The organism is Mesorhizobium sp. M0292, from assembly GCF_040321695.1.
Classification (GTDB): domain Bacteria; phylum Pseudomonadota; class Alphaproteobacteria; order Rhizobiales; family Rhizobiaceae; genus Mesorhizobium.
On record NZ_JAMYSB010000003.1, the window covers coordinates 170,492 to 279,658 of the forward strand.

General features: G+C 63.6%; 120 protein-coding genes and 2 pseudogenes (2 of these 122 only partly in view). 47 read left to right on the forward strand and 75 right to left on the reverse strand.

What is annotated here, in order from left to right:
- Positions 1-304, forward strand: partial view of an HAD family hydrolase gene (locus NKI96_RS05705; RefSeq protein WP_023687164.1) — the 3' end only. 383 nt of this gene lie to the left of the window's left edge; only the last 304 of its 687 coding nucleotides appear in the window; its start codon lies off the left edge, out of view; the stop codon is at positions 302-304.
- A gap of 5 nt (positions 305-309) precedes the next feature.
- Here NKI96_RS05705 and NKI96_RS05710 read toward each other — a convergent pair whose 3' ends face one another.
- From NKI96_RS05710 to NKI96_RS05740, 7 genes are all read right to left on the reverse strand, one after another.
- Complete coding sequence (locus NKI96_RS05710) at positions 310-741, reverse strand: DUF1801 domain-containing protein (protein ID WP_245260083.1); 432 nt, start codon at positions 739-741, stop codon at positions 310-312.
- A 13-nt stretch (positions 742-754) separates the two neighbouring features.
- On the reverse strand, positions 755-1,213 hold the full coding sequence (locus NKI96_RS05715; RefSeq protein ID WP_352803259.1) for a DUF1801 domain-containing protein: 459 nt from the start codon (positions 1,211-1,213) through the stop codon (positions 755-757).
- Between the two features lie 3 nt (positions 1,214-1,216).
- Positions 1,217-1,438: a hypothetical protein gene (locus tag NKI96_RS05720; protein ID WP_023668396.1), complete on the reverse strand. Its 222-nt coding sequence runs from the start codon at positions 1,436-1,438 to the stop codon at positions 1,217-1,219.
- A gap of 24 nt (positions 1,439-1,462) precedes the next feature.
- Complete coding sequence (locus tag NKI96_RS05725; RefSeq protein ID WP_023687162.1) at positions 1,463-1,855, reverse strand: VOC family protein; 393 nt, start codon at positions 1,853-1,855, stop codon at positions 1,463-1,465.
- Between the two features lie 57 nt (positions 1,856-1,912).
- Positions 1,913-2,338: an SRPBCC family protein gene (locus NKI96_RS05730; RefSeq protein WP_023687161.1), complete on the reverse strand. Its 426-nt coding sequence runs from the start codon at positions 2,336-2,338 to the stop codon at positions 1,913-1,915.
- Complete coding sequence (locus NKI96_RS05735; RefSeq protein ID WP_023687160.1) at positions 2,335-2,658, reverse strand: ArsR/SmtB family transcription factor; 324 nt, start codon at positions 2,656-2,658, stop codon at positions 2,335-2,337. Before NKI96_RS05735 ends, NKI96_RS05730 begins: the two co-directional genes overlap by 4 nt.
- A gap of 199 nt (positions 2,659-2,857) precedes the next feature.
- Positions 2,858-3,589 carry a hypothetical protein gene (locus NKI96_RS05740; RefSeq protein WP_023687159.1) on the reverse strand — a complete coding sequence of 244 codons (732 nt, stop codon included), beginning with the start codon at positions 3,587-3,589 and terminating at the stop codon, positions 2,858-2,860.
- A 128-nt stretch (positions 3,590-3,717) separates the two neighbouring features.
- On the opposite strand from NKI96_RS05740, the gene thrC reads away from it, so the two are divergent.
- Genes thrC through NKI96_RS05760 form a run of 4 tightly spaced genes read left to right on the forward strand, consistent with a single transcriptional unit; the run spans position 3,718 to position 9,925 of the window.
- A complete protein-coding gene (gene thrC, locus NKI96_RS05745) occupies positions 3,718-5,115 on the forward strand; it encodes a threonine synthase (protein WP_352803262.1) in 1,398 nt (465 codons plus the stop codon).
- A 14-nt stretch (positions 5,116-5,129) separates the two neighbouring features.
- Complete coding sequence (locus NKI96_RS05750; RefSeq protein WP_023668402.1) at positions 5,130-6,422, forward strand: M16 family metallopeptidase; 1,293 nt, start codon at positions 5,130-5,132, stop codon at positions 6,420-6,422.
- Between the two features lie 14 nt (positions 6,423-6,436).
- Complete coding sequence (locus NKI96_RS05755; protein WP_023668403.1) at positions 6,437-7,033, forward strand: GNAT family N-acetyltransferase; 597 nt, start codon at positions 6,437-6,439, stop codon at positions 7,031-7,033.
- 3 nt (positions 7,034-7,036) lie between these two features.
- Positions 7,037-9,925, forward strand: coding sequence for an EAL domain-containing protein (locus NKI96_RS05760; RefSeq protein WP_023692066.1), 2,889 nt, complete (start codon positions 7,037-7,039; stop codon positions 9,923-9,925).
- Between the two features lie 196 nt (positions 9,926-10,121).
- On the opposite strand, the gene NKI96_RS05765 is transcribed toward NKI96_RS05760, so the two are convergent.
- Positions 10,122-10,730 (reverse strand): YqgE/AlgH family protein, encoded by a 609-nt coding sequence (locus NKI96_RS05765; RefSeq protein ID WP_023668405.1) that lies wholly within the window; start codon positions 10,728-10,730, stop codon positions 10,122-10,124.
- 215 nt (positions 10,731-10,945) lie between these two features.
- On the opposite strand from NKI96_RS05765, the gene NKI96_RS05770 reads away from it, so the two are divergent.
- The 3 genes from NKI96_RS05770 to NKI96_RS05780 all read left to right on the forward strand — a co-directional run bounded on the left by NKI96_RS05770 (position 10,946) and on the right by NKI96_RS05780 (position 12,912).
- Positions 10,946-11,752: a protein-disulfide reductase DsbD domain-containing protein gene (locus NKI96_RS05770; protein WP_023692067.1), complete on the forward strand. Its 807-nt coding sequence runs from the start codon at positions 10,946-10,948 to the stop codon at positions 11,750-11,752.
- A 110-nt stretch (positions 11,753-11,862) separates the two neighbouring features.
- Positions 11,863-12,345, forward strand: a complete 483-nt coding sequence (locus tag NKI96_RS05775; protein ID WP_023668407.1) for a peroxiredoxin — start codon at positions 11,863-11,865, stop codon at positions 12,343-12,345.
- Between the two features lie 87 nt (positions 12,346-12,432).
- Positions 12,433-12,912, forward strand: coding sequence for a DUF2938 domain-containing protein (locus NKI96_RS05780; protein ID WP_023692068.1), 480 nt, complete (start codon positions 12,433-12,435; stop codon positions 12,910-12,912).
- 72 nt (positions 12,913-12,984) lie between these two features.
- Here NKI96_RS05780 and NKI96_RS05785 read toward each other — a convergent pair whose 3' ends face one another.
- The 13 genes from NKI96_RS05785 to coxB all read right to left on the reverse strand — a co-directional run bounded on the left by NKI96_RS05785 (position 12,985) and on the right by coxB (position 22,916).
- The gene (locus tag NKI96_RS05785) at positions 12,985-13,569 is read right to left on the reverse strand and encodes a histidine phosphatase family protein (RefSeq protein ID WP_023692069.1); all 585 of its coding nucleotides are present in this window, start codon (positions 13,567-13,569) and stop codon (positions 12,985-12,987) included.
- 29 nt (positions 13,570-13,598) lie between these two features.
- Positions 13,599-14,135, reverse strand: a complete 537-nt coding sequence (gene rnhA, locus NKI96_RS05790; RefSeq protein ID WP_352512892.1) for a ribonuclease HI — start codon at positions 14,133-14,135, stop codon at positions 13,599-13,601.
- Complete coding sequence (locus NKI96_RS05795; protein WP_352803266.1) at positions 14,132-15,094, reverse strand: homoserine kinase; 963 nt, start codon at positions 15,092-15,094, stop codon at positions 14,132-14,134. The genes rnhA and NKI96_RS05795 overlap by 4 nt, the downstream gene beginning before the upstream one ends.
- 7 nt (positions 15,095-15,101) lie before the next feature.
- The gene (ispH, locus tag NKI96_RS05800) at positions 15,102-16,112 is read right to left on the reverse strand and encodes a 4-hydroxy-3-methylbut-2-enyl diphosphate reductase (protein WP_023692071.1); all 1,011 of its coding nucleotides are present in this window, start codon (positions 16,110-16,112) and stop codon (positions 15,102-15,104) included.
- Positions 16,113-16,275: 163 nt separating this feature from the next.
- Positions 16,276-17,031: an SURF1 family protein gene (locus tag NKI96_RS05805; protein WP_352803268.1), complete on the reverse strand. Its 756-nt coding sequence runs from the start codon at positions 17,029-17,031 to the stop codon at positions 16,276-16,278.
- Positions 17,028-17,414: a DUF983 domain-containing protein gene (locus NKI96_RS05810; protein ID WP_023740707.1), complete on the reverse strand. Its 387-nt coding sequence runs from the start codon at positions 17,412-17,414 to the stop codon at positions 17,028-17,030. The genes NKI96_RS05805 and NKI96_RS05810 overlap by 4 nt, the downstream gene beginning before the upstream one ends.
- Positions 17,411-17,566, reverse strand: a complete 156-nt coding sequence (locus tag NKI96_RS05815) for a hypothetical protein (protein WP_352803270.1) — start codon at positions 17,564-17,566, stop codon at positions 17,411-17,413. Before NKI96_RS05815 ends, NKI96_RS05810 begins: the two co-directional genes overlap by 4 nt.
- A gap of 76 nt (positions 17,567-17,642) precedes the next feature.
- Entirely contained in the window at positions 17,643-18,524 is an 882-nt protein-coding gene (locus NKI96_RS05820; RefSeq protein WP_023668416.1) for a cytochrome c oxidase subunit 3, read from the reverse strand.
- A 1-nt stretch (position 18,525) separates the two neighbouring features.
- Positions 18,526-19,152 carry a cytochrome c oxidase assembly protein gene (locus NKI96_RS05825; protein ID WP_023692073.1) on the reverse strand — a complete coding sequence of 209 codons (627 nt, stop codon included), beginning with the start codon at positions 19,150-19,152 and terminating at the stop codon, positions 18,526-18,528.
- Between the two features lie 8 nt (positions 19,153-19,160).
- Complete coding sequence (locus tag NKI96_RS05830) at positions 19,161-19,316, reverse strand: cytochrome c oxidase system small membrane protein (RefSeq protein WP_023668418.1); 156 nt, start codon at positions 19,314-19,316, stop codon at positions 19,161-19,163.
- Positions 19,313-20,257 (reverse strand): heme o synthase, encoded by a 945-nt coding sequence (locus tag NKI96_RS05835; RefSeq protein ID WP_023668419.1) that lies wholly within the window; start codon positions 20,255-20,257, stop codon positions 19,313-19,315. Before NKI96_RS05835 ends, NKI96_RS05830 begins: the two co-directional genes overlap by 4 nt.
- Before the next feature lie 71 nt (positions 20,258-20,328).
- A complete protein-coding gene (ctaD, locus tag NKI96_RS05840) occupies positions 20,329-21,981 on the reverse strand; it encodes a cytochrome c oxidase subunit I (RefSeq protein ID WP_023668420.1) in 1,653 nt (550 codons plus the stop codon).
- A gap of 38 nt (positions 21,982-22,019) precedes the next feature.
- Entirely contained in the window at positions 22,020-22,916 is an 897-nt protein-coding gene (gene coxB, locus NKI96_RS05845) for a cytochrome c oxidase subunit II (protein WP_050485823.1), read from the reverse strand.
- A gap of 363 nt (positions 22,917-23,279) precedes the next feature.
- Here coxB and NKI96_RS05850 point away from each other — a divergent pair, with 363 nt between their 5' ends.
- From NKI96_RS05850 to NKI96_RS05870, 5 genes are all read left to right on the forward strand, one after another.
- A complete protein-coding gene (locus tag NKI96_RS05850; protein WP_023668422.1) occupies positions 23,280-23,864 on the forward strand; it encodes an invasion associated locus B family protein in 585 nt (194 codons plus the stop codon).
- A gap of 69 nt (positions 23,865-23,933) precedes the next feature.
- Entirely contained in the window at positions 23,934-24,131 is a 198-nt protein-coding gene (locus NKI96_RS05855) for a hypothetical protein (protein ID WP_155923284.1), read from the forward strand.
- Positions 24,128-25,831, forward strand: coding sequence for a metalloprotease TldD (gene tldD, locus NKI96_RS05860; RefSeq protein ID WP_352803273.1), 1,704 nt, complete (start codon positions 24,128-24,130; stop codon positions 25,829-25,831). Before NKI96_RS05855 ends, tldD begins: the two co-directional genes overlap by 4 nt.
- Before the next feature lie 79 nt (positions 25,832-25,910).
- Entirely contained in the window at positions 25,911-26,186 is a 276-nt protein-coding gene (locus tag NKI96_RS05865) for an AbrB/MazE/SpoVT family DNA-binding domain-containing protein (RefSeq protein WP_081725433.1), read from the forward strand.
- Positions 26,173-26,562 carry a type II toxin-antitoxin system VapC family toxin gene (locus tag NKI96_RS05870; protein ID WP_023692077.1) on the forward strand — a complete coding sequence of 130 codons (390 nt, stop codon included), beginning with the start codon at positions 26,173-26,175 and terminating at the stop codon, positions 26,560-26,562. Before NKI96_RS05865 ends, NKI96_RS05870 begins: the two co-directional genes overlap by 14 nt.
- A 64-nt stretch (positions 26,563-26,626) precedes the next feature.
- On the opposite strand, the gene NKI96_RS05875 is transcribed toward NKI96_RS05870, so the two are convergent.
- The gene (locus tag NKI96_RS05875) at positions 26,627-27,862 is read right to left on the reverse strand and encodes a class I SAM-dependent RNA methyltransferase (protein WP_023668426.1); all 1,236 of its coding nucleotides are present in this window, start codon (positions 27,860-27,862) and stop codon (positions 26,627-26,629) included.
- Positions 27,859-28,653 (reverse strand): TlyA family RNA methyltransferase, encoded by a 795-nt coding sequence (locus NKI96_RS05880; protein ID WP_023702017.1) that lies wholly within the window; start codon positions 28,651-28,653, stop codon positions 27,859-27,861. Before NKI96_RS05880 ends, NKI96_RS05875 begins: the two co-directional genes overlap by 4 nt.
- 146 nt (positions 28,654-28,799) lie before the next feature.
- On the opposite strand from NKI96_RS05880, the gene NKI96_RS05885 reads away from it, so the two are divergent.
- Positions 28,800-29,201 (forward strand): GFA family protein, encoded by a 402-nt coding sequence (locus tag NKI96_RS05885; protein ID WP_352803276.1) that lies wholly within the window; start codon positions 28,800-28,802, stop codon positions 29,199-29,201.
- Here NKI96_RS05885 and NKI96_RS05890 read toward each other — a convergent pair.
- The 8 genes from NKI96_RS05890 to NKI96_RS05925 form a co-directional block, all read right to left on the reverse strand.
- A complete protein-coding gene (locus NKI96_RS05890) occupies positions 29,198-29,482 on the reverse strand; it encodes a hypothetical protein (protein WP_023668429.1) in 285 nt (94 codons plus the stop codon). The two genes, NKI96_RS05885 and NKI96_RS05890, sit on opposite strands and share 4 nt — an antisense overlap.
- A 145-nt stretch (positions 29,483-29,627) precedes the next feature.
- Positions 29,628-31,541, reverse strand: a complete 1,914-nt coding sequence (gene dxs, locus NKI96_RS05895; protein WP_352803279.1) for a 1-deoxy-D-xylulose-5-phosphate synthase — start codon at positions 31,539-31,541, stop codon at positions 29,628-29,630.
- Between the two features lie 100 nt (positions 31,542-31,641).
- Positions 31,642-32,562, reverse strand: a complete 921-nt coding sequence (locus tag NKI96_RS05900) for a pirin family protein (RefSeq protein WP_023685413.1) — start codon at positions 32,560-32,562, stop codon at positions 31,642-31,644.
- A 10-nt stretch (positions 32,563-32,572) separates the two neighbouring features.
- On the reverse strand, positions 32,573-32,839 hold the full coding sequence (locus NKI96_RS05905) for a DUF2277 domain-containing protein (protein ID WP_023668432.1): 267 nt from the start codon (positions 32,837-32,839) through the stop codon (positions 32,573-32,575).
- A 38-nt stretch (positions 32,840-32,877) separates the two neighbouring features.
- Entirely contained in the window at positions 32,878-33,129 is a 252-nt protein-coding gene (locus NKI96_RS05910) for an exodeoxyribonuclease VII small subunit (RefSeq protein ID WP_023668433.1), read from the reverse strand.
- A gap of 3 nt (positions 33,130-33,132) precedes the next feature.
- A complete protein-coding gene (locus NKI96_RS05915; protein WP_023830289.1) occupies positions 33,133-34,059 on the reverse strand; it encodes a histone deacetylase family protein in 927 nt (308 codons plus the stop codon).
- A 71-nt stretch (positions 34,060-34,130) separates the two neighbouring features.
- Positions 34,131-35,114, reverse strand: coding sequence for a hypothetical protein (locus NKI96_RS05920; protein ID WP_352803283.1), 984 nt, complete (start codon positions 35,112-35,114; stop codon positions 34,131-34,133).
- Between the two features lie 93 nt (positions 35,115-35,207).
- On the reverse strand, positions 35,208-35,816 hold the full coding sequence (locus NKI96_RS05925; RefSeq protein WP_352803286.1) for a TetR/AcrR family transcriptional regulator: 609 nt from the start codon (positions 35,814-35,816) through the stop codon (positions 35,208-35,210).
- Positions 35,817-35,934: 118 nt separating this feature from the next.
- Here NKI96_RS05925 and NKI96_RS05930 point away from each other — a divergent pair, with 118 nt between their 5' ends.
- Positions 35,935-37,158: an MFS transporter gene (locus NKI96_RS05930; RefSeq protein ID WP_352803289.1), complete on the forward strand. Its 1,224-nt coding sequence runs from the start codon at positions 35,935-35,937 to the stop codon at positions 37,156-37,158.
- Positions 37,159-37,482: 324 nt separating this feature from the next.
- Here the strand turns inward: NKI96_RS05930 and ribB are convergent, their stop codons facing one another.
- Positions 37,483-38,583: a 3,4-dihydroxy-2-butanone-4-phosphate synthase gene (gene ribB / locus NKI96_RS05935; protein ID WP_023668438.1), complete on the reverse strand. Its 1,101-nt coding sequence runs from the start codon at positions 38,581-38,583 to the stop codon at positions 37,483-37,485.
- Positions 38,584-38,657: 74 nt separating this feature from the next.
- The gene (gene aroC / locus NKI96_RS05940) at positions 38,658-39,773 is read right to left on the reverse strand and encodes a chorismate synthase (protein ID WP_352803292.1); all 1,116 of its coding nucleotides are present in this window, start codon (positions 39,771-39,773) and stop codon (positions 38,658-38,660) included.
- Between the two features lie 183 nt (positions 39,774-39,956).
- On the opposite strand from aroC, the gene NKI96_RS05945 reads away from it, so the two are divergent.
- Positions 39,957-40,211 (forward strand): DUF1344 domain-containing protein, encoded by a 255-nt coding sequence (locus NKI96_RS05945; RefSeq protein ID WP_023685405.1) that lies wholly within the window; start codon positions 39,957-39,959, stop codon positions 40,209-40,211.
- 84 nt (positions 40,212-40,295) lie between these two features.
- Here the strand turns inward: NKI96_RS05945 and NKI96_RS05950 are convergent, their stop codons facing one another.
- From NKI96_RS05950 to mddA, 3 genes are all read right to left on the reverse strand, one after another.
- Positions 40,296-40,883: a histidine phosphatase family protein gene (locus NKI96_RS05950; RefSeq protein WP_023709880.1), complete on the reverse strand. Its 588-nt coding sequence runs from the start codon at positions 40,881-40,883 to the stop codon at positions 40,296-40,298.
- Between the two features lie 46 nt (positions 40,884-40,929).
- On the reverse strand, positions 40,930-41,751 hold the full coding sequence (gene fabI / locus NKI96_RS05955; protein WP_352803295.1) for an enoyl-ACP reductase FabI: 822 nt from the start codon (positions 41,749-41,751) through the stop codon (positions 40,930-40,932).
- A 224-nt stretch (positions 41,752-41,975) separates the two neighbouring features.
- Complete coding sequence (gene mddA, locus NKI96_RS05960; RefSeq protein WP_352803298.1) at positions 41,976-42,710, reverse strand: methanethiol S-methyltransferase; 735 nt, start codon at positions 42,708-42,710, stop codon at positions 41,976-41,978.
- 187 nt (positions 42,711-42,897) lie between these two features.
- Between mddA and NKI96_RS05965 the strand changes: the two genes are divergently transcribed.
- Entirely contained in the window at positions 42,898-43,533 is a 636-nt protein-coding gene (locus NKI96_RS05965; RefSeq protein ID WP_023685402.1) for a TetR/AcrR family transcriptional regulator, read from the forward strand.
- A 19-nt stretch (positions 43,534-43,552) separates the two neighbouring features.
- Here NKI96_RS05965 and NKI96_RS05970 read toward each other — a convergent pair whose 3' ends face one another.
- Both NKI96_RS05970 and NKI96_RS05975 read right to left on the reverse strand, forming a co-directional pair.
- Entirely contained in the window at positions 43,553-44,482 is a 930-nt protein-coding gene (locus NKI96_RS05970; RefSeq protein ID WP_023692090.1) for a DnaJ C-terminal domain-containing protein, read from the reverse strand.
- A 125-nt stretch (positions 44,483-44,607) separates the two neighbouring features.
- Positions 44,608-45,069, reverse strand: a complete 462-nt coding sequence (locus NKI96_RS05975; protein WP_023731327.1) for an RT0821/Lpp0805 family surface protein — start codon at positions 45,067-45,069, stop codon at positions 44,608-44,610.
- A gap of 28 nt (positions 45,070-45,097) precedes the next feature.
- Here NKI96_RS05975 and pdxH point away from each other — a divergent pair, with 28 nt between their 5' ends.
- Positions 45,098-45,727, forward strand: coding sequence for a pyridoxamine 5'-phosphate oxidase (gene pdxH / locus NKI96_RS05980; RefSeq protein WP_081725434.1), 630 nt, complete (start codon positions 45,098-45,100; stop codon positions 45,725-45,727).
- 8 nt (positions 45,728-45,735) lie between these two features.
- Here the strand turns inward: pdxH and NKI96_RS05985 are convergent, their stop codons facing one another.
- The gene (locus NKI96_RS05985; RefSeq protein WP_352803301.1) at positions 45,736-46,488 is read right to left on the reverse strand and encodes a crotonase/enoyl-CoA hydratase family protein; all 753 of its coding nucleotides are present in this window, start codon (positions 46,486-46,488) and stop codon (positions 45,736-45,738) included.
- Between the two features lie 31 nt (positions 46,489-46,519).
- Complete coding sequence (locus NKI96_RS05990; RefSeq protein ID WP_352803303.1) at positions 46,520-48,289, reverse strand: acyl-CoA dehydrogenase family protein; 1,770 nt, start codon at positions 48,287-48,289, stop codon at positions 46,520-46,522.
- A gap of 449 nt (positions 48,290-48,738) precedes the next feature.
- Here NKI96_RS05990 and NKI96_RS05995 point away from each other — a divergent pair, with 449 nt between their 5' ends.
- Entirely contained in the window at positions 48,739-49,851 is a 1,113-nt protein-coding gene (locus NKI96_RS05995; RefSeq protein WP_352803472.1) for a glycoside hydrolase family 25 protein, read from the forward strand.
- A gap of 3 nt (positions 49,852-49,854) precedes the next feature.
- Here the strand turns inward: NKI96_RS05995 and purD are convergent, their stop codons facing one another.
- Complete coding sequence (gene purD, locus NKI96_RS06000; protein ID WP_352803306.1) at positions 49,855-51,138, reverse strand: phosphoribosylamine--glycine ligase; 1,284 nt, start codon at positions 51,136-51,138, stop codon at positions 49,855-49,857.
- Positions 51,139-51,271: 133 nt separating this feature from the next.
- Entirely contained in the window at positions 51,272-52,066 is a 795-nt protein-coding gene (locus NKI96_RS06005; RefSeq protein ID WP_352803309.1) for a phytanoyl-CoA dioxygenase family protein, read from the reverse strand.
- A 91-nt stretch (positions 52,067-52,157) separates the two neighbouring features.
- Here NKI96_RS06005 and NKI96_RS06010 point away from each other — a divergent pair.
- Together NKI96_RS06010 and ubiA are read left to right on the forward strand one after the other, a co-directional pair.
- Positions 52,158-53,070: pseudogene (locus NKI96_RS06010) on the forward strand (LysR family transcriptional regulator).
- 51 nt (positions 53,071-53,121) lie between these two features.
- Complete coding sequence (ubiA, locus tag NKI96_RS06015; RefSeq protein ID WP_352652586.1) at positions 53,122-54,105, forward strand: 4-hydroxybenzoate octaprenyltransferase; 984 nt, start codon at positions 53,122-53,124, stop codon at positions 54,103-54,105.
- A 266-nt stretch (positions 54,106-54,371) separates the two neighbouring features.
- On the opposite strand, the gene NKI96_RS06020 is transcribed toward ubiA, so the two are convergent.
- From NKI96_RS06020 to NKI96_RS06030, 3 genes are all read right to left on the reverse strand, one after another.
- Complete coding sequence (locus NKI96_RS06020) at positions 54,372-54,938, reverse strand: DUF6101 family protein (protein ID WP_023668457.1); 567 nt, start codon at positions 54,936-54,938, stop codon at positions 54,372-54,374.
- Between the two features lie 184 nt (positions 54,939-55,122).
- Positions 55,123-56,553: an FAD-binding oxidoreductase gene (locus NKI96_RS06025; RefSeq protein ID WP_352803312.1), complete on the reverse strand. Its 1,431-nt coding sequence runs from the start codon at positions 56,551-56,553 to the stop codon at positions 55,123-55,125.
- Positions 56,554-56,571: 18 nt separating this feature from the next.
- Entirely contained in the window at positions 56,572-57,537 is a 966-nt protein-coding gene (locus NKI96_RS06030) for an L-threonylcarbamoyladenylate synthase (RefSeq protein WP_352803315.1), read from the reverse strand.
- A gap of 371 nt (positions 57,538-57,908) precedes the next feature.
- On the opposite strand from NKI96_RS06030, the gene NKI96_RS06035 reads away from it, so the two are divergent.
- Together NKI96_RS06035 and NKI96_RS06040 are read left to right on the forward strand one after the other, a co-directional pair.
- Positions 57,909-58,361, forward strand: coding sequence for a hypothetical protein (locus NKI96_RS06035; protein WP_352803318.1), 453 nt, complete (start codon positions 57,909-57,911; stop codon positions 58,359-58,361).
- A 159-nt stretch (positions 58,362-58,520) separates the two neighbouring features.
- A complete protein-coding gene (locus NKI96_RS06040; protein WP_023821019.1) occupies positions 58,521-58,910 on the forward strand; it encodes a hypothetical protein in 390 nt (129 codons plus the stop codon).
- An 80-nt stretch (positions 58,911-58,990) separates the two neighbouring features.
- Here the strand turns inward: NKI96_RS06040 and glyS are convergent, their stop codons facing one another.
- Both glyS and NKI96_RS06050 read right to left on the reverse strand, forming a co-directional pair.
- A complete protein-coding gene (gene glyS / locus NKI96_RS06045; RefSeq protein WP_352803321.1) occupies positions 58,991-61,459 on the reverse strand; it encodes a glycine--tRNA ligase subunit beta in 2,469 nt (822 codons plus the stop codon).
- 187 nt (positions 61,460-61,646) lie between these two features.
- Positions 61,647-62,099: pseudogene (locus NKI96_RS06050) on the reverse strand (endonuclease domain-containing protein).
- A gap of 172 nt (positions 62,100-62,271) precedes the next feature.
- Here NKI96_RS06050 and NKI96_RS06055 point away from each other — a divergent pair.
- Positions 62,272-62,442: a hypothetical protein gene (locus NKI96_RS06055; protein ID WP_023702047.1), complete on the forward strand. Its 171-nt coding sequence runs from the start codon at positions 62,272-62,274 to the stop codon at positions 62,440-62,442.
- 3 nt (positions 62,443-62,445) lie between these two features.
- Here the strand turns inward: NKI96_RS06055 and NKI96_RS06060 are convergent, their stop codons facing one another.
- Positions 62,446-63,390, reverse strand: a complete 945-nt coding sequence (locus NKI96_RS06060) for a glycine--tRNA ligase subunit alpha (protein ID WP_023684365.1) — start codon at positions 63,388-63,390, stop codon at positions 62,446-62,448.
- A 176-nt stretch (positions 63,391-63,566) separates the two neighbouring features.
- Between NKI96_RS06060 and NKI96_RS06065 the strand changes: the two genes are divergently transcribed.
- Positions 63,567-64,028, forward strand: coding sequence for a GNAT family N-acetyltransferase (locus NKI96_RS06065; RefSeq protein ID WP_023821017.1), 462 nt, complete (start codon positions 63,567-63,569; stop codon positions 64,026-64,028).
- Between the two features lie 204 nt (positions 64,029-64,232).
- On the opposite strand, the gene NKI96_RS06070 is transcribed toward NKI96_RS06065, so the two are convergent.
- The 5 genes from NKI96_RS06070 to NKI96_RS06090 all read right to left on the reverse strand — a co-directional run bounded on the left by NKI96_RS06070 (position 64,233) and on the right by NKI96_RS06090 (position 69,358).
- Positions 64,233-66,008: a tetratricopeptide repeat protein gene (locus tag NKI96_RS06070; RefSeq protein WP_023821016.1), complete on the reverse strand. Its 1,776-nt coding sequence runs from the start codon at positions 66,006-66,008 to the stop codon at positions 64,233-64,235.
- A gap of 191 nt (positions 66,009-66,199) precedes the next feature.
- A complete protein-coding gene (locus tag NKI96_RS06075; RefSeq protein WP_352803323.1) occupies positions 66,200-66,616 on the reverse strand; it encodes a DUF1284 domain-containing protein in 417 nt (138 codons plus the stop codon).
- 112 nt (positions 66,617-66,728) lie between these two features.
- Positions 66,729-67,319 carry a biotin transporter BioY gene (locus tag NKI96_RS06080; protein ID WP_352803326.1) on the reverse strand — a complete coding sequence of 197 codons (591 nt, stop codon included), beginning with the start codon at positions 67,317-67,319 and terminating at the stop codon, positions 66,729-66,731.
- A gap of 266 nt (positions 67,320-67,585) precedes the next feature.
- The gene (locus NKI96_RS06085) at positions 67,586-68,254 is read right to left on the reverse strand and encodes a GntR family transcriptional regulator (protein ID WP_023702055.1); all 669 of its coding nucleotides are present in this window, start codon (positions 68,252-68,254) and stop codon (positions 67,586-67,588) included.
- An 87-nt stretch (positions 68,255-68,341) separates the two neighbouring features.
- A complete protein-coding gene (locus tag NKI96_RS06090) occupies positions 68,342-69,358 on the reverse strand; it encodes a polyprenyl synthetase family protein (protein ID WP_023668471.1) in 1,017 nt (338 codons plus the stop codon).
- A gap of 220 nt (positions 69,359-69,578) precedes the next feature.
- On the opposite strand from NKI96_RS06090, the gene NKI96_RS06095 reads away from it, so the two are divergent.
- From NKI96_RS06095 to NKI96_RS06125, 7 genes are all read left to right on the forward strand, one after another.
- Positions 69,579-69,803: a putative signal transducing protein gene (locus NKI96_RS06095; RefSeq protein WP_023692106.1), complete on the forward strand. Its 225-nt coding sequence runs from the start codon at positions 69,579-69,581 to the stop codon at positions 69,801-69,803.
- Positions 69,803-70,597: a tRNA1(Val) (adenine(37)-N6)-methyltransferase gene (locus NKI96_RS06100; protein WP_031197932.1), complete on the forward strand. Its 795-nt coding sequence runs from the start codon at positions 69,803-69,805 to the stop codon at positions 70,595-70,597. The genes NKI96_RS06095 and NKI96_RS06100 overlap by 1 nt, the downstream gene beginning before the upstream one ends.
- 120 nt (positions 70,598-70,717) lie before the next feature.
- Positions 70,718-71,575, forward strand: coding sequence for a S49 family peptidase (locus tag NKI96_RS06105; protein ID WP_023668474.1), 858 nt, complete (start codon positions 70,718-70,720; stop codon positions 71,573-71,575).
- Positions 71,576-71,647: 72 nt separating this feature from the next.
- Positions 71,648-71,833, forward strand: coding sequence for a membrane protein (locus tag NKI96_RS06110; protein ID WP_023668475.1), 186 nt, complete (start codon positions 71,648-71,650; stop codon positions 71,831-71,833).
- A gap of 26 nt (positions 71,834-71,859) precedes the next feature.
- A complete protein-coding gene (locus NKI96_RS06115; RefSeq protein WP_023821014.1) occupies positions 71,860-72,753 on the forward strand; it encodes a 4-(cytidine 5'-diphospho)-2-C-methyl-D-erythritol kinase in 894 nt (297 codons plus the stop codon).
- Positions 72,740-73,294 (forward strand): molybdenum cofactor biosynthesis protein B, encoded by a 555-nt coding sequence (gene moaB / locus NKI96_RS06120; RefSeq protein ID WP_023692108.1) that lies wholly within the window; start codon positions 72,740-72,742, stop codon positions 73,292-73,294. The genes NKI96_RS06115 and moaB overlap by 14 nt, the downstream gene beginning before the upstream one ends.
- A gap of 126 nt (positions 73,295-73,420) precedes the next feature.
- Positions 73,421-73,852: a GFA family protein gene (locus NKI96_RS06125; protein ID WP_023692109.1), complete on the forward strand. Its 432-nt coding sequence runs from the start codon at positions 73,421-73,423 to the stop codon at positions 73,850-73,852.
- Here NKI96_RS06125 and NKI96_RS06130 read toward each other — a convergent pair.
- Together NKI96_RS06130 and NKI96_RS06135 are read right to left on the reverse strand one after the other, a co-directional pair.
- Positions 73,842-74,816: a hypothetical protein gene (locus tag NKI96_RS06130; RefSeq protein ID WP_023692110.1), complete on the reverse strand. Its 975-nt coding sequence runs from the start codon at positions 74,814-74,816 to the stop codon at positions 73,842-73,844. The two genes, NKI96_RS06125 and NKI96_RS06130, sit on opposite strands and share 11 nt — an antisense overlap.
- Positions 74,817-75,070: 254 nt before the next feature.
- The gene (locus NKI96_RS06135; protein WP_023684377.1) at positions 75,071-75,574 is read right to left on the reverse strand and encodes a glycosyltransferase; all 504 of its coding nucleotides are present in this window, start codon (positions 75,572-75,574) and stop codon (positions 75,071-75,073) included.
- Between the two features lie 150 nt (positions 75,575-75,724).
- Between NKI96_RS06135 and NKI96_RS06140 the strand changes: the two genes are divergently transcribed.
- Together NKI96_RS06140 and rnhB are read left to right on the forward strand one after the other, a co-directional pair.
- A complete protein-coding gene (locus NKI96_RS06140; protein WP_023692111.1) occupies positions 75,725-76,879 on the forward strand; it encodes a PA0069 family radical SAM protein in 1,155 nt (384 codons plus the stop codon).
- A 154-nt stretch (positions 76,880-77,033) separates the two neighbouring features.
- Positions 77,034-77,732 (forward strand): ribonuclease HII, encoded by a 699-nt coding sequence (gene rnhB, locus NKI96_RS06145; RefSeq protein WP_023726390.1) that lies wholly within the window; start codon positions 77,034-77,036, stop codon positions 77,730-77,732.
- A gap of 243 nt (positions 77,733-77,975) precedes the next feature.
- Here the strand turns inward: rnhB and NKI96_RS06150 are convergent, their stop codons facing one another.
- From NKI96_RS06150 to NKI96_RS06180, 7 genes are all read right to left on the reverse strand, one after another.
- Positions 77,976-78,467: a F0F1 ATP synthase subunit B gene (locus NKI96_RS06150; RefSeq protein ID WP_023668483.1), complete on the reverse strand. Its 492-nt coding sequence runs from the start codon at positions 78,465-78,467 to the stop codon at positions 77,976-77,978.
- A gap of 10 nt (positions 78,468-78,477) precedes the next feature.
- Positions 78,478-79,077 (reverse strand): F0F1 ATP synthase subunit B, encoded by a 600-nt coding sequence (locus NKI96_RS06155; RefSeq protein ID WP_352803330.1) that lies wholly within the window; start codon positions 79,075-79,077, stop codon positions 78,478-78,480.
- Between the two features lie 91 nt (positions 79,078-79,168).
- On the reverse strand, positions 79,169-79,393 hold the full coding sequence (locus NKI96_RS06160) for a F0F1 ATP synthase subunit C (protein ID WP_006206606.1): 225 nt from the start codon (positions 79,391-79,393) through the stop codon (positions 79,169-79,171).
- 66 nt (positions 79,394-79,459) lie between these two features.
- Positions 79,460-80,218, reverse strand: a complete 759-nt coding sequence (locus NKI96_RS06165; RefSeq protein WP_023745505.1) for a F0F1 ATP synthase subunit A — start codon at positions 80,216-80,218, stop codon at positions 79,460-79,462.
- Positions 80,219-80,283: 65 nt separating this feature from the next.
- Positions 80,284-80,676 carry an AtpZ/AtpI family protein gene (locus NKI96_RS06170; RefSeq protein WP_352803332.1) on the reverse strand — a complete coding sequence of 131 codons (393 nt, stop codon included), beginning with the start codon at positions 80,674-80,676 and terminating at the stop codon, positions 80,284-80,286.
- 265 nt (positions 80,677-80,941) lie between these two features.
- Positions 80,942-82,126, reverse strand: a complete 1,185-nt coding sequence (locus NKI96_RS06175) for a cell wall hydrolase (RefSeq protein ID WP_023668487.1) — start codon at positions 82,124-82,126, stop codon at positions 80,942-80,944.
- A gap of 135 nt (positions 82,127-82,261) precedes the next feature.
- Complete coding sequence (locus tag NKI96_RS06180; protein ID WP_352803335.1) at positions 82,262-83,557, reverse strand: MFS transporter; 1,296 nt, start codon at positions 83,555-83,557, stop codon at positions 82,262-82,264.
- A gap of 117 nt (positions 83,558-83,674) precedes the next feature.
- Between NKI96_RS06180 and NKI96_RS06185 the strand changes: the two genes are divergently transcribed.
- Positions 83,675-84,583 carry a LysR substrate-binding domain-containing protein gene (locus NKI96_RS06185; protein WP_352803338.1) on the forward strand — a complete coding sequence of 303 codons (909 nt, stop codon included), beginning with the start codon at positions 83,675-83,677 and terminating at the stop codon, positions 84,581-84,583.
- Between the two features lie 233 nt (positions 84,584-84,816).
- Here the strand turns inward: NKI96_RS06185 and der are convergent, their stop codons facing one another.
- Positions 84,817-86,247 carry a ribosome biogenesis GTPase Der gene (der, locus tag NKI96_RS06190; protein WP_023821009.1) on the reverse strand — a complete coding sequence of 477 codons (1,431 nt, stop codon included), beginning with the start codon at positions 86,245-86,247 and terminating at the stop codon, positions 84,817-84,819.
- A 76-nt stretch (positions 86,248-86,323) separates the two neighbouring features.
- Entirely contained in the window at positions 86,324-86,986 is a 663-nt protein-coding gene (locus NKI96_RS06195) for a tetratricopeptide repeat protein (RefSeq protein ID WP_023701475.1), read from the reverse strand.
- A gap of 193 nt (positions 86,987-87,179) precedes the next feature.
- Here NKI96_RS06195 and NKI96_RS06200 point away from each other — a divergent pair, with 193 nt between their 5' ends.
- Positions 87,180-88,184 (forward strand): polysaccharide deacetylase family protein, encoded by a 1,005-nt coding sequence (locus tag NKI96_RS06200; protein WP_352803341.1) that lies wholly within the window; start codon positions 87,180-87,182, stop codon positions 88,182-88,184.
- A gap of 35 nt (positions 88,185-88,219) precedes the next feature.
- Here the strand turns inward: NKI96_RS06200 and sbmA are convergent, their stop codons facing one another.
- The 3 genes from sbmA to NKI96_RS06215 all read right to left on the reverse strand — a co-directional run bounded on the left by sbmA (position 88,220) and on the right by NKI96_RS06215 (position 91,044).
- Positions 88,220-89,479 carry a peptide antibiotic transporter SbmA gene (gene sbmA / locus NKI96_RS06205; RefSeq protein ID WP_352803343.1) on the reverse strand — a complete coding sequence of 420 codons (1,260 nt, stop codon included), beginning with the start codon at positions 89,477-89,479 and terminating at the stop codon, positions 88,220-88,222.
- Positions 89,480-89,593: 114 nt separating this feature from the next.
- The gene (locus tag NKI96_RS06210) at positions 89,594-90,751 is read right to left on the reverse strand and encodes a YbfB/YjiJ family MFS transporter (RefSeq protein ID WP_352803345.1); all 1,158 of its coding nucleotides are present in this window, start codon (positions 90,749-90,751) and stop codon (positions 89,594-89,596) included.
- A gap of 83 nt (positions 90,752-90,834) precedes the next feature.
- Positions 90,835-91,044, reverse strand: a complete 210-nt coding sequence (locus tag NKI96_RS06215) for a hypothetical protein (RefSeq protein ID WP_352803348.1) — start codon at positions 91,042-91,044, stop codon at positions 90,835-90,837.
- Positions 91,045-91,150: 106 nt separating this feature from the next.
- Here NKI96_RS06215 and NKI96_RS06220 point away from each other — a divergent pair, with 106 nt between their 5' ends.
- The 3 genes from NKI96_RS06220 to NKI96_RS06230 all read left to right on the forward strand — a co-directional run bounded on the left by NKI96_RS06220 (position 91,151) and on the right by NKI96_RS06230 (position 93,774).
- On the forward strand, positions 91,151-92,065 hold the full coding sequence (locus NKI96_RS06220; protein ID WP_352519959.1) for a LysR substrate-binding domain-containing protein: 915 nt from the start codon (positions 91,151-91,153) through the stop codon (positions 92,063-92,065).
- Positions 92,066-92,151: 86 nt separating this feature from the next.
- Positions 92,152-93,408: an aminopeptidase gene (locus NKI96_RS06225; protein WP_352803351.1), complete on the forward strand. Its 1,257-nt coding sequence runs from the start codon at positions 92,152-92,154 to the stop codon at positions 93,406-93,408.
- 9 nt (positions 93,409-93,417) lie between these two features.
- Positions 93,418-93,774, forward strand: a complete 357-nt coding sequence (locus NKI96_RS06230; RefSeq protein WP_352803353.1) for a DUF488 domain-containing protein — start codon at positions 93,418-93,420, stop codon at positions 93,772-93,774.
- A gap of 138 nt (positions 93,775-93,912) precedes the next feature.
- Here the strand turns inward: NKI96_RS06230 and NKI96_RS06235 are convergent, their stop codons facing one another.
- Positions 93,913-94,260, reverse strand: a complete 348-nt coding sequence (locus tag NKI96_RS06235; RefSeq protein ID WP_352803355.1) for an ArsC family reductase — start codon at positions 94,258-94,260, stop codon at positions 93,913-93,915.
- A gap of 165 nt (positions 94,261-94,425) precedes the next feature.
- On the opposite strand from NKI96_RS06235, the gene NKI96_RS06240 reads away from it, so the two are divergent.
- Both NKI96_RS06240 and NKI96_RS06245 read left to right on the forward strand, forming a co-directional pair.
- On the forward strand, positions 94,426-94,782 hold the full coding sequence (locus tag NKI96_RS06240; RefSeq protein ID WP_352511581.1) for an ArsR/SmtB family transcription factor: 357 nt from the start codon (positions 94,426-94,428) through the stop codon (positions 94,780-94,782).
- On the forward strand, positions 94,779-95,258 hold the full coding sequence (locus tag NKI96_RS06245) for an SRPBCC family protein (RefSeq protein WP_023716130.1): 480 nt from the start codon (positions 94,779-94,781) through the stop codon (positions 95,256-95,258). The genes NKI96_RS06240 and NKI96_RS06245 overlap by 4 nt, the downstream gene beginning before the upstream one ends.
- A gap of 89 nt (positions 95,259-95,347) precedes the next feature.
- On the opposite strand, the gene NKI96_RS06250 is transcribed toward NKI96_RS06245, so the two are convergent.
- Complete coding sequence (locus NKI96_RS06250; protein ID WP_352803357.1) at positions 95,348-95,701, reverse strand: SnoaL-like domain-containing protein; 354 nt, start codon at positions 95,699-95,701, stop codon at positions 95,348-95,350.
- 186 nt (positions 95,702-95,887) lie between these two features.
- Here NKI96_RS06250 and NKI96_RS06255 point away from each other — a divergent pair, with 186 nt between their 5' ends.
- Positions 95,888-96,592 (forward strand): SOS response-associated peptidase, encoded by a 705-nt coding sequence (locus NKI96_RS06255; RefSeq protein ID WP_023684394.1) that lies wholly within the window; start codon positions 95,888-95,890, stop codon positions 96,590-96,592.
- A 440-nt stretch (positions 96,593-97,032) separates the two neighbouring features.
- Here NKI96_RS06255 and NKI96_RS06260 read toward each other — a convergent pair whose 3' ends face one another.
- From NKI96_RS06260 to NKI96_RS06285, 6 genes are all read right to left on the reverse strand, one after another.
- Positions 97,033-98,118 carry an ABC transporter ATP-binding protein gene (locus tag NKI96_RS06260; protein WP_023687090.1) on the reverse strand — a complete coding sequence of 362 codons (1,086 nt, stop codon included), beginning with the start codon at positions 98,116-98,118 and terminating at the stop codon, positions 97,033-97,035.
- The gene (locus NKI96_RS06265; protein ID WP_352803358.1) at positions 98,108-98,710 is read right to left on the reverse strand and encodes a helix-turn-helix domain-containing protein; all 603 of its coding nucleotides are present in this window, start codon (positions 98,708-98,710) and stop codon (positions 98,108-98,110) included. Before NKI96_RS06265 ends, NKI96_RS06260 begins: the two co-directional genes overlap by 11 nt.
- A gap of 281 nt (positions 98,711-98,991) precedes the next feature.
- Positions 98,992-100,098: an ABC transporter substrate-binding protein gene (locus tag NKI96_RS06270; protein WP_023668506.1), complete on the reverse strand. Its 1,107-nt coding sequence runs from the start codon at positions 100,096-100,098 to the stop codon at positions 98,992-98,994.
- A gap of 25 nt (positions 100,099-100,123) precedes the next feature.
- Positions 100,124-100,951: an ABC transporter permease gene (locus NKI96_RS06275; protein WP_502900249.1), complete on the reverse strand. Its 828-nt coding sequence runs from the start codon at positions 100,949-100,951 to the stop codon at positions 100,124-100,126.
- On the reverse strand, positions 100,948-101,829 hold the full coding sequence (locus NKI96_RS06280; protein WP_352738482.1) for an ABC transporter permease: 882 nt from the start codon (positions 101,827-101,829) through the stop codon (positions 100,948-100,950). The genes NKI96_RS06275 and NKI96_RS06280 overlap by 4 nt, the downstream gene beginning before the upstream one ends.
- 96 nt (positions 101,830-101,925) lie before the next feature.
- Positions 101,926-103,203: an NAD(P)/FAD-dependent oxidoreductase gene (locus tag NKI96_RS06285; protein ID WP_352803359.1), complete on the reverse strand. Its 1,278-nt coding sequence runs from the start codon at positions 103,201-103,203 to the stop codon at positions 101,926-101,928.
- Positions 103,204-103,373: 170 nt separating this feature from the next.
- On the opposite strand from NKI96_RS06285, the gene NKI96_RS06290 reads away from it, so the two are divergent.
- From NKI96_RS06290 to NKI96_RS06310, 5 genes are all read left to right on the forward strand, one after another.
- On the forward strand, positions 103,374-104,531 hold the full coding sequence (locus tag NKI96_RS06290; protein ID WP_023821002.1) for a fumarylacetoacetate hydrolase family protein: 1,158 nt from the start codon (positions 103,374-103,376) through the stop codon (positions 104,529-104,531).
- Positions 104,532-104,668: 137 nt separating this feature from the next.
- The gene (locus tag NKI96_RS06295) at positions 104,669-106,213 is read left to right on the forward strand and encodes a sugar ABC transporter ATP-binding protein (protein ID WP_050589115.1); all 1,545 of its coding nucleotides are present in this window, start codon (positions 104,669-104,671) and stop codon (positions 106,211-106,213) included.
- Positions 106,210-107,238, forward strand: a complete 1,029-nt coding sequence (locus tag NKI96_RS06300) for an ABC transporter permease (protein ID WP_352803362.1) — start codon at positions 106,210-106,212, stop codon at positions 107,236-107,238. Before NKI96_RS06295 ends, NKI96_RS06300 begins: the two co-directional genes overlap by 4 nt.
- Positions 107,239-107,536: 298 nt before the next feature.
- On the forward strand, positions 107,537-108,469 hold the full coding sequence (locus NKI96_RS06305) for a substrate-binding domain-containing protein (protein WP_023687083.1): 933 nt from the start codon (positions 107,537-107,539) through the stop codon (positions 108,467-108,469).
- Positions 108,470-108,587: 118 nt separating this feature from the next.
- Positions 108,588-109,167, forward strand: partial view of an ABC transporter permease gene (locus NKI96_RS06310; protein WP_023668514.1) — the 5' portion only. It continues 407 nt past the right edge of the window; only the first 580 of its 987 coding nucleotides appear in the window; the start codon lies at positions 108,588-108,590; its stop codon lies off the right edge, out of view.

The following is a 109,167-nucleotide window of genomic DNA, read 5'->3' on the forward strand; positions in this document are numbered from 1 at the left end:
CGGCCGGATTTTTTCAGCGCTGGAAGTACCAAGCAAGAAAACCAAGCCCGCGCCGGATGTGTTCCTGATCGCGGCGGAGCAACTCAACGCCAATCCGGCAAACACCTTCGTCATCGAGGATTCGGTGCACGGCGTCACCGGCGCCAGGGCCGCCGGCATGCGCGTGATCGGCTTCACCGGCGCCGCGCACAGCTATCCCGGCCATGCCGATGTGCTGACCGAAGCCGGAGCCGAAACCGTCATCCGCCGCTGGGCCGAACTGAAAAGTGTGATTGCCGCTCTGTCGGAGTGGTCGGACGCCTGAACCGATCAGTCCTTGGCTTTGGCCGACCTGGCCGGTTTCTTCTTAGCCCTGTTGTAGGCAATCGCGGCGCGGACGAGCGCTTTCAGCGCATCCGCATCGATCACGTCGCCCTCCGACACATCGATGGCGCGCCACACCTTGCCGTTGAGCCCGTTGTTGAACAGCCTGTCGGGATCCGGCAGGCTGGCACCGTGAGAAAAGGTCAGCTTCACCTTGTCCTTGTGAGCGTTGCCGACGGCGATCATGCCGTCGCGTGACCATACCGGGCTGCCCATCCACTTCCACTCCTCGATGATTTCCGGGTCGGCGTCGAGGATGGTCTTGCGCAGGCTGGCCAACGTCTTGCCCCGCCAATCGTCCAGCTCCCGGATTCGGGCATCTATCCGCTCGGAGGCAGAGGCGCCTCCCTCGTCCTTGCTCGACATGCTGATCTTCATGGTCTGCCTCCGTTCACATCTTCTCGCCGGGCAATCGGCTGGCCTGCTTCACCCAGGAGGCGAAGCGGGCTTCGTCGATCTCTTCGCCTTCATGGATGTCGAGATAGCGCACTTCCTTTTGCCTGGAACCGCCGGGAGGCACAGGATCGAGCGACGTGCCGCGAAAGAAGGCGACTTTGACGTATCTGGTGAAGCAATGCAGGCTGAGGAACCAACCGTCGCCCTCGATGCCATAGAACGGTGAGTTCCACTTCACCGCCTTGCAGACGCCGGGGAAGGCGCTGACGATAAGTGCGTCGATCCGGCACCCGACATCGCTTTTCCAGCCCGGCATGGCGGCAATATATGCCTGCACCGGAGCGTCCCCATAGACCTTAGGGATCTGCGGGTTGCCGCCCGAAAGCAGGACCGGCTTTTCCGGCTTGTCTGGGGCCGGTTTTGCGACCTTCGATTTTCCCGGCGCCTTGGCCATGTCCTACCCTTGCGCGCCCTGCTCGCCACGCGATCTCGCGACGTAAGGCAGCACGAACATGTAGAGGCCGCTGAACAGCAGCAGGAATAGCGGCAGCAGCGGCGAATAGACCACCCAGGCCGGAGGTTGCCCGAACGCCATGGTGATGAAATTGGCTGCCACGGTCAGCGTGAAGATGATCGACAGCCAACGATGGGTTTGACGTATCCATTTGCTCAAGTTCATTGCAACTTCCTCTTGAACCAGCGCCTACCAACGCGCCAGTTGGGTGATCTGGATGAGATTGCCGCAGCTGTCGTTGAGCTGGGCGATGGTCGAGCCGGTCACTTCTGTCGGCGCCATGGCGAACGCACCGCCGCGTCCCTTGATGCGCTCGTAATCACCCTTGACGTCGTCGGTGAACAGCATGAGCGCGGGCTGCCCCTGCTTGAAGATGGCCTGCTGGTAGGCCTTGGCGGCCGGGTTGTCGTTGAGCGCCAGCTGTAGCTCGGCTCCCTCGGGCTCATCGGGTGAGATGACGGTCAGCCAACGAAAAGCCCCATTGCTGAAGTCGGCCTTCACAGCAAAGCCCAGCACGTCGGTGTAGAAGCGCAGTGCGTTGTCCTGGTTGTCCACATAGACGCTGGTCAGCTTGATCTTCATCGATTTCCTCCTTTTTGCATTCGGTGCCCCGCGATCAGGGCATGGTACCGGCAGGCTTCAATCCGGCTTCGCCAGGACCTGCTCCAGCTTGGTGAGGAATTGCTGCCACCCGGCCCTGGCGCCGCCATAGGCCTGCTTCTGGCTCGGATGGAAGCCCGACTGCTCGACGCGCAGATGGGTTCCCGAGCTCGTGGGTGTGAGCGTGAACGTCACCACGCTCTTCAGATTGTAGGCGGCATCCTCATGCGCAAAATCCCAGCTGTAGGACAGCGTCCTGTTTTGCTCGATGGCCAGCACCTCGCAGTCGAGCACGCCGCCCCAGTCGCCGCGAAGATTGAAGCTGTGGCCGACGACAGGCTTGAAATCGTTCTTCATGAGCCAATCCTCCATCAGATGCGGCTGCGTCAACGCGCGCCAGATCTTCTCCGCCGGCCAGGATATTTCACGTTCGACGACGACGGTGCGCAGTTCGGGATTGCTCACTGGTCCATCCTTTTCAGCAGGTTCTCGAGATCATCGAAGCGGCTCTCCCAGAATCCTGTCATTTGAACTGTCCAGTCGGTCAGCGGACCAAGTGCCTCGGGCTGCGCGCTGTAGTGGGTCTGGCGTCCGGCGTGGCGGTCACGCACCAGGCCGGCCAGCTTCAGGACGCCGAGATGCTTCGACACCGCCGGTTGCGAGACCCCGGACTGCGCCGTCAGCGCCCCCACGGTCTGCTCACCTTGGCGGCACAAGCGCTCGAAGATGGCCCGCCGGGTCGGGTCGGCAAGCGTTCTGAACAAAGTATCGTGGGCGTCCGGCATCGGGATCAATAACCTGCGAGCTATTGATTGACGTATAACCGCCGGGATATGGATGAGTCAAGTGCGCTGGCGGAATGGATCGAGATTAAAGCGCAGACGCGACCTGCCGCAGGCGCACGCCTGCAGGATTACGATCGGATCGTTTGGATCTTTCAAAGAGTTGACCGGCACCGTCGCAGCAGCGACGGCGCCCAGGCGCTTAGTTCGTCGCCGGAGCGCGCTTCTTTTTCTTGCCGGACTTCTTGTCCACCGCCGCCGGCGCGGTGTCGTCATAGCCGGCATAGACAGTGTAATCCCGGGCGGAGGGTTCGGGCACGACGACGTTGGGATCGGTGAACACGAACTGGGTGGCGGTCGAGGGATCGCTGACCTGGATCTGATAGGGGTGGATCTGCGAATAAAGCACGTCGGGGCCGTGCATGACGGCAATGCGGATCGGCATGGTGATGGTGCCGGGGGCGAACAGCGGTCCCGGCACGATCTTGCCGGCAACGCCAACCTTCATCGTCAACTGGCCGTTGGCACGGCTGCAATCGCGGCTCACATCGCTGATCGAGGCCTGGTAGATGATCTTGGCCGGATCCTTGTTCGGATCGACGATGGAGCCGTCAGGCGCCGTCTGCGCGGCGGCAGCGGCCTCGGCATCCTGTGTTGCATCAGCCTTTTTCTTTTTCGGCTGCGGCGCGCCCTTGGCGTAGGTATTGAAGTATGCGGTGCCGTCACGCACCGTCACTTTCGGGCAGTAGGCCTGCAACTGGCTGGCGAGAACCTTGGGATCCTGAGGCGGTATTGGCGCATTCGGGTCGGTCTTCTTGCCGAAACCGAGATTGAGGATGCCATTGTCGCTCGATTGGCAACCGGCGGCGGCAAGCATAAAGCCGGTTAGCGCCAGACCCGCGACAAAGCGACGGTTGAACTTATGAAACGCCATGAAACTGCACTTCCCTCTCGCAAAGTTGGTGACGTATAGCAACGCCACGGCAAAAATGCGACTGAGGCGGCTCGGAAAATTAACCAATTGCCGTGGATGAAACCGGCGGCAGCAATGGACCTTTGACGATGCGCTATGTGAGTACCCGCGGGGATGCGCCCGTGCTTGGATTTGCCGATGCGGTGCTGGCGGGGCTGGCCCGCGACGGCGGGCTTTATGTGCCGCAGACATGGCCGCAGTTTTCGGCAGCCGAGATCCGCGCCATGCGCGGCCTGCCCTATGCGGACCTCGCCATCCGCGTGCTGACGCCCTTCCTCGGCGGCGAGATCGCCGCACCCGTCTTCGAGCGCCTGGTGCGAGAAGCCTATGCCAACTTCCGCCACCGGGCCGTCTGCCCGCTGGTGCAGACCGGCGCCAACACGTTCATCCTCGAGCTCTTCCACGGTCCGACGCTGGCCTTCAAGGACGTTGCCATGCAGCTGCTTGCCCGGCTGATGGACCATGTACTGACTGAGCGTGGCCAGCGCGCCACCATCGTCGGCGCGACCTCGGGTGACACTGGCGGCGCCGCCATCGATGCCTTCGCCGGCCGCGACCGAACTGACATTTTCGTGATGTTCCCGCATGGCCGCGTCTCGCCGGTGCAGCAGCGGCAGATGACGACATCGACTGCCGCCAACGTCCAGGCGCTGGCGATCGAAGGCAATTTCGACGATTGCCAGGGCCTGCTGAAGGATATGTTCAACGATCATCGTTTTCGTGATCGCGTGTCGCTGTCGGGCGTCAATTCGATCAACTGGGCCCGCATCATGGCCCAGATCGTCTATTATTTTTCCTCGGCGCTTTCGCTCGGCGCGCCGGACAGGCCGGTCTCCTTTACCGTGCCGACCGGCAATTTCGGCGATATTTTCGCCGGTTACGCCGCCAAGAATATGGGCCTGCCGATCGAGCGGCTGATCGTCGCCACCAACGACAACGACATATTGGCGCGCACTTTCGCGACCGGTGAATACCGCACCAAGGGTGTGTTTGCGACGACGTCGCCATCGATGGACATCCAGGTATCGTCGAACTTCGAGCGACTGCTGTTCGAGGCCTGCGACCGTAACGCAGAGACGGTGCGGCGTTACATGGCCGGCCTCAAGCAATCCGGCGCCTTCACCATCGAAACCGCAGAAATCGACCGGATGCGGTCCGAATTCGACGCCGGACGCGCTGATATGGACGAGGTTGCCGCCACCATCCGTTCAACGCTCGAATCCAGCAATTATCTGCTCGATCCGCACACGGCCGCGGCCGTGCATGTCGCCGCCGGCAAGGCTGAGGGTGCAGTGCCGATGGTGGTGCTGGGCACGGCGCACCCGGCCAAGTTCCCGGCCGCGGTCGAAGCCGCCTGCGGCGTGTCGCCGGCCCTGCCGGCATGGCTGGGGTCCTTGATGTCAGCCGACGAAAAGTACACGGTACTTCCATCCGACCTGAAAATGGTGGAAGATTACGTGAGCAGCCACTCAAGGGCAGCGCGTTAGGGAGTACTTGCTATATGGGTGTTGAGGTAAGCCGTCTGTCGAACGGCCTGACAGTCGCCACCGAAACCCTTCCAAGCCTCGAATCCGTTGCCCTTGGCGCCTGGGTCAAGTCCGGCGCCCGCAATGAGCGTGACGACGAGCACGGAATGGCCCATCTGCTCGAGCATATGGCCTTCAAGGGTACGAAAAGGCGGACGGCCTTCGAGATCGCCTCGGAAATCGAGGATGTCGGCGGCGAGATCAATGCCGCCACATCAGTCGAGACGACGTCCTATTACGCCAGGGTGCTGTCCGACGATGTGCCGCTGGCGGTGGATATCCTTGCCGATATCCTGCAGGAGTCCGAATTCGACCCGGAGGAACTGGAGCGCGAGCAGCATGTGATCCTGCAGGAGATCGGCGCCGCGCACGACACGCCCGACGACATCGTCTTCGACCGTTTCACCGAGACCGCCTTCCGCCACCAGACGATCGGCCGCTCGATCCTCGGCACGCCGGAAACCGTCAAATCCTTCACCTCCAAACAGCTGCATGATTTCATCGAGCGCCAGTATGGCGCCGAGAAGATGGTGATCGTGGCGGCCGGCGACATCAAGCATGACAATTTCGTGCGCGAGGTCGAAAAACAGCTCGGCGGTTTCCGCAGCAAGTCCGACAGCACGATGCCCCAATATGCGCAGTATGTCGGAGGCGATTTCCGCGAAGATCGCGACCTGATGGACGCGCAGATCGTGCTCGGCTTCGAAGGCCGAGCCTATCATGTGCGCGATTTCTACGCTTCGCAGGTGCTGTCGATGATCCTCGGCGGCGGCATGTCGTCCCGGCTGTTCCAGGAGGTCCGCGAAAAGCGTGGCCTGTGCTATTCGGTCTATGCCTTCCACTGGGGTTTTTCCGATACCGGCATCTTCGGCGTTCATGCCGCGACCGGGCAGAGCGACATTGCCGAACTGGTTCCGGTCATTATCGACGAGCTGCAGAAGGCCGGCGAGAATATCCTTCAGGAAGAGCTCGACCGCGCCCGCGCGCAATACCGCGCCGGCCTGATCATGTCGGCTGAAAGCCCGGCCAGCCGCGCCTCGCAGATCGCCAGGCAGTTGCTTCTGTTCGGCCGGCCGATCGCCAAGGAGGAGTTGATGGAACGGCTGTCGGCGCTGACCGTCGAGCGGCTGACCGACCTGTCGTCACGGCTGTTTTCGACCAAGCCGACGCTGACTGCGGTTGGACCGGTGGGTACGCTCGCGCCCTATGAGGCGATTCTCGATTCGCTTGCGGGCACGCACACCACGGCCCGCAAGCTCGCCGTCTAAGCCTTCAAGCGCCGGTGTTCGCGCTCCCTTTCTTTCGCCGTGACCTGCCGGCACTGAAAGGCGACCGGGTCATGCTGCGCGTGCCCTACACCAACGACTATCGCGAATGGTCGGCGGTGCGCGGCGAAAGCCGTGCCTTCCTCGAACCGTGGGAGCCCCGCTGGACGCCCGATGAACTCGACCGCACCGCCTGGCGGCTGCGCATCGGCCGCTACCGCGAAGACTATGCGCAGGGAACCGCCATCGCCTTCTTCATCTTCGAGAAGGCGAGCGGCAAGCTTGCAGGCGGCATTACGCTCGGCAATATCCGCCACGGCGTCTCGCAAAGCGGCCATGTCGGCTACTGGATCGGGGAGCGGTTCGGCGGCCGCGGCCTGATGACCGACGCGGTCAAGGTGGTCTGCCGCTTCGCCTTCGATACGCTGAGGTTGCACCGGATCGAAGCTGCCTGTATTCCCGACAATGTCCGGTCGATCCGCGTGCTTGAAAAAGCCGGATTCCGGCGCGAAGGACTTCTGCGATCCTACCTCAGGATCAACGGCATCTGGCAGGACCACTACCTCTACGCCCGGATCGCGGACGATCCGCCGGGCGCTGGAACGAAGGACTGATTTTTGACGAATTTCCTGCGAAACGGGTCGCTGTTGGCCTTTTTTCTGGCGGCTGTCGTCACGCTTTGCGCGGCGCTCCCGGCCTTCGCCGTCGAACCGATCAAGATTGCCCGCGACGATGTCGCGCTCGACCTGTCGCGCGCCGTCCAGATCTACGTCAATCAGGGCGAAAACTTCCAGGTGTCGACCGCGCCCGGTCCCGACGGCATCGTGCGGCGCATCGAGGTCGAGGCCAATGACGCGCGCTCGAGCGGCGACTGGGCGGTGTTCGCGCTCGCCAACACCACCGACCAGCAGCTCGACCGGCTGATCGTGGCGCCGCATTTCAGGCTGGTGAATTCCGGCATCTTCTGGCCCGATCTCGGCGCCACCCGCATCGCCGCGATCACACCCAGCGAGGGCTTCGCGCTCGACCGCCAGTCAAGCTCCGACGCCGACGTGTTCCGGGTGACGCTGAACCCGGGAACGGTGATCACCTTCATCGCCGAACTCGCCTCGCCGAAGCTGCCGCAGGTCTATCTATGGGAGCCGGAAGCCTACAAGGACTCGGTCAATTCCTATACGCTGTTCCGCGGCATCGTCATCGGCATTGCCGGCCTTCTGGCGCTGTTCCTGACAATTCTGTTCGTGGTCAAGGGAACCTCGATGTTTCCGGCGACAGCCGCACTTGCGTGGGCGGTACTTGCCTATATCTGCGTCGATTTCGGCTTTCTAAACAAGATCATAGAGATATCGCCCGGGAACGAGCAGATGTGGCGGGCGGGAACGGAGGTGGCGCTTGCGGCGACCTTCGTGGTGTTCCTGTTCGCCTATCTCAACCTCAACCGATGGCACGGCCATTTCAGCTATGGCGCGCTGGTCTGGATTCTCGGCCTGGTGCTGATCGCGGGTGTGGCCATCATCGATCCGGCCGTCGCCGCCGGTATTGCCCGGCTGTCCTTTGCCGCCACCGCGCTGACCGGGCTCGGCCTCATCATCCTGCTCGGTCTTCGTGGTTACGACCGTGCGATCATGCTGGTGCCCAGTTGGGTGATGGTGCTGCTATGGCTGTGCGGGTCGTGGATGGCGATCACCGGCATGCTCGACAACGACATCGCCCAGCCGGCATTGGGCGGCGGGCTGATCCTGATCATCCTTTTGATCGGCTTCACCGTCATGCAGCATGCCTTTGCCGGCGGCGCGCTGCATCAGGGCCTGTTCTCCGATCTCGAGCGCCAGGCGCTGGCCGTCGCCGGTTCCGGCGACACGGTGTGGGACTGGGACGTGCTGCGCGACCGCGTCGTCACCAAGCCCGACGTCAGCATCCAGCTTGGCCTGGCGCCCAACAGCCTGGGGGGTGCGGCCCGCAACTGGCTGCCGGTGCTGCATGCCGACGACCGCGACACGTTCCGCACCACGCTCGACGTGGTGCTCGAACATCGGCGCGGCCGGGTCTCGCAGAATTTCCGCCTGCGCGGCGCCGACGGGCACTACCACTGGTTCTTGCTTCGGGCGCGGCCGGTGATCGGCTCGGATGGCGAAGTGATTCGCTGCGTCGGCACCATGGTCGACGTTACCGAGCAGAAAAAGTCCGAGGAAAGGCTGCTGCACGATGCCGTTCACGACAATCTGACCGGCCTGCCCAACCGCGAACTTCTGATGAACCGGCTGGAAGCCATCATCTCGATCGCGCGTACCGAAGAGAAGGTGCGCCCCACCGTCTTCGTCATCGACATCGACCGTTTCAAGCAGGTCAATGACGGGCTTGGCATCTCGGCCGGCGACACCATCCTGCTCACCATTGCGCGCCGCTTGCACCGGCTGTTGAAACCGAAGGATTCGCTGTCGCGCTTTGCCGGTGACCAGTTCGCCCTGATGCTGCTCTCCGAACAGGAACCCTCCCGCATCGCGGCGGTGGCAGACGCCATCAAGCACGCCATCAACAACCCGATCACCTTCGCCAAGCGCGAGATCGTGCTGACTGCCTCGATCGGCCTGATCACCTGGACCTCGGCGCAGACTTCGGCAGAAGACATGGTCAAGGACGCCGAGCTTGCCATGCACCAGGCCAAGCGCTTCGGCGGCGACAGGATCGAACCGTTCCGGCCGGCCTTCCGCACCGTCGGCACCGACCGGCTGCAATTCGAATCCGATCTGCGCCGCGCCATCGAGCGGCGCGAATTCACCCTTGCCTACCAGCCGATCGTGCGGCTGGAGGATGGCAGCATTGCCGGCTTCGAAGCGCTGCTGCGTTGGGACCATCCGCGCCGCGGCATGATCCCGCCGGGCGATTTCATTCCGGTCGCCGAAAGCTGCGGCCTGATCGTGCAGCTTGGGCTGTTTGCCATGCAGCAGGCGGCCGAGGACCTCGCCGGCTGGCAAAAGCAGATCGGCGACACGCCGCTGTCGGTGTCGGTCAATCTGTCCAGCCGCCAGCTGATCCGCCGCGACCTGGTCAGCGATGTCCGCTCGGTCATCGCGCGCGCCAATCTGAAGCCGCGCTGCTTCCGGCTCGAACTTACCGAATCGCTGGTCATGGACAATCCAGAGCAAACCTCGCATGTGCTGACCAAGCTCAAACAGCTCGGCATCGGCCTGTCGCTGGACGATTTCGGCACCGGCTATTCCTCGCTCGCCTATCTGACCCGCTTCCCCTTCGACACCATCAAGATCGACAAGAGCTTCGTCGACGACGCGACGCCGAAGCGGGCGGTGCTGCTCAAATCCATGGTCAACATGGCGCATGAACTCGGCCTGTCGGTGGTGGCCGAGGGCATCTCCGACGAAAGCGATGCGCTGGAACTGCGCCAGATGGGCTGCGAATATGTGCAAAGCTTCATGTTCGGCGCGCCGATGCCAGGCGACCAGGTGCTGAAGGCGTTGAAAGAGCAGTACCCGATGACGCAGGCGTGATGGGTGAGGCATGCGTCGTGCAGGCGCGTGGTTACATTGGAATGAACCCCTAAAATTAGCTGAAGCGACCGCGCCTTCGTCATCCTGGGGTGAAGCAAGGAGCGCAGCGACGCAGCGCAGACCCTAGGATGACGAAAGTGGCGGGCGGCTTCGGCTAGTCGCGAAGGTTCGGCGGAACGTCGGCAAATGCGAGGCCTCAGGCGTGCCCCGCGGCCAGGCTCAGATGCGCCAGATCAATCCCGATCGATGCCAGGATGCGGTCGTATTTGCGCTCGATGTCGGCGTCGAACAGAAGCTCGGGCGTCGCCGGACAGGTCAGCCAGCCATTCTCGGCGATCTCGGTTTCCAGCTGGCCGGCGCCCCAGCCGGAATAGCCGAGCGCCATCAATGCGCGCCGCGGGCCGCGGCCGGACGAGATGGCGCGCAATATGTCGACCGTCGCGGTCAGGCAGATATCGTCGGAGACGGTGAGCGAGGATTCCACCCGGTAGTCGCCCGAGTGCAGGACGAAGCCGCGGCTGCGGTCGACGGGGCCGCCATTGCGCACGACGAAGTCGCGAGCCTGCGCCGGCAGCCTGATCGCCTCCTGCTCGTTCATGATGCCGAGCTGCACCAGAAGATCGGGAAACAGCATCTGCTGCGTCTGGTTGATGATCAGGCCCATGGCGCCTTCATCGCTGTGCGCACAGATGTAGATGACCGAGCGCGTGAAGCGATCGTCCTTCATGCCGGGCATGGCAATCAGAAACTGGTCGTCAAGAAAGCCGCGTCCACCGGCCGTCTTTTTGTGGCGCAACAAGTCCATGGACGGGAGCGTAACGCGTTTCCGGGACGCCGAAAAGATGCGCCGCGTGCGATTCGGCCAAAGCCCAACGGTTGGAACAACGGAATCTTGACTGCGAACTTTGCTCGGCCGATTGCTTGAATCCAACTGTTCCTTGCCCGAAGGTCACGCAAATATGATACGCAGAGCGCCATGAAAACATTGCGCGGCCATGAACTGACGATCAAATCAACGCCATGCAAAGCTTGAAAATCCTGCTGCTCGGCGCCGCCATCGGATGCGGAGCAGCTATTCCCGCCGCCGCCTCGTCTTCCGACTGGTACAACAGCGAAGGGGGCAAGGTGCGGCTGGTGACATCAGGCAAGGCCGACGAGGCAGGCCGCATCCATGGCGTGCTCGACATCGCGCTCAAGCCCGGCTGGAAGACCTATTGGCGTGATCCGGGCGACGCCGGCGTGCCGCCGCAGATCGACGTTTCGGCCAGCACCAACATCACCGATGCGGCGTTTTCCTTCCCGCCGCCGCAACGCCATGACGACGGCTACGGCAAATGGGCCGGCTACAACCATCCGGTCTCGCTGCCGGTGACATTCACTTTGTCGTCGCCTGGGGATGCGGCCGTCATCGATGCCGACATCTTTCTCGGCATCTGCGAGACGATCTGTATTCCGGTGCAGACGCGACTGAGCGTCGATCCCGCCGCCGATCCCGACAATGCCGAGGATGCGGCGCTGGTGAAGGCGGCACTCGCCACCTTGCCCGCGCCTGCCAAGCCCGATTTCGGGATCAAGGTGCTGCCGGGCGACCATGAGACGCTGATCGTCGAGGCGACTTTTCCCGGCGATCCGGAGGCGGCGGATTTATTCGTCGCCGGGGGTCGCGACTATATGTTCGGGGCGCCTGCGCGCAACGAGAAGGACGGCCGGCTTGTGTTTACCATTCCGATCCTCGACCGGCCGTCGACGACACCGACCGATGGCGGGTTGTATTACACCCTGACAAGTGCCGAAGGCGCGGTCGAGGGCGTTCTGCCGTTTCCCTGATACCGACCCGATCCAGGCTTTCCCTTGATCCAGGCCTTGTCGGCGGTTGCGGGAGATGGCCGATTTCGCTATCGCAAGAAACCTTCCCTGCTTTTCACACGAGGACCATCATGACGATTGCCGTTGGCGACAAACTGCCCGATGCGACCTTCAAGGAAATGACCGCCGACGGCGCCAAGGTGATCACCTCGGCCGAGATTTTCGCGGGCAAGAAGGTCGTGCTGTTCGGTGTTCCAGGCGCCTTCACGCCGACCTGCAGCAACAATCATCTGCCGGGCTATCTCGAGAACCACGATGCCATCCTGGCCCGCGGCGTCGACACCATCGCCGTCGTGTCCGTCAACGATGTCCATGTCATGGGCGCCTGGGCCAATTTCACCGGCGGTCAAGGCAAGATCCTCTATCTCGCCGACGGCAATGGCGACTTCGCCAAGTCGATCGGCCTCGACTCCGACTATTCCAGCGGCGGCATGGGATTGCGCTCGAAGCGCTTCTCGATGATCGTCGACAACGGCAAGGTCACGGCGCTCAATGTCGAGACCAAGCCAGGAGTCGACACATCGGGTGCCGCTCACATTCTGAGCCAGCTCTAAACCGCGGCGGCCGCCTCGGCTCATGAGCGCCATGGCCTGACGACCACGCGCTTCCAGCCGGATTGCCTGCTTTGGGGGACATCGACGATGTTTGACATCATCTGGCGCAGCATTGCGATTGGCATCGGCGCCACGGTGCTGATGGATCTTTGGGCGCTGTTCCTGCATCTGGCGCTCAGCCAGCCGCGGCCGAACTGGGGGCCGCCCGGCCGCTGGGTCTGGCACCTTAGGGAAGGCAAGGTTTTCCACGACGATATCGCCCAAGCCGCACCCTATGCGCATGAGCAGGCGCTGGGCTGGGCTTTCCACTATGTTACCGGCATCGTCTACGGCTTCATCCTGGTGGCGCTGGTGGGCAGGGCATGGCTGGACGCGCCGACCTTCCTGCCGGCCTTCATCCTCGGCATGGTCACCATCGGCGCCGGCTGGTTCCTGCTGGCGCCCGGCATGGGCGCCGGCTGGGCCGCCTCAAAGCGCCCCAACGCGATACAGATCCGCGCCTTCAACGTGATCTCGCACACGGTGTTCGCGCTCGGCCTCTACGGCACGGCCCTGCTGATCCGCTGAGGACGGGTTCTATCCGCTGGTCGCGCGCGGCTTCATCGCGGCTACGGTATCGATGATCTCCTGACATCCGCTTTAGCGCGGCGCCAGACTGTCTATCGGCCGCCATCCGTGGACGACGCGGCGCGTGCCGACATCATAGGCGAAGTAATTACCACCGCCGGCCGGCTGGTCCGCCGCGCGGCTGATTGCGCGGCCGCTGAGCGAGAGCAGCAGCAATGTTCCGACGCCGCCATGGCCGACGAAGGCAATGTCGCCGCCATCGGCAGCACCCAGCACCGTTTCGACCTCGCTGACAATGCGTTGCTGGGCATCGATGGCCCGCTCCCAGCCGCGGATGCTTTTGTGCGGGTCGGCGAAGAACTGGTCGGCGACCGCCTCGAACTCCGGCGGCGGCAGGAAGCCGGTTGCCGACCGATCGTTCTCATGCATGCGCTCCCTCACCTCGACCGCGAGGCCGAGGTGTTTGCCAAGAATCTCGGCGGTTTCGATCGCCTTGCGCTCGGCCGACGAGACGACACGGCGGATCGATCCGACCCATGGCTGATCGAGCATGGCTGATGCTCGCGCTCGTCCGATCTCGGATAGCCCCCAGTGCGGCACGGGAACGTTGGCATCGATCTGAACCTGGGGATGGGTGATGTAGTATACGATCGGCATGAGTGAGATCCCCTGCCGATAGCTTGAGCTCAATAGCTTTGGGTCGAGCGCCGTGCCCGTGGCGCCGGCTGCTTCTCGGATGCCGCCGGCTTCAGCGCCACTTTCGGCGCCGCAGGTTTGGCTGAGCCCCTCTTGAACGGCGCCATACCTTCCCTTGCGAGTTCGTCGGCGCGTTCGTTCTCGGTGTGGCCGGCATGGCCCTTGACCCAGTTCCAGGTCACCTTGTGGCGCCGATTGGCCTCATCCAGCGCCTGCCACAGTTCACCGTTCTTGACCGGCTTCCTGTCAGCGGTCTTCCAGCCGTTTTTCTTCCAGCCGTGGATCCATTTGGAGATACCGTCCATGACATATTTGCTGTCGGTGTGAAGCTCGACGGCGCACGGCTCCTTCAGCGCATTCAGCGCCGAGATGGCGGCCAGCAGCTCCATACGGTTATTGGTCGTCTCGGCCTCGCCGCCCGACAATTCCCTGGTCTTGCCGTTGAAGCGCAGGATGGCGCCCCAGCCGCCGGGACCGGGATTGCCCGAGCAGGCACCGTCGGTGAAGATTTCAACCTGCTTGGTCATGTCAGTCCGTATTCCGAAGGCGACTTGATCGCGCGGTGGAAGCGCATGCGGCGGATATATTCGGTCGGATCGCGCTTCATGACCAGCCCGCCGTCGGGAACGGTCAGCCAGTCATAGAGCCGGGTCAGCATAAAGCGCAGCGCCGAGCCGCGCGAAAGCATCGGCAGCGCTGCTTTCTCGCCCTCGCTCAAAGGCCGCACGCTCCGATAGCCGGCCAGCAGCGCCGTGCCTTTGGTCAGGTTGAAGGAGAAATCCTTCTCGAAACACCAGGCGTTGAGACAGGTGGCGACGTCATAGGCGTAGAGGTCGTGGCAGGCGAAATAGAAGTCGATGAGGCCGGACAGTTTCTCGCCGAGGAAGAAGACATTGTCGGGAAACAGATCGGCATGGATGATGCCGGCAGGAAGGCCCTGCGGCCAATGGCGTTCGAAATCCGCGAAATCGGCGTCGACCTCGGCCGCCAGTCCCGGCTCGACCTCGTCGGCTCGGTCGCGCGAGGCGTTCCACAATTTGCGCCAGCCCTCGATGGCCAGTGCGTTGTCACGCGTCATCGCAAAATCCTGCCCGGCCAAATGCAGGGCCGCGAGCGCCTTGCCGACCTCGGCGCAATGCGCCGCTGTCGGCCGCCGCAGCGACAGGCCTTCGAGGAAGGTGATGATGACCGCGGGACGGCCGGCCAGCGTGCCGATGACGGTGCCGTCATGCGCGGTCACCGGCAGCGGACAGGAAATGCCTTTGCGGGCGAGATGGCCCATCAGGCCGAGGAAGAACGGCAGGTCGGCCTTGTCGACGCGCTTCTCGTAGAGCGTCAGTATGTAAGAGCCGCTTGAGGTGTGCAGCAGGAAATTCGAATTCTCCGTGCCTTCGGCGATACCCTTGTAGGACAAGAGTTCGCCGACTGGATATGCCCTCAGGAACGCGCCGAGTTCGCCCTCATTGACGTCGGTGTAGACCGCCATGGGCTGTTCACGCGGCTCCGTTGACGAAGGCCATGTCGGCCCGCGTCAGTTCGACATCGCGCAGAACCCGCATGACTGGAAAATCCTCCGTTTCGGTGGCCGTGATCGCCAGGTCGATGTTCACCTCGAAGCGCTGGCGGAAGGCGTCGATGATCTCGTCGACGATGATCTCCGGCGCCGACGCGCCGGCAGACAGGCCGAGCGTCGAGATATTTGTGATGTCATTCCACGGAATTTCGGCGGCGCGCTGTACGAGAAGCGACATGGTGGCGCCGGCGCGCTCCGCCACTTCGACAAGACGGCGCGAATTGGAGGAATTGGGCGCACCGACGATCAGATAGAGATCGGCGCCGGCGGCGGTTTCCTTGACCGCTTCCTGGCGGTTGGTGGTGGCGTAGCAGATCGATTCGGCGGCCGGTGCATGCAGTTGCGGGAAGCGCTCCTGCAGCACCCGCAATATGCCGGCAGTGTCTTCGACCGACAACGTTGTCTGGCTTACGAAGCCGAGCGCTTCCGGGTCGGCGGGGGCAAAGGTCCCAGCGTCGGCTTCGGTCTCGATCAGCGTGACGGCGCCTTCAGCCAGTTGGCCCATGGTGCCGATCACTTCGGGATGGCCGGCATGGCCGATCAGAAGCACATGGCGGCCGAGCCGCTGATGGCGCATCGCCTGCTTGTGCACCTTGGACACCAGCGGGCAGGTGGCGTCGAGATAGAAGAGCTCGCGTGCCTTGGCGTCGGCCGGCACCGATTTCGGCACGCCGTGGGCCGAGAAGACAACCGGCGACTTGCGGTGCTCGGCCGGGATTTCCGAGAGTTCCTCGATGAAAACCGCGCCAAGGCTTTGCAGGCCCTCGACGACATAGCGGTTGTGCACGATCTCGTGGCGGACATAGACCGGCGCGCCGTATTTCTTCAACGCCAGCACGACGATCTGGATCGCGCGGTCGACACCGGCGCAAAAGCCGCGCGGCTGGCAGAGCCGGATCGTCAGCGGTGGTTTTGTGGCGGTCTGCAGCATGATTCCAGATCGGTTGATCGTATCGTGACGCGAAATGAGGTGTGCACCCCTGCCCTGTCAAGGGCAGTTGAGATCAGGTTGAATGGTCAGCCTGATCTAACTCTTTGTTGGAGCATGATCTTGTCCGAAAACCGGTTCCCACTTTTCGGGATGATGCTCTGGATCATTCAGTCTTTGCCGGACGGCGCAGCCTGACGATCAGAACCGCGGCAAGAGCCGCCGCCAGGCCATACCAGGTGAAGGCATATTGCAGATGAGAGTTCGGCAGGTCGATGATGGTGACGCCGCCGACCGGCAGCCCGCCCGGGTTCGGCGTCTTGTCGGCGTCGATGAAGATCGGCACCAGCACGGCGCCAGCCGGCAGGCCGGCACTCGCCGCCATGACATCACGATCCTTCCAGTAGAAGATGTTCTTGGCCACGTCATTGTCGGGCAGCATCATCGACGGCTTGCCCGGCAGCGGGTTGCGCGCCAGGCCGGTGACCGTGACCTTGCCGGTCACCTGCCCTTGAGGGCGCTTGGCGGCATCCTTGAGATCATAGGGAACGAAGCCGCGGTTGATCAGGATATAGCGGCCATCGTCGAGGGCCAGCGGGGTGTAGACGTTGAAGCCGGCGTCGCCGTCCCATGTGGCGTAAAAATGCCGCTCGCCGGAGTGCAGGAACGTCCCGCTGACGGTGACCGGCGTGTAGTCGACATCACCGGTGGCGTCGAATTCCTTCTCGACGTCCGCCAGCGGCCGCGGCGCTGAATGGGTGCGCTGGTCGATGGTCTGCAGAAGGGCTTCCTTCCAGTACAGGCGCTGCACCTGCCATGTGCCAAGCCCGAGCAGGATGACGAACACCACCAGGCCGAGGCCGAGCAGCAATGCCGTCTTCGGCCGCGAACGGCCGCTGGGCTTGGTCAGTGCCTCGTTCATTGCCCCTGGTCCAGGCGGCCTTCGGCCGCCTTGTTGGCGTATTGAAGCGTCAGCAGCACCCCCTTGATCAGCCTCAGCGCCGTCAGGCACAGCGCCACGGCCAGCGGTATCCAGATGATGAAATGCAGCCACAGCGGCGGGCTCAGCTTCACCTCCACCCACAGCGCCAGCCCAACGACGATGAAGCCGATGATCAGGATGACGAACACCGCCGGGCCGTCGCCGGCATCGGCGTAGGAATAGTCGAGGCCGCAATTGTTGCAGCGCTTGCCGACCGTGAGGAAGCCGGAAAACAGCCGTCCTTCGCCGCAGCGCGGGCAGCGTCCGTGCAGGCCGGCCGAGATCGGCTCGATGGGTGGCCAGATCGCCCTATCTTCACTCATGGATAGTCATGCTTTACGGCTCGATTTCGATCAGCGTTCCATCCGGCAATCGTCCAGATTTCGTCCATGTCGCAGTCGGTAACCCCAATGCAGCCATCGGTCCAGTCGACCAATTGAAGCAGCCAGCCCGACCAGCCGAATTCGTTGGCCATTGATGAGGCGCCGAAAAGAAGAAAGGCGACCGCGTTGCCGCGAGCGCCCTTCTGATTTGTCGGTTCGGTGAAGCCGTCAGTGGCCTTCGATCACCGCGCCGACCGATCCCCAGACGTAGATCGATGCGAACAGGAACAGCCAGACCACGTCGACGAAGTGCCAGTACCAGGCAGCCGCCTCGAAGCCGAAATGCTGCTTGGGCGTGAAGTCGCCTTTCCAGGCGCGGATCAGGCAGACCAGCAGGAAGATGGTGCCGATGATGACGTGGAAGCCATGGAAGCCGGTCGCCATGAAGAAGGTGGCGCCGTAGATGGAATCCTTGAAGCCGAACGGAGCGTGCATGTACTCGTAGGCCTGCACCATGGTGAACAGCATGCCGAGGCCGACGGTCAGCACCAGGCCGTTGATCAGGCCCTTGCGGTCGCCATGGATGAGCGAATGGTGCGCCCATGTCACCGTGGTGCCCGACAGAAGCAGGATGATGGTGTTGTAGAGCGGCAGATGGAACGGATCGAGGACTTCAAGACCCTTCGGCGGCCAGACGCCGCCAGTGAAAGCGGTGCGGGCGTAATTCTGCACTTCGCTCGGAAACAGGCTGGCATCGAAATAGGCCCAGAACCAGGCAACGAAGAACATCACTTCCGAAGCGATGAACATGATCATGCCGTAGCGCAGATGCAGCGACACGACGCGCGTATGGTGGCCCTCATGCGCTTCCTTGATGGTGTCCGACCACCAGGCAAACATCGTGTAGAGGACGATGACCAGGCCGATGAAGAACAGCCATGGATTGGCGATGTTGTGGCCGAAAATTGGAAAATCGCCGTTCTTGAGATACTGCATCAGGGCGACGCCGCCGACTGCAGTCACCAGCGCGCCGATCGACCCCAGGAAGGGCCACGGGCTCGGGTTGACGAGATGGTAGTCGTGTTGTGGTTTTGCGTGCGCGTCTGCCATATCAACCCCCGAGATTTGCTTCGGTATCTGAAACTTTGCTGCTGCTGTCCGGCGTCGATGACGCCACCGGCTTGTTCTTTTGGACCGGGAACATCGTGTAGGACAGGGTGATCGTCTTCAAGTCCTTCAGTTCCGGCACGTTGACGATATCGGGATCCACATAGAACACGACCGGCATGTCCAGCGTCTCGCCGGGCTTTAGCGTCGTGTCGGTGAAGCAGAAACACTCGACCTTGTTGAAGTAGGGGCCCGCCAGTTCCGGCTGCACGTTGAAGGTGGCGCGGCCGGTAACGGCGCGGTCGAACTTGTTGGTGGCGCTGTAATGCGCCTGCGTCGTCTCGCCGATCTTGATGGTGACCGAGCGGGCGACCGGCTGGAACTGCCAGGGAATGCCGTTGGTGTTGGCGTCGAAGCGTACGGTGATGTCGCGGTCGAGGATGCGGCCGGCATATTGCTTTTCGGCGCGCTGCGTCGTGCCGCCATAGCCGGTGGCCTGGCAGAACATCTTGTAGAGCGGCACCGCGGCGTAGGCCATGCCGATCATGCCGCCGAAGAAGGCGACGCAGACGGCGGCGACGACGCGGTTGGTGTTCTTCTTCCTGGGATCGGTCACGGTCTGGCGGGTCATCATCGGCCTCATCCGGTATGGCCGAATTTCACGATGGTCGCGACGTAGAAGATGACGACCAGAATCGCCAGCGCGACGCCGATCGCCGCCGAACGGTTGCGCCGCGCCTTCTTCTGGCTTTCGGTCAGCGTGACCAGTTCAAGCTTCTTGTCGATCATGGTCATGCTCCACCGATGGCCAAAGCGCGACCGACGACACAGTCGGCAAGATAGATGGCGAAGATGGCGAAGAGGTAGAGCAGCGAATAGGCGAACAGAGCCTTGGCCGGCTTCATGACGCGGTCGCTATCGGTCATGCACAGCACTTTCCAGGCATACCAGACGAAGCCGGCGCCGAGAGCCACTGATGCGACGCCATAGAAGGCGGTAGTGAAACCGAGCACCCAGGGCAGCACGCCGATCGGCGCCAGGATCAGGGCGTAGGCAAAGATCTGGCGGCGGGTCGAGGCCTGGCCGGCAACGTTCGGCATCATCGGGATGCCGGCCTTGGCGTAGTCGTCGGACTTGAACAGCGCCAGCGCCCAGAAGTGCGGCGGCGTCCACAGGAAGATGATCAGGAACAGAACGAGGCTTTCCAGGCTCACCGTTCCGGTCACCGCGGCCCAGCCGATGACCGGCGGGATGGCGCCGGCGGCGCCGCCGATGACGATGTTCTGCGGCGTCGAGCGCTTCAGCCACATCGTGTAGACGACGGCGTAGAAGAAGATGGTGAAGGCAAGCAGCGCCGCCGACAGCCAGTTGACCAGCACGCCCAGCGTCATCACCGACAGCACCGAAAGCACAAGGCCGAAGCTCAGGGCTTCGCCGGGCAGGATGCGGCCGGACGGTACCGGGCGGCCGGCGGTCCGGCTCATCACCGCATCGATGTCGGCGTCGTACCACATGTTGAGCGCACCCGAGGCGCCGGCGCCGATGGCAATGGCCAGGATGGCGATCACCGCCAGCAGCGGGTTGATGGTCACGGGCGCAGCGACCATGCCGACAAAGGCCGTGAACACCACCAGCGACATGACGCGCGGCTTCAGCAGGGCGAAGAAATCGCCCGACGTGGCTTCCGACATGCGAAAGCCCGCTTCGTCAATCATTGGGTCGTCGACAAGGGCCATGCGTACATAAGTCCAATCATTCCGTTGGCCGAAAACCGCCGGCGGGCCGGCGGTTTCGTATTCGGGCTGCCTTACTTGATCTTCGGCAGCTGTTCCCATTGGTGGAAAGGCGGCGGCGAAGGCAGCTGCCATTCGAGCGTCGTTGCACCCTCGCCCCACGGGTTGGCGCCGGCGACGCGCTTCTTCTGGAAGGCCTCGAACACGCCATAGAGGAAGATCACCACGCCGACGGCCGATATATAGGAGCCGTAGGACGACACCATGTTCCAGCCGGCGAACGCGTCGGGATAGTCGATGGTGCGGCGCGGCATGCCGGCCAGGCCGAGGAAATGCTGCGGGAAGAAGATCAAATTGACGCCGACGAAGGTGACCCAGAAGTGGGTGTTGGCGATCACCGGCGAGTACATGTAGCCGGTCATCTTGGGGAACCAGTAGTACCAGCCGGCGAAGATGGCGAAGACCGCACCCAGCGACAGCACATAGTGGAAGTGGGCAATGACGAAATAGGTGTCATGCAGCGAGCGGTCGAGGCCGGCGTTGGCGAGCTGGACGCCGGTGACGCCGCCGACCGTGAACAGGAAGATGAAGCCCAGCGCCCACAGCATCGGCGTCTTGAACGAGATCGAGCCGCCCCACATCGTCGCGATCCAGGAGAAGATCTTCACGCCTGTCGGTACGGCGATGACCATGGTGGCGAAGACGAAGTAGCGCTGCGTGTCGAGCGACAGGCCGGTCGTGTACATGTGGTGCGCCCAGACGATGAAGCCGACGGCGCCGATCGCGACCATGGCGTAGGCCATGCCGAGATAGCCGAACACCGGCTTCTTCGAGAAGGTCGAGACGATGTGGCTGATGATGCCGAAGCCCGGCAGGATCAGGATGTACACTTCGGGGTGACCAAAGAACCAGAACAGATGCTGGAACAGGATCGGATCGCCGCCGCCATCCGGGGCGAAGAAGGTGGTGCCGAAATTGCGGTCGGTAAGCAGCATGGTGATGCCACCGGCCAGAACCGGAAGCGACAAGAGCAGCAGGAAGGCGGTGATCAGAACCGACCAGGCAAATAGCGGCATTTTGTGCAGCGTCATGCCCGGCGCGCGCATGTTGAAAATGGTGGTGATGAAGTTGATGGCGCCGAGGATCGAGGACGCGCCGGCAATGTGGATCGACAGGATCGCCAGATCCATGGCCGGCCCGGGCTGGCCGGAGGTCGACAGCGGCGGATAGAGCGTCCAGCCGCCGCCAACGCCATAGGCGCCGGGCGCGCTCGGCATGAAAGCCGAAGCGATGAGCAGCAGGAAGGCCGGCGGCAGCAGCCAGAACGAGATGTTGTTCATGCGCGGGAAGGCCATGTCAGGCGCGCCGATCATGATCGGCACCATCCAGTTGGCGAAGCCGCCGATCAGCGCCGGCATGACCATGAAGAAGATCATGATCAGCGCGTGCGCGGTGCCGAAGGCGTTGTACATGCTCTTGCCGCCGTCGATGGCGGCATCGCCGTTCATGCCATAGACCATCTGCGCCAGACCGGTGAAGATCTGGATGCCCGGCTCCTGCAGCTCCATGCGGATGACGACCGAAAGCGCGCCGCCGACGATGCCCGCGAAGATCGCGAAGATCAGGTAGAGCGTGCCGATGTCCTTGTGGTTGGTGGAGTACACCCACCGGACCCAGCCATGATAGGGCTTGTGGTCGTGGTCGTCGTGAGCTGCAGCTTCTGCCATGGTCGGCTCCGTTCCCTAATTCTTGCTAACCCGCGGCATCAATTGCCGGCGGCCGCTACCTTGTTGGTACCGTCGACCTCGGCCATCAGCGCCTTGTTGGCGCCGGGGAGGTCGGTCTTGGCTGCTGCCAGCCAGGTCTTGTACTGCGCATCGGATACGACGCGGACGGCGATCGGCATGAAGGCATGGTCCTTGCCGCAGAGCTGCGAGCACTGGCCGTAATAGATGCCTTCCTTTTCCGCCTTGAACCACGTCTCGTTGGTGCGGCCGGGAACCGCGTCCATCTTGATGCCGAAGGCCGGAACGGCAAAGGAATGGATCACGTCGGCTGCGGTAACCAGGACGCGCGTCATGGTGTTGACCGGCACGACCAGCTCGTTGTCGACCGCCAGCAGGCGCGGATAGACCTTGCGGTCTTCCTTGCCGATCGCGGCGCGGTCGGCGTCCTGCAGGATGGCCGAGTTGAAGGAGAGCGTGTTCTCGGTCTGGTACTCATAGTCCCAGTTCCACTGATTGCCCGTTACCTTGACGGTCAGCTTGGCCTCTTCCGGCGGCGTGTACTGCGCCGTCAGCAACTGGAACGAGGGAATGGCGATGAACAGCAGGACGACGACCGGCCCGACTGTCCAGATGATCTCGATCAGCGTGTTGTGGCTGGTCTTGGACGGAACCGGGTTTTTGCTGGCGCGGAACCTGAAGATGCACCAGGCGAGAAGCGCCAGAACCAAAGCAGTGATCGGGACGACGAACCACATCGTGTAGTTCCCGAACCACTCGATCTGCCGCATCATGTCTGTCGCCGGCGGCTGAAAAGTCATCTCCCACGGCTGCGGCTGGGCCGCATGGGCGGAGGCACCGGCGAAAAATGCGGCGGCGGCGCCTGCCGTTGCCATCAATTTGGCGCTTGCTGGGAATTTTCTCATCGCCCTCTTCATCTCCCGGTTCCTCGCGATCGCGACGCAAGAATATCGAACAATGCCGGGATGGGAATCCCGGACAGTCCCAAGGGTGGTTCAAACCATACTCTATTTCCCTCCGCAAGAAAGGAGCGGGCGAAACCGTGCGGCATTTTTGCGCGCAAGTGCTGCCGCGCTGTTTCGACGGCCTCGTGGCCCGCGCGGGTCGTCGACAGACAGGCTATGCGGGCTTGTGTCCGGAATGCGCCCGACGGTCGCAATTCGGGCGAATTTGCTAGGGAAAAGCGCATTATTGCGCCTGCCGGGGCTGACCGGCGGTCGCCCTATCCTTTACTTGGCCTTGGCGCGGCTTAAAGTGCCGTGATTCGCAATGGAGCCGTCATGACCTCTTGGCTTTCGAGAAACGCCTGGCATTCGAAGAGCGCCTGGCATTCGAAAAGCGCTTGGCTTTCGAGAAGCGGGGCGAAGGTCGTTTTTCTCGCCGCCCTGATCGGTATCGGCTCGTCCGCAACCGGCGTCGCCAATGCAGCGCAGCCCAGCGGCACGGTCAAGTCAACGCATGGCGCGTGGTCGATCATCTGCGACACGCCGGCCGGCGCCACCTCGGAACAATGCGTGATGATGCAGAACGTCGTTGCCGAGGATCGCCCGGAAATGGGACTGTCCGTCGTCGTCCTGCGCACCGCCGACAACAAGGCCGAGATCCTGCGCGTGCTGGCCCCGCTCGGCGTTCTGCTGCCCAATGGCCTGGGCCTCAATGTCGACGGCAAGGATATTGGCCGCGCCTATTTCGTGCGCTGCTTCCAGGACGGCTGCTATGCCGAGGTCATTCTCGAAAAGCCGCTGCTCGATACGCTGAAGACCGGGACGTCGGCCACCTTCATCGTCTTCCAGACGCCGGAAGAAGGCATCGGCATCCCCGTCGACCTCAAGGGCTTCGCCGACGGTTTTGCCGCCCTGCCCTGAGCTTGATGCTTGCGAAACCGTCTTTCCTCACAATTCCCACGGGTTTGATCTTTGGCTGTGGGGGTCATCATGCGTGCTTGTTCTTTGCTTTTGTCGACCGGTCTAATCCTGACCGGCGCCGTTTCCGTCGCCTTTGCCGAGGATTCCGAAATCATCACGGCGCCCGATCCGGCCGTCATTTTCGAGCTTGCGAAAGGCTATGGCTCGGCCAAGATGGACAAGGACGACGGGGCGATCCGATGGTCTCGGGCCGGCTTCAGGGCATGAAATATGTCATCTACTTCTATGGCTGCGAAAACCATGAGAAGTGCAAGTCGATCCAGTTCTCCTCGGGCTATACCGACCCCTTCACGGCCGACCAGGCCGATGAATGGAACAAGAAATATCGCTGGGTGAAGGCCTTTTCGGGTGACGGGTCGAACTTCAAGATGGATGTCATGTTCAGGGGCGGGGTTACCCGCTCCTACCTGCTGCGGATCGTCATTGCGGATTGTGCAGGCGCGTCTTCGCGCCTACATCGTGGCAACACCATTCCTCTTGTGAGCGGACCTGCCATGAACAGCCTGACCGGCCAATTCGACATTTCAGACGATCGCATCAAGCGGATCGTCGCCGACACACTGAACGGCGCCGACGACGGCGAACTGTTCCTCGAATACAGCGAGAGCGAAGCGCTGATGTTCGACAATGGCAGGCTGAAGACCGCCAATTTCAACACCGACCAGGGTTTTGGCCTGCGCGCCGTGGCCGGCGAGGCCAGCGGCTACGCTCATTCCAGCGATCTTTCGGAGGCGTCGCTGCTGCGCGCCGCCGACGCCGTCTCGACAGTCAGGGGCGGCTATTCCGGCACGCTTGCCGCGGCACCCGCGCGCACCAACCGCCATCTCTATGGCGAGGAGAACCCGATCCCCTCGCCCTCCTTCGAGGTCAAGGCCAAGCTGTTGCAGGAAATCGACGCATGGCTGCGCGCCGAGGACCCGCGCGTGCGCCAGGTGACGGCCTCGCTCGCGGCGTCCTGGCAGCATGTCGAGATCGTGCGCGCCGACGGCCAGATCGTGCGCGACATCCGCCCGCTGGTCCGCATCAACGTTTCCGTCGTCGTCGGCGACGGCGACCGCCAGGAAAGCGGCTCCTATGGCATGGGCGGGCGCAAGGCGTTCGGCGAGTTCCTGGTCGAGGACGCCTGGAAGCATGCGGCCAGGGAGGCGCTCAGGCAGGCGCTGGTCAATCTCGAAGCCATTCCCGCGCCGGCCGGAACGTTCGACATCGTTTTGTCCAGCGGCTGGCCGGGCGTCATGCTGCATGAGGCTGTCGGCCACGGGCTGGAAGGCGACTTCAACCGCAAGAAGACGTCCGCCTTCGCCGGCCTGCTGGGCCAGCAGGTGGCGGCCAAGGGCGTTACCGTGGTCGATGACGGCACCATGCCGGAGCGGCGGGGTTCGCTGACCGTCGACGATGAAGGCACGCCTTCGGCCCGCAATGTGCTGATCGAGGACGGCAAGCTTGTCGGCTACATGCAGGACCGCCAGAACGCCCGGCTGATGGGCATGAAAGCCACGGGAAACGGCCGGCGCGAAGGCTATGCGCACCAGCCGATGCCGCGCATGACCAACACCTATATGACGGCGGGCGACATGGAGCCGGACGAGATCATCGCCTCGGTCAAGACCGGCATCTATGCCGTATCCTTCGGCGGCGGCCAGGTCGACATCACGTCAGGCAAGTTCGTGTTCGGCTGCACCGAGGCCTACATGATCGAGAACGGCAAGGTGACGCAGCCGATAAAGGGCGCCATGCTGATCGGCAACGGACCGGACGCCATGCACCGCGTTTCGATGATCGGCAACGACATGAAACTCGACACCGGCATCGGCATGTGCGGCAAGGCCGGACAAGGCGTGCCGGTCGGCGTCGGCCAGCCGCATCTCAGGATGAACCAGATGACGGTCGGCGGCACCAGGGTTTGAGCGAGGAGACGTCGGCGGGCTTGAATAGTTCCCCTCACAGGGATATCTTACCTTTGTCTTACACAAGGGTAATACCGCAATGGGTGCAATAGAAAAGCTTATAACGACCGTCTCGACCAAGGGACAAGTCATCCTGCCCAGCGCTATCCGCAAACGGAGGGACTGGGGCGCGGGCACGCGCCTGCAGGTCGAAGACACACCGGACGGTGTACTTTTGAGACCGGCGCCTGCCTTTGCCCCGACACGACCAGAAGATGTCTTTGGTGTCCTGCCGCACAGTGGCAGACCGAAGACCTTGGAGGAGATGGACGCGGCCGTCCTTGCTGAAGCACGGCGGCGCCATGCTCGCGATTGATACCAACGTTGTCGTCAGGTATCTGACGAACGACGATCCCGAGCAGTCCCCGCGAGCCCGGCGGCTGATCGACGGTCAGCCCGTTTTCGTCGCCGTCACGGTGATCCTGGAGGCTGAGTGGGTGCTGCGCAGCGGCTATGGTTATGATCAGGCCTCGATCGTCAATGCACTGCGGGTGTTCGGCGGGCTTCCCACTGTCGAGATAGAGGATGCTGCGATCGTCTCTTCCGCGGTCGATCTAGCCGAGACGGGAATGGATTTCGCCGATGCGCTCCATCTGGGCAAGTCCTCGCACTGCTCAGCATTTGTTTCCTTCGACCGTAAGTTCATCAAGGCCGCACAAGCGGCCGGGTACGAAAGCGTTCGCGAAGGCTAGTTTGCCAGCCGGCTACGTCTTGCGGGGCGGCAAACTCAAGCACGGCCTTGTGAAAATCGGCGGATTAACGTCGCCGTTTCGGCTTCTCCAGCAGCGCCACGGCCTCGACATGCGGCGACCACAGGAACTGGTCGATGGGCGTGACGCTCTTCAAGATGTAGCCGCCGTCAATCAGGATGCGCAGGTCGCGTGCCAGCGTCACCGGATTGCAGGAGACGGCGGCGACGAACGGCACATCCGAGCGGGCGATCTGCTTCGACTGGTCCTCGGCGCCGGCGCGCGGCGGGTCGAAGACGACGCCATCGAAAGCATTCAGCTCCTTGAACGTCAGCGGCCGCCGGAACAGGTCGCGGCGTTCGCCGGTTACCCGCTTCAGGCCGGTGGCGAAGCGCGATCCGCGGTCGAGCGCCGAAAGGGCTGCCGCGTCGCCTTCGACCGCGTGGACTTCGGATTTGGCCGCCAGCCGAAGCGCAAAGCTGCCGCAGCCGGCGAAAAGATCCGCGACTTTCCTGGCACGCTTCAGATGTCCGCCAACGAGATCGGCCATCGTCTGTTCGGCGGCTTGCGTTGCCTGCAGGAAGGCGCCAGGCGGTATGGCGACAGCGACGGTGCCGAACATGACCACCGGCTTTTTCGGCTCGATGACAATCTCGTCGTCGATCGAAAGCCGGGCAAAGCCATTGGCCATGATGAAGTTGGAGGCGACCCGGCGCTGGTTCTCGCCCAGCTTGCCCGACTCATAGACAGCGACGTCAAGCCCCGAGCCCGTCACAGTGACCGCCATCCGGAACGATTTGGTGGTGGCGCAAACCAGGTCGGCGACCGACCTCAAGCGATCGAGCGCGGCAACGATCTCCGGCAGCGAGATCGGACATTCCTCGATGGGGATGATTTCCGGCGACAGATGGCGATGGAAGCCAAGCAGCATGCCTGTGTCGGCGCGCCTGGCGGCAAGCACGACGCGGCGGCGTGTGTGTGGCGCACACGGCACCAGGGCGCCGATGTCGCCGGCAATGCCTTTCAAGGCATGCACGACCTTGTCGCGTTTCCATTGCTGGTAAGCGTCGGCTTGCAGATGCTGGACGGCGCAGCCGCCACATTCGGTGAAATGCCGGCAGGCCGGATCGATACGCAGCGGCGACGTCTCCAATACCGCCATCAGCATGGCGCGATCCCTCTCGCGCGCGGCGGTGACGGTCTCGCCGGGCAGGGTGAAGGGAATGAACAGCTCGCCGGTTTCCGTCTCGGCGACGCCGTCGCCCTGCGAACCCAGTCTCTTGATGGTGAAGCCCGTGCTCATCGGTCCTTGGTCCCGGCATCCTTGGTCCCGGCATCCTTGATCCCGGCAAGCAGGAATTCGCGGTTGCCGTCCCCGCCTTCGATCGGCGACATGTGCAAGCCCAATGTACGCCAGCCAGGGACGCCTTCGAGCCATTCCTGCAGCAAGCCGGCCACACGGGCGGCGTCATAAGGGTCTTTCAAAAGACCGCCCTTGCCGATCGCCTCGCGGCCGGCCTCGAATTGCGGCTTGACCAGAAACACCGCACGAGCGCCGTCCCGTGCCAATGCCAACGCCGGTGGCATCGCCAGTTTCAACGAGATGAAGCTTACATCGGAGACGATGAAATCGGGGATACGGCCGCCGAGATCGGCAGCCGCGAGCTCGCGAGCGTTGAGGCCCTCGATCACGGTGACGCGCGGGTCGGACGAGACACCGGGATGCATCTGGCCGTGGCCGACATCGATGGCAGTGACATGGGCCGCGCCGCGTTCGAGCAGCACCTGGGTGAAGCCGCCTGTCGAGGCGCCGATATCGAGGGCTTCACTGCCCGCGGGATCGAGACTGAAATGGTCGAGCCCGGCGATCAGCTTCAGCGCCGCGCGTGAGACATAACCCTGCGCCGGGTCGTCGATGACGATGAGACAGTGCGGCAGAACCGTCTGGCCGGGCTTGCGGGCGACCACGCCGTCGACCGTCACGGTGCCGCGCTCGACCGCGTCGCGGGCGCGCGAGCGGCTCGCAAACAGGCCGCGCTGGACGAGCAATTCGTCGAGCCGCTGGCGTGTGCTGGCTGGCAGAGGGGAGTTCATCGGCCTTCATGGCGAAAGCCGGCCGCGAAGGCAAGGACATTGGCATAGGAGGACGTCGAGACCCGGGCCGCAAGCCAGTCCGCCCGGTTGAATAGCGCATCCAGTCCGGCAAGATGTAGAGGCTCAGGCAATGCGGAGGAAGACGAATGCTGACGGGAACCTGCCATTGCGGCGCCGCCCAATGGACCCTGGAAGGCGATCCCGGCCCGATCACGGCCTGCAATTGCACGCTTTGCCGCCGCTATGGCACACTCTGGGCCTATGACTTTGTCGACGAGCGTATCCGGCTTGTGGGGCCTGTGCAGTCCTACACCCGCGCTGGCAAGGAGACGCCGTCGCTGGAAATACTGTTTTGCCCGACATGTGCCTGTGTGCTTGCCTGGCGCGGTTTGCGCCGCAGCGACAGCGGCCGCACGCGGATCGCCGTCAATGTCAGGCTGGCACCGCCGGAGGCGGTCGCCGACCTGCCGATCGACCATTTCGACGGGCTGGACACTTATGACGACCTGCCGCGCGATGGGCGCTGCGTGCGCGATATGTGGTTTTAGAAGATCGTCCGTGAGACCTGCCGTTCAACGGCCGGCATCAGGCCGTCGCTTCCGTCATCTGAAGCCTGCTTGCGCGGGCGCTCGACAGCAACGACTGGTGCGTCCGGCACGACGACAAGCTGCGGCACCTGCTTGTAGGAAAAAGCGCCCCTGATATCGCCCATCTTGCGGGCGACGATGCCTGCCACCGCCTGTTCGAGCTTGCGGTCATAGCGCGTCTCGGCCATGGCCGGCGCGGCGATGACGGCCAAAAGGGCCGCGCCGCACAGAAGCGTTCGCATTGTTTTTAACTCCCTGCCTGGAGGCAGTTCTAGCAGGGCGGCGTTGAAAAACGGCCAAAAGAGACGGTAAGCGAAACGCCAAAGAGAAGCGTTAACAAAGTGTCAGGCTTGCACAGGCAACTGCTTCAGCTGCGTGAGGTTTGATTCAGGCGCGCTGCGCGCGCGCGGAATGGCCGAGCGCGACGAACACGGTGCGCACGATGCCGGCCGCGTCGAGCCCGGCATCGGCATACATTTTTTCCGGCTTGGCGTGGTCGGCGAACTCGTCCGGCAGCACCAGCGGCCGAACTTTCAGACCGCTTTCCAGCAAGCCTTCATGGGCGAGGAACTGCAGCACGTGGCTGGCGAAACCGCCGACAGCCCCCTCTTCCACCGTAACCAGCACTTCGTGCGAGCGGGCGAGACGGCGGATCAAATCCTCGTCCAGCGGCTTGGCGAAACGGGCGTCCGCAACCGTCGTCGAAAGCCCTGCCGCGCCGAGTTCCTCGGCCGCCAGCAGACAGTCCTGCAGTCTTGTGCCAAAGGACAGAAGCGCCACCTTGGTGCCTTCCCTGACGATGCGGCCCTTGCCAATTTCGAGCACCGAGCCGCGCTCCGGCATGTCGACGCCGACGCCATTGCCGCGCGGATAGCGGAAGGCGATCGGGCCTTCGTCATAATAGGCGGCGGTGCGCACCATGTGGCGAAGCTCCGCCTCGTCGGCGGCCGCCATCACCACGAAGCCCGGCAGCGTCGCCAGGAAGGTGGTGTCGAAGGCGCCGCAATGAGTGGCGCCGTCGGCGCCGACGAAACCGGCGCGGTCGATCGGGAAACGCACCGGCAGTTTCTGGATCGCCACATCATGGACGACCTGATCGTAGGCGCGCTGCAGGAAGGTCGAATAGATGGCGGCGAAGGGCTTGTAGCCCTCGCTGGCGAGGCCGGCGGCGAAGGTCACGGCATGTTGCTCGGCAATGCCGACATCGAAGGTCCGGCTCGGAAACGCTTCGCCGAACAAATCGAGGCCGGTGCCGTTCGGCATGGCGGCGGTGACGGCGACGATACGTTCGTCCAGGCGGGCTTCCTGGACCAGGCTTTCGGCAAACACCTTGGTGTAGGCCGGCGCATTGGCCGGGGCCTTGGTCTGCGCGCCGGTGATGACGTCGAACTTGTTCACGCCATGATATTTGTCGGCCGCAGCCTCGGCCGGCGCGTAGCCCTTGCCCTTCTGGGTCACGACATGGATCAGCACCGGACCGTCGGCATGGTCGCGGACGTTCTTCAGCACCGGGATCAGATGCTCGAGATTGTGGCCGTCGATCGGGCCGATATGGTAGAAGCCAAGCTCCTCGAACAGCGTGCCGCCGGTGACGTAGCCGCGCGCATGCTCGACCGCCCGCTTGATGGCGCGATCGGCACGCTTGCCGAGATAGGAGGTCAGTTTCTTGCCGAAGTCGCGCAGGCCAAGATAGGTCTTGCCAGAGGCAAGCCGCGCCAGATAGGCGCTCATGGCGCCGGTCGGCGGCGCGATCGACATGTCGTTGTCGTTGAGAATGACGATCAGGCGAGCATCGAGCGCGCCGGCATTGTTCATGGCTTCATAGGCCATGCCGGCAGACATGGCGCCGTCGCCAATGACGGCAATGACATTGTTGTGGCCGCCGGAGAGGTCGCGCGCCATGGCCATGCCGAGGCCAGCGGAAATGGAGGTCGAGGAGTGCGCGGCGCCGAACGGGTCGTATTCGCTCTCGGCGCGACGGGTGAAGCCGGACAGGCCGCCCTCCTGGCGCAGCGTGCGGATGCGGTCGCGGCGGCCGGTCAGGATCTTGTGTGGATAGGCCTGGTGGCCGACATCCCAGATCACGCGGTCTTCCGGCGTGTTGAAGACATAGTGCAGCGCCACCGTCAGTTCGACGACACCGAGGCCAGCGCCGAGATGCCCGCCCGTATGCGAGACGGCATCGATCAGCTCGGCGCGCAGCTCCGAGGCCAGCTGCGGCAGCTCGCTTTCGTCAAGCTTCTTCAGGTCGGCTGGAATGCGGACCTTGTCGAGAAGCGGCGTATGCAGCGTTGCGTTCACTGTTAAGGGCCTGCTCAGCTATGATGCGCGTCGATCATGGCGAAATATGCCTGCGTCGCCCGAATGTAAATGCGTGTCAGTGACGCGGGTGATGCTGACGTTAATTGTCCGGTAACGGAATGAACTCTTCCTCATCTCCAGGAACGATATCGAAGCGGCCCGTCTTCCATTCCTGCTTGGCCTGTTCGATGCGTTCCTTCGACGACGAGACGAAGTTCCACCAGATGTGGCGCGGAGAGCCGAGCGAAGCGCCGCCGAAGAGCATGAAATGGGCGCCGCGCTCGGACGACACGACGATCTCGTCGCCAGGCCGGAACACCAGCAGCCGTTCGGCCGGAAAACGGTCGCCCGAGATTGAGACATCGCCGTCCAGCGTGTAGATGGCGCGTTCCTCGGCGTCGGCGGGAATTTTGACGCTGGCGCCGGGCGCCAGCCTCAGATCGGCGTAGAGCGTCTCGGTGTCGGCTCTTACCGGCGAGCGCAGTCCCTGGAAATCGCCGATCACCACGCGGCCGGAAACACCTTCGGCGTCGATCTCGGGCAGAAGGAGCGCGGCCGTGTTCTCGAACACCGGCGCCACTTCCTCCTTGCCGTCGGGCAAAGCCAGCCATGTCTGCAGGCCGGAGACCGACATTGGCGCGCCGCGCAGTTCTTCGGGCGTGCGCTCGGAATGGACGATACCGCGGCCGGCGGTCATCAAATTCACGTCGCCCGGCTGGATGACCATCTCGGTGCCGAGCGAATCGCGGTGCCTGATATTGCCGTCGAACAGATAGGTGACGGTGGAAAGCCCGATATGCGGGTGCGGGCGCACATCCATCGCCTGGCCGGCGCGCAAGATCGCCGGCCCCATGCGGTCGAAGAAGATGAAGGGACCGACCAGCCGCCGCTTTGCCGTCGGCAGAGCGCGGCGAACCTGGAAGCCGCCAATATCCTTGGCGTTTGGAATGACCATGAGCTCGATCTGGTCGCTGGCGAAGGCATCGCCAGGCTCAGGGTCCTTGCCGGGGAAGAAACTCATCTGGATGTCCTCAGGCGAAGCGGAGCGCCGATTTGGCTTTTGCCTTGGCCGCCACCTCTTCGCGATTGCGCGGATGATGCGTGGTTTCCAGCGAATGCAGCAATTCATGCGCCGATTCGGCGATCGCCTCGACGGCACGATCGAAGGCCGCCTGGTTGCGCTGCGAGGGCCGCGTCGTTCCGCTCAGTTTGCGCACGAATTGAAGCGCGGCGTCGCGGATCTCGTCATGGGTCGCCGGCGGCTCGAAATTGAACAGGGTCTTGATGTTTCTGCACATGCTTGAACTCCTATCTGCTTTATGCCCGCCCCATTCCACTACTCCGCGTCGAGCGGCTCCGTTCCCACCGGTTTGCCATCACGCGACAGCCTGATCTTCTCGACCTTGTCTTCGGCCGCCTTCAGCAGCCGGTCGCAATGGGCCTTCAGCGCCTCGCCGCGCTCATAGATCTTGATCGACTGGTCGAGCGGCACGTCGCCGCGTTCCAGATCATCGACAATCTTTTCCAGCGCGTCGAGTGCCTGCTCGAAGCTCATCGCCTTGACGTCTTCGTTTGCTTCGCCAGCCATACTTTATCCCTTCATCAGCCGCCCGACATGGGCAGCGACCGAAAATGCCAATCCCTGCAGATCGTAGCCGCCCTCGAGCAGGCTGACGAGCCGGTTGCCGCTGTGGCGCCCGGCGCGTTCCAGCAACTGGCCGGTCGCCCAGTCGAAATCGTCCTCGCTGAGGTTGATCTCGGCCAACGGATCGCGATGGTGAGCGTCGAAGCCTGCGGAAATGATGATCAGATCGGGCGCGAAATTGTCGAGTGCCGGCAGGACGCGCGACAGCAAGGCATCGCGAAACATGTCCGAGCCGGTCTGCGGCGCCAGCGGCGCGTTGACGATGTTGCCGGCGCCGGTTTCGTTTTTAGCCCCGGTGCCGGGATAGAGCGGCATCTGGTGCGTCGAACAATAGAGCACCGAGGGATCGTCCCAGAAAATGTCCTGCGTGCCGTTGCCGTGATGCACGTCCCAGTCGACGATGGCGACACGCTCGGCGCCGTGTTTCTTCTGCGCATAGCGGGCCGCGATTGCGGCGGTGTTGAACAGGCAAAAGCCCATCGCCGTGGTCTTTTCGGCATGATGGCCTGGCGGACGTGAGGCGACGAAGGCATTGGCGACGCGGCCCTCGAAAACGTCGTCGACAGCGGCGTTGGCGGCACCGATGGCGGTCACCACCGCCTGCCAGCTTTTCGGGCTGGCGCTGGTGTCGGCGTCGATCGAGGCGATGCCGCTCTCAGGGATCGCGGCGCGGACGCGGGCGACGAAATCCTCGGGGTGGGCGTAGAGAATGGTGGCCTCGTCGCCTTGCGGCGCCGTTACCCGATCGAGTGCGGTGAAGGCCTCGTCGTCGAGCACGCGCTCGATAGCGCGCAAGCGGTCCGGCCGCTCCGGATGACCGGGGGGCGTCAGATGTTCGAGGAAGATCGGATGGGTGTAGAGCCTGGTGACCATGACCCGATATAGGCGCGCCCGGCCGCTTTGACCATGGTTTGACGCCGCACCGCCCCGACGTTCAACAGGGATTACACCCCGGGCGCCGGCTGCGTCCAGCGCGAGCCGCCGAAGGAGGCCAGCGCCTTATCCCTGAGTTCCCTGAACTTGGACGACCCCTCGGCCAGCCGCTGGTCCCATTCGGCGTTCGGCACCTGGCCTTCGATGGTCTTGAAATAGACCTGCATCAGGCAGGCTATGGCGAAGGGTTCGATGAAGGCCGCCTTGAAGGCCCAGGCAAGGAGGACGGCGAGCACGAAGGCCCAGCCGCCGAGCTGCCCCGGAATGAACCACATGATGGCGGCGGCCGGCGCCAGCATCAAAAGGAAGATGACGAAGGACACACCCCACATGATGACCGCCAGCCAGATGGCGTTCTTGACCATGGTCTTGCCGTTCTGGGCGTAGAGCACGACGCCTTGCCGGGCTGTCTCGAAGGGCGATGATGAATTGATGCGGATATTGTAGCCGAGGATGATCTCGTCGACATAGGTCAGCGACAGGCGGATCACCGTATTGATGAAAGCGACCAGGCCGCCGAGGCCCGGAATGGGCAGGAAGGCGGCGATGCCGCCGATCAGGCCGGTGATGGCGCGGATGGCGCCCTTGACCAGCTGGTCGAGCACGAAAAGGATGTTGGCCTCGGCGAAACGTTCCTTCACCACATCCTTGGCGTAGGCGATCTGGTCCTGGCCATTGGGAATCTCGCGGCCGTCGATCAGATGCACCATGACGGCGATATGGCCGGCCTTGACGACATAGAGGATGTCTTCGCGGATCCAGTACAGCGCGATCGAAACGGCGCCGATGCCGACGATGCCGCCCCAGAGCGCAAAGGAAAGCGGCCCGTCGGGATCGGTGGAGACATGGCCGACGCCATAGCCGACGGAGGCGCCGCTGCCGGTCGCCACGATATAGGCGAGCGTGATGCCGAAATAGACGATCATGCGAAAGACGATGAATGGCCATGTCCTGATCATGATGGACACCGACCTGCCGATTTCGAAATCCCACATGCGCCCGAATCTCCCCTCAGAGATGGACGGCGAGGATGAACCCGGGCCGGGAATTGTCAATCTCGGCAATGCCGGGGATCGGCTGGCGAGATTTCAGACCGGCTGCGAGTCCTGCTTTTTAAGCAAGCCTTCAAGCAACTGCTGGAAGGCCGCCACCACGGTCTTCGACGTGGCTTCGGGGTCGTTCGAATTGGCGATGCGCTGTGCCGCCTGGCTGCTGGCGCCGTTGATTAGTCTTGCGGCGGTTTCCGGGTCGACGCCGGGGACGACCACCCCCTCCTGCTGCAGCCTGGTCAGATGATCGGTCATTGAACCGACGCAGGCATTGGCATTGGGCCATTGCGCCGGATCGCCGAGCACAGCCGGACCGTCGCGAAACATGATGCGCTGGATTTCCGGCTCCAGCGCCATCTCGATATAGGTCGTGCATTCGTCGACGAAACGCTGCCAGCGGCTTGGCGCCCGCGACGCAATCTCATGGATGCGGACGGCCATCTCGCCATCGATTTCGGCGATGACAGCCTGCAGCAGGCCCTTCTTGTCGCCGAAATGATGGTAGAGCGCGCCGCGGGTCAGCCCGGCCGAGGCGGTGAAGTCGTCCATCGACGCCTCGGCATAGCCGATTGTGCCGAAAGCGTGGCGGGCCGCCGTGATCAGCTTGGCGCGCGTTTCGGCAATCATCTCCTTGCGGGGTCTGTGCATGGTTCTGGCCTTATTCACATACGCTTCGTATGCCAATTGACATACGCGGCGTATCGACTACCTATATTCATACGGACCGTATGTAATTGTCGAATTGGCCTTTGTCGAGGAACCAGCCATGCAAAACCCATACTCGGAAATCTTTCGTGCCCCTGGAGCCAAGGGGTTTGCCGCCGCGGGTTTCCTCGCGCGGCTGCCGATCGCCATGGCGCCGATCGGCATCGTGGCCATGCTGTCGCAGACACGTGGCGAATACTGGCTGGCGGGAGCTGTCTCGGCGACGTTCGCGCTGAGCAACGCTTTCGTGGCGCCGCATATATCACGGCTGGTCGATCGCCTCGGCCAGACGCGGATCGTGATTCCGACCACCATCCTCACCGTGCTCGCCTTCGCGGTGCTGATTGCCGCAGCCAATCAGGACTGGCCGGTGTGGACGCTGTTTGTGTCGGCACTGGCGGCCGCCGCCATGCCCAGCATGCCGGCGATGGTGCGCGCGCGCTGGACCGAGATTTTTCGCGGCCGGCCGCAGATGAACACCGCATTCGCCTTCGAATCGGCGGCGGACGAACTCGTCTACATTGCAGGCGCATCGCTGTCGGTGGGCTTGAGTGCCGCTCTGTTCCCGGAAGCCGGTGTCCTGGTCAGCACGCTATTCCTCGCCCTTGGCTCGGCAGCCTTCATCCTGCAGCGTTCGACCGAACCACAAGTGCGGCCGGTGAATCATGTCTCGAGCGGCTCGGCAATCCGGCTCAGGCCGGTGCAGATCATCACCTTCGCCCTGATCTTCGTCGGCGCCACCTTCGCGACGACGGAAGTGAGCACGGTGGCGATCACCAAGGAACTCGGCCAGCCGGGCGCCGCCAGCCTCGTCATCGGCGTCTATGCGCTGGGATCGTTCGTGCTCGGCCTCGTCGTCGGTGCGCTCAACCTGAAAGCGCCGCTGCAGCGCCAGTTGGCCCTCGCGGTCGCCCTCGTTGCGCTCGGCACGCTGCTGCCGCTCACCGCCGACACGGTGCCGCTGCTGGCGCTGACCGCTTTCATCAGCGGCGTGGCGATCTCGCCAACCTTCATCACCGCCTTCGGCCTGATCGAACGCCACGTGCCGGAAGCGATGCTGACCGAAGGCATCACCTGGGTGATGACAGGCATCGGCATCGGCATGGCGCTCGGTTCGTTTGCCGCCGGTGCGGTGGTGGATGAATTCGGCGCCCGCAACGGGTTCTGGGTCTCGGTGGCGGCCGGCGTCATCGCATTGGTGACGGTGTTGCTGGGCCAGCGCAGCCTGGCCACCCACACATGCGAGCTGGACGGATGCGACGCGGCCGCCGTTCCCGCGGAGTAAGGACGCGGCCTGACGTTGGCTTTGGAGACCACCGCAAACGTTCGGAATTAGGTGAGGCCTCTGGCGTCGTCATCCAAGGGCGAAGCGGGAGCGAAGCGGACGCGCAGACCCGAGGAGCCATTCCGTTACCGTAGGGTGCAGCGGAGCAGAATTCTGCACCGTTGCAACGCGTCGAAGTCGCGGCATGGATCCTATGGTCTGCGCCGCGTCGCTTCGCTCCTTGCTTCGCCATAGGATGACGAACGCGTGGAGGCTTCAGCAAATCGCAGAAGCAGGCGACCTGCCCGCGTAATTTTTTCGGCAGCGTCGCTCTTGCGCGACGAACTAGATAATCTCGGTCTTGGCGATATGTATGCCAAAGCCTTCAAGCCCGACATAGTGGCGCTCGCGCGAGGCGATCAGGTTGATCGAGGAAATGCCGAGGTCCTTCAGGATCTGGGCGCCGAGGCCGATTTCTCGCCACTCGTTCTCACGGCGGCGGGCCTCTTCGTGGTCCTCACGGTCGGCACTCATCGGCCGGTTGCGCTCCTGATGGGCGACGCCGACCGAACCCTCCCGGAGATAGACGATAACGCCGCGCTTGCGTTCGCCCATCGCCTTCATGATGGCGTCGAGCCGGTGGCTGGTGCCGAACACGTCGGTTACCACATCCTCCGAATGCAGCCGAACCGGCACATCCTCGCCGTCGCGGATGTCGCCGAAAACGACTGCGACATGGTGCATGGAATCCCAAGGCAGCGTGTAGGTAAAGACCTGTGCCTTGCCGCCGAGTGTGTCGATTTCGGAGCAGGCGACGCGTTCGACCAGCGTTTCCTTGCGCTGCCGATAGGCGATGAGGTCGGCGACCGAAACCTGCTTGAGGCCATGTTCCTCGGCAAAGCTCGCCACCTGCGGGCCGCGCTTGACGGTGCCGTCGTCATTGACCAGCTCCGAGATCACGCCAACCGGCGGCAGGCCGGCAAGTTTGCACAAATCGACCGCGGCTTCGGTATGGCCCGAACGCATCAGCACGCCGCCTTCCCTCGCGATCAGTGGAAAAATGTGGCCGGGCCGAACGAAATCCGAACCGCCGACATTGCCGTTGGCCAGGTTGCGCACGGTCAGCGTGCGGTCCTCGGCCGAAATGCCGGTGGTGGTGCCATGCTTGAAATCGACGCTGACGGTAAAGGCCGTGGTGTGGGCGGAATCATTGTCGGCGACCATCGGCTGCAGATTGAGCCGCTTGGCCTCCTCGCGCGGCATCGGCGTGCAGACGATGCCGGAGGTGTGACGGATGATGAAGGCCATTTTCTCCGGGCTGCAATGCACGGCGGCAACGATCAGGTCGCCCTCGTTCTCACGCCCGTCATCGTCCATGACGACGACGATCTCGCCGCGTTCGAAGGCGCGGATGGCTTCGACGATTTTCTTCTGATCGTATGGCATTGGCTCGCTTCGCTCGCAGGGAATAGGGGTTGGGCAGTAGGAGTTAGGGAAGGAAGGACGGGCTGGCCTATTGCCTAATCCCTACTGCCTAATCCCCGGCCTGTCTGTCCCCGGTGCCGCAGATAATGGTCGGCGATGGCGCAGGCAACCATGGCTTCGCCGATCGGCACGGCGCGGATGCCGACGCAGGGGTCGTGGCGGCCCTTGGTCATGACGTCGACGTCGTTGCCGTCCTTGTCGATGGATTTTCGCGGCGTCAGGATCGACGAGGTCGGCTTGACGGCGAAGCGGGCGACGATCGCCTGGCCGGTCGAGATGCCGCCCAGAATGCCGCCGGCATTGTTGGACAGGAAGACCGGCTTGCCGTCATTGCCGATGCGCATCTCGTCGGCATTCTGTTCGCCGGTAATGCGGGCGGCTTCAAAACCGTTGCCGATCTCGACGCCCTTGACGGCGTTGATCGACATCAGGCCGGACGCGATGTCCTGGTCGAGCTTGGCATAGATCGGCGCGCCAAGTCCGGCGGGCACGCCGTCGGCGACGATCTCGATCACCGCGCCGACCGAGGAGCCGGATTTGCGGATGCCGTCGAGGTATTGCGTGAAGACGGGAACGGACGCCGGATCGGGGGTGAAGAACGGGTTTTCGGCGTCACCGATGAAATTCCAGTTCCAGTTGGCGCGGTCGATGGATTTCTCGCCCATCGAGACCAGCGCGCCGCGCACCACCATGCCGGGCACCACCTTGCGCGCCAAGGCGCCGGCGGCTACGCGCGCGGCCGTCTCGCGGGCCGAGGAACGACCGCCGCCGCGATGGTCGCGCAGGCCGTATTTGACGTCATAGGTGTAGTCCGCATGGCCGGGGCGGTACTGGCGGGCGATCTCGCCATAGTCCTTGGAGCGCTGGTCGACATTCTCGATCAGCATCGAGACGGGCGTGCCGGTGGTGATCATCGTCTCGCCGTCCTCGTCGAGGATGAAGCCGGACAGCACGTTCACCTCGTCCGGTTCGCGGCGCTGGGTCACAAAACGCGACTGGCCGGGACGGCGCTTGTCGAGTTCGGCCTGTATCTCTTGCCGCGTGAAGCGGATGCCGGGCGGGCAGCCATCGACCACGCAGCCGAGCGACGGGCCATGGCTTTCGCCCCAGGTGGTGACGCGGAAGAGATGGCCGAACGTGTTGTGAGACATGAATTTTAGCCCTGCCCGGCAGCGGACCGGATCAAAGGTGCGTTCTATTGGCGTTTTCCACAGCGGTCAAACTGTGATCCGGCGGTTTTAGTTTTGACACATTCGGTTGGTTTCTGCTCTCTTCCATCCGCCCGTTGAAAGCTCGCCGCCATCCGTGCAGGCGCAATGACAAAGAGGACGACGATGCGTACCCTGATTGGCGCTGCTGCCGCCATGTTGCTGATTTCCACCGCCGCCTATGCCGGCCAGACCGAAGGCCTGATCAAGAAGGTCGACAAGGACGCGCTGACGCTGACGCTGGAGGACGGCAAGTCCTTCAAGCTCAACGCCGAGACCGATCTCGATTCGCTGAAACCGGGCATGGATATCGTCATTGCCTATGACGTGACGAATGGCGAGAACGTCGTCACCGACATGGAACTGCCCGACACCGAGTAACACCGACATCGCACAGGCCCTTGCCGCTCGGCGGAGCCCTGCCCGGATAAACAGGACGGTCGTTCTGTTTTTATCTGCTCGAACCTAAAGCCAATCCAGACGCCCGTCCTGCAGCCTGAGCACCCGGTCCTGCCGCACTTCCAGGTTTGCCGCTTCGTGTTCGGAAACACCCTTGACCATCCGAAACAGGGTCCGCACGACGCCACCATGCGTGACGCAGACCGTCTGGCGGTCGAGCGCGTCGAACCACGGCTTCACCCGTTCGAGCAGCATCTGGTAGCTTTCGGCGCCCTCGCCCGGCGGCTGGAAATTCCATTTGTTGCGCCGTCGCGCCTTCGCCGAGCCCGGCATTCGCGTATCGAGTTCGGCATAGGTAAAGCCCTGCCAGTCGCCAAAGTGCACCTCGACCAGACGCGGGTCGGTGCGGTAGGCATCGGGATCGAGTTGCATCGCCAAGCGGAGCCGCTGCATCGTCTCGCGCGTCCGCTTCATCGGGCTGGCGACAAAGTCGAAATCCTCAGGGTTCTGGATCAGCTCGGCCAGCCGCCGCCCATTGCGGGTCGCCTGCTCGCGGCCGAGTGCGTTGAGATCGGTGTCGGCCTGGCCCTGCAGCCGCGACTCGGCATTCCACTGCGTCTGGCCATGGCGCACGATGTAGACGAGCGGAACCATCAGGTCTTCCGGAAATCAGGACAGGCGGGCGGAAACCGCGGCAGAACTATTCCTTGACGGTCGAAATATCCGGCGCGTCGACCGCCTTCATGCCGACGACGTGATAGCCGGAATCGACATGGTGCACCTCGCCGGTGACACCACGCGACAGGTCCGACAGGAAATAGACGGCGGAATCGCCGACTTCTTCCTGGGTGACGGTCTGCTTCAGCGGCGAATTGTATTCGTTCCACTTGAGGATGTAGCGGAAGTCGCCGATGCCCGAAGCAGCCAAGGTCTTGATCGGCCCGGCCGAGATGGCGTTGACGCGGATCTTCTTGCCGCCGAGGTCGACGGCGAGATAGCGCACGCTGGCTTCGAGCGCGGCCTTGGCGACACCCATGACGTTGTAATGCGGCATGACCTTTTCGGCGCCGTAATAGGTCAGCGTCAGCAGCGAGCCGCCATCGGTCATCAACGCTTCGGCGCGCTTGGCGATGGTGGTGAAGGAATAGACTGAAATGTCCATGGTGCGCAGGAAATTGTCGCGCGTCGTCTCGACATAGCGTCCGGTCAGCTCGTCCTTGTCGGAAAAAGCGATGGCATGGACGAGGAAGTCGAGCTTGCCGCCCCAATGCCTGGCGACACTGGCAAACACCTCGTCGAGGCTCGCCGGATCAGTGACATCGCAATGACCGGCGACAAAGGCGCCCAATTCCGCAGCCAGCGGCTCGACGCGCTTCTTGAACGCCTCGCCCTGATAGGTCAGCGCGATCTCGGCGCCATGGTCGACGCAGGCCTTGGCGATGCCGTAGGCAATCGATCTGTTGTTGGCGACGCCCAGTATAAGGCCGCGCTTGCCGGCCATAAGGCCCTGTCCACCCGCCATGTCAGCGCTCTCCGAAAGATTTTCTGCTTTGGAGTGCCTATCGCACAGGCAGAAAGGCGCATCAAGCGCAGACGGGGCGCGCGTTCAATTCAGACACTCGGCGTGACAACGAATGGGGGATAATAACGTTGTTGTGAGATTTGAACGCCTCATTGCGGCCAGCGCGCCTTGATGGCCCAGGCCCGGCCGACCCGCCGAATCGGCTGGTCGGCAACGCATCGGCCCTATCCAGCCATTTTGCGCCAGGGAATGAGCATTCCCACCTGCTTGCGGTAGAGGCGGTACTGATCGCCAAACATCGCGACGAGATCGCGTTCCTCGAGGAAGATGCCGAGCAGGATGTAGCCGGTGCTGCCCGCCGCGAACAGAAGATGGCCCCATGTCATCGACGGCGTCGCCCAGAAGGCCAGGAGAAAGCCGACATAAAGCGGGTGCCGGACCCATTTGTAGAACAGCGGCGTCCTGAACACGGGCGGCGCCGGTTCGCTCTTGCGCAAAGCGGCGAGAACCTGGCGCAAGCCGAACAGTTCGAAATGGTTGATCAGAAAGGTGCTGGTCAACAATACCGCCCAGCCGAGCCAGAACACGCCATGGATGACGGCGACCCAGACCGGGTTCTCGACCGTCCAGACGAGACCGGGGATCGGCCGCCATTGCCAGTAGAGCAGCAGCAGGATGAGGCTGGCCAAAAGCACATAGGTGCTGCGTTCGGCCGCGTGCGGGACAATCCGTGTCCACCAGCGCTTGAAAACCGGCCGCGCCATGATGCTGTGCTGGGCGGCGAAAAGGCCGAGCAGCAGCGCATTGACGATGACGGCTTCGACCGGACTTCCAGCGACTCCGGAATCGATGGATTTCGGCACGACCAGGTTGCCGACGAAACCGACCGCATAGAGAAACGAACCGAGAAAAATCAGGTATGCGGCAACGCCGTAGATAAGGGTGATTACGTCCGCCATGACTGCCCCTCCATGCAAGCATCAGGAATCGGTCGGTCGACCGAATTCAGCGTCAAAAACCACAAATTTTCTGACGAGTCAACTTGATCGGTCGATCGACCGAGATAGAGTGGAGGGACGTCCAGCCCCCGACAGGAGAAGCTATGATCCGCCCAGATTGCACCGCTAACAGCGGCAGCCACACCGCATGACGGACGCTGCCCAAGCCGTTACCCCACCGCAGAACAAGCAAAAGCGCGACACGCGCGCCGAACTGATTTCAGCCGCCGAGTTGTGCCTCCATCGAGGCGGCTACGCCGATCTGTCGACGCGCCGCGTTGCCGAGATCGCCGGCGTTCCGCTCAGCCAGATCCATTACCATTTCGGCTCCAAGGAACGGCTGTTCCTGGCCCTGCTCGACCATCTGAACGAGGGCCTGCTGAAACGCCAGGCGGAGACTTTTGCGGCACCGATGCCGCTGTGGCAGCGCTGGGAGCGCGCTTGCGATTTCCTCGACGATGATCTGGCGTCCGGCTATGTCCGGATCCTGCACGAGATGATCGCGGCAAGCCTGTCGAGCCCCGAAATCGCCAAGGCGGTGCGCCGCGACCTGCGCGGCTGGTTCGAACTGCTGGACGGACTGGCGCAAGAGGCGGAGCGGCGGTTCGGCGGCCTCGGGCCATTCTCTGCCGCCGAAGTGACCAGCCTGGTCAGCGCCGCCTTCCTCGGCAGCGAGACGATGATCCTGCTGGAGATCGAGAGCCCGCATGTCCCGGTGCGGCAGGCGCTGCGCCGCTTCGGCGAAACCATCCGGCGGATGGAGGAAGTGGCGCCCGGCAGTTAGCCAGCGAAGTCGAGCCGCGTCAGCCTTTGCGGCTGCGCATCAGCGCTTCGAGTTCGCTGTCGCCGCCTTCCGGCAGCATGATGCGGACATGGGCGTAGAGATCGCCATGGCCGCCGGCCTTTTCCGGCAAGCCCCTGCCCTTCAGGCGCAGCACCTTATCGGAACTCGACCAGGCCGGAATGTTGACCGCCAGCCTGCCGGTCGGCGTGTCGACCGGCACCTTGGCGCCCAGCACCGCGTCGGCCAACGCTACCTCCAGATCGGCATGCAAGTCACGGCCCTCGATGCGGTAGCGCGGGTGCCTGCGGATACGGATCTTGACCAGCGCATCGCCCGGCTGTCCCGGCCCCTGCTCGCCCTGGCCCTTCAGCCGGATGGTCTGGCCATCCTCGACATAGACCGGCAGCTTGACCGCGATCTTGCGGCCGTCGGGGAACATCGCCGTCACCTTTTCGGCGGTCGCTATCTCCTCGATGGTGACGTCGAGCGTGACGTTGAGATCGGCGGCGGTCGCCTGCTGGCGGCGGTCGCCTGTTCCGGCGCCACGCGCGCCTGAAAAGGCGTCGCCGAAAATCTGGCTGAAGATATCGCTGTTGCCGTCGAACGGATCGCCGCCCGGACGCCCGGATCGGAATTCGAAGCGCGAGCCGCCGGCGCCCTGCTGGCGGCGGAAGCCACCGAACGGATCACCGCCGCCGGCTGCGCCCTCGAAGCCCTGGAATTTCGGCTTGCCGTCGGCGTCGATCTCGCCGCGGTCGAAGGCCGCACGGTTCTTCTCGTCGCCGACGACCTCATAGGCCTGGTTCGCGGCGGCAAACCGGTCCTTGGCCTTGGGATCATTCGGATTCTGGTCCGGATGATACTTCTTGGCGAGCTTGCGGTAGGCCGATTTTATGTCCTTGGCCGATGCGTTCTTGGCAACGCCCAGCACCTCATAGGGGTCGCGCATGCGTCCTGCCCTGGAAAATGAGTTAAATCCACGTTGGCCCTTATATGCGCTCCCATAGGAAGAAATTCCAGTGGCGCACAGGCTTATCGAGGGTTGAAATTGCAGCGCCCGCAAACCTCGAAAAATCAGAGCGGTTTGAAGTCCTGCATGTGCCAGCCGCCGGCCGCGACGATGCACAATTGCCCCTTGAACAAAGCGACGCCGTCGAAGCTTTCGCGCGAGGCGGTAAAGCTGCGGCAGTCTTGGCCGTTGTCCTGCACTTCGGCGAGTTCGGTGATGGAGCCGCGCGAGCCGGTGTCGGCATTCGCCCACGGCACGGCCTGGCCGCGAAGCTCCTCGATGTCGGCCGAAGACACCGCATTGCCGATCGTGGTCTGGTCGGAAGCGCTGTCGGCGTCCGTCGATGTCACCCTCGCCGGCGCGCTTGAGGTGACGATGGAACGATCGACCTCGGCCTTTTCCAGGCTGAAGCCGCCGGCGCCGCAGGCGGCAAGCGGCAGGGCGATAATCACGATCACGGCTTTCGAACTGGCCGAAGCGATAACGCTCCATTGCCCGCTGTCAAAAGCTTGCGCGATACGCGACAATCGGCAACCTCCTGAAGCTCGAGACAATTTGAGAAAAACTATGAGTGACACTGAGTTAACAAGTAGTGACTTTACCGAAGCCGCCGAGCCGTTCCGGCTCTTTGCTGAGTGGCTGGAGGACGCCAAGAAAAGCGAAATCAACGACGCCAACGGCGTAGCACTTGCAACCGTCGATGCCGACGGCATGCCGGATGTGCGGATGGTGCTGCTCAAGGGTTTCGATGAAAGCGGCTTTGTCTTCTACACGAATTTCGAGAGCGCCAAGGGCCGCGAGATTCTTGGCAGCATGAAGGCGGCGATGTGCTTCCACTGGAAATCGCTGCGCCGCCAGGTGCGCATACGCGGTCCGGTGGAGATCGTCAGCGACGCTGAAGCCGACGCCTATTACGCGACGCGGCCGCGCGGCAGCCGCATCGGCGCATGGGCTTCGAAACAGTCGCGGCCGCTGGAAAGCCGCTTTGCCCTGGAGAAGGCGGTGGCCGAATACACGGCGCGCTACCCTATCGGCGAAATCCCGCGGCCAAAGCACTGGTCGGGCTTCCGCATCGTGCCGCAGGCAATCGAGTTCTGGCACGACCGGCCATTCCGGCTGCACGATCGGCTGGTCTTTTCGCGCAACGCCGAAGGCGGCTGGGACAAGACACGGCTTTATCCCTGAGGATAAGTTCAGGCCTTCTTCCTAGTCATAAACGCGGTCAACGCGGCGCGCGCTTCGTCGGACTTCAGCCGCTCGGAGAAATGCTCGCTCTCCACCTTGATGCGGGCGACAAGCTCGTCGCGCGGGGCGCGCATCAGGTCACGCGCAATCTTCAGCGCCTGCGGCGGCTTGGCGGCGATCGCGCCGGCTGCTGCGAGTACCGTAGCTTCTAGCCCGTCCTCCTCGACCACCTCATAGATCAGGCCGGCGGCCTTGGCGCGCTCGGCGGAAAAACCTTCGCCGAGGCCAAGCAGCGCGAAGGCGCCCTGCCTGCCGAGGATGAGCGGGGCCAGCAGGCTGGAGCCCGCCTCCGGCACCAGGCCGAGGTCGACGAAGGGCGTGCGGAAGACGGTGCGCGGCGTGGCGAAAGTCAGGTCGCAATGCAAATTGAGCGTGGTGCCGATGCCGACCGCAATGCCGTCGACGCCAGACACCATCGGCTTCTCGGTTTTGGCCAGCGCCATCAGGAAGTCCCAGACCTCGTTGCCGCCCTCACCGCCGGTGGCGATGACCTGGAAATCGGCGAGATCGTTGCCGGAAGAGAAGGCGCCTGAAACACCGAGGAAGACATGGACGCGAACCGCCGGGTCGGCATCGCCCTCGGCCAGCGCCTTGGACATTGTCGCGTACATGGCGCGCGTCAGTGCGTTCTTCTTGTCGGGACGGTTCATCCGGATAATCTGGATGGCGCCCTGGCGCTCGACGAGGATATGGTCTGTCACGGTCATTCTTCCCTGGTGAGCGCTCTGGTGTTCAGGCCGATATCAGCGCCTTGCCGGCGGCGGCGAGGCTCTCGGCGCCATCGATGACGCGTTCCTTCAAGGCGCTGACTTCGCCGAGCAGGTTTTCGGCGAAGAAGCGGCAAAGGGCGATGCGGTTCTGCTGGACAAGTCCGGCGCGCGCCAGATAGGCGCCGCCGGCAGCAAGCGAGATCAGCCTGAGATAGGGGGTCGCACCGGCCTGCGCTTCGTCCAGACGGCCGTCGGCCAGCAGCTTCTGCAGGAAGCGCGTCGCCTCGATGAGATCGTCGAACGCCCGGTCGAGGGTTTCAGCGGTGCGGCCGAAGCCCTGCAGGTTCGAGGTCCGCACTTCGTCGGCGACCGCCTTCAGTTCCGTGATGTAGCCATGCACATGCTCGCCGCCGGCAAGCGGCAGTTTGCGCACCACCAGGTCGATCGCCTGGATACCGTTGGTGCCCTCATAGATCGGCGCTATGCGGGCATCGCGATAGAGCGCGGCCGCGCCCGTCTCCTCGATGAAGCCCATGCCGCCGTGGACCTGGACGCCGAGCGATGCGACATCGACGCCGATATCGGTGGAAAAGGCCTTGGCCAGCGGCGTCAGCAGATTGGCGCGATCGCGCCAATGCGCGGCCTCCTCGCCTGCCGACACACGCGCAAAGTCGATGGCGTAGGCGCAGGAATACGAGATGGCGCGGGCGATCTGGGTCAAAGCCTTCATGGTCAGGAGATTGCGCTGCACGTCGGGGTGATGGACGATCGGCGCCATCCCGGCGCCTGAAAAGTCCGATGCCTTGCCCTGGCGGCGCTCATTGGCATAGGCGATCGCCTTCTGCGTCGCGGCTTCGGCCACTGCCACGCCCTGCATGCCGACGCAAAGCCTCGCGTTGTTCATCATGGTGAACATGCAGGCGAGCCCCTTGTTCTCCTCGCCGATCAGCCAACCGATGGCGCCGGGCGCAGCACCCTGGAACCCGTCGCCATAGATCATGGTGCAAGTCGGCGAGGCATGGATGCCGAGCTTGTGCTCGAGGCCGGAACAGAAGACGTCGTTGCGGGCGCCGAGCGAGCCGTCATCATTGACCAGGAATTTCGGCACCAAAAACAGCGAGATGCCGCGCGTGCCGGCCGGTGCGTCGGGCAGCCGCGCCAACACCAGATGGATGATGTTGTCGGTGAAATCATGCTCGCCATAGGTGATGAAGATCTTCTGGCCGAAGATGCGGTAGGTGCCGTCGCCGGCAGGCTCGGCGCGACTGCGCAAGGCGGCGAGATCGGAACCGGCCTGCGGCTCGGTCAGGTTCATCGTCCCCATCCACTCGCCGGAGACGAGCTTTGCCAGATACTTTGCCTTCAGCGCTTCGGAGGCATGCTTGTCCAGCGCCTCGACGGCGCCCATGGTCAGCGTCGGGCCGATGCCGAAGGCCATGGCGGCGGAGTTCCACATCTCGAGCGCGGCAACGCCGAGCATGGTCGGCAGGCCCTGGCCACCAAATTCTTCCGGTCCCGACAGCGCGTTCCAGCCGCCGTCGATCCAGCTGCGGTAAAGCGCCTTCCAACCGGGCGGCATGGTCACGGCTGCATCCTTCAGCATCGCGCCGTGTTCGTCGCCGATCTTGTAGAGCGGCGCCACCTCCTCGCTGGCGAAGCGGCCGGCCTCGGCCAGGATGGCGTCGACAAGGTCTTCGCCGAGGTCCCCGAACGCGCCGCTGTCGAGTGCCGGCTTGAGCCCGGCGACATGCTTGAGCGTGAACGAAATGTCGTCGACCGGGGCCTTGTACATGCCGCTTCTCCTCCGCTGCTCCGACCGCTCGATCCTAGGACCCGGGCCGATGCAAAACCATCCGCCTCTGGGCGGCCTCCGGCGTTCTTTTTACGTAAACGTCAAATTTTGTCACGCGGATTTTGTAGCGAACTCCGTCGTCCACGGGTGGAGCGGGAGCGTAGCGGACGCCGAGTACCATGTCGCGACCTCGCGCCAGGGGCGCAACGGTGCAGAATTCTGCGCCGTGGCAACGCTTCGAAGTCGCGGAATGGATTCTATGGTCTGCGCCGCGTCGCTTCGCTCCTTGCTTCGCCATAGAATGACGAAATCGCGAGAGCGATCAGGACTCCTGCCCGAAAGCACTTCCTTAACCATACCGGTCCACCATCGGTGTTTGGTCAGCGGGGATCCCCTGTTTGAAAACGCCGGCGCATCTTCTTCGCCGCTCAGCGATCGCTCTCGCGGCGATGATGGCGCTGATATCAGCGGCTACAGCCTCGGAGTTTTCCGAGCCGTGGCGGGATGGCGACCGCGCGCTGGTGGTCGACGCCTATGAATACAATTCCATCGACTGGGGTGCGCTTGCCACCGACAAGCGCATTGTCGGCTTCATCAACAAGGCCTCCGACGGGCTGCCGCCGCCCTATTTCTGCTACGGCGACGAAACCACGGTCAAACTCTGCAAGACGTTGTGGAAACGCTTTGCAGTGACGCGCGAGTTGTTCCAGACGCGCAAGGTGGTGGCCAAGGCGCTCGGGCTGAAATGGGGCGCGTATCATCTTGCCCGCCCCGGCAATCCGCTCGAGCAGGCCAACAGTTTCATCGATTTCGCCGAGCCAGCCCCTGACGATCTGCTCGCCCTCGATCTCGAAGGCAACGACCCCTCGCAATGGATGTCACTCGAGGATGCCGAGGAATTCGTGCGCCAGGTGCACCGGCGGCTCGGCCGTTTCCCGATCCTCTACACCAACGGCAAGACCGCCCAGTTCATCGCCGACAACCGCTATCGATACCGGCTCTTGTCGCGGCTGCCGCTCTGGTATGCGCGCTACAAGCCCGACATCGACGTGCATTTTCCGATGGGCAACTGGCAGGGCTATGCGCTGTGGCAGTTCTCGGCGCAGGCCAATTGCGGACGCCTGCGCTGCCCCTACCGGGTCGCCGGCACGCCCAACGACATCGACGTCAACGTCGCGCCGATGGACGCGGCGGCACTGCGCCAGCAATGGCCCTTCGGCGGCCTGATCGACGTGCCGCCCGACTACCTCGCCTCGATACCGGTGCCGGTCTCGCGCGCAGCCGGGCTCGCCGGCAAAGTCACCATCACCTATGCCGATGTGGCGACGCCACCGACGGTCGAGGAGATGGTGGCGGTGCTCGGCGCGCGCTGGCAGACATTCCGCGCTGCCTTCCGCATGCCGGTGGTCAAGACGGTGCCGCGCCGCGCGCGCTTCGGCATTGCCGAGTATGTCGCCTGGAAGCGGACTGCGTATCGTTCGGAGGCTCTGCTCGAGGCCGCCTTCTCGCAGGCCGCCGACCCGGTCAGCACCGCTTCGACGGAACTCGTTCGCGAGCGCTGAGGCTCAGGTGGCGCTGGCTTTCTCCCGCGCCACCGCCTGCCAGCCTATGTCGCGGCGGCAGAAGCCTTGCGGCCAGTCGATGCGGTCGAGCGCGGCGTAGGCGCGGCTCTGCGCTTCGCCGACCGTCTTGCCTGACGCGGTGACGTTGAGCACGCGGCCGCCATTGGCGACCAGCGCGCCGCCATTGATGGCGGTGCCGGCGTGGAAAATCTCAACACCATCGCCGGCCGCCTCTTCCAGCCCGCGGATGACCGAGCCTTTTTCCGGCGTCCCGGGATAGCCCTGTGCCGCCATCACCACGGTCAGCGCGGCATCGTCGCGCCAGCGGATCGAACTGTGCGCCAACTGGCCGTCGACGGCGGCGTTGAGCAGCACCAGCAGATCGTCCTTCAGCCGCATCATCAGCACCTGACACTCGGGATCGCCGAAGCGGGTGTTGTATTCGATCAGCTTCGGCCCCTTGTCGGTGATCATCAGCCCGGCAAACAGAATACCGGCGAACGGCGCGCCAAGCTCGGCCATGCCGCGCATGGTCGGCTCGACGATCTCGCGCATGGTGCGCTCGACCATTTCGGGGCTCATCACCGGCGCCGGCGAATAGGCGCCCATGCCGCCGGTGTTGGGGCCGGTATCGCCATCGCCGACGCGCTTGTGGTCCTGCGCGGTGCCAAAGGGAAGTGCGGTCGTGCCGTCGCACAGGCAGAAGAAACTCGCCTCCTCGCCGGTCATGAATTCCTCGACCACGACCTCAGCGCCGGCGTCACCGAATGCGCCGTCGAAACAAGCATCGAGGGCGGCGCGCGCCTCGTCCAGCGTCATGGCGATGGTGACTCCCTTGCCGGCAGCGAGTCCATCGGCCTTGATGACGATCGGCGCTCCCATCTTTTCGACGTAGGCCTTTGCCGCGGTCAGATCGGTGAAGCGGCCATAGGCAGCGGTAGGGATATCGTATTTGGCGCAGAGGTCCTTGGTAAAACCTTTCGAGCCTTCGAGCCTTGCGGCGCGCTTCGACGGGCCGAAGACGCGGATGCCTTCGCCGCGCAGGTCATCGGCAATGCCGGCGACCAGCGGGCCTTCCGGCCCGACGACGACGAGGTCGATCGCGTTGTCCTTGCAGAAGCTGGCAACAGCGGCATGGTCGGCGATGTCGAGCTTGACCAGTTCGGCCTCGTGGGCGATGCCCGGATTGCCGGGCGCGGCATAGAGCCTGGTCAAAAGCGGCGAGGCCGCGATCTTCCAGGCCAGGGCATGTTCGCGGCCGCCGGAGCCGATCAACAAAACGCGCATGCCGATGTCCCTTGTCATTTCACGACAGGGACTGCGCTATTGCCCCGGGCGGCGCGGGTCAAGAGTTTTACCTTGCGCCATACCGGTTGCGCACGGGAACGTCGCGCCGAGAGCACGGCGTCCCCGGCCGGTATCAGCTCTGGAAGACGACCGGGAACCAGTCCTCGCGCAGTTTCTGGCCGGGCTTCATGTCATGGCCGGGATAGGGCGGCGAGGTACGGCCGGGGCGCTCGACATAGCGCGCATCGTCGCCGACCCAGCGCAGCGACAGCGCCCGGCGACGCGCCGCGGTCGGATTGCCGCGCGCACCATGCGCGGTGCGGAAGTCGAACAGGATGGCGTCGCCCGGCTCCATCTCCCATTCGAGCACCTTCAGCGACGGGTCCTCGTCTGGATCCGGCACGGGCAGATAATCGCCCTCGCCGGCATAGAAATTGCTGTCATCGAGCCAGCGCACCGGCAGGATCATCTTGTCCCATTTGTGCGAGCCGGCGATCAGCCGCAGCGTCGCTTCCTTGACCGGATCGATCGGAATCCAGAAGCTGACGGTCTGGGTGCCATCGACGAAGTAATACGGGATGTCCTGGTGCCAAGGCGTCGGCTTTTGCGTGCCCGGTTCCTTGACCAGCACATGGTCGTGGAAGAACTGGGCGCTGCGCGACTGCATCGCCGCTGCCGCGAGTTCCCCGGCCGGGGAATTGCGCACCACGTCGACGAATTCGGGAATGCGCTCCCAATTGCAGTAATCGTCGAAGAAGCTGCCCTTGCCGTTGGCGATGTCCGACGCCGTGGCGCTGCGGTTTTGCATGTTGCGCTCGATGCCGGCGCCGATGGTGCCGACCCAGTCCTTGAAAGCGCCGCGTATGCAGACCGCGCCGTCGCGCTGGTAGTCGGCAATCGCTGCGGCATCGATATGTCTGGCGGCCATGTCATGTCTCTCCTGTTTCGATGACCGACTATCGCGGCCGCCGCACATCGCGTAAAATAATAACTTCTCATCCCTCTTATAGCTTTACCCTATGAACCTGACCCTCACCCAGTTGCGCTACCTCGTCACTGTTGCCCGTCACGGCAGCGTCACCGTGGCCGCCCGGATGCTGAACGTCTCGCAGCCCTCGATCTCGGTGGCGATCGACAATGTCGAAGCGACGCTCGGCCAGAAACTGTTCGTGCGCCAGCGCGGCAGCGGCATCGCGCTGACCTCGTTCGGCCGCAGCGCGGTGGCGAAGGCAAAGCAGGTGCTGGCCGAAGCGGACGAACTGGTTGGGCTCGGGACGCGCGACGCCGATGTCGGGGGCGAACTTGTGCTCGGCTGTTTCGAGGATCTGGCGCCTTATTTCGCGCCGGCGCTGATCCGCGCTTTTTCGCAACGCTGCCCGGCGGTCACCGTGGTGGTCCGCGACGAGACCTTCGAGACGCTCGGCCGGCGGCTCGGCGATGCGGCAATCGATCTCGGCCTGACCTACGATCTCGGCCTGCCCTCGCACTTCGCCCGCATCCTGCTGCATGAGCTGCGGCCACAACGCGCTTCTGCCGCAAGGCCACGCGCTGGCCAGCCAGGCCAGCGTCAGCCTGGCGGAGCTGGCGACCCATCCCTTGATCACCACCGACCAGCCGCATAGCTGGCAGCATATGCTGGACCTGTTCCTCAGCCGCGGCCTGTCGCCGGTCTCGCAATCGACGGCGAGTTCGTTCGAACTGCAGCGCAGCATGGTCGCCAACGGCTTCGGCGTCGCGGTGAGCTACACCAGGCCCTATGGCGACAGGAGTTATGACGGGCTGCCGCTGGTCTGCAAGCCGCTGTCCGATCCGCTGCCGATGCAGCGCATCATCCTCACCCATGACACAAGGCAAAGGCTGTCGAAGGCGGCGCTGGCCTTCACGGAGGTGGCGAAGGAATGGTTTGCCAGCCACGATATTTTCACCGCCTGAGCGACAATGCGGCCGCTTGACGGCGCACGCCGCTGCTGCCACTCCAGCACGATGGAAACCATCCAGTCGAAAGCCGCACAGGGCCGCGTCGCCGACGCGCCGAGCGGCCATTGGGTCTACAAGATATTGCCGCGCTGGCTGTGGCCTTACGCGCAGCTTGCGCGCTGGGACCGGCCGATCGGCTGGCAATTGCTGCTGTGGCCCTGCTGGTGGTCGGCAGCGCTTGCGGCCAGCGCCTATCCCCGCCCGGCAGACCCGTTGCTCACATTGCTGCCGTCGCCGTGGTTCCTGTTCCTGTTCTTTGTCGGCGCCGTCGCCATGCGTGGCGCCGGCTGCACCTATAACGACATTGTCGACCAGGACATCGACAACAAGGTCGAGCGCACGCGCTCGCGGCCATTGCCGGCCGGCAAGGTGACGCGCCGCCAAGCCTGGGCGTTCCTAGTCATCCAGGCCTTGCTGGGCCTCGTCGTGCTGCTGCAGTTCAACGACTTCGCCATTCCGCTCGGCATCGTCTCGCTGGTCATCGTTGCCGTCTATCCCTTCATGAAGCGCTTCACCAACTGGCCGCAATTGGTGCTCGGGCTCGCCTTCTCCTGGGGTGCGCTGATGGGCTGGGCGGTCGAGTTCGGCGATCTCGATGGCCCGGCCGTCATGCTCTATATCGGCTCGATCCTGTGGGTGATCGGCTACGACACCATCTATGCACATCAGGACAAGGAAGACGACGCCATCGTCGGCGTGCGCTCGACGGCGCGGCTGTTCGGCGACAACACCAAGACCTGGCTGGTCGGGCTTTATGGCGGCACGCTGGTCTGCTTCGCCATCGCCTTCGCCTCGGCGCAGGCGCCGGTGGTGGCGCTGGCCGGGCTGATCGCCGCCGGCGCCCATATGGCGCGGCAGATAGCGGTTCTGGATATCGACGATCCCGATCAATGCCTGCGGCTGTTCAAATCCAACAACCAGGTCGGCTGGTTGATCTTCATCGGCCTGATCGGCGGTGCGCTGTGGGTGGCGCTAAAGCCGCTGGTTTAATCTCCTTCTCCCCGTCACTACAGGGAGAAGGTGGCGGCAGCCGGATGAGGGGCAGCGCCAATCTTTGCAGTTGAGGTGAGATGCACAGCGGCGATATTGCGAGAAATGCCTCGGTCAGCGCCGCCCCTCATCGCCCTGCCGGGCGTTGGTCACTCGAAAAGCCAAGCAATTGGCTTTTCGTCCGCTACGCGGACCGCTCCTCAACCCCCGTATAGTGACGGGGAGAAGAAGGCTGTCGTCGGCGGTTTCGCCAATCGCCGGTCAAGCTACTCTCTCGAAATAATCTCCTGGCCGTCGATCACCAGTCTCAGCCCGAGATTGCCGGCCCTGCGGCGGGCGAGGAAGCGCGGGCGGCGCGTGGTCGAGACCCGGCCCTTGCGGCGATCCTTGGCCGGCAGCGCCTTGATGGCGGCGCCGAGCGATTCCTCAAGCGTGCGGGCAATGCCGTCGGATTCGATCAGCAGCATCTGCAGCCGGTAAGCATCGGCCCAGGCGCGCCAGTCGGCGGCGACGTCGTCGAGATCGTCGGCCACCAGCAGCGGCACCGACAGCATCGGGTCGTTGTGCAGGAGTTCGAGGGTTACCGTGACATTGCCTTGCGCATCCTCCATCGCGCGGGCGGCGACGCCGCGAAACGCGTTGGCGGGCAGCGCGATGATCGCCGGCACGCCGCTCATCTCGAGCGTGCGGCGGATGACGGCGCCGCGCTGGTCGATGGTGAAGGTAACGTCGCCATAGTCGTCGCGCGTCGCATAGCTCACCACTTGCGGCAGGCGGAATGGGTCGAGGCGCATGTTGCGCCCGGCCCAGACGGGCTTCAATACACTGTTCATCTGCTGCCTTCCTGTGTTTCTCCTGAGAGCCGCTTTCACGGATCCCACCGGGCCAGTTTTCCCGGCCTCGTTGTGTGAAACATTAGCGCGAGCTTCTGCCGCGCGGCTTAAGAAAGTCAGTTAAATTTTGCTGATCTCAGGCGATGGTTATCGGAATGAGACCAGCCACAAAATGTTGAAAGGATCAGATAACCTTACCGGGATTCATGATGCCGGCCGGATCGAAGACCGCCTTCACCCGGCGCATCAGTTCGATCGCCATTGGCGGCGCGGTGGCGATCAGTTCGTCGCGCTTCAACTGGCCGATGCCATGCTCGGCCGAGATCGAACCGTGGAAGGAGCGCACGACATCGTGCACGGCATGGTTCATGGCGTGGTAGAGGCCGAGAAACGCTTCGTCGTCACCGCCCTCCGGCCGGGAGATGTTGTAGTGCAGATTGCCGTCGCCCATATGACCGAAGCAGACCACGCGCGCCTGCGGACTGACCGAAGCCACTGCACCGGCCGCCTTTTCGATAAACGCCGGGATGGATGCCACCGGCACCGAAATATCATGCTTGATCGAAGCACCTTCGGGCTTTTGCGAATCCGGCAGCACCTCGCGGAAGTTCCAGAACGCGTCGCCCTGCGCCAGGCTGGCCGCGATCACCGCGTCGCCGACGATGCCTTGCTCGAGGCCTTCCGACAGCACCTCCTCGATCAGCGCCCTGGCGTCCTCGGCCGAACGGCCCGACGACACCTGCATCAGCACATACCATGGCCAACGCTGCACCAGCGGCCGCGTGACGCCCTGCGCATGGCGCAGCGTGAAATCATACGGACGCTGGCCGATCAGCTCGAAGGCGGTGAGTGCCGCCCCTGCCCGGTCCATCGCCAGGCTGAACAGCGAAAGGGCTGCTTCCGGCGACGACAGGCCGGCAAAGGCCACTTCGCGCCCCTTGGGCTTGGGAAACAGTTTCAGCACCGCCGCGGTGATGATGCCGAGCGTGCCTTCGGCGCCGACGAACAGGTTCTTCAGATCGTAACCGGTGTTGTCCTTCTTCAGTTTGCGCAGATCGTCGAAGACTTCGCCGGTCGGCAGCACGACTTCGACACCAAGGCAGAGTTCGCGCGCATTGCCATAGGCAAGCACGCCGGTGCCGCCGGCATTGGACGAGAGATTGCCGCCGATCTGGCAGGAGCCCTGCGCGGCAAGCGACAGCGGAAACAGCCGGTCGGCGGCGTCGGCGGCTTCCTGCAGCGTCTGCAGGATGACGCCGGCTTCGACGGTCACCGTGTTCGAGAAGACGTCGATCTCGCGAATGCGGTTCAGCCGCGACAGCGACAGCACGATCTCGCGGCCGGAGGCATCCGGCACCTGGGCGCCGACCAGCCCGGTGTTGCCGCTTTGCGGCACGACCGGCGTTCCCGTCTCGCTCGCCAGGCGCATGATCCGGCTGACCTCGTCGACGCTGCCGGGACGCAACACCAAGGCGGTCCTGCCGTGCCATAGGCCGCGCCGCTCGGTAAGATACGGCGCAATATCGGCCTGGTCGCGCAGCGCATATTTGTCGCCGACGATTGCCGCGAAGCGGGCGATGAGAGCGGGATCGAGGTCGAAGGGTGCGTCGTTCATGGGCGCAAACTATGGCGCTCAATCGAGCTTGTCACGGGGGGCAGCGGCACGAAACAGCCGATCGTTGATCGCCTCGCCGAGCCCATCGAACGGGATCGGCTCGACGGCGATCGTCGCCGCACCGCTGCGGTCGAGTTCCTGCAAATACGCGAACAGATTGCTTGCGGCTTCGCGCAAATCGCCTGACGCGGACAGGTTGCGCAAGGCGGCCGCCGCTTGCCAGCCTTCGGCGCGGTCGCCACCAAAGGCCAGCAAGGCCTCGCCTTCAGCCACACTCTGTGCATCGAGCCGCACCGATGCGCACGGCGCATAATGCGACGCCAGCATGCCGGGCGCCTCGATGCCGGCTGTCGCGCCGCGCTGCAGCTTAATGCCGGTGACGGCCTCGATATCGGCGGCAGCGATGCCGCCTGGCCTCAGCAGCCGCACGCTGTTGCCTTCGACCTTGACGATGGTCGATTCCAGCCCGACCGGGGTGGCGCCGCCATCGACCACCAGCTGGATTTTGGCGCCGAGATCGGCCGCGACGGCTTGCGCCGTCGTGGCGCTGATCTTGCCCGAAGAGTTCGCGCTGGGCGCGGCCAACGGCCGGCCGAGTCTGGCGATCAGCTCGCCGCCGAACCCCCTGGGCATGCGCAGCGCGACCGTGTCCAGCCCGGCGGTGACCAGCGGATGGATGCCGTTGCCGGGTTGGAGCGGCAGCACCAGCGTCAGCGGCCCCGGCCAGAACGCCTCGGCCAGCCGTTTCGACAGCGGATCGAAGGCCGCAATGCGCTCGGCCATCGCCAGATCGGCGACATGGGCAATCAGCGGGTTGAAGCGCGGCCGGCCCTTGGCTTCGAAGATGCGGGCGACGCCGACGCCATTGGTCGCGTCGCTGGCCAGTCCATAGACGGTCTCCGTCGGGATGGCGACCACGTCGCCGCCCTCAAGCAGCGCCAACGCCTGCTCCATCGCTTCGCCGACGGATAGTATCTCAGCCACTCGCTTCACCTCACAGGCACCGGACCTAAAGCGCGTCGCGCTGAACCGGATTCATGCGACGCGCTTTAGGTCTTTGTTTTGATGCATGTCGTTCTCTCAAAACCGGGGCCACTTTTGAGCGACATGCATTAGAGCGGTTCAGCTGTTCGCTTAAACGCTCTAAGTATTTGTTTTTGCGGAATTCCGGACGGAAAACCGCTACTCACTTTTCCTGGAATTGCTCTAATACGGCAGTGGTTTTCGGGCAAGCCGGCGTTGGCGAATTATCAATGCCTAAAATGCTATGTTTCCCTGCAAGCCGGCATCAATCCACTCGGGTTAAGGCTACTTGGGTTAGGGCTGGCGGCTTGTTGGGCAAGGGGACGGTTTCGATGTCGATGCGTGTGCTTGGAGCGCTTGGTTTCACCCTGGCGGCGATGACCGGTGGGGCGCACGCCTCGTCGATCGTCTTTTTCGGCGTCTCGACCTCGACGCCATCGGTCATCAAGGTTGGCGGATCCGAACCGGTCAGGACCGCCTCGACGCCATCGATCGTCGCTCTCGGCGATGCCCAGCCCGATGTGACTTATGAAAAGGTCGCGGCGATCCCCGAAAAGCCTAGGCAGGATCCGATGATCATTCGCGGCGGCATCGTCGGCGGCGCCTTCGCCGCGCCGGCTCCGGCCAGGGCGAGCGCCGCGGCGCCGGCAACTGAGCCGACGGCAGAGAACGCACCAGCCGGAACTGCAACGGCATCGAACGGCAAGCCCGAGTCGCAACCGGCAGCGCCGCAGCCGGCAACAACACCGCAGCAGCCGATCGAGGGCGTCGGCAAAGCCGAGTAGGCCATTCAGCCAAAACAGTCGGCCAAGACAGTCGGCCAATCCATGCCGCTTGACGCCAATCGACAGCCCGGCGCACGATCGGCTTGGCGGCGGCGGCCCCAATTTCGCCAATCGGTTTTGGCATGAGCGCGCCGGGTTGTAGGAGAGCGAGGGGTTATCATGAACATAACGAAATCTTTGATTATTGCCGGCCTGTTGCTGGCGTCACCTATAGGTGTCGGCGGCGCGCAGGCCGGTGACGAGCTAGGGTCCTACGTCGCGCGCATTTCCGATCGCGACCACCATGCCAGCGACGGCTATGAGCTGAGTAGCGCAGCACAGATGGTGCGGCAGGACCGTGCCAACTGGCACAAGTTCCACCGGCGCGATGCCGACGACCAGGGCGATGACTGGTTCCGCAGCAACGATGATCGCGCGTATCTGGAACGCATGCTGAAGCGCGGTGGCGCGATGAGCTCCTCGACACGGAACGCCATCGTCAATGGCGAGCCGCTGATCCAGGTCGACGTCTATTCAGACAGCGTGCATGTCAGCATTTTGGAGGACTGACGGAGTCAGCCTCGGGAGGACTGAAAACAAGACGGGCGGCGTGTGAACGCCGCCCGTGTTCGGGCTTGTCCGTCCCTTAGCTAGCCAGCTATTCTGGAGAAATCAGCCACCTGGTCGGTGGCCGTGCGGATGCGGGCGAGCAATGCCAGACGGTTGGCGCGCACGGCCTGGTCCTCATCATTCACGAGAACACGTTCAAAGAATGCATCAACCGGTTCGCGCAGCACGCTAAGCGCCAGCATGGCGGCGGAAAAGTCTTCGTTTTGAATCGCTTCGCCGGCTTCTCTCTCCGCCTGATTCACCGCTGCAAACAGCGATTTCTCGGCCTCCTCGCGAAACAGCGCCGGCTCAACAGTCTCGGCGACGAGCGTTTTCTTCTTCTCTTCGGCAGCCAGAATGTTGGCCGCCCGCTTGGCGCCGGCGAGCAGGTTCTTGCCGTCCTCGGTGTCGAGGAAGAACCCCAGAGCTTCGACGCGACGCACGATCTGCAGGAGGTCGTCCGAGTGCGATTGGCCGATCTCCCCCCTTGTGGGGGAGATGCCCGGCAGGGCAGAGGGGGGCGCGCCAGAATGAGAGGTCGGCGGGACAGCGCCCCCCTTTGTCGGCTTCGCCGCCCCCAAAAGGGGGGAGATTGGCGCGCTTCCACCACCTGCCAGCACGGCGTCAATGAGATCATGCCGAGCGCCCTGGTCGCGGAGATAGACTTTCAGGCGGTCGTGGAAGAAGGCGAGGAGGTCGGGCCCAAATGCCCGTCCAGCCTTAGACGCGAGATAACTCGCCGTTTGATAGGCACTATCGAAGAGCGATGTCAGCGGCAGTGAGATCCCATTCTCGATCAGGATTCTCACCACGCCCAGTGCGGCCCTTCTCAGCGCGTAAGGGTCCTTCGACCCCGTCGGCTTTTCATCAATGACCCAGAAGCCGACCAGCGTATCGATTTTGTCGGCCAGCGCGACGGCAATCGACACCGGATTGGTCGGCACGCTATCCGACGGACCTTGCGGTTTGTAGTGCTCCTCGATCGCCGCAGCCACGGACGGATGCTCACCCTGCAGCAGCGCGTATTTGCGGCCCATTGCGCCTTGCAGTTCCGGAAACTCGCCCACTGCTTCTGTCGTGAGATCAGCCTTGGCCAGCACGGCGGCGCGAGCGGCGAGCGCGGTAATCTCCCCCCTTGAGGGGGAGATGTCGCCGAAGGCGACAGAGGGGGTCGTCTCGCGTGGAGTGCCAACTCCCTCTTTCTTCGAGAGACCGGACGGCGTCGCGGCAGCCGAAGCGACCCCCTCTGGCCTGCCGGCCATCTCCCCCTCAAGGGGGGAGATCGACTGCGCCACTGTTGGCGCCAGCTCCTGCGCCAGCCGCTTGATCCGCTCCACCCGATCGCCTTGCGTACCGAGCTTGGCGTGAAAGGTGACATTGAGATGGTCGAGGCGGGCCATGCGCTGGTCGAGCGGCTTTTTCAGATCGAGCCCGAATTTCTTCGCCGACGCCTCGAGCTGCTCCAGATCCGGCAGATCGCCCTGGTCGGTCTTCCAGAAATACAGCGCGTCCGACAGGCGGGCACGCACCACCTTGCCGTTGCCGTGCGCGATCTCCTTGCCGCCGTCCTTGGCCTCGATGTTGGCGGTGAGGATGAAGCGGTTGGAGAGGTTTTCGCCGTCGCCCTGCGGCCGGGTGACAAAGCATTTCTGATTGGCGCGGATGGTCAGCCGGACCACTTCTGGCGGTATGGCAAGAAAGGCCTGCTCGAATTCGCCCATCAGCACCACCGGCCATTCGACCAGGCCCGACACTTCTTCCAACAACCCTTCGTCCTCGACCAGATCGAGCCCGTTGGCGAAGGCGAGGTTGCGGGCGTCGGCAAGGATGATCTCCTTGCGGCGGTCGCCATCGAGCACGACCTTGGCCGCTTCCAGCTTGGTCACGTAATCGTCGAAGCGGCGCACGGTGATTTCTCCCGGCGCCATGAAACGATGGCCGTAGGTGATATTGCCCGAGCGGATGCCATCGATCTCGAAATCGACCACCACCGGCTCCTCGGTCTCCGGGCCGAAGGTGCACAGAATCGTCTGCAGCGGCCGCACCCAGCGCAGCGAACCGGGCTTGGCTGAAGCCGGCCCCCAGCGCATCGATGTCGGCCAGGGGAAGCCGCGAATGATGGCCGGCACCAGTTCGGCGATGATTTCTTCCGCCGCCCTGCCCGGCTTCGAAATATGGGCGACGTAGAAATCGCCCTTCTTCGGATCGGAATGAACATGCGCCTCGGCAACCGAGGCAAGGCCTGCCTTGCGCAGAAAACCCTGCACCGCCTGTTCCGGCGCCGTCGTCGACGGCCCCTTGATCTCCTCGTGGATATCCTTCGAGCGCGCGGTCAGGCCCCTGACATCGAGCGCCAGGCGCCGCGGCGTCCAGTATTCGCGCGCGGCGTCATAGGTCAGACCCGCCTCGACCAGACCGTCGGTCAGCATCTTCCTGAGATCGCCCGCCGCCTTGCGCTGCATACGGGCGGGGATTTCCTCGGAGCGAAGTTCTAGCAAAAGATCCGGCATCAGAGTTTCTCCACCCGCATGCCTTCTCCCTGATTGCGCGTCCTCGCGCCTCCGGCGCTGCGGTTGCGCGGCCGGGCGGGGATTTCCTCGGAGCGAAGTTCTAGAAGCAGATCAGGCATAGTTAGGCTCCCACCCTCCCCTCGATGGGGAGGGTCGGCGCGTAGCGCCGGGGTGGGGTGGCGACCTCTCAGCCGCCGATACCTTCGGCACCATCGCGCAAACGCAGGTGTGATTTTCGTTCTTCCACCGCCGCATAGATCGTATCGAGCACGGAATCCAGTTCGTTTTTGATTTCATGGTTCCAGAAGCGAATGACACGGTAGCCTTGGCTCTCGAACCATTTCGTTCGACGCTCGTCATGGCGCAGCTGGTCATCGAAGCTGTGATGGGCACCGTCCACCTCAATGATCAGCTTCAGCCGGTGGGAGATGAAATCAGGGAAGTAAACGCCTACCTACGCCTGCCTGCGAAAATGAGTGCCTTCTACTGGAATGCGCCACAGATGCCGCCACAGGATGCGTTCCTCGTCGGTCATCGCCGCGCGAAGCCTTTGCGCAGACTGCAGCTTGAATCGATCGAGTTTTGGCATGGAACGTCGCGCTGTCACCCCCACCCGCCGCTTCGCGGCGACCTCCCCCATCTAGGGGGAGGTAAGAGGGCATAGCTACTCGGCTGACCGCTGTTTCCAGGAATTTTGACCGCCCCTGTCGGGCCGCAACCAGCCCGCCCGTCCTTTGATCAAAGATTTCCATGAACCAAACGCAGCGCTGAAGCGACCAACGCTCAGGCAGGGACCTATTGGCTGAACGACCATGAAAACGGCATCGAGACTTCTCCAGATCATCGCGCTCAGCGCCTGTTTCGCCGCGCAGGTGCATGGCGCCTTCTCGATGCCGGGTGTGCGGCAGGCTATGCGGACCATGGCGGGATCGTCTGGCCAGTTCTCGGCGCCAATCAACATTTCCCCCGAAATGATGAAGTGAGCCTCAGGCGGCGAGCCCGCCGGCCTGGGTCTGCAAAAATGCCTCGCCGCAGGCTTTCGCCAGATTGCGCACCCGCAGGATGTAGCTCTGCCGCTCGGTCACCGAAATCACGCCGCGCGCGTCGAGCAGGTTGAAGACGTGGCTGGCCTTGATGCACTGGTCATAGGCCGGGAAGACCATGCGGTGCATCGGCAGATTGTCGTTCGAAGCCGGGGCGCCGGCCGCGAGCAGCGCCTTGCATTCGGCTTCGGCGTCCTCGAAATGCCTGAGCAGCATGGCGGTGTTGGCATATTCGAAATTGTGCCTGGAATATTCCTGCTCGGCCTGCAGGAAGACATCGCCATACGTGACTTTTTCGGCGCCTTCTCGGCCATTGAAGTTGAGGTCGTAGACATTGTCGACGCCCTGCACATACATGGCCAGCCGCTCCAGGCCGTAGGTCAGTTCTCCCGCCACCGGCGCGCATTCGATGCCGCAGACCTGCTGGAAATAGGTGAACTGCGACACTTCCATGCCGTCGCACCAGCACTCCCAGCCGAGCCCCCAGGCGCCAAGCGTCGGGCTTGCCCAGTCGTCCTCGACGAAGCGAATGTCGTGCAGCAACGGATCGACGCCGATCGCCTTGAGCGAGCCGAGATAGAGCTCCTGCAGGTTCGGCGGGTTGGGCTTCAGGATCACCTGGTACTGGTAATAATGCTGCAGCCGGTTGGGGTTTTCGCCGTAGCGGCCGTCCTTGGGCCGGCGCGAGGGCTGGACATAGGCGGCGTTCCAGCCCTTGGGCCCGAGCGCGCGCAGCGTGGTGGCCGGATGGAAGGTGCCGGCGCCGACTTCCATGTCGTAAGGCTGCAGGATGACGCAGCCATAGGCGGCCCAGTAATTGTGCAGGGTCAGGATCAGCCCCTGGAACGAGCGGCTGGGATGTATATGGGCTGGACTGTCTGACGTCACGGCGGCCTCGGAAAGCGCTGAAATGATGCCATTCCCTAGTTGCCGGGCCGGCTAGCGTCAAGGCAGCGCCTATCGCCGCCTTGATGAGAGGTTGAACGCTTTGCTTCGGACTGGCCCATTGCCGGACGGTGCCGGTGGCCGTTTGCTCGCCCAGCTTCAACGACAGAGGTTCAGCCATGCAAGGCCAGCTCACCGTACGCCCCGTCACCCGAGAGGATTACGAGCAATGGCTGCCGCTGTGGGACGGCTACAATGCGTTTTACGGCCGCTCGGGCGAGACCGCCCTGCCCGGTGACATCACTGCAATGACATGGTCGCGCTTCTTCGATGCCTATGAGCCTATGCATGCGCTGGTCGCGGAGAGCGAAGGCAAGCTTCTCGGTCTTGTCCACTATCTCTATCACCGCACCACGACGGCGATTTCGCCGAACTGCTATCTGCAGGACCTCTTCACCAATGAGGCGTCGCGCGGCAAGGGCGTCGGCCGGGCACTGATCGAAGACGTCTATACCAGGGCGCAAACCGCAGGCTCCAGCCGCGTCTACTGGCTGACACACCAAACCAACCACACGGCGATGAAGCTCTACGACAAGATCGGCGATCTCTCGGGGTTCGTCGTCTACCGAAAGCTGTTCTAGAATGAGCGCCAACGCTGGGTCTGCGCCGCGTCGCTTCGCTCCTTGCTCCGCCATAGAATGACGATCGCGATAGGGCGTCTCTATCTCTTTGTTTCTGTCGCAATTCCGAACGGAAACCGCGCACACTTTCCTGGAATTGCTCTAAGACGCCAAGCCGAAAAAACGGGGCTCAGCGAGCCCCGTTTCATCAGAAGTATGGCCCGATCACCCCTTCGGCGCTGGCGGGGTGGCCGGCTTGACCTTCGGGGTTTCCTGCGCCGTGTTGGATTCGATCGGCGGCAGGCCCTTCATCAGCTTCTGCTGCAAAATGGCAAGCACATCGGGATCCGGCTTCAGGTCGCGCGCCTGATTCCACTGGAAAGTGGCTTCGAGCTTGCGGCCGACGCGCCAATAGGCATCGCCGAGATGGTCGTTGAGCACCGGATCTTCCGGCTTGAGCGACACGGCGCGCTCCATTTCGCGCACGGCGTCGTCGAACCGGCCCATGCGGAAATAGGCCCAGCCCAGCGAATCGACGATGTAGCCGTCGCTCGGCCTGAGGTCGACGGCCTTCTGGATCATCGCCAGGCCTTCCTTGAGGTTCATGTTCATGTCGACCCAGGAATAGCCGAGATAGTTCAGCACCTGCGGTTGATCGGGGAACAGCTCAAGCGCCTTGAGGAAGTTCGGTTCGGCCTTCGGCCATTCCTTCAGCCGCTCATAGGCGATGCCGCGCTGATAGTAGATGTTCCAGTTGGCATTGGTCGGCGTCTTCAGCACCGCGACCGCCTTGTCGTAGAGAGTGGCGGCGGAGCGGAAATCCTCCTTCGAGGCATAGACCCCGCCCAGCGCCAGATAGGCGCGCATGTCATCGGGGTGAGCTTCGACGAATGCTTTGAGATGGGCGATAGCCTCGTCGTGACGGTTGAGATCGGCAAGGTTGAGGCCGAGCTGCAGGTCGGAAAGCTCCTTCAGCGGCGAGGAGGCTGGAATGCGGCTATAGAGCGCAATGGCGCCTTCGCCATCCTTCAGCTGCTCCGCAACGGCGGCAAGCTGCACCAAAGCGGCGTCGCTGTCGGGCTTGAGCGCGAGCGCATATTGCAGATAGAGGCGCACGAACGGCTCGCCGCCGCCGCGATTGAGCGCGATGGCGAGGTCGAGCAGGATTTCAGCGGCGCCTTCGGAGGGACTGGCGACGAAGGGCTCGATCTTGTCGCCCTTGCTGATCCTGTCGCGAAGCGCCTGGATGTCGAGCTTGCCGGGCGCGAACGCCTCGGCCTTGTCGAGCACGTAGAGCGCCTTGTTCTTGTTTCCCTTGCGCGCCAGGAAAGACGCGTAGGCCTGGGCGTTGCGCATCCATGTCTCGGGCGCGGCACCGCCGGCCGTGACGTCGGTCAGGGTCGCGTCATAAAGCGCGTCGGCCTTGTCCGACAGGCCTGCGGCATCGGCGATCAGCGCGCGGTGGAAGGACTTGAACAGGCCGAACCAGTCAGGCCCCTGCAGTTTGTCGATCGAGGCCATCGCCCCGGTGGGGTCGCCGGCGCCCTCTTGTGCCCAGCCGGACATGACGCCGGAAATCAGCCGGTCGAGATCGGATTCGAGCGACAGCTTGAGCCAGTACTGCGCCTTGGTGAAATCCTTCTTGTGGAAGGAATCGACCGCCAGAGCCAGACGCGAGAAGCGCTCGACGTCGGGAACTGCCTTGAGCTTGTCGGCATAGACCAGCGATTCCTCGAAGCGGCCTTGCGCGATCAGCGACAGCATCAGGCTTTGCTGCAGCGAGGTGTCGCCGGGATTGAAGGCGAGCGCCTGCTTGTAATAACCGATGGCATTGTCGAGGTCGTTGTCGCCTTCGGCGATGCGGGCGGCGAGATAGGCGCCCGAGAAGGAGGTGATCTTGACCGGGTCGGTCGATTCCTTGGCGTAGGCAGGCAGCGGAGAAATCGCCATTCCTGCCACAATTGCCAGCCCCGCGAGCCAGCGCGCACGTCCTTGCCGCATCGTATCCCTTTCAGCCAAGCGCCATCCCGCGTCGGCGCGGAGAAGCCATAGACTCGATGTTTCCTGACAAAGCATGGCCTTTTTGGGGTCAGGCTGCAATCCGGGCCGAATTCACAATCGGGTCACCCGATTAACAAACCATGGCGACGCAGACACTGTCGGTTCCGACAATAGCAGATCGGGGTTGGGAGCTACAGCCTGACATCGCGATATCCGCCTGCCGCTATCGTGCTGCACAGGCCGGCCCACTCGCAACCCTGGCAGGCCTCACGCGTCACGCCGGCTGAAAAGGCCGCGCGCGAGGCGGCAAGCGTTGCCGCGTCGAGGCTGAGACGGACGCCCGCCTCGATGGGCCGGGCCAGCAGCTTGCCGACATCGCGTGCTGCCAGCTCGTCCCGGCCTGCGGCGCTTTCGCGCAAGCAGTGGGGCTCGGCCTCGCCGAGCAGCGGCCGGCAGATGTCGTCGGGGCCGGAGACGATCAGAGTATCCTCGCCCCGGCCCAGACGTTTCGCGATGACGTCATAATTGGCGACGAAGGCTCCGCTGTAGCCTTTGCCGACATAGGTCAGCAGGCAAAGCAGATGGTGGGAGCGCAACCTGACGGTCATCGGTTCTAGGACGCGGTTGCGGAGCCTGTTCCATCCCGAAGATATCGGGATGGGGCTGCATCTTTTTGTTTGAGCATGATCTCTTCCGAAAACCGGACTCCACTTTTCGGGATCATGCTCCTGCCGGGTCCGCCTTACCGGAAAACAGCTTGAGCGTCGCGGCGCCGAGCGCCGATTTCAGCAGGCCGCCGACGAGGAAGGGCAAGAAGCCGAAGGTGATGGCCTGTTCGAGGCCAATCATGACGGCGAGCCAGGCCGTGCCGAGAACCAGGCAGGCGAGGTTGCCGAGGACCATGCCGGCGAAGGCGAGCAGCACGCGGTTGCCGTTCCAGCCGCGTTCGGCCAGCCAGCCGACCAGCGCGCCGACGACCGGGAAGGCGAAGAGATAACCGGCGGTCGGCCCGGCAAAATGCTGGATGCCGGCAGCGCCGCCCGATAGCACCGGCAAACCCACAGCGCCCTCGACGAGCCATGCGGCGATGGTGATCGCGCCGAGCCGCCAGCCATAGAGCGCGCCCACCAGCGTCACCGCAAAGGTCTGCATGTTCATTGGAACCGGCAGCATCGGCACTTCGATGTAGGAGGCGAGCGCAATGGACAGCGTGCCGATGACGATGGCCGCGGCTTGCCGAGCGTACGAGCGGGTTTGCAGGCGCAACGGGCTGAAGGAGGGCTTGGAGGGCGAAAAGGCGATGTCGGTCATGGCGGCTTCCCTGGCTTGGTTTGAATTATAGATAATTTTGTTGTTCGATCTATTATCGAATCCATATTTGCGCGGGAATGGCAACCCTCGCCCTAAAAAGGCTTGGGCTTGCGTGCCGAATAAAGCTGGCGGGACAGCACCCCCCTCTGGCCTGCCGGCCATCTCCCCCTCGTTGGACCCTTAGGGGGAGATGTCCGGCAGGACAGAAGGATCGCGGCGCTCGCGGTCTTCAGAGGAGCCACGACCAGGCCGTGTCTTCTTGTCCCCTACCCAACGATGGCAAACGCTTCGCGCATCTTGCCCGACGCGGTCTTGACTGGTTTCTGGCCGATCCACTGCACGTGCCGGCCAAGCGTGGCGGCGGCCGATTCGGTATTGCCCTGCCGCAGCGCGCTCAGGATCGCGCGATGATCCTGGTCGGTGCGGATTTCCCATTCCGAGCGCCATGCGGCGAACAGGAAGCGGGCGCTTGCGGCGTGCAAATCGTCGATGGTGGCGATGAGCCGCGGCATGCCGCAGGGCGCCAGGATCAGCCGGTGGAAGGTGCGGTTGGCCTCCTCCCAAGAGCGGACATCGCGGGATTTGTCGCCGGCCTTTGTGGCTTCTTCGGCAAGATTGAGAATGGAAGCCGTCAGATGCGGCGCGGCATGGCGCAGCGCCAGCACTTCGAGGGCTGCGCGCATTTCGGCGACTTCCCTGACTTCGCCGAGGTCGAAGGCGGCGACGCGTACGCCCCGCCTGGGCTCACTGGCCGCCAGCCCTTGCGCCTCCAGGCGCCGAAAGGCCTCGCGCACCGGGACATGGCTGGTCTGGAATTCCTCGGCGATGTGATCCTGCCGCAGCCGGGCGCCGGGTTCGATCGCACCCGATATGATGCGATCCGCCAGCACCTTGCTGATGCGCACGGCGATGGTGTCGTCTGCGGTCTTTGCCATGTTTTATAGATAATTTGCGCCGCAACCGATTGTCGAGCGGTGATTGCCCGATTTTGCGTGCAATCTTGCTTTGGCGCCAGGCGCGGGTCAGTTCACCCGGCTGATGCAGAAGTCGATGACGTCGATCAGCGCCGATTTCTGCGGCGTCGCTTCCAGCGGCGCCAGCGCGTCGCGGGCGATCTCGCCGAAATGGCGGGCGCGGCCGATGGTGTCGGCAATGGCGCCATGGCGGGTCATCAGGCCGATCGCCTTTTCCAGTCCGGCATCGTCGGTGACATTGTCCTCGATGGCGCGCTTCCAGAAGGTGCGCTCGGCCTTGGTGCCGCGCCGGTAGGCGAGGATGACCGGCAGCGTAACCTTGCCCTCGCGGAAATCGTCGCCGACATTCTTGCCCAGCTCCTGGCTGGAGCCGCCATAATCCAGCGCATCGTCGATGAGCTGGAAGGCAAGGCCGAGATTCATGCCGTAGGAGCGCAATGCGGCGCGATCGTTGCGCGTCGCCGATGCGATGACCGGACCGACCTCGGCGGCAGCCGAGAACAGCGCCGCGGTCTTGGCCTTGATGACGGCGAAATGCTCGTCCTCGGTGGTATCCAGGTTCTTGGCTGCCGCCAGCTGCATCACCTCGCCCTCGGCGATGATCGAGGCGGCGCTGGACAGGATGTCGAGCGCTTCCAGCGAACCGACATCGACCATCATGCGAAAAGCCTGGCCGAGCAGGAAATCGCCGACCAGCACGCTCGCCTGGTTGCCCCAGATCATGCGGGCAGTCTTTTTGCCGCGCCGCATGCCGCTCTCGTCGACGACGTCGTCGTGGAGCAGCGTGGCGGTGTGCATGAACTCGACCGCGGTGGCGAGCTTGACGTGGCCCTCGCCGGAATAGCCGAACATCTGGGCCGCCGCGAGCGTCAGCATGGGACGCAGCCTTTTGCCGCCCGACGAGATCAGATGATTGGCGACCTCCGGGATCATCTCGACGTCGGAGCCGGCCTTGGACAGGATCAGTTTGTTGACGCGCCCCATATCGGCTGCTGTCAGGTCGATGAGATCCTTGATGGAGGCGGGTTCCCGCTTCCCGTTTTCGATGTTGAGAACGACACCCACCAACAAACACTCCCGTCTTTGATCACGCGTGCGACGGCACCCTGGTCCCGCCTGGGACTCTAGGGCGGCACATACGGGCACGGCAAGAGGCGAATTGGCGCGGCTGCGGTGACGGCGTGTCAACCTTAGCGACCGCATGCCGTTGCCCGAAAACCGCTCCACACTTTCGGCGCCATGCTCCAGCGTTTACATCAACGCTGCAACCTGCGAACTTCGTCCGATGATAGAACTCGTGCGCACCAACGATGCCGTGATCATCTCCTTTGTCGAATCGCTGATGCGCGATGCCGGGATTGCCTGCTTCGTCGCCGACCAGAACATGAGCATTCTCGAAGGGTCGATCGGTCTTTTGCAGAAGCGCGTGATGGTCGATGCCGACCAGGCCGATCAGGCGCGGCGCATCTTGAAAGACGCCGGCATCGAGAACGAAATCCGCCAGACATAATGGCTGAAGCGAGCGCGCTTACCAGCGATACGCCGGCCCATACGGTCGATGCCTTCCATCGCGGCCGCTTCTGGCTTGTCCAGCCCAGGACAGGGCATCGCGCCGGGATGGATGCCATGATGCTGGCGGCAGCAGTTTCATCCGGCTTTTCTGGACGCCTCGCTGATTTCGGCGCCGGCGCCGGTGCGGCGGGTCTCGCCGTGCTGTCGCGCTGCCCAGAGGCGCAGGTCGTGCTCGTCGAACGGTCGGCCGAGATGGCAGGCTTCGCCACAACCACGCTCGCCCATCCCGGCAATGCGCATCTCGGCAATCGCGCCTCGGTGCTGACCGCCGACGTCACGCTGTCAGGCCGGGCGCGGACGCAAGCCGGCCTCGCCGACAATTCCTTCGATTTCGTCATCATGAACCCGCCCTTCAACGCGGCGCAAGACCGCGCCACGCCAGATCCGCTGCGGCGGCAGGCGCATGTCATGGACGACGGGCTGTTCGAAAGCTGGATCCGGAGTGCGGCTGCCGTCGCCAAGCCGCGCGGGGGCATGGCCGTCATTGCGCGGCCGGAACAGCTTGGCGACCTCCTCCATGCGCTGTCGGGCCGCTTCGGCGACGCCGAGATGCTGGCCGTGCATCCGCGCCCGGAAGCAGCCGCAATCCGCATTGTCGTCAGGGCAGCGCTCGGCGCGCGCGGCAAGCTGTCGATCCGCCCGCCTTTGATGCTGCATGGGCAAACGGGCGACGGCCCGTCGGAACGAACCGAGATGATCAACAACGGACTGGCGTCGCTGTTTGGCGATTGATTTAGGCCCGTCAGTGTCGTTGCCGCAAAACCGGCACACAGTTGGCTGAGATGGATTGCAGCATTGCCGTTGACCGGCAAATCCCTACATGCGTTGAAGCCATTTGGAGACAGCCACCTCGTGAAACGCCTTTTCAACCGCCTGCTGCCGAAATCCTGGCGATCCAGCGTCGTCACCATTCCCGTCATCAGGCTGCATGGCACCATCATGGCCGGCGGCGGCCCGTTCCGGCCGAGCCTGTCCTTGGCGTCCACCGCCGCCCTCATCGAAAAGGCGTTCCTGTTCGATGCGCCCGCCGTCGCCATTTCGATCAATTCGCCTGGCGGCTCGCCGGTGCAGTCGCGGCTGATCTTCAAGCGCATCCGTGACCTCGCGGTCGAGAAGAACAAGAAGGTGCTGGTCTTCGTCGAGGATGTGGCGGCCTCGGGCGGCTACATGATCGCGGTCGCCGGCGACGAGATCTTTGCCGATCCGTCCTCCATCGTCGGTTCGATCGGCGTCGTCTCGGCCTCGTTCGGCTTTCCCGAACTGATGAAGAAGATCGGTGTCGAGCGCCGTGTCCACACCGCCGGCCAGAACAAGGCGGTGCTCGACCCGTTCAAGCCGGAGAAGAGGGAAGACGTCGAGCGCCTGAAGGCGCTGCAGCTGGAAGTGCACGAGACCTTCATCGACCTGGTCAGGGAACGCCGTGGCACCAAGCTGAAGGACGATCCGGACCTGTTCACCGGCCTGTTCTGGACCGGCAAGAAAGGGCTGGAGCTTGGCCTCGTCGATGCGTTGAGCGACATGCGCACGGTACTGAAAACCCGCTTCGGCGCGAAAACCCAGCTCAGGCTGGTCACCGCGCCGCGTGGCCTGTTTGGCCGCATCGGCCTGTTCGGCTCGAACTTTTCAGCGCCCGATATTGCCGCCGCCGCCGCAAGCGGCGTGATCGATGCGGCGGAAGAGCGCGCATTGTGGGCGCGCTTCGGGCTTTGAAAAAGCAGGGAAAGCGTCTAGCATGAGGGCTTGACAGTCTGCCTTGCCGCCTTGCGAGGGAGGAGCTTTGAAATGCCACAGATCATTTTCTTCGCAGTTGTCGGCGCAGCCGCTTATTTCGGCTACCGCACCTTCGTCCGCGAGGCCGAACGTGTGACCGCCAAGGTGCGGCGCACCGAAAAGCAGGCAGCCAACGGCACCAACGGCACGCTGGTCCAGGATCCCAAGACCGGCGAATACCGCCTGGCCAAGGACTGAGCATCATCCCGTCAGCAGCCGACAGTTTGGATGCCGCAGCCCGGACGTGGCTTGCGCCCGCCAAGATAAATCTGGCCCTGCACGTCACCGGCAGGCGCGCCGACGGTTATCATCTGCTTGAGAGCCTGGTCGTTTTCACCCGCTTCGGCGACAGGGTCGAGATCGAGCCTGCCGACGCCGACCGGTTCTCCGTATCGGGCCGTTACGCGACCTCCGTACCGATCGACGACAGCAATCTGGTGGTGAAGGCGCGCGAGGCGCTGCGCAGGCAGGCCGGCCAGCAGCGCACGCCGCCGGTTGCCATCCGACTTGAAAAGAACCTGCCGGTCACCTCCGGCGTCGGGGGCGGCTCAAGCGACGCGGCCGCCGTTCTGCACGGTCTTATCAGGACATGGGGTCTCGACATCGGTGAGGCCGAACTGAGCCGGATCGGTCTCACGCTCGGCGCCGACGTGCCGATGTGTCTTGCGGCAAAACCGCTGGTTGCGCGTGGCGTCGGCGACGAGCTGTCGCTGGTGCCGGATTTTCCGGCGCTCGCTTTGGTGCTGGTCAATCCCGGCGTCGCCGTCTCGACGCCTGATGTGTTCAACGCACTTGAGAAACGCGACAATGAGGGATTGCCGCCGCTGCCGCGTGCATTTGACTTCCACAGTGTCCGCAACTGGTTGGAGATCACCCGCAACGATCTCGAACCGGCGGCGCAGGCGATCCAGCCGCCCATCGGCCGAGCGCTTTCCTTGCTGAACAGGGCCGGATCTGGATTCTCGCGCATGTCGGGATCCGGCGCGACATGCTTCGGGCTGTTCGAGACCGGCAATGTCGCCAAGCGCGCCGCCGCCGAGATTCGCAGTCGCGAACCGGAGTGGTTTGTCGCCGCGACACGAAGCATCGCTTCGGAGGGGGCCGATGGCCAAAATTGACGAGAGCCGGCCGTTCATCCCGGTGCGCATCGCGGTGCTGACGGTGTCCGATACGCGCAGCCTTGCCGACGACAAATCCGGCCAGACGCTGGCTGATCGCATCGCCGAGGCCGGCCATGTCCTGGCCGCGCGCGACATCGTCACCGACGACCGGGAGAAAATCCGCGACAAGGTGCTGGGCTGGTCGCGCGACGAAGACATCGATGTCGTCATCACCACCGGCGGCACCGGTTTTACCGGCCGCGACGTGACGCCGGAGGCGCTGGAGCCGATCTTCGAGAAGCGCATGGATGGCTTTTCCGAAGTGTTCCACCGCATTTCCTACGACAAGATCGGCACCTCGACAGTGCAGAGTCGGGCGACGGGCGGCGTCGTCAACGCCACCTTCGTCTTCGTGCTGCCGGGCTCGCCCGGCGCCTGCAGGGACGCCTGGGACGGCATCCTGAAACCGCAGCTCGACTACCGCCACATGCCCTGCAACTTCGTCGAGATCATGCCGCGCCTGGACGAGCATTTGCGGCGCGGCAAGGCCGCCTCGTAAACCAAGGCAAAGTGCCGGCCAAGTGCTGCCTTTGTCAGGCAGAATGGCGGCTGCGCCTTCGAGAGGTCATTTCCTCCGGGTCGTCGGGCGGATAGTCTGTCGCCAAGTCAAGACGGAAGAGATCCAATGAGCGCGCACCGCGGCGGCTGCCATTGCGGCAACATCCACCTGACATTCGAAACCGGAATCGTGCCGTCCGAGATGGAGATCCGCGCCTGCCAATGCGCCTTCTGCGTCCGGCATGGCTCACGCGCCGCCGCCGATCCGCAGGGGCGATTGATCGTCGCGGTCGAGGACGAGGCCCGGCTGCACCGATACCGGTTCGGATTGCGCACGGCCGATTATCTCATCTGCCGGGACTGCGGCGTCTATGCCGCTGCTGTGACCACCGACGGCGAACCGAGAGCGATCGTCATCGTCAATGCGCTGGATGACCGGCCGCGGTTCAACCGCGAGCCGGTCCCAATGGACTATGATGCCGAGAACAAAGAGGGTCGCATTGCCCGGCGGCAAGCGCGCTGGATGCCGGTCGAGATCCGCTCCGGCCTCAGCGGATGACCGGTTCGCCGTGGAAGCGGCGGCGCGAGGGCGGCGAGACGCCGAAGCCGACCTCCATCATCAGCCGTGGCGTGGTGGACGGCACGGTGCCCATGTGGAAGCCGAACGGGTCCTCGACGAAGCCGAGGCCGGCCTCGCCGGTCAGCGTGACCGGGCTGTCGTCGCCATAGACCTTGAGCACGTCTTGCGCCGGATGGCCGACCAGCAGCGTCAACTGGTGCTTGAGGCTGCGCCTGTTGTGGCTGCCTTTGACATAGACATGCGGGCCGGTGCCGGCATCGCAGGGCTTGAGATAGAAGAAGAATTTCAGCATCCGCCAGTCGTCGAGATCGAAATGATATTTGCCGAGCGAGGCAAGGTTCTTGTCGGCGTCGGAAGCCTCGCCGGTCGGAAAGCTCCACCAGACACGCGTGGTGATCAGCTTTGCCTGCCCGCCCAGATAGTGCTGGGCGATGTCGAGCAGCAGCGGGTCGTTCTGGATGGCGAGTGCCGCCTTGCAGCCGAGGATGCGCTCGAAATAGTGTCCGCTGAGCAAAGAGCGGCCGAACCGCTTCTCGGCTTCTGCGTGTTCTCCGGGCATGAATTCGAGCCGGCGGTCGAAATTGCCGAAGCACGGCGTGCTCTGAGCAAAGCTGGCGATCTCTTCGTGGATTGCCTGCGGAAGGACCAGTCCGGAGAACAGGCCATCGGTGCGCAGCGCCGCGACGATCGACTTGAGGTCGACGCCCCTGAACATCGTCGCTCCGGCACTCTGCGCGGGGCGCGCGGCTTTGGCGCCAAGCCAGTGCAGCTTGCGCGCCGGCATGGTGCGGGCAAGCACGAACATCGGCAGCCATGCGGGATTTTCGCGCAGGTCGGACAGATAGGTCGGGATACGCACCGCAATGCGGCGGAGCAGGCTGCCGTTGCGGGCAACGGCTTCCAGACTGGGGGCGCCGGATTTGTCAGGGGACGAAAGGTTCATCGGGGTCCTCAGATATGAACGGCAGCAACGACGACGCGGCGCTTGCTTACCGCTCCGGCACTACCCAAACCCCGATATCCCGCATCAACGGAATGCTAATCACGCGTCAGCTTTTGTGCAATGCACAATAGGTTTTTGCGGCGAAAAAGCCGGACGGCGCAGCGGACAGTGTCAATTCCGGGGGGACGCCGACGCTGCCCCTCATCCGCCCTTCGGGCACCCTTCTCCCTGGGAACGGGGAGAAGGGAGAAACATCACTTCTTCGGCGCCAGCCAGATTTCGGCGTCGAGCCGCCTGGTGGCGAGACCGCGCGCAAGGGCTTCGGCGCTGTGCGCGTTCTTCGACAGGGCAGCGGCCTGGCGCTTGCTGATGACCAGCCCTTCGGCCAGCGCCCGGTTGCCCGAAAACACCCGTGACAGGAACGGCGTGCGGCTGCCGCGCGCACGGGAAAAGCGCGCCGGCATGGTTTGCCGCGCCGTGTGAGCGACAACGTCGTCGATCCAGCCCTCCGCCAGCCTTGCGCCGGGTTCCAGAAACAGCAGCCAGTCACCCTTCGCCTGCCTGATTCCCGCGGCAATGCCGCCGGCCACGAAGTGGCAGCCGGCATGATCGGCAACCCGATGCGTCTGGTCGGTCGAGCCGGTGTCGCAGACGATGACATCGCGCACCACGCCCTCGACCGCGCCGCCGATCAACGAGGCGAGCGTGCGGGCAAGGCCTTCTTCGTCATCCCGGGTTTCGATGAGAACGCTGAGCATTTTTAGCCGAATAGCGGAAAGCCCGGCGCAGCGCCAGTTGTGCATGGCCCAACGAAAAAGTTCTTGCTTTGTTCTCATCAGCGAAATAGGATTATTTTCATGAACAGAGCGATTCGACAGCCAGCCGACAGTCCTTGGGAAAGGGCCAAAATGGAACATATCGTGCGTGCGGACATTGCTGCTTTCGGAGCAGGGCGAGCCGAGATGGCCAATGCGATGATCGAACAGAGCGGCATGCGCGTCCGTCCGGATCGCAACCGCGGCCGTTCCGCCGGCATCAACCCATCCGGCCGGTTCGAGCCGGTCAGCCGGCATGTGTTCGACGACGGCTGGAATTCGCTGGAGGAATTGCCGCCGTTCAAGACCGAAGTGCAGGTCGAGAAGCCGCGCACCATCATCACCCGCAACGAATCGCCCGACATTTCCTTCGACCGCTCGATCAACCCCTATCGCGGCTGCGAGCATGGCTGTGTCTATTGTTTCGCCCGGCCGACGCATTCCTTCATGGGCCTGTCGCCGGGGCTGGATTTCGAAGCGAAGCTGTTTGCCAAGCCGGATGCGGCGCGGCTGCTCGACAAGGAACTGTCGAAGGATGGCTATCAGCCGCGCACCATCGCGATCGGCACCAACACCGATCCCTACCAGCCGATCGAGAAACAATACCGGATTATGCGCGAGATCCTCGAAGTGCTGGAGGCGCGCGGCCATCCGGTCGGCATCGTCACCAAATCCCATCTGGTGACGCGCGACATCGACATCTTGTCGCGCATGGCCGAACGGGGCTTGGCCAAGGTGGCGCTGTCGGTGACGACGATGGACCGCATGCTGGCGCGCACCATGGAGCCACGCGCGTCGACGGCGACCAAGCGGCTTGAGGCAATCCGGCAGCTTTCCGATGCCGGCATCCCGGCCTCTGTCATGGTGGCGCCGATCATTCCCGGCCTGACCGACCAGGAGATGGAGCGCATCCTCGATTCGGCACGCGCCGCAGGCGCCCGCGAGGCCGGCTATGTCATCCTGCGCCTGCCGCTCGAGGTGGCGCCGATCTTCAAGGACTGGCTGCTGCGCCATTATCCCGACCGCTACCGGCACGTGATGTCGCTGATCCGTTCGATGCGCGACGGCAAGGACTATGATTCGGAATGGGGCAAGCGGATGAAAGGCGCCGGCCCCTATGCCTGGCAGATCGGCCGGCGCTTCGAGATCACGGCCAAGCGGCTCGGCCTCAACGCCGAGCGGCGCACGCTCCGAACCGACCAGTTTGTCGCCGCCGCCAAGGCGACCGAGCAGCTGATGCTGCTCTGAGAGTAGCGCCTGCCCTGCCCTCGTGGTTGGCAGGCGACCCACGAATCCCGTCCGGCCTGTCCCCCGGCCTGCAGACGGTGCCCTCCCGGTCTTGCCCCACTCGACCCTGGAGGGACTTGCGGAGAATCGGAGCCGATGCGAACCTCGCCGCAACATGGCTCGCGCGCGTTCCGATTCTCCGCTTCTTTTCGAAATCGTCGAAAAGCCCGACTTCTCCTTCGAGACGAAGGCGATGGCTGAAGGCCTGTGGCCGGTGGCAGGCATGGACGAGGCCGGCCGCGGTCCGCTGGCCGGGCCGGTGGTGGCGGCGGCGGTGATCCTCGATCCCGCCAACATTCCCGACGGGCTAGACGATTCCAAACGGCTCAACCATTTGCAGCGCGAGGCGCTGTTCCTGAAAATCCTGGGGTCAGCGCTCGGCGTGTCGATGGCCTCGGTCAGCGCCGAAGGCATTGACGGCAGCAACATCCTCAAGGCCAGCCTGGAAGCCATGCGCCGCGCCCTTGCCGGCCTGCCGATCCAGGCGAAGCTGGCGCTGGCCGATGGCCGCGATGTGCCGCCGGGCCTCCTCTGCGAAGGCCGCGCGCTGATCAAGGGCGACCAGCGCTCGCAATCGATCGCCGCCGCCTCGATCGTCGCCAAGGTGATGCGCGACCGCATGATGTGCGGCTGCGGCAGCCATCACGAGCGCTACGGGTTCGAGGTCCATATGGGCTACGCCACCGTGCGGCACCGCACCGCGATCGAAGCGCATGGGCCGGTGGCAAGGCTGCACCGGGCATCATTCGCGCCGTTCAGGCTGGGTGGGGTTGAGGTGGTGGAAGAAGAAGGGTTTGTCGGGTTGGACAGCTAATCTCCCCCCTTGAGGGGGAGATGGCCGGCAGGCCAGAGGGGGTCACCGCGCGTGAAGCGCCAGCCCTTCTTCGCAGCAGAATGCGTCGCGCCCGGTCGAACGGACCCCCTCTGTCGCCTTTGGCGACATCTCCCCCTCGAGGGGGGAGATCAGGCGCACACCGCCTTCGCCAATCTCCGTCGCCGCTCAACAAAAAAGCCGGCAGGTTGCCCGGGCGGCTTGATGTCAGCGAGTTAACCCCGCTCAGTTCAGCCTGGCCTTCACGTCCTGCAGCGCGGACTTGAAAAGATCCGCGCCGGCCTTGGCGTCGATCTTGCCGGCGAGCAGCGTGCGGGCCGCCTCGACGGCGATGTCGACGGCGCTGGCGCGCACTTCGGCCACGGCTTCGCGCTCTGCCTGGCCGATCTTCTGCTCGGCAAGCGCAGTGCGACGGGTGACATAGTCTTCGGTCTTCTTGTGCGCCTCGGCGGCAAGCATGTCGGCCTCGCGCTTGGCGGCAGCGACGATGGCTGCGGCCTCCTGCTCGGCTTCCTTGCGCTTCTTCTGGTACTGTCCGAGCAGTTGCTGGGCCTCTTCGCGCAACCGGCGGGCTTCCGCAAGCTCGTCGCTGATCTTGGTCGCGCGGGCGTCGAGCGACTTGGCGATCAGGCCCGGCACCTTGATGTAAACGGCAACGCCGAGGAAAATGACGAGGGCAACCGTTGCCCAGAGCGTTGCGAGAGATGTGGCGTCCATGATGTGCTCCTCACCGGGCCACGGATTTGACCGCAGCCAAGATCTCGGCCTTGCTGGTCTTGCCGCCGACAAGCGCATCGACGATGGCTGAAGCGGTGTCCTCGGCAATCGTGCCGACTTCCTTCATGGCGTTGGCCTTGATGGAAGCAATGCTGGCCTCGGCCTCGCCGAGCTTCTTGTCGAGGGCGGCCTCGACCTTCTTGCGGGCAGCCTCGGCTTCAGCCTTGGCAGCGTCGTTGGCCTGCTGCCCGATCGCGTTGGCCTTGGCCTTGGCTTCCGCCAGTTCCTGCTCGTAAGCGGCAACGGCGGCGTCGGCCTCGCCCTTCAGCCTGGCGGCCTGGTCGAGGTCCTGCGTGATGCGATCGCTGCGGACGTCGATGATGCCGCCAAGGCGCGGCATCACCACCTTCTTCAGGAACAGATAGAACAGCCCGAACGTGATCGCCAGCCACAGAAGCTGGGACGGAAACGTCGCCGGATCGAATGGCGGGAACGTGCCGTGCGCCTCGGCAGGCACGCCGGCGCCGGAATGCGTGCCGCCTTCCGTACCGGTATGGGCGCCTTCAGCGGCGGGTGCGGACTCTTGCGCAAACGCAGATGTCACGAACATGGACTATCCCCTGATATCAGGCATGGCCGCAGGAATGCGGCCAGCCAATTCTTCCCAATGCTCGTCCGACCGATATTGGCCGAACAGGGGCTCAGCCGAACAGGGCGAGAAGCGCGATGAGAAGCGAGAAAATGCCCAGAGCTTCGGTCACGGCGAAGCCGAAAATCAGGCGGCCGAACTGGCCATCGGCGGCCGACGGATTGCGCAGGGCGCCCGCCAGGTAGCTGCCGAAGATGTTGCCGAGGCCAATGCCCGCGCCGCCCATGCCCAGGCAAGCGATACCGGCGCCGATGTACTTTGCTGCTTCTGCGTCCATTTTAAACTCCTTTGGATCTGTAATTCGTTGCAATTCCATCCGGCGAAAGATGCCGGAAATTCTAGGTCAGTGCCCGGGATGCAGGGCGTCGTTCAGATACATGCAGGTCAGCACCGCAAAGACGTAGGCCTGCAGGAAAGCGACCAGCAATTCCAGCGCGGTCAGCGCGACTGCCATGGCCAGCGGCAACACCGAACCGGCAACGCCGACGGCGCCGAGCGCGCTCAGGCTGACGACGAAGCCCGAAAACACCTTCAGTGTGATGTGGCCGGCCAGCATGTTGGCGAACAGACGAACCGAGAGGCTGACCGGGCGCGACACGAAGGAGATCACTTCGATCAGCACCACCAGTGGCAGCAGGAACACCGGAACGCCATGCGGCACGAAGAGCTTGAGGAAACCCAGACCGTGCTTCGTGAAGCCGTAGACAACGACGGTTCCGATCACCAGGGCTGCGAGGCCGAAGGTGACGATGATGTGGCTGGTGACGGTGAAGAAGTACGGGAAAAGGCCAAGCAGGTTGGCGACCAGTACGAACATGAACAACGAGAACACGAAGGGGAAGAACTTCATGCCCTGCGTTCCGGCGGCGTCGCGCAGCATGTTGGAGACGAACTCGTAGCCCATTTCCGAAACCGACTGCAGGCGCCCGGGAACAAGGCTGCGGCTGGAGGTCGAGAGGTACAGAAACGCCGATGCGACGAGCACGGTCGCGACCATGAACAGAGCCGAATTGGTGAAGGACAGGTCATAGCCGCCGATATTGATCGGAATCAGCTTGACGATATGGAACTGGTGGATCGGATCGACCTTGTCAGCAGCCATTTACATCCCCGTCAAAACCGCGAGCGGCCTTAAGTGTCCTTGTGCGCCATTAGCGGCGCGCCATTTCATTGTTTCGGATCGCGCGACTTCTCGCTTTTTCCGAATTCCGCCACAACACCTGACGAACGCAGGACATTGAGCACGCCGGCGCCAAAGCCCAGCAACAAGCCGACGACCAGACCCCATGGCGAGGTTCCCGCCACGCGATCCAGAAACCAGCCAAGGCCCACACCCACCACTATCCCGGCGATGAACTCGCTGGACAGCTTGAGCGCCTGGCCATATCCGGCCGTCGCCTTCGCGCCGTCATTCCCCTCGAGCTGATCCGGCCGTCTTGTCGCAAGCGATGCTCCAAGCTCACGCCGGCGGCGTTCGAGATCTTCGTCGCGGATGTCGGCCTCGTGCTTGCTGCCGCGGCCGGTTTCTCCGGTTCCGTCTGGCCCGTTCTTGTCGGCCATCGTAACCCCCCTGCCCGGTCAGACCGTCACCGTCCGTCCGCTTCTAAAGTCGCCGGCAACATAGTTAGAGGGTTTGCGCCCGTCAAGCCACGGGCGGGACTTCAAAGCCATGTATTTTTTCTATTGGAATCAACCACTTGGCGAGGTGCGACATCGTGCCCGGCACTATCGGGTCGGCACATGCCCCGAATCCGTCCGGCGACCGCTGTCCGATTTCGGCTTCCAGGGCCTTTGCGGTTCGTTTGGGACAGGCAAGCCGAAGGGCTCAGCTCCAGCCGCCGCCATACGTGCGGTAGAAGATATGCAGGCCGATCTTGGTCATCTTCTGCATCGTGCGCGCCCAGCCTGGATGGACATAGTTGGCGTAGTAATGGGTCGATGAGCCGACTTCGGGAATGAAGATCTTGCCGGCGGTGACCGCCATCGCGACGTCCTGCGCGGTCTTGTAGTGGGCGGGGCTCTCGATGCGCTTCTTGCGGCCGTCGCAGGCGAAGGAGAACTGGCAGCGGTTCAGCCAGTTGTCGTTCTGGTAGACGACGCCGCAAATCGAGTTCGGATAGGCCGGATTGCGGACTCGGTTGAGAATGACCTGCGCGACGGCGGCCTGGCCGCGCACGGATTCGCCGCGCGCCTCGAAATAGATGCCGTTGGCAAGGCAGGCCTGCTCCTTCGTGGAGAAGACGCTGGCCGGCAGCGGGTTCTGGATCCACGAATGATCGCCCTTGGCCATCGGCGGAATGAAGCGCCCGCTGCTCGGCTCCTCGTCCTGCAGCAGCGCTTCGAAGGGCGAGGCCTTGGCGTAATCTGGTTCGGCCTGGGCATAGGCGGTGGCCAGCACGTCCGGTCTGTCATTGTTGACGAGGGCGGCAAGCATGGCCGGCACGCCGGGATCGGGCTTCTTGTCCACATTGGTGTGGAAGGCCTGGGCGATCTGGATTTCCTTGCCCTTGATGCCGGGCTTGGCGAAGGCGAGCTTCAGGCCGCTGTCCATGCTCGGCCGCAGCAGCGAGGACGTGCGCTGAAAGATCGAGCCGGCATTGAAGTTCTTCGGCGGCGCCACCGGCGAGACCTGGATGATGCGGCCCTTCTTGTCGGCGCGCATGATGCGGTCCTCGTCGGGCGTGATGCCGGCGACATTGCCCTTGCCGCGAAAAGAGACCTTGCCGACGCCGGGCAGGCGCACGCCCGAGCCCGAGAGCGAACCGGTGGTGACGGAATCGATGAAAGGCATTTCGGCGGCATGAACCGAGCCGGCGACGGAGCGCTCGACATAAGAGTTCCAGCGGGTGCCCGAAGCTTCGAGGCCGGAAATCAAGCTGCCCATGTCCTGGTAGGCGACGACGGTCGGAAAGCCGATCCAGATGCCGAGCCCGATGACCAATGGCGATACGAAGGAACGTTTTTTCTCACCGGCGGCGGCGGCCAGCCGCTTCAGGACACGTCGATGCACGGGGAACTCTCCAGAAACGCAACTGAGCCACTGGAGAGCCAAAGTGAAGCATTAACCTTGATGCGGGGTTAACGCGGTCGATCGTGTTGTTCCGAAGCGGCCCGAAATGGGACGCCGCTTGCCGGCGGCAACCCGTCAGTTCGGCCGCAGGAAAATTGGCCATGCAATCAAGGCGCAGAGCGCGCCCACCAGCCAGACGCCAGGCCACGACCAGACAAGCAGCAAAGCCGGAATGGCGGTCGGCACCACGAAGAAGGCGATGAAGACGAAGCTGTTGGCAAGACCGAGCGCGGTTCCGGCGCGGCTGGCGCCGGCAAGCGTGGCGAGTTCGGTGTAGGCGACGCCATGCCAGGCGGAGACCGAAATGCCGGCAAGGACCAGCAGCACGGCGATCGCCGGGATCAACGCGGCATGGGCGTCTGGCGTGGCTCCTGCCGCCAGGACCAGCAGGCCGACGGCCGCGAAGCCAAACGCGCTCGTCACGCTGCAGAGCCGCAGGAATGAGCGGCGGTTGCCGTGGCGGTCGGTGTAGCGGCCGCTCCAGACGCGCATCACCATCGCGCCGGTCTGCACCGCGGCAAGGCTGGCGCTGATCGTGAGCGTGGCCATGCCGGCGAAATCGTGCAGGAAGACGGAGGCGAAGGTGAGCACCGCCACTTGCGGAAAGCAGAGCAGGCCGATGGCGGTGGCGATGCGCCAGACCTCGACATTGCGCAGCGGCGCCGGACCGCCCGACTTTGCCATGGCCATGCTGCCGGCATTGTCCAGTTCCGGCGGCTGGTGCAGCCATCGCCAGGCAAACAGCGCAGAGACGGCGTTCATGGCGGCCAGCAGCCCGAAGACCGCCGCGAAACCGTGCACCGATGCCAGCGACGGCAGGACCAGCGCGCCGAGCCCGCCGCCGAGCGGCACCGCAGTCTGCCTGATGCTCATGGCAAAGCCACGTTCGCCTTCGTGGAACCAGGCCATGATGGCGCGGCCGCTGGAACCGTTGACGCTGCCGCCGAGCAGGCCGGCGACCAGAAGGCATGCGGCCAGCATTGCGACGCCAGGCACATAGGTCACTGAGGGCACGATGAACAACGCCATCAGGGCGAGCCACGCCGCGGTCGCACCAAGGCCGGTCAACAGCACGCCGCGATCTCCCCAGCGGTCGGTGAGCAGACCCCAGGGCAGTTCGCTCAAGGCGACGCCCAGTCCGAGGAGGCCGAGGACCAGACCGAGATTGCCATTGCTCAAGTGATAGCCCGACCGCAGAAACACCGCCGCCGCCGGTATGCCGGCGAAGGTGGCGGAGAAACTGGCATTGGCGGCAACGCCAATGCCAAGCACCTTCCAGCGATGATTGGCGCGAAATCGTTCAACCTTCGACGTGACGGCGGCGGCTCGGCCAACCCGGCCTGGCTCACAATTTGCGTCGGCAATCGACATGGCGGGACTCCTGTTGATGCCCTTTCGGGACCTTGACGCCTCGTCTTTACCGCCATAACTTCATCCCGGATATCGGGAAGTTTTTGACAATTGTTCCCGAAAAACAGGATCGTTGTGATGCGCCGCGTAACCTTCGACCTCGATGTCCTCCGAAGCTTCGTCACCGGCATGGAACTCGGCAGCTTCGCCAAGGCCGCCGACCGGCTTGGACGCTCGACCTCGGCGGTGAGCGCGCAACTGAAGAAGCTGGAGGACCAGGCGGCGACGCCGATCTTCCGCAAGTCGGGCCGCGGACTGGCGTTGACCGAAGCCGGCGAAACCATGCTCGGCTATGCCAGGCGGCTGCTCGAGTTGAACGACGAGGCGGCCTCGGCCATCCACGACGTGGAACTGGAAGGCTGGGTCAGGCTCGGCCTGCAGGAGGATTTCGGCGAGGCGGTGCTGCCGGAGGTGCTCGGACGCTTCGCCCGCGCGCACCCCAAGGTCAAGATCGAGGCGCGGATCGGGCGCAACTATGAACTCGCCGAGCGGATCACATCAGGCAATCTCGACATTGCGCTGGCCTGGGACAGCGGCCAGGCGCTGCCTTACAGCCGGCATGTCGGCGACGCGCAATTGCGCTGGATCGGGCCGGCAAAGCTGATCGAGACCAGGCTGCGCGAGGGCGAGGCACTGCCGCTGGTGGCGCTGGAAGCGCCATGCCTGCTGCGCACAGTGACGACGGAAACGCTCGACCGCGCCGGCCTGCCATGGCGGATGGCCTTCTCCAGCCCCAGCCTTGGCGGCATCTGGGCGGCGGTCGCCGCCGGCCTCGGCCTGACGATCCGCACCGATATCGGCCTGCCGGCCAATGTCAGGGCGATGGCGCCGCAAACGCTGGGCTTACCCGCGCTGCCGACCATGGCGCTGGTGCTGCACCAGAAAGACGCCGAACTGGACCCGGTGGCGGCGCGGCTGGCGGATATATTGTGGCACGCGGCGGTGGCGGCGCTGCCGCAGGACGAGCGGTTGAGAGAGGTCGCTTAGACGGAAGCGGCTGTCCAGCGTAGCGTTCCGTCACACCCCCCTCTGTCCTGCCGGACATCTCCCCCGCAAGGGGGGAGATTGGATCTCGCGAATGCTTTCGCCAATTTTCAACGTTGCAAGAGAGGCTCCAAAGACGAAACGACTGATCTCCCCCCTTGCGGGGGAGATGCCCGGCAGGGCAGAGGGGGGTGCTGTCCCGCCAATCTTGCGGAGAATTCCGCAACCGTCATCGCTCACTTGCGCTTGTTCGCTCTCCCCGCGAACGGGTTGTCCGAAGTCCGCAGCGCTATCCGGATCGGCACGCCGGGCATGTCGAAGGCTTCGCGCAGGCTGTTGGAGAGGTAGCGCACGTAGGATTGCGGCATCGCGTCGGGCCGCGAGCACTGGACGACGAAACCCGGCGGCCGGGTCTTGGCCTGGGTGACATATTTGACCTTGAGCCGGCGGCCGGCGACGGCGGGTGGCGGGTGATGCGCCAGAATGCTTTCCAGCCAACGGTTGAGCTTGCCGGTGGAAACGCGGCTGTTCCACACCTTGTGCGTCTTGATGACGGCATCCATCAGCTTGTCGAGGCTGCGGCCGGTCTCGGCCGAAACCGTCACCGCCTGGATGCCGCGCACCTGCGGCAAAAGCCGTGTGGTCTTTTCGCGCAGTTCCGTCAGCAGTTCCTGCGGATTGTCGATCAGGTCCCATTTGTTGAAGGCGATGACCGGCGCCCTGCCTTCGCGGATGATCAGGTCGGCGATCTGCAGATCCTGCTTCTCGAACGGGATGGTGGCGTCGAGCACGATGATGACGATCTCGGCAAAGCGGATGGCGCGCAAGCCGTCCTGCACCGACATCACTTCCAGCTTCTCGTGGATCCTGGCCTTGCGGCGCATGCCGGCAGTGTCGAACAGTTTTAGCCGGCGGCCATGCCAGTCCCAGTCGACGGAGATGGAATCGCGGGTGATGCCGGCTTCCGGGCCGGTCAGCAGCCGCTCCTCGCCGATCAACGCGTTGATCAGCGTCGACTTGCCGGCATTGGGCCGGCCGACGACGGCGATGCGCATCGGCTTGGTGTCGTCATAGGCGGGTTCGGCGTCGGGATCGGTGATGTCCTCGCCGATCAGCACCTCGCTGGCGGCGACGTCCTCGGCCTCGTCTTCTTCCTCGCCGAAGGCGCGGTCTTTGCCCAGCGCCTTGATCACCGCGTCGCGCAGATCGGGCATGCCCTGGCCATGCTCGGCCGAGACTGGGATCGGCTCGCCCAAGCCCAGTTCCCAGGCTTCCAGCATGCCGCCCTGGGCGCCCTTGGCCTCGGCCTTGTTGGCGACCAGCACGACCGGCTTGCCGGACTTGCGCACGATTTCGGCAAAGGTCCGGTCGTCGGGCAGCAGGCCGGACTTGGCGTCGATGGTGAAGAAGATCAGGTCGGCCTCGCGGATGGCGATCTCGGTCTGCGCGCGCATGCGGCCGGGCAGCGTCGAAGCGGCGGCGTCCTCGAAGCCGGCGGTGTCGATGACATCGAAATGCAAATCGTAGAGTTTGGCCGCGTGGACGCGACGGTCGCGGGTGACGCCCGGCGTGTCGTCGACAAGCGCCAGCTTCCTTCCGACCAACCGGTTGAAAAGCGTCGATTTGCCGACGTTAGGCCGGCCGATAATGGCGACTTTGAAGCTCATCCGGCTATCCATATCATCGCCCAAACCGCAGCGCGCCCTTGGGTCAGGCCCGAGGGCAGGCTTTGGGTGATGCGTATCATGACGCGCCCGAGCCGCGGATCAGTTCGGACATCAGCGTCGCCCGCTGGCGCGCGTTGCGCGGCGCGCCGTCATCGGCGGCGATCTGGTCGAACAGTTTCAGCGCATCCTGGGTCTTGCCTTCTTTCCAGGCGGCAAGGCCGAGCGCTTCGCGCGCCGTGTGGCGCAGCGTGTTATTGTCGGCGGTCAGCGCCTCGACGCGGCTGGACACGTCGGCGAAGGAGCCGTGGTCGACGAGCAGCAGGGCGGCCCGCAGGCGCGCCATGTCGCGAATGCCCTGCGGAATGGCGGTGTCGGCGGCGACGCCATCGAAATCCGTAACGGCGGCGGCAAAGTCGCCCTTGTCGGCCTTGACGGTTGCGGCGCGCATACGGGCGAGCAGCGGATAGGCGCCGTAGCCATCCTTTTCCAGCTGTTCGAGCGCTGTCAGCGCCTCGTCGCTCTTGCCGTCATTGGCAAGCTTCAGCGCCTGCGAGAAGGCATCGCCCGAGCGGTTGGCGCGGGTCTCATCCCAATAGCGGTAGCCGACGAAGGCAGCGGTGCCGAGCACCACCAGGATAGCAAGGCCAAGCAGCGCCGGACCGAAACGATCCCACAGCGCCTGCGCCTTTTCGCGGCGCATCTCGTCGTTGACTTCGCGGATAAAACTGTCGTCGGACATCAATCAAAACCATTGCTGCCCCAACAGGGGCGCTTCTTGAGCCCGCGTTTTAGCGAAATTTCGCGGGCATGGAAGGGGCTGGGCAGGAAAATCGGCTAATCGCCGGGCGCATAGCTGCCGACTTTGATCGCACCCACGCCACATTTTGCCGATAGCCGGCTTTGACTGCCTCCAGATCAAGCCCAGATTGCCGATGCCACGTTTGTCCCGCGTTGTCGCATTTTCCACCGCTGTGCTTGCCACGGCGGGCGTTGCTTACGCCGACCCGCCGGCGGCGCCATCCCCGGCAAAGCCGAAGCAAATCGTCATCATCTCGTTCGACAGCGCCCGTGAGATTTCGCAATGGCAGCGCAGCCGGGCACTGGCCAAGCGCACCGGCGCGCATTTTACCTACTTCCTATCCTGCGTGTTCCTGCTGTCGCAGCAGACACGCGCCGAATACACCGCGCCGGCCAGGTCCGCGGGCAAATCCAACATCGGCTTTGCCGTCTCGAAGCAGGAAGTCGCGGACCGACTCGACCAGATCGGGCTTGCCGCTGCGGAGGGCCATGACATTGCCAGCCATGGCTGCGGCCATTTCGACGGCAAGGACTGGAGCAAGGCCGACTGGCTGAAGGAATTCGCCTCGTTCGGGCGCATTCTGGAGAACGCCTATACGATCAACGGCATAGCGCCCGAGCCGGCAGGCTGGCACGCTATCGCCCATGCGGTTGTCGGCTTTCGCGCACCCTACCTCTCGACCGGCAAAGGGCTCTACGAGGCCCTGGCTGAAGCAGGCTACCACTATGACGCCAGCGGCGTTTCGAATGGCCCGGTCGAGGTGCCGACCGACGGCGGCCTCACTCGCTTTTCGCTGCCGCAGATCCCGGAAGGCCGGAGCGGCAGGCCGGTGATCGCCATGGACTACAATCTTTATATCAGGCATTCCGGTGGTTTCGAGCGGCCGAGCCAGGCAGCCGAGTTCAGCGATCGGACCTACCAGGCCTTTCGCGCCGCCTTCGACAAGCAATATCAGGGCAAGCGCATCCCGCTGGTGCTGAGCTTCCATTTCACGCTGATGAATGACGGCGCCTACTGGAACGCGCTGGAGCGCTTTGCCGACGAGACGTGCGTGAAAGCCGACGTCGAATGCATCAGTTTTCGCGATTATGTGCAGCGGCAACGTGGTAGCGAGAGGCAGGCGGCGGTGGGCGGCTGAGCCGCCAACCGCCATTTGATCTTCCAACCTCGGTCTTAGGCCGGATCTTCGGCACCATGCCGTTCGATATAGCGCTGATCGATGGCTGGCAGCGGCTCGCCTTGCAGCGTCGCTTCGAAGGCGCGCAGGCGTTTGTGAACCGATTGGAGCTCGACGATGGTCGACCAGGAGGTGAGCAGAAACTGCAGTGATCCCGTCACCTTACCGAAGGCATTCGAGATCTGGTTGAGCGCGCCGAACGTGATCTTGTGCGCAACCAGTGACGGCCCCAGGATCAACAGCGAGAAAATGTTGTCGGCCTGCAAGTAGGTGTAACGGACAACGTTGAAATAGATGTAGTGGAAATAGAGCCTGAAATAATTGTGACGAACATTCGCGAACAGTTCGGCAGTGGTGGCTGGCTGGGCCCTGTCCTCATGATCCTCGCCGTAGACCAGTTCCTTGCGGTAAGCGGCTTCAACGCGCTGATTGCGGAACTGTAGTCCTGGAAGTTTCAGGCCGGCGACCATGACCGAGATCGTTCCGAACAGACACCACGCCAGTGCCGCGACCACCAATGGCTGGCGGATCGCGCCGACAATCGGCAGCTCAGTGATGTGGGCCTGCAATTGGATCATCACCGGCAGAAACGCAATCAAGGTCATGATCGACTGGACGAAGGTAGCGCCTAGATCCTCCATGATCTGCGAGAAGCGCATCGTGTCTTCCTGGATACGCTGCGAGGCGCCCTCGATATGGCGAAGTCTGCCCCAGTTCTCGACGAAATAATTGTTCATCGCCGTGCGCCAACGGAAGATCCAGTGGCTGACGATGAAGGCATTGACCACCTGCACATTCATGCCAACCAGCGCGAGCCAGGAAAAGTCGGCCAATCCGATGTAGAATTCGCCGTTGGTTGACTTTCCGGTGCCGGACATCAGCCCCTGCACGTAGTCAAAGAAAGGGCCGTACCAAGCGTTGACGGCGACGCTGACCTGCACATTGAAATAGATGAAGAACAGTATGACCGCCGTCATCAGGATCGACCAGCGCTGCCAGGGGTGCGGCGAATACCAGCTCCAGAACGCATAGAAAACCAGAACGCAAAACGCGAAATAGAGATAGAACCAAAGAAATGGCTTCGACACGAGGATGGCGATGCCGATGATGGGCGGCGCGTCGGCGGCAGCCGGCGGCATGCCGAACACGGCCCCCAACTGCTCACCTCCAAAGAACCAGAACAGAATTGCCGCAAGGCTCCAGATGGCGACCGAGGTGAAAAACAGCTTCGGCTGCGGGAAGAAGGATACGAACACTGTGGCGAATTCCTCGGTCGATGCGCAAATCAGCGGGTTCAGCGGGCATAAAGTCACACATTAGGTGGAAAGCAAATGCCCGTGCCCGATGCCCGGCATCGAGCAAGACCACAATCATGGCGATTTTGGCGCGGCCGACCAGGTGATGCCTGCCGAGACCAGCAAGACCGCAGCAGCGACGATCGAAGCGAGGAAGAAGTTGCCCGAGGCTTGCGCCAGCAGGCCGGCGACGACAGGGCCGACGATCTGGCCGATGCCGAAGGAAGCGGTCATCAGCGCAAAAATCCGGCGCGGCGCCTGCGGGACAAGCAGCCTTGCCGTCTGCAGGCCGAGTGCTGTTATGGCGATGAAGGTGCCGCCGAGCAGGACGCCCGCCAGCAGCGGCCCGGCGGTGCCGCCGATGGCGACGCTGGCGGTGACGCCGACCACCTCGACCAGGCAGCCCACGGCATAGGCGGTATAAAGCCCGATCCGTGCCGCTACCTTCTGCCACAGCCAGACCGAGGGAAAGCCGGCAAGGCCGGTGACCATCCAGACGCTTGCCTCGAAGACGCGGCCGCCGCCGCCCTGGCGCACGATGGCGACCAGGAAGGTCGCCGTCACCACATAGCCAAAGCCGAACAGGCCGTAGGCAACGATGACTTTCATCAGCGACCGGTGCTTCGGCAGCGCCGGTTCGCGGCCGGCCACGCCACCGGCGGGTGCCGTGCCGCCGGCGAGCATGGCGACCAGCGCAAGGCCGCCGGCGGAAATCGCTGCCGACCACAGCCAGCCCGATGCCCAGCCGGCATGTTCGGTGACCAGAACCGCCATCAGTGCCGAGGATGCCGCGATGCCGAGGCCGACGCCGCCGAAATGCAGCGCCTGCAGGTCGCTTCTGTTGTCGGCAGCCAAATGCCCAAAGACGATCGAGGCCATGAACACCATGACGAACGCGCTGGCGAGACCGGCAAGGAAGCGGAGGACGACAAAGGCGGTCATCGTCTCGCTCAGCCCCATCAGGGCGGCGAGCGCAGCACTGGCGGCAAGGCCGCCAAACATCAGCAGGCGCTCGCGCCCATGCGCCCAGCCGCCTGCCGCCGCAAGCGCGCCGACGAGGTAGCCGAGATAATTGGCCGACGCGATCCAGCCGGCATCGGCCGGCGACAGATGCAGTTCTTCCATCATTCCGGGCAGGATCGGCGTGTAGACGAAACGGCCAATGCCCATGGCGACGGCCATGGCGATCATGCCGGCGAGAGCAAGGCGCAAGGGTGATGGAGCGGCGTTCATTGCAGCGCACAATAGATTTGGCGGCCGCCGAAACAATCCGCTTTGTGTTGGGCCAGTAGGCTCGCGACTAATGTCTAAGAATCTCAACCACAGCCGATTGCGCCGGTCTCGTAGGCGGTGCGGCGCGCCGTCAGCCGGAACGGCATGTCGCCAAGCTCGCGCTCAGACATGGTGTCGAACACCGGATGCGACACGGGATCGATCACCCAATTGACGGCGTCGCCGTCATGGCGCGGGCCTTGCCGCGCGCCAACAGCCGCAAAGATCTTGAGCAATGATAAGATCGTCACCATCCTTGCCTCCTCGGCCCACTCGCCGGTCTGACTGTCCCGCTAAAATCTGCGCTATTCCGCCGTCTTTCAATTGAGATTTGGGCCGCCCCGGTTTAGAAAAACTGGAATGGCTATGCTGAACCGCGTCCATCTCAACGGCTTGCGCGCCGTCGAAACCGTCGCCCGCCTCGGCTCGCTGGCGGCCGCTGCCGGCGAGCTCAACGTCTCCGTCAGCGCCGTCAGCCAGCAGATCAACCGCACCGAAAAGCAGCTTGGACAGGCGCTGTTCGAACGAACGGCGAGCGGGCTGGTGCTGACCGAGTTCGGCACGGTTTTTTCCGCCCGGCTGGGCGCCGGTTTTCGCGAGCTGGCGCAGGCGGTGGCGCTGGCCGACGAGGCAAGCCAATGCACGCTGGTGGTTTCGGTGGCGCCGGCCTTCGCCTCGAAATGGCTGCTGCCGCGATTGTCGCGGCATTTTGACCGCCATCCCAACGTGCTGCTGCGCATCGACGCCTCGGTGCGGCTGGCCGATCTCGAGCGCTCCGACATCGACATCGCCATCCGGCTTGGCGATGGCAAATGGCCGGGCGGCCGGGCGGAACTTTTGTTGACGCAGGAAGTCTTTCCGGTCTGCGCGCCGGTGATCGCCAAAAAGCTGAAGTCGATCGAAGACCTGGCGCAGACCTGCGCCATCACCGACGAACGGGCGATGATCAACTGGGAGAGCTGGTTCAAGGCTGCCGGGGCCGAGCCGGTCAGCTTCCGCAAGGGCGCGCGCTTCACCGACCCGATGCTGTGCCTGGAATCGGCAATCGCCGGCCATGGCGTCATGCTCGGCTGGCAATTGCTGGCCGCCGACGCGCTGGCCGACGGCCGCCTCGTCGCGCCTTTCGGCGTGCGGGCGCAGAGCGGCCTCGGCTACTGGCTGGTAACCTCGGCGACCAAGACCGAAAGCCGCAAGGTGCGCGATTTCAAGATCTGGATCCGCGAGGAAATCGCGGCGACCGTGGCGCAGTTCAGCGCGCTGGAAAGCGCTGCCTAGGGCTGTCCGTCGCGACAGTGCTGGAAAGCACAGCCGCGCCGATCTATGTTGGAAGCTTCACCCCCAAGACCAAGACAGGCAGGATCATGACCACACATTCGCGCGGCGTTTCCGCAACGATCGACCCGGTGAAGCTCGACAGGCTGGCGGAAGTCGCCATCAAGGTCGGGCTGCAATTGCAGCCGGGGCAGGATCTGGTGCTGACCTCGTCGATCGCAGCCCTGCCGCTGACCAGGCGCATCGTCGAGCACGCTTACAAGGCGGGCGCCGGGCTGGTAACGCCGATCTTCAACGATGACGAGATCACGCTGGCGCGCTTCCGCTACGGGGCGGATGCCGGCTTCGACCGCGCCGCCGGCTGGATGTATGAAGGCATGGCGAAGGCCTTTTCCAACAATGCGGCCCGGCTTGCCGTGCGCGGCGAGGACCCGTCGCTGTTGTCGGCGCAGGACCCGGCGAAAGTGGCGCGCGCCAACAAGGCGAACTCGATGGCCTACCAGCCGGCGCTGGAAAAGATCACCGGCTTCGACATCAACTGGAACATCGTCGCCTACCCGGATCTCGCCTGGGCCAAGCAGGTCTTCCCCGGCGATGCCGACGATGTCGCCGTGGTCAAGCTTGCCGATGCGATCTTTTCGGCATCACGGATCGATGTGGAAGACCCGATCGCAAACTGGACGGCGCACAATGCAGCGCTGCGCGGCCGCACAAAGTGGCTGAACGAGCACAATTTCCATGATCTGCATTTCAGCGGCCCGGGCACCGACCTGACCGTCGGGCTGGCCGATGGCCATGAATGGATGGGCGGCGCCTCGACCGCCAAGAACGGCGTCACCTGCAATCCGAACATCCCGACCGAGGAGGTCTTCACCACGCCGCATGCACGGCGCGTCTCCGGCCATGTATCCTCGACCAAGCCGCTGTCCTACCAAGGCACGCTGATCGACGATATCTCGGTGCGTTTCGAAGAGGGCAGGATCGTCGAAGCCAAGGCTTCGAAGGGCGAGGACGTGCTGAAGAAAGTGCTCGACACCGACGAGGGTTCGCGCCGGCTCGGCGAGGTGGCGCTGGTGCCGCATTCCTCGCCGATCTCGGCCAGCGGCCTGCTGTTCTTCAACACGCTGTTCGACGAGAACGCCGCCTGCCACATCGCGCTCGGGCAGTGCTATTCAAAATGCTTCGTCGACGGCGCCTCGCTCAGCCAGGACGAAATCGCCCAGCGCGGCGGCAACAAGAGTTTTATCCACATCGACTGGATGATCGGCTCGGACAAGATCGACATAGACGGCGTGCATAAGGATGGCCGCCGCGTGCCGGTGATGCGCAAGGGCGAGTGGGCGTAAAGGGGGCGGATGGCCTTCGACCTGACGGTCAAGCGAATTTACGAAGCACCCGCGCCCGATGACGGGCAGCGGGTGCTGGTCGATCGCATCTGGCCGCGCGGCATCAGCAAGGAGGATGCCGCGCTGACGCTGTGGCTGAAGGAGATCGCGCCGAGCGATGAATTGCGGAGGTGGTTCGGACATGAGCCGGCGCGATGGGCGGAGTTTCAGGTGCGGTATTCGGTCGAGCTGGATGGGAATAGAGAAGCGGTGGCGAAACTGCGTGGCCTGCTCGGCAAGGCCAAGGTGACGCTGCTTTATGGCGCGCATGACGAGGCGCATAACAATGCGGTGGCGTTGGCGGGGTATTTGCGCTGGCCGGGTTGAGAGACAGCGAACCGCTGCATACGCCGCAAGCGAAAGCCTTCACAATTAGCGATCGCCCTCCACGCGTTCGTCATCCTCGGGTCTGCGCTGCGTCGCTTCGCTCCTTGCTACGCCATAGGCTGACGAGGCAAGGCTACGCTACTTCACCACCCCTTCATAAGCCTCCGGCTTGAACCCCACCAAAATCTCATCCCCGACCTCGAGCACCGGGCGCTTGATCATCGTCGGGTTGGCCAGCATCAGCTTCCTGGCCTTCTTCTCGTCGAGCCCTTGCTTGTGCTTGTCGGGCAGTTCGCGGAAGGTCGTGCTGCCCTTGTTGAGCAGCTTTTCCCAGCCAACCTTGCCGACCCACCCGTCCAGTCTGCCCGCCTCTATCCCCTCGGCCCGGTAGTCGTGAAAGCGGTAGGGCACAGCATGGCCCTCCAGCCAGGTGCGCGCCTTCCTGATCGTGTCGCAGGTGGTGATGCCGTACATGGTGATCGTCAAAACGCGCTTCCCTTGACTGACAGTCGAATCCTCAGACAGCCTAAAACCGCCCTCCCCGCTTTGCCAGCTTCCCAATCGCTAGCGGCGCTTTTTTAGAGGTTGCCAATACTAAGGAAATTTCCTAAGTACCTGCCCGCACCGCGTCGACAGACCTCAGGATCGCCCATGCCAAGCCTCCTCGCCCCAACTACAAGTCTCCCGCAGATCGACGGCATCTTCCGCGCGCTGGCTGACCCGACGCGGCGGCGCGTGGTCGAGCGGCTGAACCGCAGTCCCGCCTCGGTCAGCGAGTTGGCGCAGCCTTTCGAGATGGCGCTGCCTTCCTTCATCGAGCATCTGAAAGTGCTGGAAGGCTGCGGTCTGGTGCGATCGGAAAAAATCGGCCGCACCAGGACCTATCAGCTGGCGCCCGAACCGCTGCAGCTCGCCGAAAACTGGCTGGCCGAACAGCGCACGCTGTGGGAGCGCCGACTCGATCAATTCGACGCCTATGTGATGAGCCTCAAGGAGCAAGAAAAGTGAGCTATCCCTTCAAGCCCGACCCCAGACTGGACCTGACTCTGGAGCGCAAGCTCGACGCGCCGCGCGAACTCTTGTGGAGCGCGATGACGGTGCCGGAGCATGTCAAGCAATGGTTCACGCCCAAGCCCTGGCTGATCACCGATTGCGAGATCGACCTTCGTCCGGGCGGACTGTTCCGGACGCGCATGCAATCGCCCGACGGCAAGGAGGTCAACGACCGCCATTGCTGCTATCTCGAGATCGTGCCGAACGAGCGGCTGGTGTGGACCGATGCGCTGCTGCCGGGCTATCGGCCCTCGGGCGAGCCCTTCATCACCGCAGTCATTTCGCTTCAGTCGGACGACAAGGGCACGCGCTACACGGCAACGGCCATCCATCGCGACCAGGCTACCCGCAACAATCATGAAGAGATGGGGTTCTTCGACGGCTGGGGCACGGTGGCCGATCAGTTGGCGCAGTATGTGAAGACCATTTGAGCTTTTCCCACTGCGGCCAGGACTTTGTCCCGGCCGCCTGGTTTTTGGGTCGTGCAGCGAAGCGCGCCGGAACCCGACGGCACCCGGGCTCAGTAGTAGAAGCGCTCTTCTGTGATCTTGCCGTTCTTGACCGTGTACAGGCCAACCTCGTCCATGGTGACCCGTTCGCCGGTGGCCTTGGGCGTTATGTCGAACTTGAAGCGCACCGCGAACTGGTCGCCGTTGACATAGGGGCCTTCGACAGAGCCGCCATGGACTTCGTGGTTCTCTTGCCACCATTCGCCCTTTTGCCTGAGAGCCTCCTTGCCACGGGCGATGGCCATCGGCCCCTCCATGGCTTCGAGGCTGACGATATCATCGGCATTGTGCTTTTCACCAGCACCCAGGTGATCCCCCTGCTGGAGCATTTCAGTGAAATCCTTGGCAACATCCGCGATGGTCATGTGTGTTCCTCCTGTTCAGACTGGTTTGAAGTAGGGAAGCGCTTGCCGGCCCGCCACCTTTACCCGCACGACAGCTGACAAGGTGTGTCAGGACGATGATATAGCGCGGCTATGTGACGACGATTGCGGCGGCGTCGGACAGCGACTTCGGTTGCAGACAAAAGCCAATTCCGCAATGCTGGGTGCATGTGCAACCTCTACAACATCACGACGACGCAAGAGGCGGTCCGCCAATGGACCCGCACATTGCGCGATATCAGCGGCAACCTCGAACCTTCGCTTGATGTCTATCCCAATCAACCTGGGCTTGTCGTTCGCAACAGGACGGATGGGGAGCGTGAACTGGCGAAACTGCTTTGGGGTTTGCCAACGCCGCCCGAGCGCATGAAAGGTAAGGCCGACTACGGCACCACCAACGTTCGCAATCCGCAATATTCGCACTGGCAGCAATATGTGGGCGTCGAGCACAGATGTGTCGTGCCGGTGACCAGCTTTGCCGAGCCCAGCCCTGCGGCGAACGATAAAGACCCGGAAACAGGAATCCAGCGAAATTACTGGTTTGCCCGTGGCGAGAGCCGGCCGCTGTTCTTCTTCGCTGGTTTCTGGACGTCTTGGCAGGGCGTGCGAAAGGTCAAGGACGGTCCCGGCGACTTCGAGCTATACGCCTTCATGACCACCAAGCCTAATGCTCTCATTGCGCCGATACATGAGAAGGCTATGCCCGTGATCCTCACCACGCCGGAGGAAACCGAGGCTTGGCTGACGGCGCCATGGTCGGAAGCACGGCGTTTGCAGCGGACGGCGCCCAACGACGCGTTGGTGATCGTTGAGAAGCCAGCCACACAGATCAAGTTCCCACCACAGGCCCCGGCCCAAGGGTCTCTGTTTTAGCCCGAAATCGGCTCTCCTCAATCGTCGTCTCGCCAGATTACCCGGCGAACCATGCGGATTTCGACAAGACGTCTGACGCGAATTTTAAGGCGTTCAGCAGCGCTTGGCAGAATGATGCCTGCATCGAGCTCACGACCTTTGCAGCGCTCGCACCGCATGTGCCGCTCCACATCCCAAAAGGGGATATCACCAACCAGCTTTGCGAGATCGCCAGGCAGATAGTGTCGAGTGATGTTGCAGTTCCGACATCGAACACGAATTAGCTGCCCGACTTCATGCGCCAAGCAGAGGGTTTGCACATTTCGGCGCGGTCGGGTGCTTAGTTCGGGCATCCCGCAAAGTAGGAATATGTTCCTTTGCGAGTCAATTCACACTTAATTCCACCTTGGCGATCTTCACAGCAGGTTAAATCCAACCGTCGATGAAGGGATTGGGTTGGATCAGCTTGGCAGCATAGGGCAGTTGGCACCACGGCGCAGGCTAATATGCGCCACGTCGCCGACGCTGAATTGAAAGCCCTCGGCCTGGCGCGGCGCATCGATCACCACCGGCAATCCCTGCCCCAGCTCAGCATGCAGCCGCAGCGTGCGGCCGTGGAAGACGATGGAGTTGACGCGCGCCGGCGCGGTGCCGGCGGCGGCATCGGTGGTGGCCAGCAAGTCCTCGGGGCGAACGCCGATGGTGCGCTCAGTGCCTTCGCCGGGTGTGTCGCCGGTTTCAGATGTTGCTTCCAGCGAAAGCCCGCCAGCGGCGAAGCGCAGGCGGTCGCCGTCGCGGCCGATGAAGCGCGATTGCAAGAGGTTCATGGTGCCGATGAAGCTTGCGACGAATTTCGTCGCCGGCCGGTCGTAAAGCGTAGCCGGCGGCGCGATCTGCTCGATGCGGCCCTTGTTCATGACGACGATGCGGTCGGAGATCGATAGCGCTTCGGTCTGGTCGTGGGTGACCATGACGAAGGTGGTGCCGAGCCGCGACTGCAGCCGCTTCAGTTCGACCTGCATCTGTTCGCGCAGATGCGCATCGAGCGCCGACAGCGGTTCATCGAGCAACAGAACGCGCGGCTCGCAGACTATGGCTCGGGCGAGCGCGACGCGCTGGCGCTGGCCACCCGACAGTTCGGAAACGCGGGCGCCGAGCTTGTCGGCGAGGCCGACCATGTCGAGGGCTTCGCGGACGCGCTTTGCCTGCTCGGCGCCGGACAGTTTGCGCAGCGACAGGCCGAAGCCGACATTCTCGGCGACGTTCATATGCGGGAACAGCGCATAATCCTGGAACACGGTGTTGACGGGACGGTCGAACGGCCTGAGCGCGGTGATGTCGCGACCATCGAGCAGCACCTTGCCGCTCGACGGGCTCTCGAAACCGGCAATGACGCGCAGGCTGGTGGTCTTGCCGCAGCCCGAGGGCCCGAGCAGGGTGATGAACTCGCCGCTGATAATGTCGAGATCGACGGCGTCGAGCCCGACAATGCCGCCGGGGAAAACCTTCGAGACCGTGTCCAGGCGTACCAGCGCATCAGGCGCCATCGCGAACCTCGGACGGCTTGGTGGTGTTGACCCAGAGGATCTGGCAAGGCTCGGTGCCGGGATTGCGGAAGGCGTGCAGAAGCGTGCTCTTGAAGGCAAAGGAGTCGCCGCTCTTCAGCACGTATTTTGTCGAGTCCACCACCAGTTCGACCTCGCCCGACAGGACATAGCCGAACTCGTGACCGATATGCGCATAGGCTTCCGCCGTGCCGCCATCGGCTTCCACGGTCACCAAGAGGCCGGTCAGAGTCGCGCCCGGCGGCGACAGCAGCGCCTTGGCGATGCCTTCCGACTTGACCGGGAGCTGCCGCCTTTTGTCGGCGCGCACGCAATAGAGATCGTTGGCGGCTTCGTTGCCGTCGGTGATCAGCGCCGAAGGCTCGATGTCGAGCGCGGCCGCAAGCGGCCAGATCACCTTGACGCGCAGCGAAGACAGGCCGCGCTCGATCTGGCTCAGCGCACCGATGGAGACGCCGGCTTTTGCTGCCAGCTCGGCCAACGACAAATTGCGCTCCAGCCGCAGCGCCCGCACGCGCCGGCCGACGCGGATGTCGGCGTCGGCCTTTGGTTTCGCTTCGTCAAGCATGTCCATCAGTTGGTCCTTGTTGCAGTCTTTGGCGCGGCGGCAAGACCCGCGGGCTTCAGGAGATTAGTCACAATTACCTGCCGTCGGCGCTGCCCCTCATTGTCCTGCCGGACATTTCTCCCCGTATAGTGACGGGGAGAAAGCGGCTGGTCGCAAACTCGGCGCCATTTCTGCAACGTTTGCGATTTGCGAAATCGCTGGTGACAGCGCCCCTCTCCCCGTCACTATACGGGGAGAGGATGCCGGCAGGCAGGTGAGGGGCAGCGCAACCGTCGGCGATGGATCCCTCAGCCGCCCGCCTTCACTTTCTCGAACATCTTCGCCACATCGTCGTTCTGCTTCATCGGGCCGGTGAAGATGGTGGTCTTCAGCATCACCTCCGGGTCCGCCGGCAATTGCAGCTTGTCCAGTTCGTCCTTCGCCACGCCGGCGAAGGCGGTGCTCAGCGAGCTGCCATAGCCGTAGGCCTGGATCAGGTACTTACCCGAGTCGGCGTCGAGCCGGCTGTTGATGAAGTCATAGGCGAGGTCGACGTTTTTGGCGTCCTTGAGCATGACGAAGCCGCAGGCCCAGGTCAGCATGCCCTCCTTCGGCTTCATGAACTCGACCGGCACGCCCTGCTTCTTCAGCGAGGTTGCCGACGCGTTCCAGGTCATGGCGGCGACCAGCTGGCCGCTGGCCAGCGCCTGTTCGACCGAGGTCATGTCGGTGGTGTAGTTGGAGAGCAGCGGACGCTGCTCGCGCAATTTTTCCGCCACCTTGTCCATCTGCTCCGGCGTCATATCGAAGGGGTTTACGCCGGCCAGAAGTGCTGCAACGATCGGCGTGTCATGCACGGCATCGATGGTCGCCATGCGGCCGGCATATTGCTTGTCCCACAGAAGGTTCCAGCTCGCTTCCGGGTTCTTCACCAGATCGGTGCGGTAGAGGATCGAGGTGTTGCCCCAATCCCACGGCACCATCCAGACCTTGCCGTCGCCGGCCTGGATGTCGGGCAGGTTCTTGAACACCGGGAAGATCGAATCCCAGTTCTTGATGCGCTTGGTATCGATCGGCTGCAGCAGGCCTTCCTTGTTCCAGCGCGCCACCTTGTCGTAGCAGGGATGGGCGATATCGGGGCGGAAGCCGGCCTTGACCTTGGTGAAGGCATCGTCGTCGTCGCCGAAGATCGAGGCCTCGACGCCATCGGGATGGGCCGTCAGGAAGCTCTTGTTGAAGTCTGGCAGTTCATAGCCGGACCAAGTGAAATATTGCAGCTTGTCGGCGGCGAAGGCGACAGTCGACGACAGGACGATTGCAAGCGCGGCAAGCCCGGTGCGGGCTGTCTTTGCAGTGATCGATTTCGGGCCAGTGATCGATTTCAGCCCAGTAATTGATTTCGGGTCGAATGCCATTTCGGTTCTCCTCTTTTGTTATGGTTCAGGCTGGACTGGTGGGCGCCGTCCGACGGGCTGTGCTCAGCCCGCGATGGCGCAGGATTTCGGCGATGCCGGCGATGATGACTGACACAGCAAGGATAGCTGTCCCCAGCGCCATCACGGTCGGCAGCGAGCGAGGAAAACGCAGTTGGCTCCAGATGTAGAGCGGCAGCGTCGGCTCGGTGCCGGCGAGGAAGAAGACGACGATGAACTCGTCGAAGGAAATCAGAAAGGCCAGCATGAAGGCCGAGACGATGGCCGGCAGCGAGAGCGGCAACATCACCCGCCGGAAGGTCGTCCAGTCGGAAGCGCCGAGATCGAGTGCGGCCTCGCGAATGGTTTTCGGAAATGCGGCAAACCGGCTGCGCATGATCACCACGGTGGTCGGCAGCGCCACCAGTATGTGGCCGAGAACGATGGCGATGCGCGACGGGCCGAGGCCGATGAGATTGACGAGGATCAGCAACGATATGCCGACGATGACGCCGGGGATCAGGATCGGCAGCCTGGAGATGGCGCTGATGGTGGCGGCGAGCGGCGAACGACCGTAGAGGTCCATATAGGAGACGGTGATGCCGCAGAGCGTGGCGCCGGCGGCGGCCACGACGCCAATGACGAGACTGTTCAAAAGCGCGCCGGACAGCGCCGGATTGCCATAGAGCGTGGCATACCATTCGAGCGTGAAGCCCTGCAGCGGAAACGCGGCCTGGATGGAGTTGTTGAAGGAAAACAGCGGGATCAACAGCACCGGCAGATAGAGGAAGACGAGATAGGCAAGCACATAGACGCCGAGCCAGCCGCGGCCATCATCTCTCCGCGCGGCGCTCATGTGCGGCTGCCGAATCTGCGGTCGGCGCCGCGTGCGACCAGCACCACGCAGAGGATGACCAGCATCACGCAGACTGAAAGTGCCGCCCCGAACGGCCAGTCATTGGCCTTGCCGAACTGCGACTGGATCAATGTGCCGATCATGGTGCTGGCGGGACCGCCGACCATGGCCGGGGTGACATAGTCGCCGACCGTCGGCACAAAGACGACGAGGGCGGCCGCCAGAACGCCCGGCATCGAATTGGGCAAGACGACGCGGCGAAACGCCGTGAACGGTCTGGCGCCGAGATCGGAGGCGGCTTCGAGCAGTGATTTCGGGATGGTGTCCAGCGCCACATAGATCGGCAGGATGGCGAAGGGCGCATAGGCATGCGCCAGCGTGACGACCACCGCCGCCGGCGTGTTGAGGAAGGCCAGCGTCGGCTCCGACCAGATGCCGCTTTCGATCAGCGCCGAGTTCAAGACGCCGTTGTAGGCGAGCACGATCTTCCAGGCGAAGACGCGCAGGAGATAGCTGGTCCAGAACGGCAGGGTCACCAGAAACAAAAGCAGGCTGCGGCGGCGGCCGGCATAGAAAGCGAGATAGTAGGCGACGGGATAGGCGGTGACGACGGTCGCCAGCGTCACCAGGCCGGCGATCACCAGCGAGCGCAGCGTCACCGTCCAGTAGAGCGGATCGGAGACCACGGTGATGAAGTTGCCTGCCGTGAAGCCGGCGCCGAGCAGCGAACCGTCATTGCCGCGAAGTGAGAGGAAGAGCACAAGGCCAAGGGCAAACAGGATCAGGAACAAGGTGACCAGCCCGCCCGGCAGCAACATGGCGAAGCGGAAGCCTCGGGACGACCCTGCCGGCGCTTCTGTTGCAACGATGCTCGACATCGGACTGCTCAACGGAAATATGAAATCGGCTTAGCTTTTTTCATATTTGTGAAACTGTCAAGCTGAATCCACGAGGCCTAGGCGACCGGCACCCAATCAGCGCTCGAAGGCGTCGAGCATCCGGTACCAGGCGATGGTCGCGGCGACGCCGACCTGGCGGAAGGCGTGGAACGGGATCGGCCGGACCGGCGACAGCGGGAACGGCAATTGATTGACATCGCCGCCCGCGAGGTAGCCCGCCATGCGTTTTCCCAGCGCGGTCATCAGGCCGACGCCCCTGCCCTGGCAACCAACCACGGCGAGCAGGCCCTTTTCCGGCTCATGGATGTGCGGCAGGTGATCCGGTGTCATCGCCACGCGGCCGAACCAGCGCTTCTCGATGACGACATCGGAGAGCGCCGGATAGAGCCGCACCAGCGCGCGCTGCAGATGCGCCCAGTCGGCCTCGCTCCTCGGCCGCGCCATGCGGCCGCGGCCGCCAAGCACCAGATGGCCGTCGGCTGTTTTGCGGTAGTAGACGAGAATGCGCCTGGAGTCGGACACCGCCTGCCCTTCCGGCAGGATCGTCGCCGCAAGGTTGGATGACAGCGGCGCGGTCGCGACCTGGAAGGAATGCAGCGGCACGATCGTTTCCGCGAGGCCCGGAAGCAGTCCATCGGTATAGGCGTTCGTCGCCAGGACAACCGCTTTCGCCCGCACCTCGGCGCCGCTTTCGGTTGAGACACGCCAAAGGCCGGCCTCCTTGCGGAGTTTCACCACCTTCTGCCGCTCGGCAATGCTGGCGCCGGCGGCGGCGGCGATGCGCGCCAGTTCCACTGTATAGGCGAGCGGATCGATGATGCCGGCGCGGCGGTCGAGCCAGCCGCCGAGATAGCCTTGCGCTCCGGTCATATCGGCGATCTCGCTTTCATTCAGAAGCCGGACATCGGCGCCACGCGCCCGCCATTGACGATCCCTGTTCGCCGCCGCTTTCAATGCGGTTTCGGTATGTGCGGCCTGGATCCAGCCCTTGCGGGTGAACGGCACCGCCAGCTTCTCGTCACGAATGAAGTCGAACACCGTATCCGCCGTCGAGGCGGCGAAATCGACCAGCGCCTGGCCACGCTCGGGGCCGAAATGCTCAAGCAGCCATTCGGGATCGTATTTCAGGCCGGGAATGACCTGACCGCCATTGAGGCCCGAGGCGCCCTGGCCGATCTCGCCGGCCTCCAGCACCTGTACACCGAGACCGAGCCGGGCCGCGTGCAAGGCGGTCGACAGGCCCATGAAGCCGCCGCCGACGATTGCAACGTCGACCGGCGCAGTGACGAGCGACTGGAAGGCGGATGCGGTCTGCGGCTTCTGCCAGATCGGAACGGAAAACGGTACGGGCAAGGCTTCACCTGGAGTATGCGGAAAAATGAAAATTCTAGTACCAGTTTCATTTTTTTGAAAGAGCGGGCCTCAGAACCGACAATTGCCTGCCACGGGATAGACCTTTGGCGTGAATCCGGTGAAAGTGCCGCGGCCCAGCTGCCATCCCGATCATCAAAGGACCGTAAGCCATGACGAACCCAACGCAGCTTCCCGCCGACGGGCTCTTCATCGGCCGAGCCAGGGCAAGCGATGCCTCGCATCCGCTGGTGGTCACCGTGCGCGACGGCATCGTTTTCGACATCACCTCGACCACCGCACCCACAGTGCGCGACATCTGCGAGATGGCCGATCCGGCCGGACACGTGCGCTCTGCCAAGGGCGAACCGATCGGCTCGCTCGACGCGATCGCCGCCAACAGTTTTCAGGCCACCCGCGACCCGGCAAAACCCTATCTGGTCTCGCCTGTCGACCTGCAGGCGGTGAAGGCGTCGGGCGTGACCTTCGTGGTCAGCCTGCTCGAACGCGTCATCGAGGAGCAGGCGCGCGGTTCGGCGGAAAAGGCCGACGCCATCCGCGCCGACATTGCCGGGCTGATCGGCCACGATCTGTCGAAGCTGAAGCCCGGCTCGCCTGAGGCGATGGAGATCAAGGCCAAGCTCATCCAGCGCGGCGCCTGGTCGCAATATCTGGAAGTCGGCATCGGCCCCGACGCCGAGATCTTTACCAAATGCCAGCCGATGGCGTCCGTCGGCTTCGGTGCCGATGTCGGGCTGCATCCTGTCTCCACCTGGAACAACCCCGAGCCGGAGATCGCCATGATCGCCGCCAGCACCGGCAGGATCGTCGGCGCCACCATCGGCAACGACGTCAATCTGCGCGACGTCGAGGGACGCTCGGCGCTGCTGCTCGGCAAGGCCAAGGACAACAATGCCTCGGCCTCGCTTGGGCCCTTCATCCGGTTGTTCGACGCAAGCTTTTCCATCGACGATGTCAAGCGCGCCACTGTGCGGCTGAAGGTCGAGGGCGAGGACGGGTTTTCGCTGGAGGGCGCGAGCTCGATGGCCGAGATCAGCCGTTCGCCCGAAGAGCTGGTCGCGGCCGCCATGGGGCCGCACCACCAGTATCCCGACGGCTTGGCGCTTTATCTCGGCACCATGTTCGTGCCGTCGAAGGATCGCGGCGAGAAGGGCAAGGGATTCACCCACAAGATCGGCGACATCGTCACCATCTCGTCGGAGAAATTCGGCGCGCTGGTGAACCGCGTGCTTCTGTCGCCCGATTGCCCGCACTGGACCTACGGCGCCAGCCATCTCATGCGGGACCTCGCCAAGGCCGACCTGATCTGATTTCGGAGCAGCGGGACGAACGGATAGCCGATAAACGTTCGTATCCGGTCCCTGTAAGCCGTTTGTTAGCGGAATCCGGGTGACTGTATCGGAAATTCGCTCCAGGATCGGGGCGCGGTCTGTGGGGGCCGAATCGCATGCTCGGTTTGCCGATGATATCGGTGCGCAATCTCGCCATGCGTTATGGCGGCGTTGTCGCGCTCAGGGATATGAACCTGTCTGTCGGACAGGGGACCATCCATGCTGTCGTCGGTGAAAGCGGCGCCGGAAAGTCGACGCTGGTGAAGGTGCTTGCCGGCGTGCTCCGGCCCAACAGCGGCACCATCCGCGTCGGCGACCAGATCGTCACCGTCGACAGCCCGATCGCTGCACGCAAGCACAGCTTCGGCGTCGTCCACCAGGGGCTCGGCCTGTTTGCCGACCGCTCGGTGCTGGCCAATCTGTTCGTCAATCGCGAGCCGTTGCGCAATGGCTTCGTCTCCAGGCGCGAGATGGAGGCACGCAGCCGCACCTTGCTTCGGCAACTCAAGCTCGACGTCGATGTCCACGCTCCTGTGGGACAACTCGGCATGGGCGAACGGCAATATGTCGAACTCGGCCGCGCAATTCTGGAAGGCCCGAGGCTGCTGATCCTCGATGAACCGAATTCTGCGCTCGACCGGCGCCAGACCGAGCACCTGTTCACCGTACTAAGTGACCTCAAGGCCAAGGGCACGAGCGTGCTCTATGTCTCGCACCGGCTGGAGGATGTGTTTGCGATCGCAGACCAGGTCACCGTGATGCGCAACGGCCGTGACGTGCTGACAAGTGGGCGCTCGGCGTTGAGCGAAGCCGATGTGATCGACGCCATGATCGGCCAGCAGCGCGGCAGCCTGTTCCCGCCTGCACTGCCGGCCAATGCCAGCACGATAAAGCCGCGGATCACGGTGGAGGGTCTGAGCGGCGGCCGGATTTCCGGCGTCAGCTTCACCGCCCGCTCCGGCGAGATCCTCGGCTTGGCCGGGCTTGAGGGGTCAGGCGTTGAACACCTGTTCGAGATGCTGTTTGGCCTGCGCAAGGCGCAAAGCGGCAGGGTGCGGCTCCCCGACGGCTACGGCTTGCCTGGAAATCCGACCGAAGCGGCGCGGCGCGGCATCGGCCTGGTGCCGGCCAACCGCCTGTGCAACGGCCTGATGCCCGACCGGTCGCTGGCCTTCAACATAGACAACATCGCTACCGGCGCCCGCAACTGGGGGTCGCGCCGCTACTCGCCCAAGGCCGCGATCGCCGCCGCCGCAAGGCACATCGATGCGCTGCGCATCAAGGGCCTGCCGGACGCGCCGGTGAATTCGCTGCTGGCCGGCGATCAGCAGAAGATCGTAGTCGCCAAATGGCTGGAGACGGCGCCGCAAGTGCTGCTCCTAGACAATCCGGCTGGCGGTATCGAGGCGGCTGCCAAGCGCAAGATCTATGCGCTGATCCGGCAGATGGCAGCCAATGGCTGTATCGTTTTGCTGCGTTCGGTCGAGCCGTCCGAACTGACCAACCTCAGCAACCGCGTCCTTGTCTTCCACCGCGGCCGGGTCGCCGGCGAGCTGTCCGGCGCCGAGATGAAGCGAAGGACAGTGCTGCAACTGACCACCACCGGCGAGATGCCGGAGGCGGAGCGGCCGAAAAAGAAACTCGTGGGAGCCATGGCATGACACGATTGGATCCCATGCTACAGCTTGCCGGTTCGGCTGCCCACCCGAAGCGCAGCCTTCGCCTGCCCGTCGAACTCAGGCCGCTCATCGGGCTCGTTGTCCTGGTGGCGATTACAGGCTTTGCCCGGCCGGATTTCCTCGATGAGGCCAATGTGCTGTCGTTGCTGGAAACCGCTGCGTATCCCGGCATGCTGGCGATCGGCATGGTGTTCGTGCTCGCACTCCGCGAGATCGACCTTTCCGTCGGCTGGATATTCCATCTCGCGGCCCTTCTCACCGCATTCCTTCTGGCCACCGGCATCGACCCGTGGCTTGCCGCCCTTGCCGGCGTGCTGCTCGGCGCCGGGCTCGGCCTCGTCAACGGCCTGCTGGTGGTGGCGCTGCGACTGCCGGCCATCGTCGTTACGCTGGGCACCTTTGCAATGTTCCGGGGCCTGGCGGCGGTGGCCGTCAAGATGCAAGCGACAGCTCCGGCCAGCCCAGGCGGCGACTTCTTTGAGATCGTTCACGGCAAGCTGTTCGGCCTTGTGCCGACGGCTGTCTTTGTCTTCGTCGCAATGGCGGTGGTGATGCACCTCGTGCTTCACCGCAGCCGCTTCGGCTACCGGATCCAGGCCGTCGGCAGCAATCCGCAGGCGGCGCTCTATGCCGGCATCCCGACAGGTGCTGTGCGGCTGCAGACGCTGGTGCTGATGGGCGTCGTCTCGGGGCTGGCGGGCGCGCTGTGGCTTGGCTCTCCCGTTACCGACGTCGACCAAGGCGGCGGTTTCGTGCTGATGGCGATTGCCGCGGCGATCATCGGCGGCACCTCGCTTTCCGGCGGGCGCGGCACCGTCTTCGGTGCGGTGATCGGCATGCTGATCGTCCAGGTCATCTTGAGCGGCGTTACCCTGTTCGGCATCGACGCCGCATGGAGCCCCTTCGTGATCGGCGCGGTGATGGTGCTGGCGCTCGCGCTCGACCGGCTGGCCAAGGTGCTGCGCAACCGCCAGGCCGAGCGCTTTCAGGAAAATCCGCGCGCCTGAGTTTGAGCCCCGCCTGCTTGCCGGGGAATATCTCTATCTCTTGGTTTGACGCAATTCCGGGCGGAAAACCGTTTTCACACTTTTCCTGGAATTGCTCTCTAACTGATGCGATCTGATGGGATCGCTGATGGCGCGTTGCATCGCGCCACCATCCATTGAGCGGATGGAGGCTTGCCATCGGCCGCAAAAGAAGATGCTCTGCGCATCCGGGTCGGCGCTGGCAGGAGGAGAGGATCAAGGGCATCGCCCGGATCATCGCCGGACGTGGAGGTCGTTTTTCAACATGGGAGGAAAGCAAATGCTGACGAGGCTACGATTACTCGTGCTTGGCTTGATTGTGGCGCTGGCCGTTCCGGCGGCGGCACAGGCCAAGACGTTCTACTGGATTTCGCATGGCGGCCCGGCCGACCCGGTCTGGACCTACTTCCTGGCCGGCGCCAAGCAATGGGCGAAGGACACCGGCAACACCGTCAACACCTCGTTCCACAATGGCGACGTTGCCTCGCAGCAGGAGGCCGTGCGCGCCGCGATCTCGGCCAAGGCCGACGGCATCGTCACCACCAGCCCCGATCCGGGCAGCCTGATCGAAATCGCCAAGGAAGCCAACACGGCCAAGATCCCGATCATCAACTTCAACACGCCCGATCCCAAGGCAAGCTTCGACGCCTATGTCGGCGGCGACAACGTCACCTTCGGCAAGCACTGGGCGCAATATCTGGTCGACAAGGGCCTGGTGAAGAAGGGCGACTTCGTCTGGATGCCGGTCGAAATCCCCGGCGCCACCTACGGCGTCCAGGAAGAGGAAGGCATCAAGAGCGTCTTCGAACCGCTGGGGATCACCTATGAGATCACCGAAGCGACCCTCGACCAGGCCGAAGCCATCAACCGCATGGTCGACTATCTCACCGCCAACAAGGCCAAGGTCAAGGCAATCATCGGCCTCGGCGATCTGGTCACCGGCTCGATCAAGCGGGTGTTCGACCAGGCCGGCATCAAGCCGGGCGAAATCCCGGTCGTCGGCTGGGGCAACTCGCTCGACACCACCCAGGAAGTGCTGACCGGCTACGTCAATGCCGGCCAGTGGCAGGACCCGCAGGCGACCAGCTATGTCGCTCTGTCGCTGGCCAACATGGCGGCGTCAGGCATTCCCCCGGGCTTCAACGTCATCACCGGCGCGCTCTATGAAAAGGACACCGCGCAGGTCTACGACGACATCCTGTCCGGTAAATAACCCAGACCTTCAACAGTCGCGGCCGCAGCCGCGGTCGCGACTGTCTTTTTCCTTTTTCGCCGAACCCTTCGCACGACGTGCGAGGTTTCAGCCTTTCCCTTCCTGTCGCGGGTTATCAGTGGAAAACCGTTCGCTCATCCAACGCCTGATCGCGAGGCCGGAATTCGGGCCCTTCGTTCTGCTCATCGTCGAAATCGCGGTGTTCTGGAGCATCAACCACGATTTCCTGTCGCCGCAGAACATCTCCAACACGCTGGCCTTCACCGTCGAGCTCGGGCTGATCGCGCTGGCGATGACGCTGTTGATGACGTCGGGTGAATTCGACCTGTCGGTCGGCTCGCTGTTCGGCTTTTCGCCGGTGCTGATGTGGACGCTGTTCAACAGCGGTCTGACCTCGCTGGAGGTCGGCTTCCTCGCCGCGCTGCTGATCGCCGCCTTCATCGGCCTGGTCAATGGCTGGTTCGTCACGCAGTTGAAAATCCCATCCTTCCTGGTGACGCTCGGCATGCTGCTGGTGGTGCGCGGCACCGCGCTGTTCGTCACCGACGGCTTTCCGCAGCGGACGTGGAGCGCCGAGGGCAGCTGGCTGGCCGAAGCGCTGGTCGGTGATTTCTTCATCGGCCCGTTCCGCATCTACATGTCGCTCTTCTGGTTCATCGCGGCGGCCATCGCACTGGGCTACGTGCTGACGCAAAGCC

Coding starts and splice junctions, on each gene's coding strand:
- NKI96_RS06305 (WP_023687083.1), top strand. CDS start 107,537: ATGCTGACGAGGCTACGATTACTCGTGCTTGGCTTGATTGTGGCGCTG.
- NKI96_RS06210 (WP_352803345.1), bottom strand. CDS start 90,751: ATGAACGCCGCTCCATCACCCTTGCGCCTTGCTCTCGCCGGCATGATC.
- moaB (WP_023692108.1), top strand. CDS start 72,740: ATGGCCAAAATTGACGAGAGCCGGCCGTTCATCCCGGTGCGCATCGCG.
- NKI96_RS06055 (WP_023702047.1), top strand. CDS start 62,272: ATGAAAACGGCATCGAGACTTCTCCAGATCATCGCGCTCAGCGCCTGT.
- NKI96_RS05910 (WP_023668433.1), bottom strand. CDS start 33,129: ATGGCTGGCGAAGCAAACGAAGACGTCAAGGCGATGAGCTTCGAGCAG.
- NKI96_RS06140 (WP_023692111.1), top strand. CDS start 75,725: ATGGAACATATCGTGCGTGCGGACATTGCTGCTTTCGGAGCAGGGCGA.
- NKI96_RS06240 (WP_352511581.1), top strand. CDS start 94,426: ATGCCAAGCCTCCTCGCCCCAACTACAAGTCTCCCGCAGATCGACGGC.
- NKI96_RS05880 (WP_023702017.1), bottom strand. CDS start 28,653: ATGAACTCCCCTCTGCCAGCCAGCACACGCCAGCGGCTCGACGAATTG.
- NKI96_RS05775 (WP_023668407.1), top strand. CDS start 11,863: ATGACGATTGCCGTTGGCGACAAACTGCCCGATGCGACCTTCAAGGAA.
- NKI96_RS05710 (WP_245260083.1), bottom strand. CDS start 741: ATGAAGATCAGCATGTCGAGCAAGGACGAGGGAGGCGCCTCTGCCTCC.
- NKI96_RS05850 (WP_023668422.1), top strand. CDS start 23,280: ATGACCTCTTGGCTTTCGAGAAACGCCTGGCATTCGAAGAGCGCCTGG.
- NKI96_RS05925 (WP_352803286.1), bottom strand. CDS start 35,816: ATGCACAGACCCCGCAAGGAGATGATTGCCGAAACGCGCGCCAAGCTG.
- NKI96_RS06280 (WP_352738482.1), bottom strand. CDS start 101,829: ATGTCGAGCATCGTTGCAACAGAAGCGCCGGCAGGGTCGTCCCGAGGC.
- NKI96_RS05735 (WP_023687160.1), bottom strand. CDS start 2,658: ATGCCGGACGCCCACGATACTTTGTTCAGAACGCTTGCCGACCCGACC.
- fabI (WP_352803295.1), bottom strand. CDS start 41,751: ATGGCGGGTGGACAGGGCCTTATGGCCGGCAAGCGCGGCCTTATACTG.
- NKI96_RS06095 (WP_023692106.1), top strand. CDS start 69,579: ATGATAGAACTCGTGCGCACCAACGATGCCGTGATCATCTCCTTTGTC.
- NKI96_RS05905 (WP_023668432.1), bottom strand. CDS start 32,839: ATGTGCAGAAACATCAAGACCCTGTTCAATTTCGAGCCGCCGGCGACC.
- NKI96_RS05915 (WP_023830289.1), bottom strand. CDS start 34,059: ATGGTCACCAGGCTCTACACCCATCCGATCTTCCTCGAACATCTGACG.
- NKI96_RS05820 (WP_023668416.1), bottom strand. CDS start 18,524: ATGGCAGACGCGCACGCAAAACCACAACACGACTACCATCTCGTCAAC.
- NKI96_RS06110 (WP_023668475.1), top strand. CDS start 71,648: ATGCCACAGATCATTTTCTTCGCAGTTGTCGGCGCAGCCGCTTATTTC.
- NKI96_RS05740 (WP_023687159.1), bottom strand. CDS start 3,589: ATGGCGTTTCATAAGTTCAACCGTCGCTTTGTCGCGGGTCTGGCGCTA.
- NKI96_RS06225 (WP_352803351.1), top strand. CDS start 92,152: ATGACCACACATTCGCGCGGCGTTTCCGCAACGATCGACCCGGTGAAG.
- NKI96_RS06085 (WP_023702055.1), bottom strand. CDS start 68,254: ATGGCAAAGACCGCAGACGACACCATCGCCGTGCGCATCAGCAAGGTG.
- rnhB (WP_023726390.1), top strand. CDS start 77,034: ATGGCTCGCGCGCGTTCCGATTCTCCGCTTCTTTTCGAAATCGTCGAA.
- NKI96_RS06100 (WP_031197932.1), top strand. CDS start 69,803: ATGGCTGAAGCGAGCGCGCTTACCAGCGATACGCCGGCCCATACGGTC.
- NKI96_RS06295 (WP_050589115.1), top strand. CDS start 104,669: ATGCTCGGTTTGCCGATGATATCGGTGCGCAATCTCGCCATGCGTTAT.
- purD (WP_352803306.1), bottom strand. CDS start 51,138: ATGCGCGTTTTGTTGATCGGCTCCGGCGGCCGCGAACATGCCCTGGCC.
- NKI96_RS05855 (WP_155923284.1), top strand. CDS start 23,934: ATGCGTGCTTGTTCTTTGCTTTTGTCGACCGGTCTAATCCTGACCGGC.
- NKI96_RS06255 (WP_023684394.1), top strand. CDS start 95,888: ATGTGCAACCTCTACAACATCACGACGACGCAAGAGGCGGTCCGCCAA.
- NKI96_RS06220 (WP_352519959.1), top strand. CDS start 91,151: ATGGCTATGCTGAACCGCGTCCATCTCAACGGCTTGCGCGCCGTCGAA.
- NKI96_RS06155 (WP_352803330.1), bottom strand. CDS start 79,077: ATGTTCGTGACATCTGCGTTTGCGCAAGAGTCCGCACCCGCCGCTGAA.
- NKI96_RS05795 (WP_352803266.1), bottom strand. CDS start 15,094: ATGGCGGTCTACACCGACGTCAATGAGGGCGAACTCGGCGCGTTCCTG.
- NKI96_RS05970 (WP_023692090.1), bottom strand. CDS start 44,482: ATGCGCGACCCCTATGAGGTGCTGGGCGTTGCCAAGAACGCATCGGCC.
- mddA (WP_352803298.1), bottom strand. CDS start 42,710: ATGGCGGACGTAATCACCCTTATCTACGGCGTTGCCGCATACCTGATT.
- NKI96_RS06195 (WP_023701475.1), bottom strand. CDS start 86,986: ATGTCCGACGACAGTTTTATCCGCGAAGTCAACGACGAGATGCGCCGC.
- NKI96_RS05725 (WP_023687162.1), bottom strand. CDS start 1,855: ATGAAGATCAAGCTGACCAGCGTCTATGTGGACAACCAGGACAACGCA.
- NKI96_RS05805 (WP_352803268.1), bottom strand. CDS start 17,031: ATGAACGAGGCACTGACCAAGCCCAGCGGCCGTTCGCGGCCGAAGACG.
- NKI96_RS05835 (WP_023668419.1), bottom strand. CDS start 20,257: ATGGCCCTTGTCGACGACCCAATGATTGACGAAGCGGGCTTTCGCATG.
- NKI96_RS06160 (WP_006206606.1), bottom strand. CDS start 79,393: ATGGACGCAGAAGCAGCAAAGTACATCGGCGCCGGTATCGCTTGCCTG.
- NKI96_RS06025 (WP_352803312.1), bottom strand. CDS start 56,553: ATGAACGACGCACCCTTCGACCTCGATCCCGCTCTCATCGCCCGCTTC.
- NKI96_RS06150 (WP_023668483.1), bottom strand. CDS start 78,467: ATGGACGCCACATCTCTCGCAACGCTCTGGGCAACGGTTGCCCTCGTC.
- NKI96_RS05765 (WP_023668405.1), bottom strand. CDS start 10,730: ATGGACTTGTTGCGCCACAAAAAGACGGCCGGTGGACGCGGCTTTCTT.
- NKI96_RS05830 (WP_023668418.1), bottom strand. CDS start 19,316: ATGACCATGATCGACAAGAAGCTTGAACTGGTCACGCTGACCGAAAGC.
- ispH (WP_023692071.1), bottom strand. CDS start 16,112: ATGCTGCAGACCGCCACAAAACCACCGCTGACGATCCGGCTCTGCCAG.
- NKI96_RS05990 (WP_352803303.1), bottom strand. CDS start 48,289: ATGTACAAGGCCCCGGTCGACGACATTTCGTTCACGCTCAAGCATGTC.
- NKI96_RS05930 (WP_352803289.1), top strand. CDS start 35,935: ATGCAAAACCCATACTCGGAAATCTTTCGTGCCCCTGGAGCCAAGGGG.
- tldD (WP_352803273.1), top strand. CDS start 24,128: ATGAAATATGTCATCTACTTCTATGGCTGCGAAAACCATGAGAAGTGC.
- NKI96_RS06005 (WP_352803309.1), bottom strand. CDS start 52,066: ATGGCCGCCAGACATATCGATGCCGCAGCGATTGCCGACTACCAGCGC.
- NKI96_RS05720 (WP_023668396.1), bottom strand. CDS start 1,438: ATGAACTTGAGCAAATGGATACGTCAAACCCATCGTTGGCTGTCGATC.
- thrC (WP_352803262.1), top strand. CDS start 3,718: ATGCGCTATGTGAGTACCCGCGGGGATGCGCCCGTGCTTGGATTTGCC.
- NKI96_RS06265 (WP_352803358.1), bottom strand. CDS start 98,710: ATGGACATGCTTGACGAAGCGAAACCAAAGGCCGACGCCGACATCCGC.
- NKI96_RS06130 (WP_023692110.1), bottom strand. CDS start 74,816: ATGAACCTTTCGTCCCCTGACAAATCCGGCGCCCCCAGTCTGGAAGCC.
- NKI96_RS05785 (WP_023692069.1), bottom strand. CDS start 13,569: ATGCCGATCGTATACTACATCACCCATCCCCAGGTTCAGATCGATGCC.
- NKI96_RS05780 (WP_023692068.1), top strand. CDS start 12,433: ATGTTTGACATCATCTGGCGCAGCATTGCGATTGGCATCGGCGCCACG.
- NKI96_RS06215 (WP_352803348.1), bottom strand. CDS start 91,044: ATGGTGACGATCTTATCATTGCTCAAGATCTTTGCGGCTGTTGGCGCG.
- der (WP_023821009.1), bottom strand. CDS start 86,247: ATGAGCTTCAAAGTCGCCATTATCGGCCGGCCTAACGTCGGCAAATCG.
- NKI96_RS06075 (WP_352803323.1), bottom strand. CDS start 66,616: ATGACCGTCAGGTTGCGCTCCCACCATCTGCTTTGCCTGCTGACCTAT.
- NKI96_RS05770 (WP_023692067.1), top strand. CDS start 10,946: ATGCAAAGCTTGAAAATCCTGCTGCTCGGCGCCGCCATCGGATGCGGA.
- NKI96_RS05995 (WP_352803472.1), top strand. CDS start 48,739: ATGATGGCGCTGATATCAGCGGCTACAGCCTCGGAGTTTTCCGAGCCG.
- ctaD (WP_023668420.1), bottom strand. CDS start 21,981: ATGGCAGAAGCTGCAGCTCACGACGACCACGACCACAAGCCCTATCAT.
- NKI96_RS05825 (WP_023692073.1), bottom strand. CDS start 19,152: ATGACCCGCCAGACCGTGACCGATCCCAGGAAGAAGAACACCAACCGC.
- NKI96_RS06250 (WP_352803357.1), bottom strand. CDS start 95,701: ATGACCATCGCGGATGTTGCCAAGGATTTCACTGAAATGCTCCAGCAG.
- NKI96_RS06170 (WP_352803332.1), bottom strand. CDS start 80,676: ATGGCCGACAAGAACGGGCCAGACGGAACCGGAGAAACCGGCCGCGGC.
- NKI96_RS05920 (WP_352803283.1), bottom strand. CDS start 35,114: ATGTGGGATTTCGAAATCGGCAGGTCGGTGTCCATCATGATCAGGACA.
- NKI96_RS06165 (WP_023745505.1), bottom strand. CDS start 80,218: ATGGCTGCTGACAAGGTCGATCCGATCCACCAGTTCCATATCGTCAAG.
- NKI96_RS06070 (WP_023821016.1), bottom strand. CDS start 66,008: ATGCGGCAAGGACGTGCGCGCTGGCTCGCGGGGCTGGCAATTGTGGCA.
- ubiA (WP_352652586.1), top strand. CDS start 53,122: ATGGAAACCATCCAGTCGAAAGCCGCACAGGGCCGCGTCGCCGACGCG.
- NKI96_RS05810 (WP_023740707.1), bottom strand. CDS start 17,414: ATGAGTGAAGATAGGGCGATCTGGCCACCCATCGAGCCGATCTCGGCC.
- NKI96_RS05885 (WP_352803276.1), top strand. CDS start 28,800: ATGCTGACGGGAACCTGCCATTGCGGCGCCGCCCAATGGACCCTGGAA.
- NKI96_RS06270 (WP_023668506.1), bottom strand. CDS start 100,098: ATGGCATTCGACCCGAAATCAATTACTGGGCTGAAATCGATCACTGGC.
- ribB (WP_023668438.1), bottom strand. CDS start 38,583: ATGCCATACGATCAGAAGAAAATCGTCGAAGCCATCCGCGCCTTCGAA.
- NKI96_RS06065 (WP_023821017.1), top strand. CDS start 63,567: ATGCAAGGCCAGCTCACCGTACGCCCCGTCACCCGAGAGGATTACGAG.
- NKI96_RS06275 (WP_502900249.1), bottom strand. CDS start 100,951: ATGAGCGCCGCGCGGAGAGATGATGGCCGCGGCTGGCTCGGCGTCTAT.
- coxB (WP_050485823.1), bottom strand. CDS start 22,916: ATGAAGAGGGCGATGAGAAAATTCCCAGCAAGCGCCAAATTGATGGCA.
- NKI96_RS05875 (WP_023668426.1), bottom strand. CDS start 27,862: ATGAGCACGGGCTTCACCATCAAGAGACTGGGTTCGCAGGGCGACGGC.
- aroC (WP_352803292.1), bottom strand. CDS start 39,773: ATGTCTCACAACACGTTCGGCCATCTCTTCCGCGTCACCACCTGGGGC.
- NKI96_RS06040 (WP_023821019.1), top strand. CDS start 58,521: ATGAACATAACGAAATCTTTGATTATTGCCGGCCTGTTGCTGGCGTCA.
- NKI96_RS05870 (WP_023692077.1), top strand. CDS start 26,173: ATGCTCGCGATTGATACCAACGTTGTCGTCAGGTATCTGACGAACGAC.
- NKI96_RS06300 (WP_352803362.1), top strand. CDS start 106,210: ATGACACGATTGGATCCCATGCTACAGCTTGCCGGTTCGGCTGCCCAC.
- NKI96_RS06185 (WP_352803338.1), top strand. CDS start 83,675: ATGCGCCGCGTAACCTTCGACCTCGATGTCCTCCGAAGCTTCGTCACC.
- glyS (WP_352803321.1), bottom strand. CDS start 61,459: ATGCCGGATCTTTTGCTAGAACTTCGCTCCGAGGAAATCCCCGCCCGT.
- NKI96_RS06125 (WP_023692109.1), top strand. CDS start 73,421: ATGAGCGCGCACCGCGGCGGCTGCCATTGCGGCAACATCCACCTGACA.
- NKI96_RS05965 (WP_023685402.1), top strand. CDS start 42,898: ATGACGGACGCTGCCCAAGCCGTTACCCCACCGCAGAACAAGCAAAAG.
- NKI96_RS06260 (WP_023687090.1), bottom strand. CDS start 98,118: ATGGCGCCTGATGCGCTGGTACGCCTGGACACGGTCTCGAAGGTTTTC.
- NKI96_RS06135 (WP_023684377.1), bottom strand. CDS start 75,574: ATGCTCAGCGTTCTCATCGAAACCCGGGATGACGAAGAAGGCCTTGCC.
- rnhA (WP_352512892.1), bottom strand. CDS start 14,135: ATGACCAAGCAGGTTGAAATCTTCACCGACGGTGCCTGCTCGGGCAAT.
- NKI96_RS06230 (WP_352803353.1), top strand. CDS start 93,418: ATGGCCTTCGACCTGACGGTCAAGCGAATTTACGAAGCACCCGCGCCC.
- NKI96_RS06180 (WP_352803335.1), bottom strand. CDS start 83,557: ATGTCGATTGCCGACGCAAATTGTGAGCCAGGCCGGGTTGGCCGAGCC.
- NKI96_RS05750 (WP_023668402.1), top strand. CDS start 5,130: ATGGGTGTTGAGGTAAGCCGTCTGTCGAACGGCCTGACAGTCGCCACC.
- NKI96_RS06200 (WP_352803341.1), top strand. CDS start 87,180: ATGCCACGTTTGTCCCGCGTTGTCGCATTTTCCACCGCTGTGCTTGCC.
- NKI96_RS05900 (WP_023685413.1), bottom strand. CDS start 32,562: ATGAGTTTCTTCCCCGGCAAGGACCCTGAGCCTGGCGATGCCTTCGCC.
- NKI96_RS05715 (WP_352803259.1), bottom strand. CDS start 1,213: ATGGCCAAGGCGCCGGGAAAATCGAAGGTCGCAAAACCGGCCCCAGAC.
- NKI96_RS06080 (WP_352803326.1), bottom strand. CDS start 67,319: ATGACCGACATCGCCTTTTCGCCCTCCAAGCCCTCCTTCAGCCCGTTG.
- NKI96_RS06035 (WP_352803318.1), top strand. CDS start 57,909: ATGTCGATGCGTGTGCTTGGAGCGCTTGGTTTCACCCTGGCGGCGATG.
- NKI96_RS05815 (WP_352803270.1), bottom strand. CDS start 17,566: ATGGCCAACGAATTCGGCTGGTCGGGCTGGCTGCTTCAATTGGTCGAC.
- NKI96_RS05890 (WP_023668429.1), bottom strand. CDS start 29,482: ATGCGAACGCTTCTGTGCGGCGCGGCCCTTTTGGCCGTCATCGCCGCG.
- NKI96_RS05950 (WP_023709880.1), bottom strand. CDS start 40,883: ATGGTTCCGCTCGTCTACATCGTGCGCCATGGCCAGACGCAGTGGAAT.
- NKI96_RS06020 (WP_023668457.1), bottom strand. CDS start 54,938: ATGAACAGTGTATTGAAGCCCGTCTGGGCCGGGCGCAACATGCGCCTC.
- NKI96_RS05945 (WP_023685405.1), top strand. CDS start 39,957: ATGCGTACCCTGATTGGCGCTGCTGCCGCCATGTTGCTGATTTCCACC.
- NKI96_RS06290 (WP_023821002.1), top strand. CDS start 103,374: ATGACGAACCCAACGCAGCTTCCCGCCGACGGGCTCTTCATCGGCCGA.
- NKI96_RS05865 (WP_081725433.1), top strand. CDS start 25,911: ATGGGTGCAATAGAAAAGCTTATAACGACCGTCTCGACCAAGGGACAA.